Here is a 105545-nt window from a genome sequence, read left to right as displayed (position 1 = left end):
TGATTACATCGAAATGTTTTATAACAGTAAGCGTCGGCATGGTTCGAGCAATCAGATGTCACCGACAGAATATGAAAACCAGTATTATCAACGGCTCGGAAGTGTCTAGATTATCCGTGGCGATTCAGACAGATTTTTCAGATTAACTATATGAACATTCCAATCATTCGGCTCTCCCTTTTCTTTTCCAAAAAAATAATCCACTTCATCTTTCATAGCAGCGTCCCAATGCATACCATTGTCAGCCAGGACTTGACCACCATTCATATCGACAATATTTTTGAATCTTACATCGTCTGCTAACTGCTGAATGATTTTTATTAGAGGGAGTACGTTACCATAGCAAAATGCATCACGCTTGCTTCCCCCCGTCCTAGAGTCGGCAGCGACACAGCCAAACTCTGCAACAAGACTTGCTAAACATTTAAACGGAGCCCACCTGCCAGCTTTATCCAATGTTCTGTTACGCAAACCTGCTAACCAAGCAGCAAGATGCAGTTGATTATCTTCTCTACAATCGTCATAAATATTAAAGCAATTCCCTTTCCCATCTTTCAGGAAAAATGTTTGTTTATCAAAATGAGCTCTATTAATAGCATTGAGAGCATTTCTCAGTGCTGGCAACTGAGTTTTATCACTAGGCCTTAGTAATTTTATTAAACCAGAAAAACCAAGAGCCTGATATGGTATCTGCTTATAATAATAAGAATTTTCTGTGTATGCCACACCTTGCAATAGAGGTGGGTTAGGTGCTTCGCCGTCTGGACGCTTACCTAAAATGGTATGTTTAACATTTGGTAAGCCAACAAACGCCTGAGAATACTCACCATTTATGTCAAATATGACTATTCGCGATTTAGTATACTTCTCAGCAATACGTCGAGTCAGTAATGCATTGAAATTTGATTTACCGTAGCCAGTACTGCCTAATACGGCTATGTGCCGTGTAAGCAATTTATCGATGCTAGCTAATATTCGTACAGATTTGGTACGTGAATCGACACCGAGTTCAATTGCTTTATCTAAATCTCCTTTATCGATGCTATAGATTGTGTTTAAGAAATCAGTTGTTAAAGGAACAGCTGAAGCACCCAATGCTGGCAATCGCCAATCTTCAGAAACAAAAACATACCCGTCTGATTCCCTTTTAACAAAACCTATTGCGTAGGCTATGATTTGCCTAAGAGGCATATCTGCTATATCTGAAGTTCCAATATTTGCTTTATGGGCTTTATCCGCTTCAACAAAGGCCATGTCCGTCACGCGTGCAACCACCAATATATTACCGGCATCAAAACCAATGAGATCTCCTGGCTGGGTAACCGAACTTACCCCATCCCTATGTGATGCTAATCTTCCCTGTAACCCTTCATGAAGGTTTATTCTAATTTTTTCACCTTCCAATCCAACTACATAGCCGATCGCGGAAAGCTCTGAATGTTTAAAATGGGTCATGACCTTCTCCTTTAGACAATTTTGAGATAGCTTCAACCAAATCGTCTACAGTATTTTCTCGAGGAAAAAGAACTGGATATGGAAGATGTTTCACAAAACTATCAAAGTAAGCATCACCTCCGCCTCCTACGACGGTCACTTGATTGAGAGTTAAATGTTTTAAAGTAATTATTGCTTTTTCGCCTTCCGAGGCGACACCAGAATCAACATTGATTTGAGCCTTAGATAATTCTGGATAATAAACAACAACATGGAAGGAAGGATTTAATAATGCACCTAATATTATTCTATTTATATGGTAATCACCAAAACCAAAACCATTTACAAAAAGAGCCGTTTGTGATTTAGAAAGAAACTCCCCAAATCGTCTAAACATTTCACCATAAACAAATCCAATTGTATGGCTATATTTGTTTGCTCCGGGGTAAATTAAATGCTGGCCTCGATAATAATCATCTTCAGTTATAATATCTTTGATGTAGTTATTATAAGCTTGAGATGAGCTTACTTCGTTAACTGTCAAACTATCATCTTGATACCATGTAAGAGAACCATGCAACTTATAAAGATAGGCGTGGTAATGACCAAACCTAGCCTCTCCCTTCGCATTAACATTTCTGAAAGCTAAATCAAAATTTTGTGGATAAAACTGTCTTGTGTGCAGGCCTGAGAAGCCATTAAACAACTGAATACCGAGATCTTCCGCAGCCCACTCTAAAGCCAAATCATAATTTGTTGTAAAAAGTGCTGGTGCTGACTGGCCAGGCTGTCGATTTGAAATTAATTTTGATATTAACTCTTTATGATATTTAAACTGTACTTTTTTCCCCTGATTTTTTTGACTGAATTCTTCTCCTGTTAGTAACGCAGCTTTAGTTACCCCTTTGTATAATGCACTTAAAATAGTTCTAAATTCTTTTTCTTCAACCTCATTACGTCTTGTTTTAGCTACTGATAAAAACTTTGTTGCTTCATCAATTAAAAGCTCGACGTTTACTGAGTCAGACTCTGAATCAGTCTTAGAAACGAGAAGATAACGTTCAATAAGTAGCAATAAAAGATCTGGATGATCTTGCTTAAAGGACTGCCAGACTTCTTTCATGGTTTTCCCACCGCAACCAACCGAAGCGCCGGCACCTAAGAGCACTCCTACATTGTCTAATTGGCACAGCGAATAAACATGAGAACGGAAATCATCCTCATCAATTTCCTTACCACCTTGATATATAAGCATAAACATCCCTTTCAAAAAGATTCTGGGCGGGTTAAGTATTTGCATTCGGAATGAATTATGATTCAATTTTTCTTTAACTTACAGCCCAGTTATTCAATGAATTAATGTCATCACAAAAATCATCCCTGTGCGAGTTGCAACACCTTATCCCATCAAAAATCACTGTTGCCCCACGGGCTAGCACGTCGAGCGCCCAACGTTCAGGTATAATGCCTTGCTGAGACAAATCGAAACGAATTTTAGCGATGAGCTCCCTTTCGGGCTTTGTCATCCTGGCTGATGGCGCTTGCTCGCTGGTTTTGAGCGGCGCATTGCTTCTTTGCTGCCGACGTTTGCGCGGTGCGCCAGCCTTTAACGCCCCGTTAAGCACCTTCACGACGTCCGGCTCATTCCAGCCGATAACCCCGCGCTCAATCAGATTTAACACCGCTGCGGCTTGCTCAGACGGTGCGGGGGTCATAACTGGATCACCACCTCCGGTGAGCTTTCCACAGTTATTGACAGGACTCCGAGGCGCGGCAAGGCCGCTTTTTGAAGTCAAAGGCTCAACAACCAAAAGCTTTGGAACGATACACCATTCGGCTACTCGGATAATTTGTACCAGCTCAGAGCCCAAGTGCTGGCCGTAAATGCCCCCTCGCTTTCCCTCGTAGGAGTGCTTCCGCAGATTTCCAGTTACGCCAGACATTAAAAAGACTCCCTCAGGAGCCTCTCATTATCAATTAAGCCTGCGCCGGCAAACTAAAGTTCGAAATACTCCTGGAGAGCTGCTGAGCCTGCTCTTCCAGGGAAGCGGCGGCTGCGGCGGACTGCTGAACCAGCGCGGCGTTCTGCTGGGTCACGCCATCCATCTCTGTCACCGCCTGTCCGACCTGACTGATCCCACGGCTCTGCTCTTCAGAGGCCACGGAGATTTGCTCCATCAACGTATTCACTTTATTCACGGAACTGATAATTGAATCAATGACCTCGCCTGAACGGTTCACCAGTTCAGCGCCGTTTTTGACGCTGGAAACCGACTGGGCAATCAGGCTTTCAATGTCTTTCGCGGCAACCGCGCTTTTCTGCGCAAGGGTGCGCACTTCACTGGCCACCACGGCGAAGCCGCGTCCTTGTGTGCCGGCACGTGCTGCTTCAACCGCGGCGTTGAGCGCCAGAATATTGGTCTGGAAAGCAATGCTGTTGATGACGCTGGTGATGTCCTCGATGCGCTTAGAGTTCGCCGCGATGGTATTCATTGTTTCGATCACTTCGCGGGTCACGGCCTCACCGGTGTGCGCATTGTTCACCGCGTCCTGCACCAGTTTTCCAGCCTGGTGAACGTTATCGGTGTTATTCGCCACGGTCGCGCTCAGTTCTTCCATGCTGGCCGCCGTCTGGGTTAACGCGGAGGCCTGCTGCTCGGTGCGTGAAGCCAGATCGATATTCCCGGAAGCAATTTCCTGCGCGGCGTGGGTGACGGTATGGCTCGCGTCACGCACCTGAGCGATAGTCGACAGAAGCGCCTGGCGCATCTGCTCCATTGAGCCCATCAGGTGATCGATTTCATTGCCGGAGGTGCCTTTTACCGGCACTGGAATGTCCAGTTTACCGGCGGCAATCTGGCTGCAGTGTTCGCGTGCCAGGTTGACCGGCGCGAAAACAAAGCGCTTCATCAGCAGGCTGACGGCAACAATCACGATTACAAACAACAAAGCAATCGCCGCAATGATCGCCAGACCGGAGATGAAATTACTGCTCGCATCCTCGTTCAGGGTTTTGGCATATTTCTGGTGAACCGCAAGCACCTGGTCTAGAACGATTTCATATTGACGGTCGAGGCGGGACACCTCCGGGATAAGCGCATTAAACTTTGCGACATCGTGCGCAGCGGCGGCATCAATCAGCGGTGCCAGCCCCTGGTTACGGTAGTTTTGCCAGGCATCCTGATACGCGCTCACCAGCGGCGCTTCATCCGACAGGCGCGGAGACGCCATAAACGCCGCAAAGGCGTGATCCGCTTTTGTGAGGGCCTCTTTAACTGCGGAAAGTTTCGCCGACTCATCAGCCGAGTTCCCCGCTTCCACCATCTTCACGTACTCCATCACCCTGACGCGCAAGGTACGGCTGTGGTTGATAGGGTCAATGATCGACAGCACAACCTGGATTTCTTTGTTCACATTATCCAGGGAATTATTACTTTTAATGATGAGGCCAACGCTGGTAATGGTGCTGACGACAAAGAAGAAAAGCAGAGCAAAAAGGACAATCAGGGATGATTTTTTTAACGACATGGACCGATACCTCAAGAATAAACATTCCCTATCGTTATCGGCCGATCCAAAACTTAAATTAATTAAAGTTATTAACGTTTCCCTTCAACAGCCAGGGCTATGCTTTCGCTTTATAGCGCCGCTGCAGGGTGGCATCCAGTTTTCGCTGTAACGGTTGTGGCGTTTCGCCGTCGATCAGTTTGCCAATCAGATCAAAGCAGTGCCACGCCAGCTGGCGGTTATCCTGGCGAATGGTATCAACCGGGATGGTGAGCGAGTCGTAAAGGTAGTGATCGTCAAAGCTGGCTAACCGGATATCACTTTGCATCAGGTTGTGCTGCCCCATATAGCGCAATACCCCTTCCAGCAGACCACAGGCGGCAGTGAACAAGGCTTTTGGCGGGCGTCCCAGGCGGGCGCACAGCTCGGCGAACATCTCGTAGCCGGAGCTCGGGTGATAGTTGCCGTGAATGATCCACTCCGGGCGCAGCGCCACATTGGCCTCTTGCAGTCCTTGCTTGAATCCTTCCAGACGATCGCGCGTCGGGGAAAGCCGCGGCTGCCCGCCAAGGAAGTAAATTTCATCAGGATGCTGGCGCGCAATGTCGGCCACCAGTTCCGCCGTCGGGGTAATGGAATCGGTGATCACCAGCGGCAATGTGCTGTCGTTCATATGGCGGTCAAAAAGGACGACCGGCAGCTGTTCGCTCAGCTTCTGGTAGTCGGCATCATTGAGCATACTGGAGGCCACAATCAGCCCGTCCACCTGACGCGCTACCATGTTATTAACCACCACCGTCTCCTGCCCCGGATTTTCATCACTGCAGGAGATGAGCAGTTGAACGCCTGCCTCACGGCACAGCGTCTCCAGTTCGTGAGAAAACACCGCAAAGCCGTAGTTAGTGATCTCCGGCACCACCAGGCCGATGGTGTGGCTACGGTTATCACGCAGCGAGCGCGCGTGAATGCTGGGCTGGTAATGATGCTCTTTCGCAATCGCCAGAACGCGCTCACGCGTCTCTTCCGCCACGCGAAGCTCTTTGCTGCGCCCGTTCAGTACCAGGCTGGCGGTAGCTTTTGAAACCCCCGCCAGTTCCGCGATGTCTTTAATTGTGACGCGTTTTGTTTTTCTCACAACGACTTAGATCCGGCTGCCAAAACCCTTATTCTACCATGCAGCCGCGCAGCGACCAGTAGCGTAATGTGATGTCGGACCCACCTTCGAATCGCACCCGTGCCGGATGGTCAGGAAAATAGCGGCTGCTCATCACCCCTTCGCCATGATTGATGAAAATTTCAACGCTGGAGCTGTCACACAGAACGCGTAAATGATGAACGTCGCCCCGCCAGTAACGGGTCAATGTCTCCCCGGTTTTCAGGCTGGCGCGTTCCAGACGCAATCCGCTGTCCTCGACGATAAGGCGCAACGCACCGGCGAAATCCACGGTTACTGAAGATGAGGTGAGTTCGAACTCAAGGCGCGTCGCATCAAGAGCCGGGGCATCGCTGGCGTTACCCTGCCAGCGACATTCCTCTTCACGCAGTGCGTGCAGTTCGCGCACCGGCGTCTGCCACAGTTTGCCGTCACGGAAGTGTAATTCTCGCGGACAGGTCATCTGATGGATCCACCCCTGCGCCCGTGTGGGCTGAAGCATCTCTTCTCCGTCCGGCACGCCCATCCAGCCAATCAGGATCCGCCGTCCGTCTTCCGCCACCGTGGTTTGGGGAGCGTAGAACTCGAAACCGGCGTCCAGCTCGTGCAACTCGCCATGTTTAAACGTAGCGCGGGTATGGTCGAACGCCCCGCTCATCCACGTGGCCGGATAAGTATTGAGATAGCGATGCGGTTCGCGCGCCAGCCCCTGCGGGCAGCAGATCAGTACGTGTGTCCCGTCGAGGGCAAACAGGTCCGGGCACTCCCACATGTATCCCGCCTCGGTCAGGCCGTTCACGCCATGACCGGCAATCTCTCCGCAAGACGCCCAGTGGTGCAAATCGGCAGATGTGAACAGCAGCACCTTGCCGCGTTTTTGCAGATCCTGCGCCCCCAGTACCATGTACCACACCCCGTCGTGCTGCCACACTTTCGGGTCACGCACGTGGCCGGTGTAGCCTTCCGGCAGCGCAAGAACCGGACCAAGTTTTTTGAATGTACCGTCGGGCTGTTGCGTGGCAAGGCACTGCCAGGCGGTGCGGCTGCCATCATCAAATTTCACGTTGCCGGTATAACACAACGTCAGGACACCGTTGTTATCGACGGCGCTGCCGGAATAGCAGCCGTTGCGGTCATACTCCTCATCGGGCATCAGCGCCATCGGTTCGTGCTGCCAGTGCACCAGGTCTGCGGAACTCCAGTGTCCCCAGCACTTATAGCGATGGTCGCAATCCAGCGGGTTCCACTGATAGAACAGGTGGTAACGCCCGGCAAACCAGATAAACCCGTTAGGATCGTTCATCAGCCCCGTCACCGGTGCCGGATGCCATTGCGGATAATGGCTGTCGGCGTACGCACGCGGCTGGCCTTTCATGACGGCCTGCAGGATTGCAGGCCAGCGGGAAGGTAACGTCATTATTCAGAATCCGTTTTATATTTCAGCAGCAGCGAGACGGTAAACGCCACGCCGAAGGCAATCACCATGCCGATAATATAGTTGAGTAGCGAGCTTGCCTGCACGATCGCCATGCCCGGGATGGCAGTCAGCCCGACGGCGGTCATATAAACATGCACCGAGACCACCCACGCCCCGCCTGCCGCACCGCCAATCAGCGCGGCGATAAACGGTTTCACGAAACGCAGGTTGATACCAAATATTGCCGCTTCGGTAATGCCCAGCATGGCCGAAAACGCAGACGGTAACGTAATGGCTTTAATTTTCGCGTCTTTGGTTTTAAACCAGACCGCCAGACAAGCTCCCCCCTGCGCCACGTTGGCCATCGCCCAGATAGGCAGCAGGAAGTTAACGCCAATCGACGGATTCCCCAGCAACCCGGCTTCAATGGCATGGAAACTGTGGTGAATACCGGTGATAACGATAACCGAGTAAAGCCCGCCAAATAACAGCCCGGCCAGCCAGCCCGCATGGGCGATCAGGGTGCTCAGAACAAAGGAGATGCCATCCCCTAACGCACGCCCGGCCGGGCCAATGATCAGCAAGGCAATAAAGCCGGAGAGAATAACGGTGAGGAACGGCGTCAGGATCAGATCTAACGCATCCGGAATAATACGACGCAGGTTTTTCTCCACGATACTCATAAACCAGACGGCCAGCAGCACCGGGAACACCGTTCCCTGATAGCCAATCATGGCAATCTCAAGGCCGAAGAAGTTCATGGTGTGGAAGCCAGACGCCACGCCCCAGGCGTTAGTCAGCGCCGGATGCGTCAGAATGCCGCCGAGGGTCGCCCCCAGATATGGGTTACCGCCAAATTCACGCGCGGCCGTGAAGCCAATCAGGATCGGCAGAATGATAAACGCCGCTGAGCTGCACATATCCAGCATGATATAGAGTGCGTTATCGGCATTGACCCAGCCGTAGGTTTTGACCATCCCGAGCAGGCCCATCAGTAAACCGGAGGCCACAATCGCAGGAATGATCGGCACAAAGATGTTCGAGAGCAGTCGGGCAATGCGCTGGAACGGGTTCAGCTTGCGTGCCGCCATGTCGGCCGCTTCGGACTTGCTGGATTCGCTAATCCCTGCCGCCTGGATAAACGCGGCGTAGACCTTGTTAACCACCCCCGTACCAAAAATCACCTGCATCTGCCCGGCGTTGCGAAAACAGCCTTTAACGCCGTCAACCTTGCCGATGGCCTGCTGATCGGCAAGCGTGTCGTCGACCAGCACCAGTCGAAGACGCGTTGCGCAGTGCGCCGCACTGGCGATGTTCTCTTTGCCACCGAGCAGCGGAATGAGCGCGCGGGCGATATTATCAAAATCCATAGATACCTCTGCCTGACTGTATTTTTATGATGTGAAAAACGCCCCCGCACTGCGGGAGCGTAAAAGGTTAAAACCAGGTTTCCATCTGTACCCCAAAGTTCCATTCCCCGCCGGCGTTGAAACCGCTGCTGCCAAAGGCATCATCGCTGGCGTAATTATCCAGTTTGCTGCTCCAGTCCATCCAGGTGGCGAACAGACGCAACTCAGGACGGCTGAAGAAATCGCCGATCTTGCCCGCTTTTAACGTTGGGGCAAAGGTCAGCTTGTAGAAACTTCCGTTGACGGCGTTTCGGTCTTTATACCCTTCCGGATTTAAATCCATGTACTGATAGCTGCCCTCAAACGCCAGGGCGAAATTCTGCGTGACCTCTTTAATCAGGCGGGTATTGAGTGTGACCCACTCATAGCTGTCGCCTTTGACATAGCGGTCTTTACTGCTCTGGGCCAGTACAGCAGGTGCGATATGCCAGCCGCCACCAAGGGGCGTGACACCGTAACTTGCAAAGCGCCAGGTATCGGCTTCAGACAGCAATGCGCCATCGGAACCGATGCTCTTCACCTCTGCCCCCAGCCCGTGGCCGTACAGCAGCGCCGTTTTGGCTGAGCCTTCACGCAGGCCGTAGAAACTTTCATTGTGCAATCCGACCAGGGCATGAACGCCATTGTTGGCGGCGTCGGTTTTTATCAGATCGCCATTGCTGTCTTTGCGGTCGTCGTTGTCTTTTGCCCGCAGGCCGCTCACCATCAGCTGGAACGGCCCGGCGAAGTGGTTCATGCTGAGGATGTAGTTCTGAACGTTATTGTCGATTTGCTCTTCGCTGCCGAAGTTACGCCCGTAAAGAGAGAAGTTGCTGCGCAGCGATTCATTCCATTTCACGTCATACACGCCACCACCGGTACCGGCCAGGAACACCACATCGGAATCCAGCCAGTGAATATCAAAGTTATCGCGGTCGAAGCGTTTGCCGGCCCAGAAGGTACTGCCCTTCAGCGCGCCGGTAAAATCAGGCAGATTGCCCAGTTCAGCAAACGCCTGACGAATATTGAGATCGCTGGTGTCAGCGGACCAGTCGTTATAGGTTTTCTGACCATCCGCCAGCATGGCCTTGAAGCGCGTGGTCGCCCCGTTATCCAGGGTCTGTTTGTGTTCCACGTTCAGCTCAACATAGGTATCGGCTTCATTCCCCAGACGCCCGACCGCACCACCGGTTTCCCCGGCTGGCGTCAGATAAGGGCCGCTTTTGCTGCTCGACGCCGCGTCGTTCATCAGCAGGCCAGAACGGGCATAGCCATGAAACTCAAACCCACTGCTCTGATCGGCTTTCTTCTCCAGTGCGGCGGTACGCTGCGCCACTTGCTGGGTTGTTGTTTGCGCCTGCTGCTGGGCAGTCACCAACTGCTGCGTTTTTTGTTCTGCGTCGGTGGCGCGTTTCTCCGCAACCTGCGCGCGGGTTTCCGCAGCCTGAAGACGCTGCTCCAGAGCAGCAAGACGCGCTTCGATACTCGTCATATCCGTTTGGGCAAAAACAGAGGTACTCCCGGCCAGCATGCCTATCATCACGGCAAGTCTGCGTTTTTTATACATTTTGTCGCATCCCTAAAAGAAGTCATTGAAAGTGCTAAATTGCTAAACCGGTTTAGGTTGATGATACTAAACCTGCCAATTTTGGATCGGCAATCTTTTTTGCTAAACCGATTTAGTAAGTGTGATCGAGGCGACAATTCAGGCCGTCGACAGACGGCCCGTTGCGGGAGGAATTACAGTTGCGGGTGATAAGGCAGCGCGGTCATCGCCCCTTTAGCCGTGGTGGCTAACGCGCCGCAGCGCTGAGCTAATGCGATCACGCGTGGAAGATCGTGGCTGTCAATGCTCCCAGCGCAAGCCAGTCCATAAAGCAGTCCCGCCACGAATGCATCACCTGCGCCCGTGGTGTCCACGCATTCAACGGGGGTTGCCGGATAATGCTTTACCGTTCCGTCATGCCAGGCGATGACCCCGTCTTTGCCCTGAGTGACCAGCACCAGCCGGGCCGGACAGCGGCGCATCAGCGCGGTCAGCCCTTTCGTGACCCCAAGGTCGGCGGTTAAAAAAGCCAGTTCTTCGACGGAGAGTTTGACGACGTCAGCGCATTGCAGCGCCTGTTCGAGGCAGCGGCGCAGGTCGTCCTCATCCGGCCAGAGATCCGGGCGAATATTGGGGTCGAAACTGACATAACCCCCCGCTTCCCTGACCGCGTTCACGGCCTGAAACGTTGCAGAACGGCTCGGTTCAGCGCTCAGGGCAATGGAACAGACATGCAGCCACTCTCCTGCGCTAAAGGGCGGCAAATCGGCTGATGCCAGAAACAGATCGGCGCTCGGGCGAACCATAAAGGTGAAAGAGCGTTCGCCCTGTTCGTCCAGATCCACGACCACGGTTGACGTGCGGTGTGCCGGGTCGAGGTGCATCCACTTTACGTCAACCTGCTCGTCAGCCAGCGTTTTATGCATAAAGCGACCGAAAGGATCGTCGCCGACCCTGCCGATAAAGGCGCTTTTCCCGCCCAGACGGGCAATACCTACCGCCACGTTCGCCGGCGCGCCACCAGGGCATTGCAGCAACCGGCCTTCTCCCTCCGGTAATAAATCCACTACCGCATCGCCAAGTACCCAGATTTTTTGCATGTGATCCTCTCAGCTAAACAATGTTAAACCGTTTTAGCTATTTAAGCACAGGCAGGACGAAGGGGAAATAATACGGAAGGAAAATTGGCTTAACGCACCAGGTGTGGCCAGCTAATATCGCCTACGCCATTCAGCGCTGGACGGGCAAACAGAAAGCCCTGAAAGCGTCGGATCCCGGCAGATTCAAGCCAGCACCACTCTTCCAGCTTCTCGATGCCTTCCGCCACCAGGGTGATTTCAAGGTCGGTGCAGCAGCTGACTATCGAGCGCACAATCGCCTGTTTTGGCCCGCTGAGATGGATATTGCTGACAATTTCGCGGTCAATTTTAATTTTATCCGGCTGGAATCGGGTCAGCAGTGAAAGTCCGGCGTAACCGGAACCGAAATCATCGATCGCCAGGCCAATACCTTCAGCGCGCAGGTGTTTAATGGCGCTATTGAACTTGTTGAACCCGGAAATCATCTCGTTTTCGGTCACTTCAATGACCACCTGCTCCGGCTGAAGCCCATGTTGTTTAATCTGTTCAACCAGAAACTCCACGGCGCCAGGCACTTTCACCAGCGACATCGGGAGAAGATTTACCGCGATTTTATGGCTTCCGATCCCCAGTTTATCGGCCAGCGCAAAAGCCCAGGCTTTGGTCTGGAGATCGACTTCATAGATTTTGTCCTGATCGAGGCGGCTGAAAAAATGCTCCGGGCTTCCCCCGTCATTACCGCGGATAAGGGCCTCAAGCGAACTGATTTTCCCTTCCAGCGGTTCGACGATGGGCTGGAGGGCGAACTGGCAGGTTTGTCTGTCCAGCAGGCCCAGACTCTCGCCAAACGGCGATTTCTCAGGCGAGAGCGTCCATTTCTCAGGGGCAAAACGCGCCCCCGACGGGGCCGGACGTTTGCCGGTAATAAACGTCTGAATAAATTTGAACACCCGATCATCAGATGTCAGATAACTGTCCAGTTTGCTGTAGTGCAGTACCGACTGCAGAACGTCTTTCGGCGACTGGTTCTGCAGGTCAAACAGCAGCATACCGACATTCTCAAAACGTCTGCGGGGGCCGTAATCCCGCATAAGCTCAACCACGCCGCTATGCCGCTTATCCTCACGGATCTTCTGAAACAGCCTAACCACACTCTCTTCCGAGCCTTCGAGGAGTTGCAGGACATCATCTCCTTTTGAAAGAAGAACGCCGGTAATATTCAACCCGGCATTGCGCGTCCTGGCCTGTTCAACCAGCGCCTGGAGTTCGGCGGATCGGCAGGATAAATTCAACTGGCTGCGGTAGATAAGAGTAGTCAGCACAAAAACGTGTTCCGATAAGAGGTATGCGTTGGACATTACTGTTTAACATACTTCATCTGCGCGACCTAACAGATTAACCCCTTGCGGGAGAGGCTACTTTTTCTCATCCCCGATGCGTCTGTCAATCCTCTCCTGCATGTAGGCATAAAACGGGTTCGACGTCACCCGCATTAACGCGTCTTTGCCTACGCTCAGCACGGAGGTTTCCCCCCACAGCGCAATCGTGCCGAGGCTAATGCCATACCGGTTTTTCTCCGCAGGATGTCGGCCATAAAGATCGTCATCAGGCGGGAACGGCACGGCGACATGCGACAGTGAATAGACCTCCTGCGGCCAGGACATCGCCAGCGGTACCGCGGTCTCGTCGGTGCCTCCCGCAGGGGTTATTTTCGCCACCGCGGCGAAACTGTCCGCGCTGGCATTGGTAATAATCGTGACACCGTAACGTCTTTTCGCCACAGGCAGTAACTCAGAGGTCGCCGCCCACGACGACGGTTTAAAGAGAGGACGGAAGCTGGCGGCCTGATTGATATCAAATACAACCAGCTCGCTGCCGTTCGCCGGAAGCTGGTCAAATAAGCCGGTGACCACGGCGCGGGTGCTGACCGTTGAATCCATCACCGACTGGAATGCGAGTACCGGCGGCAGCTGGTCCAGTCTGTGCTCCCGGGCATCCCGCCCCATTTGCTCCTGCAGGGCCTGGGTCAAGAGCCATGACTGGCGCGCCGCATTGACCGGGAAGGAGTTGTATTTATACGGGTTATATTCCGGCGAGATGTTTAACCATGCCGCTTTGGCAAACGGCGGTAACATCGCCGGCAATCCGGCCAATCCTGCAAACCGGGCGAACGCCGTGACGCCAATCATTGGCGAGAGCAGAATGAGCTGTTGCGGTTTGCGAAGCGCAGGCGTGTCCAGCGCATCAAGGGCATATTTCATCGCCAGCGCCCCACCGTTGGAGTAACCCACCAGATGCAGGGGAACATTGTCTCCCGCCAGCCGCGTGGCTTCGCGCACGGCAAGGCGCGTCGCCGCCAGCCACCTCTCCCAGTCAACGTCCGTCAGCGCGCCGGGCGCGGTGCCGTGACCGGGCAGGCGTGGAACCACCGCCACAAAACCGTGCTGCTGATAATCGCGGGCAAGATGCCGGACACTGTAAGGCGAATCTGTTAGCCCGTGCAGCAACACCACCGCGCCGCGTGGCGTTCCGGCAGGCATCAGCACAAAGGAGCGGTTGGCATCGGGTGAAAATTTACCGGGCCAAACCAGGCTCTGACGGTAGTAGCGGTTTAACGGCGTGCGCTCCTCACCCTGGGTTTTGCGCGTTACCGCGTTATCCAGATCGGTGAAAATGGCGTTTTCCCGGGCGACATACTGGGCAAAATTCGCCTTATCTATCTCGCGTACGGACATCTCATCTGCCCGCCAGGTATGCCAGAGATGCAGTTCCGGCCCCTGCTGCGAGAGATAAACCCGAACCGCGAGCAGGACGATCAGTACCACTCCTGCGATCGTCGCCATTTTCTTTGCGAGCGCCATCAGGCGCACGCTGATACGCCAGGGCAAGTTCGCCATGCCGGGATCCCTTTCATATTTACGTTGTCTCTATCTTATCAAAAATGTGAAGACGCTGACGTATTCACGAAATTCATACCTCCCCGCTCAGCCAGTGCACCAAAAGTGAACTACGCTGCACAAATGTTGATCATTGGTTAACTAAATATTGCATGAAGTTTGCAGCACAGCGACGTCCCGTCGCGATGTGGACATGGCACGCGTCATGCATTGTTAATCAAATAACACAAACCTGACGACTGACAGCCTGTTAACAGCGAGGCGGTATGACGACGAAACCCGAGGTGTTGAGCCGTATTGAAGCCACTTTCAGCCAGCTGACCCCCAGCGAGAAGCGGGTGGCGAGCTGGCTGCTGGCGCATGCCGCACAGATCCCGTTTGAAACGGCTGAAAGCGTGGGTCTGGCGACCGGCACCAGCGGCATTACCGTGGGACGCTTTCTGCGAAAACTCGGCTATCGCAATCTGGAAGATGCCAAAAAGAGCCTGCGCGACCCGCATCAGCCCTGGGGTATGAACGAGCGGCTGGACTCCTGGCAGCAGCAGTCCCCTCTGCCCAACCGCCTTCAGCACTCTCTGTCGCTGGAGGTGGATGCCATCACTCAGGTTTATCAGTTGGCGCACACCGACGCATTTCGCCAGGTGGTTCATCAGCTTGCCCACGCGGATGCGGTTTTTGTGCTGGGGATCCAGTCGACACGTGGGATAGCCAACGCCTTCTTCAGTCATCTTGAGTACCTCCGCCCACGCGTCAGCTACGCCGAAGGCGCGTCCGGCAGTTGGGTTGAATCCCTGAACTCCGGTTTCGCCCACCCCTACGTGGTACTGACCGATACCCGCACCTATTCCACCATTGCGCGGCAGTACTGTCGGGTCGCGAGCGAAAAAGGTATTTCGCTGGCCCTGATCACCGATATCTGGTGCCCGTGGGCGCGGGATTACCCGCTTGATTTACTGCAGGTGAAAACCGAAACCGGCCATTTCTGGGATTCGCTGGCACCTGTGAGCTGTCTGTTCAACCTGCTGCTGTCAGGTGTCGTGGAAGCGCTGGGTGATACCCTTCCACCGCGGCTGGCGGTAAACCGGCAATTACAACAAGAGTTTGGTCAATTCGAACGTTAAAGGAGCGGAGCTATGCCCCCAGAGAGTGAACTGATTGATGTGGCGAAGACCTTCCCTGCGCTGCATATCGATCTGAAATACGCCACATCCGACAACATCACGGGCCGTCCGATTTATCAGGAGGCGCTGTGCCTGCTGCATACCGATGCGGCCACCGCGCTGGCGAAAGCCATCAGCATCGCCGCACTGGCCGGGCTGAAGCTGGTGGTCTACGACGCTTATCGTCCGCAGGAAGCGCAGGCTCAGTTGTGGGATGCCTGCCCGAACCCGGAATACGTGGTTGATGTGGCGATTGGTTCCAACCACAGCCGCGGGACGGCCATCGACGTTACGCTGATGGACGAACAGAACACCGTGCTGGATATGGGGGCCGGTTTTGACGAAATGCACGATCGCTCGCACGCCTGGCACCCGTCCGTGCCGCCGCACGCGCAGCGCAATCGCCTGCTGCTTAACGCCATCATGTCCGGTGGCGGCTTTGTGGGGATCAGCAGCGAATGGTGGCACTTCGAGCTGCCGAACGCGGCCAGCTATCCCCTGCTTGACGATCGTTTTGCCTGTTTCCCGTTGACGCACACCCCTCTTTAAAACTGGAGCACTGCCATGAAAACAACGCTTCTTACTACCCTGATCGCCGCCTCGCTGGCACTCAGCGCCCCGGTTGCGCTGGCTGCCGTCCCGAAAGATATGCTGGTGATCGGGAAAGCGGCCGACCCGCAAACGCTCGACCCGGCGGTGACCATTGATAACAACGACTGGACGGTGACTTACCCCGCCTATCAGCGTCTGGTGAAGTACAAGCCAGGCTCCACCGAGGTGGAGGGCGACCTGTCAACGGGCTGGAAAGCGTCAGAGGATCAGAAAGAGTGGACCTTTACCCTTACCGATAACGCAAAATTCGCCGATGGCACGCCGGTTACTGCCGAGGCGGTAAAACTCTCCTTTGAACGTCTGCTGAAGCTTAGCCAGGGGCCGTCTGAAGCGTTCCCGAAAGATCTCAAAATTGATGCGGTCGATCCGCACACGGTGAAATTCACCCTCAGCCAGCCGTTTGCCCCGTTCCTCTACACCCTGGCCAACGACGGTGCGTCGATCGTTAACCCGGCGGTGTTAAAGGCGAACGCTGCCGATGATGCACGCGGTTATTTAGCGCAAAACACCGCCGGGTCCGGGCCATTCATGCTGAAAAGCTGGCAGAAAGGTCAGCAGCTGGTGCTCGTTCCGAATCCACACTGGGCGGGTGAGAAGCCGCACTTCAAGCGCGTTTCGGTGAAAATTATTGGTGAAAGCGCTTCACGCCGCCTGCAGCTTTCCCGTGGCGATCTGGATATCGCCGATTCACTGCCCGTCGATCAGCTTTCAGCCCTTAAGCAAGAAGGCAAAGTGGCGGTGGCGGAATATCCGTCCCTGCGCGTGACCTATCTTTATCTGAATAACAGCAAAGCCCCGCTCAATCAGGTGGATTTACGTCGGGCCGTCTCCTGGGCAACGGATTATCAGGGGATGGTGAAAGGCATCCTGAGCGGCAATGGTAAACAGATGCGCGGCCCGATACCGGACGGCATGTGGGGGTTTGACGCCACGGCAATGCAGTACAGCTTTGACGAGGCCAAAGCCAAAGCCGCGCTGGAGAAAGTCAAAGACAAGCCGACAAGCCTGACATTCCTCTATTCAGACAACGACCCCAACTGGGAGCCGATCGCCCTGTCCACGCAGGCGAGCCTCGGCAAGATCGGCATCAACGTGAAGCTGGAAAAACTGGCTAACGCCACCATGCGCGATCGTGTCGGGAAAGGTGACTATGACATCGCCATTGGCAACTGGAGCCCGGACTTTGCCGACCCGTACATGTTCATGAACTACTGGTTTGAGTCGGACAAAAAAGGGTTGCCGGGTAACCGCTCGTTTTACGAGAGCAAAGAGGTTGACGACCTGTTGAAGGCAGCTCTGAAAACCACCGATCAGGCGGAGCGTACCCACGATTACCAGCAGGCGCAGAAGGTGGTGATCGACGAGGCGGCCTACGTGTATCTGTTCCAGAAGAACTACCAGCTGGCGATGAACAAAGAGGTGAAAGGCTTCACCTTTAATCCAATGCTGGAGCAGGTCTTTAACATTGCCACCATGAGTAAATAACGGTTCTCGCCGGGGGAAAGTGTATGACGTTCTGGAGCATTGTGCGCCAGCGCTGCTGGGGGTTAATCCTGGTGGTGGCCGGTGTCTGTATCATCACCTTTATTATTTCACACCTGATCCCCGGCGATCCGGCCCGCCTGTTGGCCGGAGACCGCGCCAGCGACGACATTGTGCAAGGTATCCGCCAGCAGCTGGGGCTGGATCAACCGTTGTATATCCAGTTTGGTCGCTATGTGGATGCGCTGGCCCATGGCGATTTAGGCACCTCTATCCGCACCGGGCGACCGGTTGCGGAAGATTTGAAGGCCTTTTTCCCGGCCACCCTGGAGCTGGCTTTTTGTTCCCTGCTGCTGGCGCTGGTTATCGGCGTGCCGCTGGGGATTTTATCGGCGGTCTACCGTGACCGCTGGCTGGATCATCTGGTGCGCTTAATGGCGATGACGGGCATTTCAACGCCCGCATTCTGGCTTGGGTTGGGAGTGATTGTCCTCTTCTACGGGCATCTGCAACTTCTGCCGGGCGGTGGAAGGCTTGACGACTGGCTCGATCCGCCGACGCGCGTTACCGGCTTTTATCTGGTGGATGCGCTGCTGGAAGGCAACGGGGAGGTCTTTTTCAATGCCCTGCAGCATCTGATTTTACCTTCGATGACGCTGGCATTTGTTCATCTCGGCATTGTGGCGCGTCAGGTTCGCTCGGCCATGCTGGAGCAGCTCAGTGAAGATTACATACGAACCGCACGCGCCAGCGGATTGCCCGGCTGGTACATCGTGCTGCGCTATGCCCTGCCCAATGCGATGATCCCGTCAATTACCGTGCTTGGACTGGCACTGGGCGATCTGCTGTATGGCGCAGTCCTCACCGAAACCGTCTTTGCCTGGCCGGGAATGGGCGCCTGGGTCGTCACCTCTATTCAGGCACTCGATTTCCCTGCCGTCATGGGCTTCGCGGTAGTGGTCTCACTGGCCTATGTGCTGGTTAATCTGGTGGTCGATCTGCTCTATCTGTGGGTTGACCCGCGAATCGGGCGCGGAGGTGCCGAATGATGTTGACTCAGGAAACGCCCGTCCCGGTTAAAACAGCGAAAGCAGGCATCAACTGGGCAAAACTGTTCTGGATGCTGCGTAAAAGCCCCCTCACGCTGATTGGCGCCGCGATCATGATCCTGATGCTCCTGCTGATGGTGACATCACCGTGGATTGTGCCGCATGACCCCAATGCGCTGGATTTGACCGCGCGTCTGCAGGCTCCGTCTGCCGAACACTGGTTTGGCACCGATGAGGTTGGCCGCGATCTGTTCAGCCGGGTGCTCGCCGGCAGCCAGCAGTCGATCAGCGCGGGGCTGGCCGTCGTGGTGATTGCGGGTGGTATTGGCTCGCTGCTGGGCTGTTTGTCTGGCGTGCTGGGCGGGCGCGGCGACGCCATTATTATGCGCATTATGGACGTGATGCTCTCCATTCCCTCGCTGGTGCTGACCATGGCGCTGGCGGCGGCGCTGGGGCCGAGCCTGTTTAACGCAATGCTCGCCATCGCGATTGTACGTATTCCGTTTTACGTGCGTCTGGCACGCGGGCAAACCCTTGTCGTGCGCCAGTTTACCTATGTTCAGGCGGCCCGCACCTTCGGCGCATCACGCTGGCATTTAATCAGCTGGCATATTCTGCGCAACGCCCTGCCGCCGCTGATTGTGCAGGCTTCGCTGGATATTGGCAGCGCCATTCTGATGGCCGCCACGCTGGGCTTTATCGGTCTGGGCGCACAGCAACCCACCGCCGAATGGGGCGCGATGGTTGCCGTAGGGCGCAACTATGTACTTGACCAGTGGTGGTATTGCGCTTTTCCTGGCGCGGCCATTTTGATTACCGCCGTGGGCTTTAATCTTTTTGGTGACGGCATCCGCGACCTGCTGGATCCGAAATCAGGAGGGAAACAATCATGACCGACTCGGTTTTAACCATCGAGGATTTACATCTGAGTTTCCCGATATACCGCGGTGAGGTTCATGCGCTGAACCACGTCTCGCTGGAGATTAAACGGGGGGAGATTGTCGGCGTAGTGGGCGAGTCGGGGTCGGGAAAGTCAGTTACCGCCATGCTCGCCATGCGCCTGTTGCCGGAAGGCAGCTACCGAATTCATCACGGTCAGGTAACATTGCTGGGAGAAGATGTTCTGACCGCATCGGAAAAACAGCTTCGCCAGTGGCGCGGGGCAAAAGTGGCGATGATTTTTCAGGAGCCCATGACCGCCCTGAACCCAACGCGGCGGATTGGTAAGCAAATGGTGGAGGTGATCCGCCAGCATCAGCCGCTCGACCGTCGCGCGGCGCAGCAAAAAGCGATTGCCCTGCTGGAGGAGATGCAAATCCCGGACGCGAAAGCGGTGATGGCGCGTTATCCGTTTGAACTGTCCGGCGGCATGCGTCAGCGAGTGATGATCGCCCTTGCCTTCTCCTGCGAGCCTGAGCTTATCATCGCCGACGAGCCGACCACGGCGCTGGATGTAACCGTGCAGCTGCAGGTACTGCGTCTGCTGAAGCACAAGGCGCGGGCCAGCGGAACCTCGGTGCTGTTTATCAGCCACGATATGGCCGTGGTTTCCCAGCTCTGTGACCGGATGTATGTGATGTACGCGGGAAGCGTAATTGAGAGCGGTGCCACGCAAACGCTGATCCACCATCCCGTTCATCCCTACTCCATCGGCCTGTTGCAATGTGCACCTGAAAACGGTGCGCCGCGCGAGTTGCTTCCGGCCATTCCCGGCACGGTGCCTAATCTCAGCCAGCTTCCACAAGGCTGCGCGTTCCGCGAGCGCTGCTTTGCCGCCGGGACGAAATGCAGTGAGGCACCGCGCTTGCTTCCTAATGGTGCAGAGGGCCAGATGGCTGCCTGCTGGTACCCGCAACGGGAGAAACACCATGTCTGACATTTTGCTTGAACTGGATAGCGTGCATGTCAACTTTCCCGCGCGCAAAAACTGGCTGGGCCGCGTCACGGAACAGGTGAATGCCCTCAATGGGCTGGACCTGCAGATCCGTCGCGGCGAAACGCTGGGCATTGTTGGGGAATCCGGCTGCGGGAAAAGCACGCTGGCACAGCTATTGATGGGCATGCTCAGGCCCAGCACCGGCGACTATCAGCGGACGCATCACGCGGGCGGCATGCAGATGGTTTTTCAGGACCCGCTCTCGTCCCTCGACCCGCGTTTACCGGTGTGGCGCATCATCACCGAGCCGGTGTGGGTGCAAAAACGCAGCAGTGAACGCGAACGGCGCCAGCTTGCAGAGACGCTGGCGATGCAGGTGGGTATTCGTGCGGAATATCTTGACCGTTTACCGCATGCCTTTTCAGGCGGGCAGCGCCAGCGCATTGCTATCGCCCGGGCGCTGTCGTCCAATCCAGACATCATCGTGCTCGACGAACCCACCAGCGCGCTGGATATTTCCGTGCAGGCGCAAATCCTCAACCTGCTGGTAAAACTGCAGCAGGAACGGAACCTCACCTATGTGTTGATCTCACATAACGTCTCGGTGGTCAGGCACATGAGCGATCGTGTGGCGGTGATGTATCTGGGCCAGATCGTGGAGCTGGGTACCACCGATCAGGTCCTTGTCAGGCCGCGCCATCCCTACACCCGGCTGCTGCTTGATTCCGTTCCCAGAACCGGTGAACCGCTGGATGAAAACCTGGCGCTGCGTAAAACAGAGCTTCCTGGCAATCGTCACCTTCCCACCGGCTGTTTTTTCCGGGACCGCTGTCCGCAGGCAGCGCAAGGGTGCGAGCGCCCGCAGTCGCTACAGCCTTCAGTTGAGGGCTGTAGCGTGCGCTGCTGGCGCAATCTGAGCGAGTAGCCACGCAGGGTGGCGCTGTTTCACGTTTAAATTTGCGCCATTCCACCGTCGACAAACAGTTCGGTGGCGTTGATAAAGCTTGCTGCATCTGAGGCCAGAAACGCCACCGCTTTCCCCACTTCCCCCGGCGCGCCTAAGCGTCCCAGCGGCACCTGGGCGGCCAGCGCGTCATACAGCCCCTGACGATGTTCTTCCGGCACCAGGTCACCCAGCCCTGGGGTTTTGATGGGCCCCGGGCTCACCACGTTGACGCGAATACCGCGCCCCTGCAAATCCAGCGCCCACGAACGGGCAAAGTTGCGCACGGCGGCTTTACTGGCGCTGTATACGCTAAAGTTTGCGGTTCCTTTAATGGACACCGTGGATCCGGTCAGAATGATCGACGATCCGGCTGATAACAGCGGTAACGCTTTTTGCACGGTGAACAGTACACCGCGAACGTTGGTTGCAAAGATGCGGTCAAACTGCTCTTCAGTGATAGCGCCTAACGGCAGCATGTCGCCACCACCCGCATTGGCGAACAGAATATCCAGACGCCCTTCGTCTTTTGCAATCTGCGCATAGACTTTATCGAGGTCGGAAAGTTGAGAGACGTCCGCACGGATGCCGACCGCCGCGGTGGCAATTTGTGCAACGGCAGCGTCCAGCTCCGCCTGACGACGTCCGGTGATATAAACCTTCGCGCCCTGGGCCGCCAGTTCCTGCGCGGTGGCGAGACCGATACCTGTGCTACCGCCCGTAACCAGGGCAATTTTACCTGCGAGAGACGTATTCATGTTATTCACCTTTAATCATGTTTTCAGGATGCCCGCAAAAACGGTTGAAGAGGTTTTCGCTTGCGTTGAATAAACTCTATCGGTTGCAGGATTAATGAAAAACGGGCAAAAATGAAAATCACTATTCACAGGTGGAAATAATCCGGAGTACGAATGGACCAGCTCATGGCAATGCGCGCATTTACGCGGGTGGTGGAAACCGGAAGTTTTACGCGTGCGGCTGATTCTCTGAATATGCCTATCGCCACCCTGAGCAAGCTGGTGAAATCGCTCGAAGCGCACCTGGAGATCCGGCTTTTACACCGCACGACACGACGGGTAGTCACCACACCGGAAGGTGCCGGGTACTATGAAAAAGCGCTCAGGGTGCTGATTGATATTGAAGATATCGATACGTCGTTTCGCGTTTCTCGCGCGACGCCGAAAGGCCATCTGCGCGTGGATGTGGGCGGTTCAACCGCGCGCGACGTGCTGATCCCCCTGCTCCCGGATTTTATGCAGCGTTATCCGGAAATACGCATCGATCTTGGCGTGGCCGACCGGCCCGTAGATTTGATCAGCGGTAACGTTGACTGCGTGATCCGCGGCGGCCCTCTGGACGACTCCTCCCTTATTGCCCGTCATCTGGGTGACGCTGAAATGGTCACCTGCGCGACGTCTGATTATTTAAAATATCATGGCGTACCAGCCTATCCGCGGGAACTGTGCAATGGCCATAAGCTGATTAGCTACCTTTCTCCCGTCACCGGTCGGGCGTTCCCGTTTCGCTTCAGGGAAAAGGGAGAAAGGCTGGAGATAAGTATTCCGCACTTCCTTGGGGTCAATGAAAGCAATGCTCATCTGGCGGCGGCGGTGGCAGGTTTAGGCATTATTCAGACGTTTCAGTATTCGACAAAAAGGCATTTACAGGCGGGGACGTTAACTGAAATTCTTAGTGACTGGCGACCTGACGCTTATCCGTTTCATGTGGTTTATCCGCAGAACCGGCATCTGACACATCGACTGAGAGTGTTTATCGCCTGGCTGGCAGAGGTGTTTCCTGCCGCGCTGAAGGGATAGCCGGGTGTTAACCCGGCTGGGGTTTAATTGAGCGTGTAATCCAGCGTGATTTCCGCGTTCAGCAGCTGTGAAACCGGGCAGCCGGCTTTCGCTTTCTGAATAACGCCATCGAACTGCTGAGGGTCAATGCCAGGGACAGTAACCTTGCTCTGCAGTGCGACCTTCGTAATGGCGAAACCGCCCCCTTTTTTATCCAGTGACACGTCGGCGGTGGTATCAATGGAATCGGCGGTGTAGCCTGCTTCACCCAGCATCAGCGACAGTGCCATCGAAAAACAGGCTGCGTGTGCGGCACCAATCAGTTCTTCCGGGTTGGTCCCTTTTTCGCCTTCAAAACGGGTGTTGAAGCCGTAAGGCTGTTGATTGAGAACGCCGCTCTCGGTAGAAACAGTTCCTTTTCCGCGTTTAATATCGCCAGACCAGTGTGCTGAACCGTGCTTATGAATTGTCATTCTTGCTCTCCTTTTGGCTTACAAAGGGTTAAGTATAGACCAGAGATCTGACGCGTCCTGGAACACAGAGTATTCTGGTTAGCGTTGATGCGATACATCACTTCGAACCATCAAAAGGGAAAGGCCTATGATGCTAAACACCAGGACTGTCGTGGCGCTGACCACGCTCGCCGTGACGCTCCCCCTCTTTGCCAGCACGCCGGAGAATTTTATCTATACCAGCTCGGGCGACCTTGATGCCGCCGCCGCGCTTATCGCCCGTCGTGATATCGGTGGCGCGCAGATCGTTTATAACTGGCGTGCACTGGAGCCGGAGAAAAACAGATATGACTTCTCATCCATAGAGCGAGACCTGGCGCGCCTGAAGGCCAGCAATAAAAAGCTGTTTATTCAAATTCAGGATCGCTTCTTCGAAAAAGATGCCCGGTATGTCCCTGATTATCTGATGGCAGACACGAAGTACAGCGGCGGTATTTCTCCGCAGTTTGACAACCCTGGTGAAGGGAAACCAACAGGTTCAGGCTGGGTAGCCCGGCAGTGGGATCCTGCCGTGCGTGAGCGGTATCAGGCCTTACTGGCAGCGCTGGCGAAGCGTTTTGATGGCCAGGTTTACGGTGTGAACTTACCTGAAACCGCGATTGACCTTGATGAGAAAAAGCCGCCGACAGGATTTTCGTGCGACAACTATTTTGCCGGAGAAATGGAAAACCTCACCTTTGCGCGAAAGGTTTTCACGCAATCCCATATCGTACAATATGTGAACTTCTGGCCGTGTGAATGGAACAATGACCATAATTACATGGGGCGGCTGTTTGAATACGCCAGTGCCCATAGTATCGGGCTTGGCGGACCGGATATTGTTCCCAACCGCAAGGCGCAAATGAAAAACGCCTATCCGTTCTTTAACCAGTATAAAAACAAACTGCCGCTGGTCGCCATGGCCGTTCAGGAGCCCACGCTTACCTACAGAAACCCGGCTACCGGCAAGCCCTTCACCAAAGATGAATTTGTTCAGTTCGCAGAAGCGTATCTCGGCGCAGATATTATTTTCTGGAGCACGACGTCGCCCTGGCTGACGACGAAATAAGCCACAGGCTCACTGCGCGGGCATCAGTTCAGATGCCCTGCAATTTCATCAAGAAAGACGCGCAGGGCCGCAGGCTGATATTCCCGCGACTGGTAAATCCCGTGAATGGCGAGCGGCTTAGGGACTAAGTCTGTTAGCACCGGGACCAGCAGCCCTTGCTCGAGCGCCCCTTGCGCTTCGTGCTCGGGCAGCATTGCAATACCGCAATGTTTAACCGCCGCGTCCATCAACAACGACGAGATGCTGGCGCTAAGATTGCCGCTCACCGCGACGCTCACGCTTTCGCCTTCCAGCGTCACAAAATGCCACGACTGACCCGCAAAGAAGCTGTAATGCAGACAATTGTGCTGCGCCAAATCCTCAGGCGTCACGGGCGTGCCGTGCTGCGCAAGATAGTCCGGCGAGGCGCAAAGCACCGAACGGCACTCGCCCAGCCTGCGGGCAATCATCCCCGGCTCCGGGTTATCGGTAATTCGCACGGCTACGTCAATACGCTCGCCCACCAGACTCACGGGATGGTTATTCACATCCAGTTCAATTCTGAGCTGCGGATAACGCGCCAGCAGCCCGGGCAGTACCGGCGCAATCATGTGCATGGCGGTAAAGTGCGCGCAGGCTACCCGTAAGGTGCCGGAAGGTAAATCTTTCTCCGACTGGCCTTCAATCTCCTGCGACAGTTGCGAAAGGGTACGCGTTTTCTGCAGTACCTTTTCCCCTGCTGCGGTCAGCGTCAGCTTGCGCGTTGAGCGGTTCACCAGCCGGGTCCCCGCCCACTTCTCCATCTGCTCAAGATAACGGCTTACCATGGGCCGGGAAATGCCCAGCGCACGGGCTGCGGCACTCAAACTTCCCAGCTCGCAAATCCGGTTATAGACCTGTGCGGCAATAACGCGATCCATATAACGCTCCATTTGCTCGATTTATGAAACTAAGCATGTCTTGTTTCAGGAATTCTGGCAAATGGAGAGTTCGGTACAATAGGGTCTTTCCTGATAAAAAGAGACATGATGATGAAGCTCACTCGCCTTGCACTGCTATGCACCCTCTTCACGCCGGCGGTCTTTGCCGCACCGTTGACCATTGATACCTGGAACCCGCAGGAGAAAGGCATTTTTGCGGTCTCGTCGACGCTGGTGTCCGGCCCGAAAGAGGCCGTCCTGTTTGACGCGCAGTTCAGCGTGAAAGACGGTGAAGCACTGGTGGAGAAAATTCGCCGCAACGGTAAAACCCTGAACAAGATTGTGATCACCTCCGGCGATCCGGACTTCTACTTTGGTCTGCAGCCGCTGGTTAAAGCGTTCCCGAATGCGAAAGTCGTGGCGACTCAGCAGGTGGTTGACCATATCAAGGCCACCAAAGATGCCAAGCTGGCCTTCTGGGGCCCACAGATGAAAGACGGCGCGCCAACAACGCTGATCGTTCCCCAGGTGCTGACCTCCACCACGTTTATGGTTGATGGTGAGAAAATCGATATTGAACAACCAGACAGCTACGCGGCCTATGTCTGGATCCCGTCAGCGAAGACGATTCTTGGCGGCACGGGCGTTTCATGGGGCATCCATCTGTGGACGGCCGATACCCAGACCAGGGCGCGTCGCCAGCAGTGGCAGGACACGCTGGAAAACATGGCAGCGCACAAACCGGAGCGCGTGATCCCGGGTCACTATCTGGGGACGCCACCGTCAGGTACCGGCGCTATCGATTTTACCCGTGAATATCTGCAGCGGTTCGAGCAGACGCTGGCTAATCACAAAGATTCTGCTGGCGTCATTAGCGCCATGAAAAAAGCGTATCCGGGCCTTGCCGAAGAGAGCTCGCTGGAATTAAGTGCGAAAGTGAATACCGGCGAAATGAAATGGTAAATTAATCTCTGCTCCTGCTATTTTCTCGGATAGCAGGAGCAGCATCAAAATATTCCCCCTCGTCCCCTGTCATTATTCCTCCATTTCTAAAAGTGTCTAAAAGCATGCACTTATGTCATTTTTATTTCTAAGATGAATCTTAGACACAGCAAGGAAAATATTTGCCATTCTGTTTGTGAATTACATTTTTTGCGAGCCGTACCATTACACAGACAACGACACGGAGGCAGCATGTTTACTTATTACCCGGCAAATACCGCAGCAGCACAACCTGAACTCGTTAACGCGATCGCACAAGGTCTTCACGCCGAACACGGTGCTGTGACTGAAGATGACATTTTGATGGAACTGACCAAATGGGTGGAATCCACAGACAATGACATCCTCAGTGACATCTACCAACAGACCATTAACTACGTGGTCAGTGGACAGAATGCCTCTTTGTAAAAACCTGCTAAGCTGGATCTGCAACCTAAGGGGTTACATTTCGTTTGCGTAAGCAAACTTGTCCTTAAAACTATCAACAGGATTGAGGAGTAAAGATGAAATCGAACCGTCAGGCACGCCATATTCTGGGACTGAACTACAAGCTTTCTAACCAACGTAAAGTGGTGATTGAGGGCGACAGTGAAACGCAAGTCACCCATGCCACCGGCAGAAAACGCCACGCTGGCAAGTAAGTTCCAGTAAGAGATCCTGAACACCATCGGCAAAACCGATGGTGTTTTTGTTTATGTGTTGCGGTAATTAACATTTAGCTCCTTTATAATACCGCCTGACCGCACCCCACCGCACAGGCCAGAAAGATGACAAACAGCAGTGTCAGGGACGGATCTTCAAAAAAAGAGTGAGTGACATGGACAACAAACTGAAAAAACATCGTTCCTTATATATCCCTTATGCCGGTCCGGTTTTACTGGAATTCCCCCTGCTCAACAAAGGCAGCGCCTTCAGCATGGAAGAGCGCAGCAGCTTCAACCTGCTTGGTCTGCTGCCCGAAGTGGTGGAAACCATTGAAGAACAGGCTGAACGTGCGTGGATCCAGTATCAGGGTTTCAAGACTGAAATCGATAAGCACATCTACCTGCGTAACATTCAGGACACCAATGAAACCCTCTTCTATCGCCTGGTTCAGAACCACCTCGAAGAGATGATGCCGGTGATCTACACCCCAACGGTGGGTGCGGCGTGTGAACGTTTCTCTGAGATCTACCGTCGCTCCCGCGGCGTATTCATCTCTTATCAGAACCGTCACAATATGGACGATATTCTGCAGAACGTGCCGAACCACAACATCAAGGTCATTGTTGTGACTGACGGGGAACGTATTCTCGGCCTCGGGGATCAGGGTATTGGCGGAATGGGGATCCCAATCGGTAAGCTCTCCCTGTACACCGCCTGTGGGGGTATCAGCCCGGCGTACACCCTGCCGGTAGTGCTGGATGTGGGTACCAACAACCAGCAGCTGCTCAACGATCCGCTGTACATGGGCTGGCGTCATCCGCGCATTACCGACGATGAGTATTATCAGTTTGTTGATGATTTTATCCAGGCCGTTAAGGCACGCTGGCCGAACGTGCTGCTGCAGTTTGAAGACTTTGCGCAGAAGAACGCCATGCCGCTGCTGAATCGCTACCGCGATGACATCTGCTCATTCAACGACGACATTCAGGGCACCGCCGCCGTGACCGTTGGGACGCTGATCGCCGCCAGCCGTGCGGCAGGCAGCCAGTTGAGCTACCAGAAAATCGTCTTCCTGGGGGCAGGCTCTGCGGGCTGCGGTATTGCCGAGCAGATTATTGCTCAGACGCAGCGCGAAGGCTTGAATGAAGAACTGGCCCGTTCCCGCGTCTATATGGTTGACCGTTTCGGCCTGCTGACCGACGGTATGCCTAACCTCCTGCCGTTCCAGACCCGACTGGTTCAGAAACGCGAGAATCTGAAAAACTGGGATACCGACAACGAGGTGCTCTCCCTGCTGGACGTGGTGCGCAACGTGAAGCCGGACATTCTTATCGGCGTTTCCGGGCAAACCGGTCTCTTCACCGAAGAGATTATTCGCGAAATGCACAAGCACTGTGAACGCCCTATCGTGATGCCGCTCTCTAACCCGACTTCCCGTGTAGAAGCAACGCCGCAGGACATCATCGCCTGGACCGAAGGTAACGCACTGGTGGCAACCGGCAGTCCGTTCGACCCGGTGGTGTGGAAGGATAAAACCTATCCGATCGCGCAGTGCAACAACTCCTACATCTTCCCGGGGATTGGTCTGGGGGTTATCGCGTCCGGTGCGTCACGCATTACCGATGAAATGCTGATGTCAGCCAGCGAAACCCTGGCGAAACACTCACCGCTGGTGAATAACGGTGAAGGCCTGGTGTTACCAGAGCTGAAAGACATTCATAAGGTGTCCCGCGCGATCGCTTTCGCAGTAGGAAAAATGGCACAGCAGCAAGGCGTGGCGGTGAAAACCTCCGCCGATGCGCTGCAGCAGGCCATTGACGACAACTTCTGGATGCCGGAATACCGCAGCTATCGCAGAACGTCTATCTAAAGAACAGGCCGGGTCAGGCAATCATGCCTCCCGGCCTGCCATTCTGCCCGCGCTTGCCGGGCCGTAAAATCCCCGCTACACTGCCATCATCCATTAACCTACTGAATATATAAGGAGGCCAATTATGCTGTACTGTGAAATTTTCAATGTTTCACATACATTTGGTGATCGCACCAGCTCAAGCGTTATCGGTATCGTGCTGCGATAACTTCTGCTTGAGCGAAGACACCAACCCCTAAATCCCTTCTCTCGGGCTTACTGAGTTATCGTCAGCGATGTTTGACGAGGCATAAACATGCCTGTAACTCTTGGGTAAGCAACAATGAGCACTTTACTCACTGCACAATCTCTACGTGTTGATACGGCGTTTGGTACGCTCTTCGACTCTCTCTCCTTTACGCTGAAAAAAGGCGATCGCATCGGTCTGCTGGGCGACAACGGCTGCGGTAAAAGTACGTTGCTGAAGGTGCTGGACGGTACGGACACGCCTGCCGCCGGAACGGTCGCGCTGGCCGGGCACTGCATCATGGCGCGCGTAGAACAACATCTGCCGGACGGGATTTATCCCCTGAGCATGCTGGATGCCGTGCTGGCACAACTGCCTGCGGCTGAACGCGAGAGCCTGCGCTGGAAAGCGGAAACGCTGCTGGCGAGTATGGGCTTTACGCCGCAGGACTGGACATTAACCTCGGCAACGTTGAGCGGCGGGCAACATACGCGTCTGCTGCTGGCGCGGGCTTTGATTAATGCGCCGGACCTGCTGCTGCTGGATGAACCGAGTAACCACCTCGATTTACCCACCATGCTCTGGCTGGAGCAGTTTTTACAGGCCTGGTCAGGCAGCTTTGTGCTGGTTTCACATGACAGGCAGCTGCTGGATGCCGTGACCAACGGCAGCTGGATCCTGCGCGATAAGATGCTGCATTACTTTGCCCTTCCCTGCACCGCCGCACGCAAAGCGCTGGATGAGAAAGACGAAAGTGATGCGCAGCGCCACAAGGCAGAACAAAAGGAGATCGACCGCGTCGCGGCCAGCGCAAAAAGACTGGCGACCTGGGGCAAAGTCTACGACAACGAAGACCTGGCCCGCAAAGCGAAACAGATGGAAAAGCAGGTTGAACGGCTGAAAGAGAGCCAGACGGAGGTCACGGCGGGAAGTCAGTGGACATTAACCCTGCGCGGCGACGCGCTGCGGGCCGACCGTCTGCTGGAGCTGGAAAACCTCGCGGTGCCGCCGGCTCCCGGGCTGCCTGCGCTGTTTAACATTGACATCGCGCGTCTCAAAAGCGGCGATCGCGTGGCCATCGTTGGACGTAACGGCTGCGGTAAATCATCCCTGATGAAGCTGATCTGGCGGCATTTTCGCGGCGAGCAGGCTGACGATGGGCTGAAACTCCACCCACGCGTATCGCCTGGCTATTATGACCAGACACTGAACCAGCTCCCGGACGATGCATCGCTGTTTGACGCACTGGAGCCGTTTGCACCCGATCCGCAGAATCGCAAGATGGCCCTGATCGGTGCCGGCTTTGCGTGGCCACGTCATGGTCAGAAAGTCAGTACGCTCAGCGGTGGAGAACGCTCTCGCCTGCTGTTTGTTGGCCTGACGTTAGCGCGCTATAGCCTGCTGATGCTGGATGAACCGACCAACCATCTGGACATGGAAGGCAAAGAGGCGCTGACAGAAACCCTGCAGCAATTTGAAGGTGGCGTGCTGCTGGTCAGCCATGACCGTCAATTAATCAGCCAAAGCTGCAACCGTTTCTGGCTGATTGAGGACGGCAGGTTGAGTGAATGGCATGACGCCGAAGCGGTCTTTGAACGGCTGCGTGAAAGTGCGGGCCTGATAACATCGCCGTGTTCACCGAAACAACAGCACGATCGCCCTTCGCAGTTTGACGACCTGCTTGAACGGCTGATCGCGCTGGAGACATTGCTGGAGGAAGACCTGGCCCGCAAACCGAAGCACCAGAAGCCGCAGTTGCAGGCGCAATGGCGCCAGGAGATTGAGGCGATAGAAGCAAAACTGTAAGTCCGCGCCCGGCGAGCGTCTCGCCGGGTCGCTCTGCCCCTGAACGCCCCCCTGAATATTAGAGGATCGCTGTATTCTTAATCCGAAATCGAATCAAATGATGACATTATGTTGCTGCCACCTTGCATTAACGCGCCTAAGTATTAATCCTTAAGAAGTAGTACACCTGCTATGCAGAATCTCATCATGAACAAGGAGAAACATATGAAGGCTGCTGTTGTCACTCAGGATCATCAGGTCAATGTCACCGAAAAATCATTACGTCCGCTTAAGCATGGAGAAGCCCTGCTGAAGATGGAATGCTGCGGCGTATGTCATACCGATCTTCACGTGAAGAACGGTGATTTCGGCGATAAGACCGGGGTGATCCTGGGTCACGAAGGAATAGGGATCGTTAAAGAGATTGGCCCAGGCGTCAACTCGCTGAAAATTGGCGACCGTGCGAGCGTGGCATGGTTTTTTGAAGGCTGTGGACACTGCGAATACTGTAATACCGGCAACGAAACCCTGTGCCGGCATGTGAAAAACGCGGGTTATTCCGTTGACGGTGGGATGGCTGAAGAGTGCATCGTGACAGCCGATTATGCGGTAAAAGTGCCGGACGGTCTGGATTCCGCAGCGGCGAGCAGCATCACCTGCGCGGGGGTCACCACCTACAAAGCGGTAAAAGTGTCCCACATTAAGCCGGGCCAGTGGATTGCGATTTACGGTCTTGGTGGTCTGGGTAACCTTGCGCTGCAGTACGCTAAAAACGTATTCAACGCCAAGGTCATCGCCATTGATGTGAACGATGAACAGCTGAAACTGGCCGCCAGCATGGGGGCAGATTTAACCATTAACTCTCGCAGCGAAGATGCAGCGAAAATTGTTCAGGAGAAAACCGGAGGCGCACATGCCGCGGTGGTAACTGCCGTGGCAAAAGCAGCCTTCAACTCAGCGGTGGATGCCGTGCGTGCGGGTGGCCGCGTGGTCGCCGTGGGCCTGCCGCCGGAAGCGATGAGCCTGGATATTCCACGCCTGGTTCTGGACGGCATTCAGGTCGTCGGTTCGCTGGTGGGAACCCGTCAGGACCTGATGGAGGCATTCCAGTTTGCGGCAGAGGGCAAAGTGGTGCCAAAAGTGACAATGCGTCCGCTGGAAGATATCAATGCCATCTTTAAAGAGATGGAGCAGGGTCAAATCCGCGGTCGTATGGTGATTGATTTACGCTCTTAATCGCCGGTTGCCGGGGGGGTGGTTTTGCCTTACCCGGCATTTCACTACGACGATCGCCGGTCAGAAATCCACTCCTGAACCTCAATCTGAAAGGTATCCGGCGCTTTGCGGTACATCTTGCGCGCCAGATCGAGAATGGTATGTCGCGCTAACTCCTCTTCCATCCGTTGCTGTGCGCTGTCCATGACCGAACGTACGCCACACGGGCCATTGCACACCCAGGCAGGAGGCGTTTCATTAAACACCGCCAGCCGCTGACGCACCTCGCGACACTCAAACATGTTCTTCTCACCGTCAATGGCGTGCGCCACATCCAGTACGGTGATCAACTCCGCCGGGCGCGCCAGTTTAAACCCGCCGCCCTTACCTTCCGTGCTGCTCACCAGCCCGGCACGTGACAAACGGGTGAAGATTTTTCCCAGGTAATCATACGGCACACCCTGCAGGGCGGCCATTTCCCGGACGCTCATCTCACGCTCATTGCCTTTTGCATCCACCATGCACATCAGGCTGTGAATGCCGTATTCCACACCGGAACTGTAAAACGCCATGGTTAACTCCGAAGTTATTTATCTGGGTCATTATAACGGCGTTATTGCCCACAATCACAACTACCCTCCCCTTTTTCATTAACATGCTGATTTTATGCAGCATTAAAATTTAACTCAGAAAGAAGTTGTCGCAGTTAACTGCGACAAGTATAGTTGCAGTTATGTCAGGTATACAGCGTGATGATCAAAAGGATCGAAGATGAAAAAGCAGATTTTAATTGTGGGCAGTGGTTTTTCCGGCATGTGGGCTGCCGTCAGTGCCGCGCGTCTGAATGCGCTGGAGGGCAATAACAGCCTGAAGATCGCCGTACTGGCACCCGCCCCCGAGTTGCGTGTTCGCCCGCGCTTCTATGAAGAGAACGTGACGTCGCTGGTCTCTCCGCTGACCGGACTATTCGCTGAACTGGGTATTGATTTTATCGCCGGCAAAGCAGAATTCATTGATATAAAAGGGAAAAGTGTTTCCTATCGTGATGCGAATGGCGTAACTGCCGCAGTGAGTTACGAGCGGTTAGTGCTGGCCACCGGCAGTCAGAGCAAGCGTCCACCGATTGCCGGGCTGGCTGAGTACGCCTTTGATATCGATCAGCTTGAATCCGCACAGACCTTTGAGCAGCATCTTGACTCCCTGGTCTCGCGCCCTTCCACCACTGCGCGCAATACCGTGGTTGTCTGTGGCGGCGGTTTTACCGGCATTGAACTGGCAACCGAGCTTCCTGCCCGACTGCGCGCTCGCTTCGGTGATGATACAGCGACAAGAGTTATCGTAGTTGAAAGGGGTCATGTCATTGGCGGACGATACAGTGAAGCATTGCGTAACACCATTGAAGACGCGAGCCAGGAACTGGGGATTGAGTGGCGTCTGAACAGTGAAATTGAGGCCATCGATGCGAACGGCGTAACGCTGAAAAACGGCGAACGTATCCCCGCTGCAACCGTAGTCTGGACGGCAGGCGTTGAAGCAAACCCGCTTGGACAACAGATTAACGGCGAACGCGATAACCAGGGGCGTCTAAAAGTGACAGAAACGCTGCAAGTTCCGGCTCATCCGGACGTGTACGCGACGGGAGATATGGCCTACGCCAGAACGGACGAGATGGGGAACACGGCGCTAATGACCTGCCAGCACGCGATCCAGTTGGGTAAATTTGCCGGCCACAACGCGGCAGCCAGCCTGTTGAATCGCACGCCTTATCCTTACCGCCAGGTTAACTACGTGACCTGTCTGGACCTGGGTGCCTGGGGTGCCGTTTACACTGAAGGGTGGGACCAGGCCGTCAAATCGGTGCGTGATGACGCAAAGAAAATCAAAATCGCCATCACCAATGAACTTATCTACCCGCCAGCAGCGGACAAAGCCGTGGCGTTTGCCGCTGCCGATCCGTTGGCGAAATTTGTCTAATGCCCTTCTACCGCGCCTTACCGGCGCGGTTCAACGTGCGGAAGCGAGCGAACCGGCGTCTGCCTTTCTGGCCCGAATGTGCGCGTAGATCAGCAGTGAACTCATGGCTGAGAAAGAGAGCACAGCCGCTGGCAGCGTGACATAGCTCCAGCTAAAGCCTAGCGTGATCATCATCCCGCCAAAATACGCCCCTATCGCACTGCCGAGGTTAAATGCCATCTGCCCGCCAGCGGCACCCAGCATCTCACCGCCCTTCGCATTTTGCAGGAGAAGGATCTGCAGCGGCGCAGAGAGTGCAAACAGCCCGGCACAGCAGATAAAGCCCATCACCAGCGACGCCGTTTTATGTTCCCCAAAGGCGAATAGCAACAGCAGTGACGCGACAATGACCATGTCGGTGGTGGCGGCAATACGCAGTGGACTGAAGCGACCCGATAATTTCCCGCTCAGGAGATTACCTAACACCATACCCAGCCCCATCAGCATCATGATGACCGTCATGACGCCTTCGGAGAAGCCAGAGACGTTGACCATAAACGGTTTGACGAAGCTGAACCACGCAAACACACCAGCATTGCCAAACATGGTGGCGGCAAAAATCAGCCACGGCTCCGGTTTTTTCAGAAAGGAAAATTGCGCGGTCAATTTGATTTCGGAGCGATCATGGATGTGCGGCACCCAGACCAGTACCGAGATGATCACCAGAGCATCAAACAGGGCAATCAGGAAAAAGGTGTAGCGCCAGCTGAATTCATGACCCAGCCAGGTGCCCAGCGGTACGCCCACCAGATTGGCAACCGTCATGCCGGCTATCATGCCCGCCACGGCGACCGTCACCTTCCCCGGAGGCGCAATTCTCGAGAGAATAATCGCCCCGACGCCAAAAATGGCGCCGTGCGGAAAACCGGAAATCAGCCGCCCTATAGCCAGCCAGGCATACGACGTTGAAAAGGTAAAAATTGCATTTCCGACGGCACACAACACCACCAGAAACAACAGCGTGGATTTTAACGAGAACTTGCCTGAGAACAACGCCACAATCGGGGCACCAATCACCACACCAAAGGCGTAAAACGAAATCATATTCCCGGCTGCGGGAATTGAAATTCCGGTGTCATGGGCCAGTTCAGTTAATACGCCCATAATGCCAAATTCAGCCATTCCCAGGCCAAACGTGCCAAGTGCCAACGAAAAAATTGTCTTTTTCATACCACAACCACTGGTTAACAACGCGCGACGGGCATTATTGAACAATCTTGTATGGTGAGCCAGTTCAAATCAGCTGGCTGACACGTTAATCCATTAATTCAGGTGGATTACACTTCATAGTGCGGCCCCGCTTTTTCCCGCGCCGGACAACCTGAGGATGACAATCATGGGAAGCAAGAAGAAAACCAGTGTCGCAGTTGATGTCATAAAGCATGAGCCGTTAAAAACGAAAGAGTATGAAAAAGAGCTTCGTCGCCTCCACGTTGAACTGGTTAAGCTCCAGCAGTGGGTCGTCGCAAAGGGTTTAAAGGTCTGTATTGTCTTTGAAGGGCGCGACGGTGCCGGTAAAGGCGGAACCATTAAAGCCATCACTGAACGCGTTAGCCCACGCGTCTTCCGGGTTGTTGCGCTCCCCGCCCCGACGGAAAAAGAGAAGACCCAGCTCTATTTCCAGCGCTATGTCCCCCACCTGCCAGCCGCCGGCGAAATCGTCATTTTTGACCGCAGCTGGTACAACCGCGCGGGCGTTGAACGGGTGATGGGATTCTGCACACCGGAGCAGGTCGAGAAGTTTCTTGATGGCACGCCGGTGATGGAAAAAGCAATGGTGGATGCCGGGATCATCCTGCTTAAATACTGGCTGGAGGTCACGCCGAAAGAACAGGAGCGTCGTCTGCGCGATCGTATTAACGACGGGCGAAAGACCTGGAAATTATCGCCAATGGACATTAAGTCTTTCAATTTGTGGGATGAATATACCGTGGCGCGAGATGCGATGTTTGCAGCCACCGACACCGCCTGGGCGCCGTGGTTTGTCGCCCGTTCGGAAGATAAAAAACGCGTGCGCCTGAACATTATTTCGCACCTGCTGGCGCAAATCCCGTACAAAGCCATTCACATCGAAGCGGTGAGTTTGCCGAAGCGTAAGATTGGTAAAGTGAAGCCGACCCAATACCCGTTCCGGTATGTTGAAGAGCGTTTTTGACTGAAGCGTTCGCGGGTCATTCGCTGACCCGCGAGCGCGGGACTTACGGCATCCCTTTCGTACTTTCCTGTTTCGCTTCCAGCCGCTCAACGTCACGGTACCAGCGCGGGTGGTGTTTCTGCGCCCAGCGGCGGCTCACTTTCCCTTCAATCATGCCTTTAATCGACCCTTTGACCCAAAAGGCCATATACATGTGGATCAGGATGGCGTGGATCAGAATAATGGCTGACGTCGCGTGAATGAGCAGCGCGTAGCGAATCACCTGAATGGGGAAGTAGTGCGCAAAGTACGGCCGCCAGATAATGACGCCGGTGACCAGCAGAACAAAAATCATGCTCATGATGGTCCAGAACATCATCTTCTGCCCGGCGTTGTATTTCCCGACCTTCGCAACCTTATGCTCATTGCCCTTCAGCACCTCAATAATCCCCTTCAGCCATGGAATGTCATGCTTATCCGGAATATTGTGATGTACGAAGCGCGCAAACATAAACATCAGCACCACGAAAATCAGCACGCCGAAGAACGGATGCAAAATACGCCCCATCTGTGGCGTCCCGAAGGTTTCCGTCAGCCACTGCAGCGTCGGGAAGAAAAAGGAGATCCCCGAGACCGCGACCAGGAAGAAGCAGATCACTACCGTCCAGTGACAGGCACGGTCGACAAACTTCGTGCGCACAATCCATGACTTACTCATGAGGTTCCTCCTCGTCGTCATCCACCGCTTTGTTGGGTCCGATACCGATGTAGTGATAAATCAACCCGGCGAAAGTAGCGATAAAGCCCGCCGCAGAGAGCGGTTTAAGCGCCCCTTTCCACAGGTTGATCGAGGTATCGATCGCAGGATCTTTCGGCAGATTGTGGTACAGCTCCGGCTGGTCGTTATGGTGCAGAACATACATCACGTGCGTTCCCCCCACACCCTGCGGGTTATAAATGCCCGCACTGGCGTAACCGCGCGCTTTCAGTTTGTCCACGCGCTGCTGGGCTACCTCCAGCATCTCTCTTTTTGTCCCGAAGTGGATAGCCCCGGTCGGACAGGTTTTCACGCAGGCAGGCTCCTGCCCGACGCTCACGCGATCGACACACAGGGTGCATTTGTAGACCCGGTTATCCTCTTTACTGAGGCGCGGAATATTAAACGGACATCCCGCAATGCAGTAGCCGCAACCGATGCAGTTATCCTGCTGGAAATCGACAATCCCGTTGGCGTACTGGACGATGGCCCCGGCTGACGGACAGGCCTTCAGGCATCCCGGATCTTCGCAGTGCATACAACCGTCTTTACGGATCAGCCACTCCAGCTTGCCGTTCTGATCGGTTTCGCTAAAACGCATCACCGTCCAGGATTTGGCACTCAGATCCGCCGGATTATCGTAAACCCCGACGCAGTGCCCTACTTCATCGCGGATATCGTTCCACTCCGAACAGGCCACCTGGCAGGCTTTACAGCCTACGCAGGAAGTGACATCGATAAGCTTGGCGACTTCTGCCTTATCATCCCGCGCACGAGGCGCGGGGGTGATGGAGTTGGTCGCGGAGCGTTTAATAATGTCCTGTGTTTCCATTGCCATGTATTCGCTCCTTACGCTTTCTCGATGTTGACCAGAAACGCTTTGTACTCCGGCGTTTGCGAGTTGGAATCGCCGACGTTTGGCGTCAGGGTATTGGCGAGGTAGCCTTTTTGCGCCACCCCTTCAAAGCCCCAGTGCAGCGGAATACCGACGGTTTCCACCTGCTGACCATGCACGTTCAGCGCCTGCAGACGGCGCGTAACCACCGCAACCGCGCGAATAAAGCCGCGCTTGCTGCTCACCTTCACGCGGTCACCGTTGGCAATACCCTTCGCTTTCGCCAGCGTTTCGCTGATCTCCACAAACTGTTCTGGCTGGGCAATGGCGTTAAGCCGTGCATGCTTGGTCCAGGTATGGAAATGCTCCGTCAGGCGGTAGGTTGTCCCGACATACGGGAACCTGTCCTTCTTGCCTAAACGCAGGACGTCCTCTTCATAGATACGCACCACCGGACTGGATATGACGTTCGGGTGCAGCGGGTTGGTACCGAGCGGCGTTTCCATTGGCTCGTAGTGTTCCGGGAATGGCCCCTCCGCCAGCTTATCGAGGGCAAACAGGCGTCCCAGCCCTTCCGGCTGCATGATAAACGGCCCGGTCTCACTGCCCGGTGCGGCGGTGCTGAAGTCCGGAATATCGTTACCCGTCCATTTGCTGCCGTTCCATTCGATCAGCATCCGTTTCGGGTCCCACGGTTTGCCGTTGATATCCGCAGAAGCACGGTTGTACAGCACGCGACGGTTCAGTGGCCATGCCCACGCCCAGCCCAGCGTATTGCCCAGCCCTGACGGGTCAGCGTTATCGCGATTCGCCATCTGGTTACCCTGCTCCGTCCAGCAGCCGGTGTAGATCCAGCATGACGACGCGGTCGTGCCGTCATCCCGCAGCAGCGCGAAGCTGTTGAGCAACTGACCTTTCTTCGCCAGCAGCGTGCCGTTCGCGTCATACAGATCCGCCAGCGCAACGCCGTTATTCTCTTTGGCGACCTCTTCGGATACAGGATGGTCCGGCTGTTTGTAATTCCAGCTCATCCTCAGCAGCGGTTCAGCGCCTTTCCCCCCTTCGGTGCGATACATTTCACGCAGACGATGGTAAATCCCGGCCAGGATTTCGCCGTCGTTGCGCGCTTCACCCGGTGCATCCTGGCCTTTCCAGTGCCACTGCAGCCAGCGGCCGGAGTTGGCAATCGACCCGTCTTCTTCTGCAAAACAGGTGGACGGCAGGCGGAACACTTCGGTCTGAATCGATGCAGGATCGACGTCGTTCATCTCGCCGTGGTTCTGCCAGAAGTTGGAGGTCTCGGTCACCAGCGGATCGATAACCACCATGTATTTCAGTTTGCTCAGGCTGCGAACGACCTTGTTTTTGTCCGGGAAAGACGCCACCGGGTTAAAGCCCTGGCAGATGTAGCCCGTAACGTTGCCCTTATCCATCATGTTGAAATACTTAATGACGTCGTAGGCCTGGTCCCATTTCGGCAACCACTCGAAGCCCCAGTCGTTTTCCTTCTGCGCGGCATCGCCATAGAACGACTTCATCAGGCTGACGAAGAACTTCGGATAGTTACTCCAGTAGTTCACCTGATCGGCACGCGTCGCTTTTGGCGTGTTGGCCGCCAGATAGCTGTGCAAATCAGTCTGCTTTTCAGACGGCAACGTCAGATAGCCTGACAGGCTGGTCGACAGCAGGCCCAGATCGGTCAACCCCTGAATGTTGGAGTGTCCGCGCAGGGCGTTCACGCCGCCGCCGGCCATCCCCATGTTTCCAAGCAACAGCTGGATCATTGCCATGGTGCGGATGTTTTGCGCACCGACGGTATGCTGCGTCCAGCCGAGCGCATACAGGAACGTCGTGGTTCTGTCGGCGGCGCTGGTTGACGCCAGTACATCACACACCTTGAGGAAATCTGCTTTTGGCGTGCCGCAGATATTCTCCACGACGTCCGGCGTATAGCGGGAAACATGCTGTTTCAGCAAATTCCATACGCAGCGCGGATGGCTCAGGGTCTCATCGCGTCTGGCGTAGCCGTTTTCATCGAACTGGTAGTTCCAGGACGATTTATCGTACTGCCGTTTTTCCGCGTCATAACCGCTGAACAACCCCTCTTCAAAGGCAAAATCATCCCGTACCAGGAGGCTGGCATTGGTGTAATGCTTAACGTATTCAGCGTTAATTTTATTGTTTTCAATCAGGTACAGCAGAACGCCCGAGAGGAACGTAATGTCCGTACCGGAGCGAATAGGCGCATAGATATCCGCCACCGATGCCGTACGCGTAAAGCGCGGATCGACAACGATCAGCGTCGCATCGTTATTGTTTTTCGCTTCCATCGCCCAGCGGAAACCCACCGGATGGGCTTCAGCGGCATTACCGCCCATCACCATCACGACGTTGGCGTTTTTAATATCAACCCAGTGGTTGGTCATCGCACCGCGACCAAATGTTGGAGCAAGACTTGCTACCGTTGGTCCGTGTCAGACGCGCGCCTGGTTATCTACCGCCAGCATGCCGAGAGAGCGCACAAATTTTTGCGTCAGCATGCCGGTTTCATTACTTGCCGCGGATGCGCACAGCATGCCGGTCGACAGCCAGCGGTTCACCGTAACGCCCTGCGCGTTCTTTTCGATAAAGTTGGCGTCGCGGTCAGCTTTCATCAGTTTTGCGATTCGGGAAAACGCCTCATCCCAGGAGATACGCTGCCATTTGTCAGATCCTGGCGCACGGTATTCCGGATAGCGCAGACGGTTTTCGCTGTGGACATAATCCAGCAGACCCGCCCCTTTCGGACAAAGTGCGCCACGGCTCACCGGATGATCCGGGTCCCCTTCAATATGATAAATCGCTTCTTTGGCGTTCTTCGCGCCATCGCCCAGGCTATACATTAAAAGCCCACAACCTACGGAACAGTATGTGCAGGTGTTACGGATCTCTTTCGCGCGCAGCAGTTTATAGTTGCGTGCCTGAGCCAGCGCCATTTTGGGTGCAAATCCCAGCATTGCGGCTGTTGTTCCGGCCATACCGCCCGCGCAGATTTTAAAAAATTGTCTGCGGCTGACGTCCATTGTTGTCCTCGTTTTCATTTAAGACTTCGCGCCGCAAACTAGCAGTAAAGCCCCTGTTTTTTTTGCGTCAAATCAAGGTCACTTGTCTTCACCCCCTTAATAGTCACCCCCACGGAGTTTAAATACCTCTTTTTGATTAAAGACTTAAGAGAATAATTCGCGATGGCAGGAGGATTAATGCTATAAATTTTTCCTTTGATTTTTATAGCGATGGCAGGGTTATGGACAGAAAGAGAGCAACGCTCACGGGACTGGCGGCGATACTGTTGTGGAGCACCATGGTTGGCCTCATTCGTAGCGTCAGTGAGGGGCTGGGACCGGTGGGAGGCGCCGCAATGATATACACCCTCAGCGGATTACTGTGCCTGGTGACGGTAGGATTTCCTGATATCAGACGGTTTTCACCCCGGTATCTTATTGCCGGCAGCGTGCTGTTTGTCAGCTATGAAATTTGCCTCGCCCTGTCGTTAGGCTATGCCGCAACGCGCTCCCAGGCTATCGAAGTGGGAATGGTCAATTATCTCTGGCCAAGCCTGACGATTGTATTTGCCATTTTATTTAACGGCCAACGGTCCACCCTGTGGGTGATCCCGGGCTTAGCCGTCTCATTGCTGGGCGTCTGTTGGGTATTAGGCGGAGAGCAAGGGCTACATCTTGATGACATCATGCGTAATGTCATCTCAAGCCCGCTCAGCTACGCGCTGGCGTTCGCCGGGGCTTTTATCTGGGCGGCTTACTGCACCGTCACCAGTAAGTTTGCCAACGGGCAAAACGGGATAACGCTTTTCGTGCTGCTCACCGCGCTCAGTCTGTGGGTGAAATATGCGTTCAGCGAACAGCCGCAAATGGTGTTTACTCTCCCGGTGGTCGTGAAGCTCATCATGTGCAGCGTCGCACTGGGGTTTGGCTATGCGGCATGGAATATCGGTATTCTTCATGGCAACGTCACGGTACTCGCAGCGGTATCCTATTTCACGCCTGTACTCTCAGCAGCACTCGCTGCCGTATTGCTGAATTCCCCCCTCTCGTTTTCTTTCTGGCAAGGCGCATTAATGGTTTGTGCCGGGTCATTGTTGTGCTGGTACGCCACGCGAAAATAATATCGCTCTTCTCTGCCGGGTCCATAATCGCCCGGCGGGAATTAACATAAATTTAATATGTGATCGCGCGTCAAAATAATGATCGGTGCGTTAGAAAAGCCGTTTAGATTCTGTTTATATTACCGCCCTTTCGTAAATCCCCGTCGTCTTTTATTGACATAACTTGACACCGTTACGTTATTAATCCCTTGCGAATATTAACAATGTATATAGCACAAAGTGCAATAGTGTGTTTCTGTGTGTTTCATGTCCAACAACGATTATCCCGTACAATTGAATAGTTAACCCATTGATTTTAAACAACTTGAATTTATATCAAACGAGCAAAAAGACAGAAAATACCGACAATTAACAAAAGAAACTAAAACGGCCGAAAACTATATTGCGGCCAATGGTTTTGTTGAATAATTCATCAAAAAATGCACAAATCCCCACCATCTCATTCGTTACAGCCGCAATTTATCCGATCCGGATCACACTAATTGAAATTATTGCTAATATTTTGAAACTTATTATTGAAACCCTACTACAAGATTCTTAAAAATAGCATGCCATTGATGATTAGCCTCGTTTAGAAATCGTTCAAAGTGGCTCAGGAAATACTGAAGAAAATTATAAGGAATATTTAAGATGAAACTTAAATTAGTTGCAGTGGCAGTGACTTCCATGTTGGCAGCAGGCGTTGTAAACGCGGCTGAAGTTTTTAACAAAGACGGTAACAAACTGGATCTGTACGGCAAAGTAACAGGTCTGCACTATTTCTCTGATGACGCTGGCAACGACGGCGACAAAACCTATGTTCGTCTGGGCTTCAAAGGTGAAACTCAGATCAACGACCAGATGACCGGTTACGGCCAGTGGGAATACGAGTTCAAAGGCAACCGCTCTGAATCTCAGGGTTCTGACGGCAACAAAACCCGCCTGGCATTCGCGGGCCTGAAATTCAACGAATTCGGTTCTTTCGACTACGGTCGTAACTACGGTGTTGCTTACGACATCGGCGCATGGACTGACGTTCTGCCAGAATTCGGTGGTGATACCTGGACTCAGACTGATGGCTTTATGACTGGCCGTACGACTGGCGTTGCAACTTACCGTAACACCGACTTCTTCGGTCTGGTTGATGGCCTGAACGTGGCTGCTCAGTACCAGGGTAAAAACGACCGTAACGACATCACCGAAGCGAACGGTGACGGCTGGGGTCTGTCTTCTACTTATGAATTCGAAGGCTTCGGTGTAGGTGCTACCTACGCGAAATCTGACCGTACTGACCGTCAGGTTGCTGCTGCAAGCAATCTGAATGCAGGCGGCGAAAACGCGGAAGTATGGGCTGCGGGTCTGAAGTACGATGCCAACAACATCTACCTGGCAACCACCTACTCTGAAACCCGTAACATGACCAACTTCGGTAGCGGTTTCATCGCTAACAAAGCGCAGAACTTCGAAGTGGTTGCTCAGTACCAGTTCGACTTCGGTCTGCGTCCATCCATTGCTTACCTGAAATCCAAAGGTAAAGACATTGGTACTTACGGCGACCAGGATCTGGTTGAATACGTTGACGTTGGCGCGAGCTACTACTTCAACAAAAACATGTCTACCTACGTTGATTACAAAATCAACCTGGTTGACGACAGCAGCTTCACTAAAGCAGCTGGCGTTTCTACCGACAACATCGTTGCTGTTGGTCTGACCTACCAGTTCTAAGATTTGTTAGTATAAAAAAGCCAGCCTTCGTGGCTGGCTTTTTTTATTCGGTTTGACTGGCGTAATAAAGGAGCACGCCATGCATATTTTCAAAGGACGCTGCCTGTGTGGGATGAGCCAATTCAGCGTTTCCCTCAACAACTTCGACGTCTATGCCTGCCACTGTACCCAGTGCCAGAAATGGTCGGGGGGAATGGCCATGTATCTGGAAGCGCAGGGTCAACCGCTTGTGGAAGAAGAGTCGATAGCCCCTTCTCATTTCACGTCATCTGCGCGCGGCGAACGCTGGTTTTGTCCCGGATGCGGTTGCCCGCTGTGGTTCACACTGACCGCACGCTCAACGACGCGCTATTTCATTCCCTGGACACAGCTTGAGATGAGCGAAGACGAACGTCGCCGTCTGATACTTGCCGCTGAAATCTATACAGAAACGCAACCCGCATTCTTTGGCCTGACCGGGCAATACGCGCGCTTTAGCGGCACCGAAATTGAAGCACACGACAAGCGCTGCCTGCTGACTCCCCATGACGCACACTGAGGGTTGCCCGGTAAGCATTGCACCACCGGGCCTGATTTTACTGTTTCGGTACGTTTGCCAGGCTAAACCAAATCCCGACCGCCAGCACCAGTAACATTGCGCCGGCACTGCCTAACGCCACGCTGTGCGACGTGATAAAGGCCGTTTTTGCCGCCGCAATTAACGACTCCGCCAGCCCTGGAGTCAGGCTCTGCGCCACGTTCACCGCTTCGCCAATCGATGACGAGGCCTTATCGGCCAGCGTCGCGCTCAGTCCCTGCGGCAGGACAATTGACGCCGAGAAGCTGCGGGTTAACAGCAGACCAAAAATGGCAATGCCCAACCCTGCGCCCAGCTCATAGGACATGGTTTCAATCGCCCCTGCGGCAGCCGCTTTCTCTTTTGGCGCGGCCGCCATAATTGCCGAAGTTGAGGCCAGTAGCGCACTGGCGGCACTGAAGCCCAGCAGCACCATCAGACTCCATGCCTGCCAGTGCTGCGTGCTGAAGTCGAGCATCGACAGACCGATAAAGCTGACGGCACTCAACCCCATTCCGCCTGCCGCCACCAGCCGCAGCCCCAGACGACCGACCAGCACACCGGCAATCGGCCCGCTAAACCCGCTGGCGACCATCAGCGGCAGCATAAACATCCCCGCTTCGAACGGCGTAAAGCCATGCACAAACTGCAGCTCCTGGGCCATCAACAGCTCAAACCCCACCAGCGCGATCATGGCGGTCATCGCCATCACGACACCGCTTAAAATAATGCGATGACAGAACAGGCGCATGTCGATCATCGGCACGCGGGCGCGAAGCTGGATCCGCACAAAGATCATCAGCATCACCGCTCCGGTGAGCAGCGTCATTGCCACCAGCCACGGAGAAAGCACCCCTTTGAGCGCGGTTTTCGCGCTGTAGACCAGCAGCAATATCGCCACAATCAGCATGATTGCATGGGCAATATTCAGCGGCTGTTCCGGGCGTCCCTGTTGAGGAGGCACCAGACGCGCGGCAAGGGAAACAACGATGACCACGATCGGCACGTTGATCAAAAAGACCGATCCCCAGTAAAAATGCTCCAGCAACATACCGCCAATCAACGGACCAAACGCCGCACCGCCTGAACCGACGGCGGCCCAAACCCCAAGCGCGATGTTGCGATCGCGCGCATTAACGAACAACGTGCGGATCCCCGCAAGCGTGGCCGGGATGATCATCGCCGCCCCAATCGCCAGCGAGGCGCGGGCAGCAATCAGCCATCCTGCTGAAGGCGCAAATGCAGCTGCCAGCGATGACAAGCCAAACAGCGTACTGCCAATTATCAACAACCGTTTAAAACCAATGCGGTCACCCAGTGCACCCATCGGCAGCACCATCCCCGCCATCACCAGCGAGTATATATCGATGATCCACAATAATTCGTTACCGCTGGCACCCAGCGTCATACTCAACGTCGGCGCCGCTACGTGCAGTACCGTCGCGTCGATCGCCACCGGGATATACACCAGCACGATAATGACTAACGCTAACCACTGACGAAACATAAATTTCCTTTTCTTTTAAATCATGGACACATGTCCAGCTTGCGATCCTACGTAAAGTTGAACGAGTGTCCAGCTTTTTGTTACACTTGTTTCAGTCCCATTAAGAGTGAGTGAAAATGCGATATCTGAGCAAGGATGAAAGGCGGGAAGAGATTTTACAGGCCGCTATGCGCGTGGCGCTCTCTGACGGACTTTCCGCAATGACGGTACGGCGAATTGCCGCCGAAGCCGGCGTCGCCACCGGACAGGTCCACCACCATTTCACCTCTGGCGGGGAGCTAAAATCGCTGGCTTTTGTGCGGTTGATCCGTGAACTGCTGGATGCGGATGTGGTCGGCAAGCAGGCCAGCTGGCGACAGCAGCTGCATGCCATGCTCGGCAGCGATGATGGCCGGTTTGAGCCCTATATTCGCCTGTGGCGTGAGGCGCAGATCCTGGCAAGCCGGGATACGGATATCAGGGGCGCATATGTACTGACCATGGAGATGTGGCACCAGGAGACCGTCGCCCTTATCAAAGCAGGCACTGACGCGGGAGATTTTACCCCGGGCGATAGGCCAGAAAATATTGCCTGGCGTTTAATTGGTCTGGTGTGTGGCCTGGACGGCATTTATATATTAGATATCCCAGAGATGGACGACGCTGCCTTTAATAACCATCTTGATAAATTAATCTCTCTGGAATTGTGTTAATACTCACTTATGAGTATTAACAGCCCTCACTTACAATTCGTAACACATTAAGCGAACCCTTATTTCCCCTCCCGACTCAGGGATTCGCTTTTTTATCTATCCTTTCAGATGTATCCCAAACCATCCAATAATTCCAGAAACACACTGTCAGACATCCACCTGTTTTTATTCCATTTTTTCTTTTTATGGTTAAGCAAGAGGGCGACATGTCACAACAAAGTGAGAAGAATAATCCTTATCTGCTGAGCAACTGGAAACCCGAAAACACGCAATTCTGGGAGAATAAAGGAAAACATATAGCCCGAAGAAATCTTTTAATTTCTGTGGCTTGCCTGTTATTAGCGTTTTGCGTATGGATGTTATTTAGTGCCATTGCGGTCAATCTGAATAAAGTTGGATTTAATTTTTCCACCGACCAGCTTTTTATGCTAACTGCCTTACCCTCCCTGTCCGGTGCGATATTGCGCGTCCCCTATTCGTTTATGGTTCCTCTCTTTGGTGGACGCTACTGGACGGTGTTAAGCACGGTGATCCTGATTGTTCCCTGCGTCTGGTTGGGGATCGCGATTCAGGACACTGCCACTCCCTACTGGATCTTTATCGTCATCGCGCTGCTGTGTGGTTTTGCCGGCGCTAACTTCGCCTCCAGCATGGGCAATATCAGCTTCTTCTTCCCGAAAACGAAACAGGGTAGCGCCCTGGGGATTAACGGCGGGCTGGGGAACCTGGGCGTGAGCGTAATGCAGCTGGTCGCGCCGCTGGTGATCTTCCTGCCTATGTTCACCTTTCTCGGCGTAAACGGCGTGCCGCAGGATGACGGCTCAACGATGTGGCTGGCCAATGCCGCGTGGATTTGGGCGCCCCTTCTCCTGCTGGCCACGATTGCGGCGTTTTTCGGCATGAATGACATCGCGAGCTCTAAGGCCACGATTGCCAGCCAGCTACCGGTGTTAAAACGTTTTCACCTGTGGCTCCTGAGCCTCCTCTACCTGGCAACCTTCGGTTCGTTTATCGGTTTTTCAGCAGGCTTCGCCATGCTGTCGAAAACCCAGTTTCCTGACGTCAATATCCTCCATCTGGCTTTCTTTGGCCCACTGATTGGCGCGCTGGCCCGTTCTGCGGGCGGGATGATCTCAGACAAACTCGGCGGCGTACGCGTCACCCTGATTAACTTCGTCTTTATGGCGCTTTTCAGCGCCCTGCTTTTCCTGACGCTTCCCGGTTCCGGGTCGGGCAGTTTTCTCGCCTTCTATCTGGTTTTTATGGGCCTGTTCCTCACCGCCGGACTGGGCAGCGGGTCAACGTTTCAGATGATTGCCATCATTTTCCGCCAAATCACCCTCACCCGCGTGAAGCAACAAGGGGGAAGTGACGAGCAGGCGCAGCATGAAGCAGTGACCGAAACCGCGGCAGCGCTGGGCTTTATCTCCGCCATCGGTGCCGTCGGCGGTTTTTTCATTCCGAAAGCCTTCGGCACGTCGCTGGCCATGACCGGCTCGCCTGTGGGTGCCATGAAAGTTTTCCTCGTGTTTTACATCGTCTGCGTCCTGGTGACCTGGCTGGTTTATGGCCGCAAATCTTCACAACAATAACAATTACACATTCGCCTGAGAGTGGGCAGCCCTCTCCGAAAAGGCTATCGAAGCAGGAGAAATGTCATGAGTAAACTGTTGGATCGCTTTCGCTATTTCAAACAAAAAGGCGACAGCTTCGCCAATGGACACGGGCAGGTGTACAACACCAACCGTGACTGGGAGGACAGCTACCGACAGCGATGGCAGTTCGACAAGATTGTGCGGTCCACCCATGGCGTGAACTGCACGGGCTCCTGTAGCTGGAAAATCTACGTCAAAAACGGCCTGGTTACCTGGGAAACCCAGCAGACCGACTACCCGCGTACCCGCCCCGACCTGCCTAACCACGAGCCGCGCGGCTGCCCGCGCGGTGCAAGTTATTCCTGGTACCTTTACAGCGCCAACCGGCTGAAATACCCGCTGGTGCGCCGCACGCTGATCGAACTGTGGCGTGACGCGCTGGCGCAACACAGCGATCCGGTGCTGGCCTGGGATGCCATTCAGAACGATCCGCAGAAGAGCCGGAGCTACAAGCAGGCACGCGGACACGGCGGATTTATCCGCTCCAGCTGGAAAGAGCTAAACCAGCTGATTGCTGCCGCCAACGTCTGGACCATTAAACATTACGGCCCCGATCGCGTGGCCGGTTTTTCACCGATTCCGGCGATGTCGATGGTCTCGTATGCCGCCGGGACGCGTTATCTCTCTCTGCTGGGCGGCACCTGTCTCAGCTTTTATGACTGGTATTGTGATTTGCCGCCCGCCTCGCCCATGACGTGGGGCGAGCAGACCGACGTGCCGGAATCCGCAGACTGGTATAACTCCAGCTATATCATTGCCTGGGGGTCTAACGTTCCGCAGACGCGTACGCCAGATGCCCACTTCTTTACCGAGGTCCGCTACAAAGGCACCAAAACCGTGGCCATCACCCCGGACTTCTCCGAGGTCGCCAAACTGAGCGATCAGTGGCTGGCACCCAAGCAAGGCACCGACAGCGCGCTGGCGATGGCCATGGGCCACGTGATCCTTAAAGAGTTCCATCTCGACAACCCCAGCGAGTACTTCCTCAACTACTGCCGCCGCTACACCGACATGCCGATGCTGGTGCTGCTGGATGAACAGGCCGATGGCCGCGTGGTGCCGGGGCGGATGCTTCGGGCCTCTGATCTCACGGACGGGCTGGGTGAAGCCAATAATGCTGAGTGGAAAACCGTCGCCTTTGATATCGCCGGCGATCTGGTGGTGCCGAACGGGTCCATTGGTTTCCGCTGGGGCGAAAAAGGCAAATGGAACCTGGCGCCGCTGGCGGCAGATCATGAAACTGAGCTCACCCTCTCGCTGCTGATTACCCACGACAGCGTGGCAGAGGTGGCATTCCCCTATTTTGGCGGCAATGAAAATCCACACTTCCGTAGCGTCAAGCAGGAGCCGGTCCTGACGCGCCGTGTACCGAGTAAAACCCTGACGCTGGCCGATGGTAGCCAGAAACGGGTGGTCAGCGTTTACGATCTGATTCTCGCTAACTACGGCCTCGATCGTGGTCTGGAAGACAGCAACGCGGCGGGCAGCTATGACCAGATCAAAGCTTACACTCCCGCCTGGGGCGAGCAGATCACCGGCGTCCCTGCTTACCTGATAGAGAAAATTGCCCGTGAGTTTGCCGACACGGCGCACAAAACGCACGGCCGGTCGATGATTATCCTCGGTGCCGGGGTGAACCACTGGTACCACATGGACATGAACTACCGCGGGATGATCAACATGCTGGTGTTCTGCGGCTGCGTGGGTCAAAGCGGCGGCGGCTGGTCACACTATGTGGGTCAGGAGAAGTTGCGTCCGCAAACCGGCTGGCTGCCGCTGGCGTTTGCGCTGGACTGGAACCGTCCCCCGCGCCAGATGAACAGTACGTCGTACTTCTACAACCACGCCTGCCAGTGGCGTTATGAGAAACTGACCGCGCAGGAGTTACTCTCTCCGCTGGCGGACGCGACAAAATTCACCGGTCACCTGATCGATTTTAACGTCCGGGCAGAGCGTATGGGCTGGCTGCCCTCGGCACCGCAGCTAAACCTCAATCCGTTGCACATCAAAGCCCGGGCCGACGCTGCCGGCATGACCCCGCAGGAGTACACCGTGCAGGCATTAAAATCGGGCGATATACGTTTCGCCTGCGAACAGCCTGACAACGGTAAAAACCACCCGCGCAATCTGTTTGTCTGGCGGTCTAACCTGCTCGGCTCTTCGGGGAAAGGTCACGAGTACATGCTCAAATACCTGCTCGGTACCGAAAGCGGCATCCAGGGCGAAGATTTAGGGTCGACGGATGACGTTAAGCCCGAAGAGGTCGAGTGGCAAACTCGGGCCATCGAGGGCAAGCTTGACCTGCTGGTGACGCTCGATTTCCGCATGTCCAGCACCTGCCTGTTCTCCGATATCGTGCTGCCCACCGCGACATGGTATGAAAAGGACGACATGAATACGTCGGATATGCATCCGTTTATTCATCCGCTTTCAGCTGCCGTCGACCCGGCCTGGGAATCCCGCAGCGACTGGGAGATCTACAAAGGTATTGCCAGTGTTTTCTCAGAGGTGTGCATCGGCCATCTTGGCACCGAAACGGACGTGGTACTGCAGCCGCTGCAGCACGACTCCCCGGGGGAACTGTCACAGCCGTTTGATATTCAGGACTGGCGCAAAGGCGAATGCGATCTCATTCCGGGTAAAACGGCGCCGACGATTGCGGTGGTCGAACGGCATTATCCGGAAACCTACGAGCGCTTTACTTCACTCGGCCCGCTGATGGACAAACTCGGCAACGGCGGAAAAGGTATTTCATGGAATACCCAGAGCGAGGTCGATTTCCTTGGCAAGCTGAACTACGTCAAGCTCGATGGCCCGGCAAAAGGACGCCCGCGTATTGAAACGGCGATTGACGCCTCTGAAGTGATTCTCGCCCTCGCCCCTGAAACGAATGGCCAGGTGGCAGTGCGAGCCTGGCAAGCGCTGGGCGAACTGACCGGTCGCGATCACACCCATCTGGCGCTGAACAAAGAAGATGAGAAAATCCGCTTCCGCGATATTCAGGCCCAGCCGCGGAAAATTATCTCCAGCCCCACCTGGTCGGGCCTTGAGAGTGAGCATGTCTCCTATAACGCCGGTTATACCAACGTTCACGAGCTTATTCCCTGGCGCACCCTTTCCGGTCGTCAGCAGCTGTATCAGGACCATCCGTGGATGCGCGCGTTCGGGGAAAGTCTGGTGGCCTATCGCCCACCGATTGATACCCGAAGCGTTAGCCATATGCGCGAAATCCCGCCGAACGGCTTTCCTGAGAAGGCGCTGAACTTCCTGACGCCACACCAGAAATGGGGCATTCACTCGACCTACAGTGAAAACCTGCTGATGCAAACGCTGTCACGCGGGGGGCCTATCGTCTGGATCAGCGAAACCGATGCCAGAGAGTTAGGCATTGAAGACAACGACTGGATCGAAGCCTTCAACGCCAACGGGGCCCTGACCGCCCGGGCAGTGGTGAGCCAGCGCGTCCCGCCGGGCATGACCATGATGTACCACGCGCAGGAACGTATCCTGAATATTCCGGGTTCAGAAGTCACCGGCCGTCGCGGCGGGATCCATAACTCGGTGACGCGCGTCTGTCCCAAACCGACACACATGATTGGCGGCTACGCCCAGCTGGCGTACAGCTTCAACTATTACGGCACCGTCGGCTCTAACCGCGACGAGTTCATCATGATCCGCAAAATGAAAAACATTAACTGGCTGGATGGCGAAGGTCGGGATCAGGTACAGGAGGCGAAAAAATGAAAATACGCTCACAGGTTGGAATGGTGCTGAATCTCGACAAATGCATTGGCTGTCACACCTGCTCGGTCACCTGTAAAAACGTCTGGACCGGGCGTGAAGGTATGGAATATGCGTGGTTCAACAACGTTGAAACCAAACCGGGGATTGGCTACCCGAAAAACTGGGAAGATCAGGAGGAGTGGCAAGGCGGCTGGGTACGCGGGATCACCGGCAAGCTGACGCCGCGTCTCGGCGGGCGCGTGGGCGTGCTGTCAAAAATCTTTGCCAACCCGTCCCTGCCCGGCATTGATGATTACTACGAGCCCTTCACGTTTGATTACCAGGATCTGCACCGTGCACCACAAGGCGATCACCTCCCGACGGCCCGCCCGCGCTCGCTGATTAGCGGCAAACGGATGGACAAAATTGTTGGCGGCCCGAACTGGGAAGAACTGCTTGGCGGCGAGTTCGAAAAACGCGCCCGCGACCGCAACTTCGACAAGATCCAGAAGGAGATGTACGGCCAGTTTGAAAACACCTTCATGATGTACCTGCCGCGCCTGTGTGAACACTGCCTGAACCCGAGCTGCGTGGCCACCTGCCCGAGCGGTGCCATCTATAAGCGTGAAGAAGACGGCATTGTGCTGATTGACCAGGACAAATGCCGTGGCTGGCGCATGTGCATCAGCGGTTGCCCGTACAAGAAAATCTACTTCAACTGGAAAAGCGGAAAGTCGGAGAAATGCATCTTCTGCTACCCGCGCATTGAGTCCGGCCAGCCAACCGTCTGTTCTGAGACCTGCGTCGGGCGTATTCGCTATCTGGGCGTGCTGCTGTATGACGCGGATCGCATTGAAGAAGCGGCCAGCACCGAACATGAAACCGACCTCTATGAACGCCAGTGTGACGTATTCCTTGATCCACATGACCCGGCGGTCATTGAAGAAGCCTTCAAGCAAGGTATTCCGCAGAACGTGATTGACGCCGCCCAGCGTTCCCCGGTTTACAAGATGGCGATGGACTGGAAGCTGGCCCTGCCGCTGCATCCGGAATACCGCACCCTGCCGATGGTCTGGTACGTTCCGCCGCTGTCACCGATCCAGTCTTACGCAGACGCGGGCGGCCTGCCGCTCAACGACGGCGTGTTACCGGCGGTCGAAAGCCTGCGCATACCGGTGCAGTATCTGGCCAACATGCTCAGTGCGGGCGATCCTGCTCCGGTGCTGCGCGCCCTCAAACGCATGATGGCAATGCGTCATTACAAACGCTCTCAGACCGTTGAAGGCGTGACCGATACGCGCGCCATCGAAGAGGTGGGCCTTAGCGTCGAGCAGGTTGAAGAGATGTACCGCTATCTGGCGATTGCCAACTACGAAGATCGTTTCGTGATCCCCACCAGCCACCGCGAAATGGCGCGCGACGCCTTCCCGGAACGCAACGGCTGCGGCTTCTCCTTTGGCGACGGGTGCCACGGTTCCGACACCAAATTCAACCTCTTTAACAGCAGCCGCATTGATGCCATCAATATCACCGAAGTGCGCGACCACGGGGAGGGAGAGTGATGCAGATCCTCAAAATCATCGCCCTGCTGATTGAGTATCCCGATGAAACATTATGGGAAAATCGCGAGGAAGCACTTTCCCTGATAGAACAGGATCTCCCTGCGTTACTGCCCTTTGCCCGCCAGCATCTGGATGCCGCACTGCTGGATAAGCAGGCCGAATGGTGCGAGGTGTTTGAGCGGGGTCGTGCGACCTCGCTGCTGCTGTTTGAGCACGTTCATGCTGAATCCCGCGATCGCGGCCAGGCGATGGTCGACCTGATGAGCCAGTACGAAAAAGCCGGCCTGCAGCTGGACTGTCGCGAGCTGCCGGACTATCTGCCGCTCTACCTGGAGTATCTCAGCCTCGTCACCGACGACGAGGCCCGCGAAGGGCTACACAACGTTGCGCCGATCCTGGCGCTGATTGGCGGTCGCCTGAAGCAGCGCGGCGTGGCGCATTATCAGCTGTTTGATGCGCTCCTGACGCTCGCAGGCACGCGTCTGACCAGCGACAGCGTGGCGAAACAGGTTTCCACCGAGAAACGGGATGATACCCGCCAGGCGCTGGACGCCGTCTGGGAAGAGGAACAGGTCAAGTTTATCGAGGACAACGCCACATCGTGTGATACCTCACCGATGCAGCAATATCAACGACGCTTTAGCCAGGACGTTGCCCCGCAGTATGTCGACGTCAGTGCGGGAGGCCCAAAATGATCCAGTTTCTGAACGTCTTTTTCTACGATATTTACCCCTACCTGTGTGGCACGGTTTTTCTGGTGGGAAGCTGGCTGCGTTACGATTACGGGCAGTATACCTGGCGCGCCTCCTCCAGCCAGATGCTGGATAAGCGCGGCATGGTGCTGTGGTCAAATCTGTTCCATATCGGGATCCTGGGGATCTTCTTCGGACATCTATTCGGGATGCTGACGCCGCACTGGGTTTATTCGTGGTTTCTGCCGATGTCGCAGAAACAGCTGATGGCGATGATTCTGGGCGGCGTTTGCGGCGTGCTCACGCTGGTGGGCGGTGCGGGATTATTGATTCGCCGGCTGACGAACCCGCGTATCCGGGCGACCTCCTCCACGGCAGATATCCTGATCCTCTGCATTTTACTGGTGCAGTGTATTCTTGGGCTCACCACCATACCGTTCTCCGCGAAATATCCCGACGGCAGCGAGATGCTCAAGCTGGTGGACTGGGCGCAGTCGGTAGTGACCTTCCGCGGTGGCTCGTCCGAACATCTGGCGGGCGTGGCGTTTATCTTCCGTGTTCATCTGGTGCTGGGCATGACCATTTTCCTGATCTTCCCCTTCACCCGACTGGTACACGTCTGGAGCGCGCCGGTGGAGTATTTAACACGCAGGTATCAGGTGGTGAGATCGCGCCGCTGAGTGTTACCGGGTGGCGCTACTCCTGAGCGCAGCGCCACCGTTCTATTTCCCGGCCTGAGGATGTGTATCAAACCCGGCCATCACCGCCGTCAGCGCGTCCAGCGAAAACCCGTGTTTGGGATCGTCTACGCCCAGTCCAAACCGTGACTGCATCACCTGATACAGCGCGTTCGCGTCGGGAAGATGGACCTGCTCTTCCGCATGCCCCTTCTGCCAGTGGGTAAAGTTAAAGTTGGTCAGGGTCAGCTTTCCGCCGTCAGGCAGATGGCGACACATCAACAGATGGTGACGAAAATGGGATTGCGGCCAGTGCGCCGACCAGAAGTTGCCCATCACGTAATCGCTGAAATACTGTGTTGTCAGATCAAAATGGTACATCGACTGCCAGTGATCGTGGTGGCTGAACTGCAGGATCCAGTCGTTGCCCTCGCTCAGCAAACGGTACAGCCCGTGGGGTGTCTCCTGCTCCTCGTTGGCGAGCAAACGAATCGGCGCCGTCAGCGTCTGTCCGCCAAAACCGACGTCGGCAATCCAGCGCTCGCCGTTGAGTTCAACCAGCAGCAGACGATGCGTACGCGGCGGCATCTGTGGCGGACTGGCTAAGACCACGCGGCCCAGCACGCTGCGAACCGTAAAGCCCACTTCACGCAAAACGCGTTCGAACAGGCCGTTCTGCTCAAAGCAATAGCCTCCACGACGCGCCGTCACCAGTTTGTCGACCAGGCACTGATCTTCCAGATGGATTTCGCGCGGCATCACGACGTCAATATTCTCGAAAGGGATCGCGCAGTTGTGGTGTAGATGCAGCGCCCGCAGGGTGTCGATGTCAACCTGAACAGGCTGTTGCCAACCCGTACGGGCAAAATAAGCACTCAGAAATGGGGACATGATTCGCTTCCATGATGTGATGTTCCCTGTTTATAAACTATTTTCCGGCCTCCATATGCGCAAAAGTGCTTTTTGCGGGTGCATCTTGATTTCGGCTACCCATCAGACGTTTAATGCCAGCATACCTGCTGAGAGGAATGTTCATGAGCGCGTTTCGTCCCGTTGAATTAAAGCATGCCAGCCGTCTGCTGAACCATGGCCCTACGGTGCTGATTACCAGCCGCGATGAGTCTATCGACCGTCGTAACGTCATGGCTGCGGCCTGGTCGATGCCGGTGGAGTTTGAGCCACCGCGTATCGCAATTGTGGTGGACAAAAGCACCTGGTCGCGCGAACTGATTGAGCGCAGCGGAAAGTTCGGCATCGTCATCCCCGGCGTGGCAGCGGCTAACTGGGCTTACGCCGTCGGCAGCGTGAGCGGGCGCGACGAAGACAAGTTCAACTGCTACGGGATCCCGGTTGTACAAGGTCCGGTACTCGGCCTGCCGGTGATTGAAGAGAAATGTCTGGCGTGGATGGAGTGTCGTTTACTCCCGGTTACCGCAGCCGCAGAAAAATACGATACGCTGTTTGGTGAGGTTGTTTCGGCAGCCGCAGATGAACGCGCGTTTGTCGCCGGACGCTGGCAGTTTGACGGCGATAAGCTGAACACCCTGCATCATCTGGGGGCCGGGACGTTTGTGACCAGTGGGAAAATGGTAAAGGCGATGGAAAAATAGCCTATAAAAAAGCCCTCTCCGCGAGGGAAAGGGCTTTTAAATTACTTCGCGCGCCGTGCAATAATTTCATCCGCAACATTACGCGGTGCTTCCGCGAAATGATGGAATTCCATCGTGTAGGTCGCGCGGCCTTGCGACATCGAACGCAGCGTCGTGGCATAGCCAAACATCTCCGCCAGCGGCACATCCGCGCGAATAATCTGACTACCGTACTGCTCTTCCATTCCCTGCACCATGCCGCGGCGGGAAGAGAGATCGCCCATGATGTTGCCGGCGTACTCTTCCGGTGTTTCCACCTCGACATGCATGACCGGTTCAAGAATCACCGGGTCCGCTTTACGAGCGCCCTCTTTAAAGCCGAGGATCGCCGCCATGCGGAACGCCATTTCAGAGGAGTCGACCTCGTGATAGGAGCCAAACGTCAGGGTCGCTTTCACATCGACAACCGGATACCCCGCCAGGACACCGCTGTTCATGGCTTCGCGCAGGCCTTTCTCCACAGACGGAATATACTCGCGCGGGACAACGCCGCCCTTGGTGGCATCTTCAAATACAAAACCACTGCCGGGCTCTAACGGCGCCAGACTGAGCACCACATGGCCGTACTGCCCTTTACCGCCGGACTGTCGGACAAATTTCCCTTCGATATCCTTCACCGCTTTACGCAGGGTTTCACGGTACGTGACCTGTGGGCGACCAATGTTCGCCTCAACGCCGAACTCACGCCGCATGCGGTCAACGATAATCTCAAGATGTAACTCACCCATCCCGGAGATAATTGTCTGGCCGGACTCTTCATCGGTGTGCAGACGAAACGAAGGGTCTTCCGCTGCCAGGCGCTGCAATGCAATGCCCATTTTCTCCTGATCGCCTTTGGTTTTCGGCTCTATCGCAAGCGAGATAACCGGGTCCGGAAACTCCATCCGTTCCAGCGTGATGACGGCATTCGGGTCGGTGAGCGTGTCACCGGTTGTCACATCTTTCAACCCAACGCAGGCCGCGATATCGCCCGCGCGCAGCTCATCCACTTCGTGGCGATCGTTAGCATGCATCAGCACGATGCGCCCAATGCGCTCTTTCTTCCCTTTCACCGGGTTGTACACCGCGTCGCCTTTGCGCAGCACGCCAGAGTAAACGCGGATAAAGGTCAGCTGTCCGACGTACGGGTCGCTCATCAGTTTAAAGGCCAATGCGGAGAACGGCTCGTTGTCGTCTGGATGACGCTCGGCATGCTGCCCATTCTCATCCACACCATCAATGGCGGGCACGTCCAGAGGCGACGGCATCAGTTCAATGACCGCATCGAGCATGCGTTGCACGCCTTTATTTTTAAACGCACTGCCGCACAGCATCGGCTGGATTTCACCGGAGATGGTCCGCATACGCAGCCCCCTGATGATTTCCGCTTCCTCTAAATCACCCGTTTCCAGGTATTTATCCATCAGCTCATCGCTGGCTTCCGCCGCCGCAGAGACCATTTTTTCCCGCCATTCCTGCGCTGTACTCACTACGTCATCCGGCACAGGAGCATAGGTAAACACCATGCCCTGGGTAGCATCGTCCCACAAAATGGTACGCATTTTGATGAGATCCACCACGCCGGTGAAGTGTTCTTCTGCCCCCACCGGAATAACAATCGGGACCGGATTCGCTTTCAGACGCTCCTGCATCATTCGCACGACGCGGAAGAAGTCCGCACCCGGGCGGTCCATTTTATTGACGAAGGCCAGCCGCGGGACATGATATTTGTTCGCCTGACGCCAGACGGTTTCCGACTGCGGCTGCACGCCACCGACGGAGTCATACACCATGACAGCGCCGTCGAGAACACGCATGGAACGTTCCACCTCAATGGTGAAATCCACGTGGCCCGGGGTGTCGATAATGTTGATCCGGTGCGGTTCAAAGCCCCGGTCCATACCTGGCCAGAAACAGCTGACTGCCGCAGAGGTAATGGTTATCCCGCGCTCTTGCTCCTGTGCCATCCAGTCGGTAGTTGCCGCGCCATCGTGTACTTCACCCAGTTTGTGGCTCATACCGGTATAAAACAGGATGCGCTCGGTGGTGGTCGTTTTACCGGCATCGATATGCGCGGAGATACCGATGTTGCGATAACGTTCGAGAGGGATGGGTCGGGGCATAATATTTCCTTAGTCATTAAGACTGCGTTGTGACGACCGGGATGGTCGCGTGTTCGTTCGTTTGCTATAATAGTCCTATTGTACGAGTATTATCGAACTATTTTTTTACGGTTGACCTATTGTTGATATAGCTCAATCTGACACCAGACGCAGGAAAACGATGATCCCGAACCACCCTGAAACTGAACAAATACTGCTGGAAAATGTGCTTTTTGCCCTCGGTAACCCGCTACGGCTGTCGATTATCCGCAGGCTGGCCGATGGCAGCGAACTGAGCTGTAACGCACTGCGCCCGGACGAGGTGGTGAAATCGACGATGACCCATCACTGGCGCGTCTTGCGCGACAGCGGCGTGATTTGGCAGCGCCCGCAGGGACGAGAAAATATGATTTCACTGCGCAGGGACGATCTTGATGCCCGCTTTCCGGGGCTGATGGCAATATTGCTGCAGACGAAGTAACGCGTGTGTCGTGTCGGGCGACTCCGCGCCGCCCGACCCTCTCTCACATTGAATAGCCGGGTTTCTTAATTAAGTGATCCAGGTTGGGTTCAATTTCGGTATCCCAGACCTGCGCTTTCCAGTCGGCTTCCTGCACTTCGTTCAGGGCGACCGAAATAGAGCGATCTTTACTGTTCAGATGACGGGTAATCACCTCGGCAATATCCGCCGCCAGCGCGGTTTTTTGGTCGTCGTTCAAATCACGGGGAAAACATTTGATATCTACGTGTGGCATATGCAGGCTTCCAGTTATGAATGTGAGTTCCACGTTATCAGATTATCTCGTTTGCCTTTAACACCTTGTGCAGTTCCGGCAGCTGGCACACGGTATCCGCAATCGCCGTTATCTTCGGCGTATTCGCCGCAAACCATGCATGGCGAGGCCCCCAGGTGCGTGCAACCGTGATGTAGACGTCAAGCAGTGTCAGCCGTTCCCCGAGCGCAAAAGGGGTGGCACTGAGCTGGCTGTCAAACCACAGATAGAGTGATTTTCGGTATTCAATACAGCTGTTTTTCAACTGCTCTGGCGCATCCGGCACCCAGCGTTCGGGGTAGTCGGCGTAGGTAAAGGTGGGATAAACGTTCGCAACAAACCAGATGAGCAACCGCTGAAACTGCTGCCGCTCAGCCTGCCCGACGGCAGGTGCAAGATCGGGACATCTGTCCAGCACCATCAGGGCAATCGCCGCCGTTTCGGTCATGATCGCCCCGTTTTCCAGTTCCAGCGTGGGTACCTGACACAGCGGATTGCGTGCTTTCAGCAACTCACGCTGCGGGCCGGGCTGGTCGAACCCGTCCACGTTGATAAATTGATAAGGGATGTCTGCCAGAGTCAGCATCACTTCACTGATTGCCGATCCCCAGCCGGGTACACCATAGAGTTTAATCATGTTGCCCCCTCCGGGATGAAAACCCTAAGTGTAGACATGACTAATAGGTTATCCCAGGCGGGTTCACGTCGGATTGCGTCACCGCTTCGCCCTCTTCTCCCCAGCGTGCCAGCACCCGCTGGTACTCTCCACGCGTAATAGCGCCCTCCAGCGCAGCCTGCAAAGCATAAACCAGCCCATTGCCTTTTTTGGTCGTCGTGGCGACATAGGCTCTCTTCGGCCCGAGACCCACTACGCGCGTTTTGCCGGTCAACGCCGCTTTATAGGCGGATACGGATTGAGGTCCGAAGAACACATCCGCCCTGCCGGACTGAATATAGAGGTTGCCGGAAGCATCATCGGTCAGATAGACCGGCAGCGCAGGCGCACGACCGGCTTTTTTGTTCTCTTCATTCCAGCCCAGCAGAATGCGCTCCTGATTGGTCCCGGAACCGACAATCACCTTTTTGCCTGCCAGATCTTTTGCGCTGTTAATCGCCTGGACCGCGCTGGTGGATTTCACAGAAAACGCCAGTGAGTCGACGCGATAGGTCGCAAAATCAAATTTCTCTTTTCGCTGTTCGGTCACCGCAATATTCACCAGCGCCACGTCATAGCGTCCGGAGCTGATCCCCAGCGGCCAGTCTTCCCAGGCCGTGGGAACCAGCTTCAGCTTTAACCCCAGACTGCCCGCCAGCAAGCGGGCAATATCCGGATCGCTGCCAATCCGCGTCCGGTTATCGCTGGCAAGCAGCGCCAGCGGTGGAGAGTTGAGCGCTGAGATCGCTACCGTGAGCGTGCCCGGCTCAACAAATTTATAGTTCGCGGGGATCTTCGCGACGGCCTGCCGATCTACCGTCACCGGAAGCGGCTGCTCGTTGGCGTGTAAATCGATACCCGCATGGCTCGCGGTCGTAAAAGCCAGACCGGCCAGAAAAGCATATTTCATCTGCGCTCCTTACAGCACTTTTGACAGGAACTGGCGCGTTCGCGGGTGCGACGGACGGGTTAATACGTCGTCACTGCTACCCTGCTCCACAATTTTGCCGTCGACCATAAAGACCACTTGATCCGCCACTTCCCGGGCAAAGCCGATCTCGTGGGTGACCACCACCAGCGTGGTACCCGAGCGGGCGAGCTTTTTAATCACATCCAGCACTTCGCCAACCAGTTCCGGGTCGAGCGCTGAAGTGGGCTCATCAAACAGCATTACCCGGGGACGTAACGCCAGCGCGCGGGCAATGGCAATACGCTGCTGTTGGCCACCGGAGAGATGGCGCGACCAGGCGTCGGCTTTATCGCGCAGCCCGACCACATCCAGCAGGCTGTATGCCCTTTCAACGGCTTCTTTCTTACTCAGTTTTTTATGGGCGATGGGCGCTTCAATCAGGTTTTCCAGCACCGTGAGATGCGGAAAAAGATTAAAGTTCTGGAAGACATAGCCCACATTGACGCGCTGTTTGAGGATCTCTTTCTCTTTCAGCTCGTAGAGTTTGTCACCCTGACGGCGGTAACCGATGTAGTCACCGTCAATCTGGATAAACCCTTCGTCGACGCGTTCCAGATGGTTAATGGTGCGCAGAAGCGTCGATTTACCCGATCCGGAAGGCCCGAGGATGACCGTTACCGATCCGGGCGGGATCTCCAGCGAGACGTTATCAAGCGCTTTATGGCGGCCAAAAAACTTACTGACGCCGGTAATCGAAATATGCCCTTCAGGAGAGGTTTGCATGGATGGGCTCCTGTACTGATGCGGTGGATACGGAACGGACGCGACTGGCTACCCGGTTTTGATTAACGGCTGAACGACGTTCGCTGCGGGCAAGCCCGCGCTCCACAACATGCTGAATGGCAGACAACACGGTGGTAATCACCAGATACCAGACCGCACCGACCATCAGCAGCGGGATCACCTCCTGCGTGCGGTTATAGATCATCTGAATGGTATAGAAGAGTTCCGGCATCGCCAGGACATACACCATCGCCGTGCCTTTCGCGAGACTGATAATTTCATTAAATCCGGACGGCAGAATCGTGCGCAGCGCCTGCGGCAAAATGATACGCACCGTGCGACGCCAGGCTGGCAGACCGAGTGCCGCCGCCGCTTCATACTGACCATGATCCACCCCCAGAAAACCGCCGCGAATGATCTCGGCGGTATACGCGCTCTGAACCAGCGTCAGTCCCACCACGGCGGTGGAAAACTGTCCCAGCACGTTGATGGTTTCGAAGCGACCCCAGGTAATGGCGGTGAAGGGTACGCCGAGCGAGAGCGTGTCGTAGAGATAGGAAAAGTTATAGAGAATGATCAGAACCACAATCAGCGGCAACGAACGAAACAGCCAGATATACCCCCAGGCCAGGCTGCTCAGCAGCCAGGATGAAGAGAGCCTCGCCAGCGCCAGCAGGCCGCCGATGACCACGCTCAGCGCAGTGCCGATCAGGGTCAACAGCAATGTCTGCCCTACGCCTTCAAGGATAACCGGGTCAAAGAACCAGCGGGCAAAAACAGACCACTCCCAGCGCGGGTTAAAGGCCACGGACTGAATGACCACCGCAAGCACAAACAGCGCCACCACGGCACCGACAGTCCGCAGCGGATAACGCGCCGGGACCACCTTAATGGTTTCAACGTTGCTCATTGTCATTCCTCATGCTGTTTTGCTGAACGCTTCACTGATTAGCGTTTTGGTGAAACGCAGCCGGCCATCAAACGGCGGCTGGCTGTACTCTTCCGGATCGCGGTTCAGATCGAACTGCGGCTGATAGCCCTGGCTGATATAGAGCCTGACCGCTTCCGGCTGACGAAAACCGGTGGTGAGGTAGATCTGGCTGTAACCGGCCTGTACCGCCCGGCGCTCCAGCTCCTGGACGACGCGGGCCGCCAGCCCCTGTTGACGCAGCGCCTTGTGCGTCCAGATTCGTTTGATTTCAGCGGTGCGTTCATCAAACGGTTTATACGCGCCGGTGGCGATGATGTCGCCGTCACGCTCAAGGACAATAAACAGCCCCTGCGGGGCCAGGTACCACTCCGTGAGCTCCACTTCCGCGTCTTTAGAGAAGTAGTCGCCATAGCGGGCGGCATATTCACCGAATAATCCGTCGATAATGGGCTGAAGATCGGCGTCTTCCGGTGACACGTCCCGAAATTGCTCGCGCATAGCGCCTCCTTAGTCACCCAGTCCAGCCGGGTTCACTTCTGATTGAGGGATACGTTCTACCCCTTCCCCCCAGCGGTTCAGCACTTTGTCGTAATCGCCGTTTTTGATGACCCCGTTAAGTGCGGTCTGTACCGGCTCGACCAGGCCGCTGCCTTTTTTCAGCGTCACCGCAATGTGCGCCGCCTTCGGCCAGCCGCCGTCGACAATCCCAACCCGTTTCGTTTTCCCGGTCAGCGCCGCTTTCCATGCGCCAGTCACGTTCGGGCCAAAGAACGCATCTGCGCGGCCTGACTGGAGAGACAGGGTTTGTGATGCATCGTCTTTGGTGTAGATCGGGGTAAACGGCTTCAGGCCTTTCTTCACGTTCTGCGCATTCCACGCCAGCAGGATAGCCTCCTGGTTAGTTCCGGAACCTACGATGATGCGCAGCCCGGCGATGTCCTCCGCCTTCTGCAGCGAGGTAATCGGACTGGTCGATTTCACATAGAAACCGAGGGAATCTTTACGGTAAGTGGCAAAATCAAACTTCTCTTTGCGCTCTCTGGTCACGGTGATGTTGCTGATCGCCGCATCGTATTTCCCGGAGACGACGCCGAGAGGCCAGTCCTCCCAGGAGGTTGGCACCACGTTCAGCTCCAGCCCAAGGCTGTCGGCCACCAGACGGGCAACGTCCACCTCGCTTCCGAGCAGCGTTTTATTGTCGTCGGAAAAAACGGTCAGCGGCGGTGAGTTAAGCGCGGCAACCGCCACGGTGAATTTGCCCGGCACGGCGAAGCGATAATCTTTCGGCAGTTGCGCGATGGCGTCGCTGTTTTTGGCGGTGTTGACGGGCGTTTTGTTGGCTTCCAGGCTCACGCCAGTACCGTTAATGTTCACATTCTCTGCCCAGACGGCAGGGGAAAAGGCCAGCGCAAGCGCCAGAATAAGCGATGATTTCTGCATAGCGAGGTTCTCTATTATTGTTGTGTGAACTGGTTTTGCGGTTCGTCTAAACCCAGACTGTCGCGCAGCGTAGTGCCGGGATAGTCGGTGCGGAATAACCCGCGGGCCTGTAACACCGGGACAACCTGGTCAACAAAACGCGGGAACGTGTCCGGCGTTCCACCCTGAATAATGAAGCCGTCCGCGGCGAATGCCTCAAACCAGCCCTGCAGACCGTCTGCCACCTGCTCCGGCGTACCGGAAAAGCGCGGGCGCGGGGATGCCGCTTCGAGTGCAACCTGACGCAGGGTTAAGTTGCGTTCGCGAGCATTACGCTTAATTTCATCGGTCGTGCTGCGAAAACTGTTTTTACCCAGTTCACCGATGTCCGGGAACGGCTCGTCAAGCGGGTACTGGCTGAAATCGTGATGTTCAAAATAACGGCCGAGGTAATTCAGGGCATCGTTAATCGACACCAGAGCCGCGGTTGTCTGATACTGGTTCTCCACGTCCTCCGCGTCCTTGCCAACAATCACGCTGACACCCTGAAAAATATGTAAGTCCGATGCCCTGCGGCCATTGGATTCAAGCTGGTGTTTCACGTCACGATAAAACGCTTTGGCTTCCTCTAACGTTTCATGATGGGTAAAAATGGCGTCAGCATGTTTCGCAGCCAGTTTTTTTCCGTCATCCGATGCACCCGCCTGAAAGACAATCGGGCGTCCCTGCGGCGTGCGGCCAATATTGAGCGGACCGGCCACCTGGAAGAAATCGCCGTGGTGATCAAGCGTATGCAGTTTTGCCGGGTCAAAGAACTGGCCGCTCTCTTTGTTGCGCACAAAGGCATCCCCCTCCCAGGAATCCCAGAGTCCTTTCACCACGTCGAGGTATTCATCCGCTATCCGGTAGCGCAGCGCATGTTCAGGGTGTTTCTCGCGCGAGAAGTTTTTCGCCGATCCCTCGAGCGGTGAGGTCACCACGTTCCAGCCTGCGCGTCCGTTGCTCAAATGATCCAGGCTGGCAAACTGGCGCGCCACGGTAAACGGTTCGCTGTAGGAGGTCGATAAGGTACCGACCAGACCGAGGCGCGAGGTCAGACTTGCCAGTGCGGACAAGACCGTCAAAGGCTCAAACCGGTTTAAGAAATGCGGGATGGATTTCTTGTTAATATAGAGGCCGTCGGCGACGAATAAAAAATCAAGCTTCCCCTCTTCGGCTTTTAACGCCGTGGCTTTTACAAAATCAAAATTAATGCTGGCATCGGCGACTGCCGCCGGATGACGCCAGGCAGACATGTTCCCGGAAGCACCATGCAAAATGGTTCCCAGCCGCAATTGTCGGGTTGCAGACATATTCACCTCTTCAGAATTAAACGTGTTGCAGGGCTTTTTCCGCAAGCTGTGCAAAATAGCGGGCAGCGGGCTCAATTAATGCTTCATCCGGGTTGAAGGCCGGGTGATGTAAACCGAACGGACTGGCGCTGCCGATGCTGACAAACGCCCCGGGGACCTGCTGCAGATACACCGCGAAATCTTCCCCGCCCATATGCAGCTCGGCGTGCTGCGTTTCATACCCAGATTCTCTGGCGACGGCGGTGGCAAATTCGGCCCAGTGCGCGTCATTGACCAGCGCGGTAGGCCCGGCGTACCAGGTGATGTCGATCTGCGCGCTAAACGCGCTGGCAAACCCGGCGGCAATTTCGCCGACGCGTGCTTTCACATTCTGCTGCACTTCCACGCGGTGGGTGCGAAGCGTGCCTTCCAGCTCAACGCTTTCCGGCAGGACGTTCCAGGTATTGCCCCCGGTAATGCGCGTGACGCTCAGCACCACGGAATCAAGCGTGTTGACGTTGCGGCTGGCAACGCTCTGCAACGCCGTTACCAGCTGGCTCGCCAGCACGATGGCGTCGTTACCTTCATGCGGACGTGCAGCATGCGCGCCTTTACCGGTAATTCGGATAACAAACCGGTCGACGTTGGCGTAGAACGGTCCACCGCGGGTGGCAAATTCCCCGACCGGCAGCCCCGGCTCGTTATGCATCCCGAAAATGGCACTGACATCACGTAAGGCACCGGCCCGCACCATACTTTTCGCGCCGCCAAAGTTCTCTTCAGCCGGCTGAAAAAGGATCCGCACACGCCCGTTTAAAGACGCTTCACGCTCTTTAAGTTTTAACGCCGCCCCGAGGATCACACTGGTATGAATATCGTGTCCGCAGGCATGCATCACACCCGCACGCTGTGAACTAAACGGCACGCCGCTGCGCTCTTCAATGGGCAAGGCATCAATATCGGCCCGCAGCGCAATCAGCTTTTTCCCCGTGCCGATTTCGGCCACCACGCCGGTCTGAAGCGCATAAGGCAGCGGCGTAATACCAGCCTTCGTCAGCCACTGACGCAGGCGAGCGGTCGTTTCGACCTCCTGGCCGGACAGCTCCGGGTTCTGGTGCAGCTCCCGGCGCCAGGCAATTAGTTGTTCGTCAAAACGCATACGGCGACCTCCTTGTTAAGCTTCGCCTGCGCCAGCAGACGCAGGGACTGTATTCGCGTTACGCCATCCGCAACGGGGGTATCAATAATGAATTCATCAATGCCCCATTTTTCGTGCAGGGCGTTCAACTGTTCCAGCACCGATTCAGCTGTTCCCGCCAGCAGCGACTGTGCCCGACGGGCAATGCGCACCGGCTCGCTGCCCGCCTGTCGGGCAAAGGCATAGGCCTGCTCTTCGCTGGCCACGGTGACGCGCTGCCCATTTGCCAGTTCGACGCCCCAGACTTCAACCTGTTGTGCCAGTGCCTCCGCCTCAGCCTGCGACTGGGCGACGATGACCTGCACCGCCACAATCGCATCCCGAGCGCTGTGGTTACGCCAGGTGGTGATGACTTCACGCAGCAGCGCCGGATCCCCATTCAGGTGAGCAGCAAAGACAAAATACCAGTCAAGTTTCGCGGCCAGCAGCGCGCTTTCGGTACTGGCCCCCAGCAGGAACCCCTGCGCCGGAACCGGCGGCAGCGGCGTCGCGCGAACGGCCTCGTCCACGGACTGATTTTCCGGCTGGATCCAGTGATGAAGCTGTGTCAGCTGTTCGGCAAAACTGCCTTTTTGCTGTTGATCGAGGCCCTGCTGCAGCGCCCGGGTGGAGAGCGGCAGGCCGCCTGGGGCTTTCCCAACGCCCAGATCCACGCGTCCGGGAGCAAGCGCGGCCAGGAGGTTGAAATTTTCTGCGACTTTGTAAGGGCTGTAGTGCTGGAGCATGACGCCACCAGAGCCCACGCGGATACGCCGGGTTTGCCCGAGGATCCAGGCGATTAACAGTTCGGGTGAAGGGCTGGCCAGCTGGGGCGTGTTGTGGTGTTCGGCAATCCAGAAACGGTGATAGCCCAGATTTTCTGCCTGCTGTGCCAGCGCCAGGGTTCGCGCCAGTGCATCGGCAGCCGTTTCGTTTTCAGCGATGGGGCTTTTATCCAGAATACTGATTCGCCAGGACATGTTGCGTTCTCGTTTGACTTAACATGTCGTCATTATTAAAGGCGTATTTCACCTCTGAGAAACAATTAATTTACATTTGGTTTGCCGGAAATCAGATATATAAATCCATGCTACGCGTGTGACTTAAGCGATGAAATGAGGTTTTCCACCTCACTGCGGCGGGTAATGCGGACAAAATGAATATGGGCGTATTGCGGGTCTACCATATCGCGTGCATAACGTGCGCGGTTGCTGCGCCAGGTTTTGATTGTCCAGATAATAATGGACTCACGGCTCAAGAATGAGCGACGAAAACTCTCACAGTTTCCCGTACCGGGCCACAGTTCCTGTTTGTGCCAGGCGCGCGTGAACGCTCGGGTGACAGCCTGATACAAAGTTCGGGCGAACCCATAATCCACCCACACCACCCGATCCACGTCTCGCCATTTCACAGGGCGCGTACGGTTATAGTTGCCATCAAGCACCCACTCCGCTGACGCCTTTAGCGTCGTCTCCAGTTTTTCCAGCAAGATAGCGTCCGGGGTGCCCTGCCAGTCTGGACACCAGTAAAGTCGGTCCATTTCGATGTAAGGAATATCCAGTTCTGCGGCGATACGCTTCGCCAGGGTGCTTTTTCCACTCCCGCTGGTGCCAATCACATTCACTTTCATCCTGTTGCCCCCTGTTGAAGAAAAACCCTTAAAGCATAGCGTTTTCATCTTGTTAACGAAACGCTATTTCGGCGGGTCAGTTTACGTCGAAGAGTGATCTCCCGCTTTTAATTTGCCTTATGGCATTTATTTGCAGGGTGCTACAAAAACGCACCGATAAATATTTTCATTTTTATTACATCGGTCGCATTTTAAAAATAAAAAATACTAAATACAGGGTATTCCGGAACGCATAACTTTCGTAGAGAATATGCCGACAGTAAAAATAAAAACAAACCTTACAAACTTGCCTGAATGTTTAACGGGCTCTTTTTTTATTGATATATGACCATGGGGTTACTGATGCGGAATAACACTCCCGTTACACAAAACGAGTATTTACTTAACGAAGGTTCGACGCTTATGTCGACCACCAATACGCACAGCCATATTACCTATGCGAACTCTGCCTTTATTGACGCCAGCGGCTATAAAGAAGAGAGTCTTCTCGGTGAGCCGCATAATCTTATTCGCCATCCCGACATGCCTGCCGAGGCGTTTGGCGACATGTGGTTTACCCTGCAACAGGGTGAGACCTGGACGGGGCTGGTCAAGAACCGCCGCCAGAACGGCGATCACTACTGGGTGCGCGCAAACGTCACCCCGGTTTATCAGAATGAAACGTTAACCGGCTATATTTCTGTGCGAAATATTCCTTCGCGTGAAGAGATTGCTGTCAGTGAAAAACGGTATGAGAAAGTGCGCAATAATGAATTAAAACATCACCGCTTTTATAAAGGCCTGTTTGTTCGCCACGGTCTGTTCTCTTTTACGTCGCTGTTTAAACGCCTCAGCACCAGTAAAAGGATCCATCTTGGTATTGCGATAACCGCCCTGCTCGCCTGTCTGCAGCTGTTTATATTTGCCGATCGTATTGTTGAGACTGTAGGTCTGGCTCTGCTATTTATTGCCCTGGCCGTTTATCTTCATGCGCAAATTGCGAAGCCGGTTAAATCCATTGTCCAGCAAATGCAGCGGGTGGTTTCAGGACGTAAAGCGGACTATTACCATTTTGACCGCGTCGATGAAATCGGCCTGATGATGCGCATGGTGAATCAGTCGGGTCTGAACCTCCATTCGCTGGTGGACGATGTCGGTGCGCAAATCAGCGGTATAAGTACAATCAGCCAGCAGGTGGCGAAAGAAGGTATGGCATTACAAACGCGTACCGAAGAAACCGCAGACTTTCTGCAGCAAACGGCCTCAGCCGTGGAAGAAATTGCCAGCGCGGTTCAGCAGACGGCTGTAACGGCGAAAGACGCGATCCTGATGGCAGATCGCACCCGCACCAGCGCTCACCGGGGTGAAGCAATGATGAAAGAGACTATCGGCATGATGCAGTCCGTGTCGCAGGATAACAGCCAGATCGTCGACATCATCAGCGTCATCGATCGTATCGCCTTCCAGACCAATATTCTGGCGCTGAACGCGGCCGTTGAAGCGGCGCGTGCGGGTGATGCCGGGCGCGGTTTTGCAGTCGTGGCGGCCGAAGTGCGCAACCTTGCCCAGCACTCTGCCACGGCGGCCAAAGAGATCAAAACGCTTATAGAGAAAAACGTTTCCAGCGTGAACGCCGGCGTGGAGAAGGTCGAGCAAACTGAATCGCAGCTCACGGTGATGATTGGCAATGTCATGGAGATGTCTTCTCTGATTAAGGAGATAGGCCACGCCACGCAGGAGCAAACGCAGGCGCTGACCCTGATTAACGCGTCCATCTCCCGCATCGGTACAATGACCCAAAACAATACCGGTATGGTGGATAACGTGACGGACGCCGCACACCATCTGACGCAGCGCACGACCCGCCTGCAACAGGCGATTGCCGTTTTTGGCGGTTGAGCAAAGGCGCCGTTATGCGCTGGTTGCTTTGCGCAATCATTAAGCGAAACTGATGATTAAAGCACCACTTCATTAATGGATTTGTCTAAAAACTCACCGCTATTCAGCGTGTTGTGATCCCCGTCTGCTCTGACCACACGATTTCCTTCGACGTGCATCACTTTCGGCACGGTTATATTTTGCGTCGCTTATGAATTGCAGGTAGGATGCCTCGCCATGTTTCGCCTTATCCATACGCAGAATGACTGGGAAGGCAACATGTGTTTGCGCAGAAGCAATCGTTTGTATTGCACTCTGCCAGGCAGGACTATCACGATAATGGTTCAGACAGGCAAACAGGTAACTCAATGAAAACAAGCAATAAAAGCGCAGCCGATCATCACGCTGCTAAACGTCGCTGGTTAAACTCCCATGAAGAGGGCTACCACAAAGCGATGGGCAACCGTCAGGTTCAAATGATCGCCATCGGCGGCGCTATCGGAACGGGTCTGTTTTTAGGTGCTGGCGCTCGTCTGCAGATGGCTGGCCCGGCTCTCGCCCTGGTCTATCTGGTGTGCGGGATCTTCTCTTTCTTCATTCTTCGTGCATTGGGCGAACTGGTACTGCATCGCCCTTCCAGCGGCAGTTTTGTCTCTTACGCCCGTGAATTCCTCGGTGAAAAAGCGGCCTACGTTGCTGGATGGATGTACTTCGTCAACTGGGCAATGACCGGTATTGTCGATATCACCGCCGTCGCGCTTTACATGCACTACTGGGGCGCGTTTGGTGATGTGCCACAATGGGTGTTTGCGCTGGGCGCACTGGCCATTGTCGGCACCATGAACATGATCGGCGTGAAGTGGTTCGCGGAGATGGAGTTCTGGTTCGCGCTGGTAAAAGTGCTGGCCATCGTGGTGTTCCTGGTCGTGGGTACGGTGTTCCTCGGAAGCGGTAAACCGCTTGATGGCAATGCCACCGGTTTCCACCTGATCACCGATAACGGCGGTTTCTTCCCGCATGGCCTGCTGCCTGCGCTGGTGCTGGTTCAGGGTGTGGTGTTCGCCTTCGCGTCCATTGAGCTGGTCGGCACCGCGGCGGGTGAATGTAAAGACCCACAGACCATGGTCCCTAAAGCCATTAACAGCGTTATCTGGCGTATCGGTCTCTTTTATGTTGGTTCCGTGGTGCTGCTGGTTCTGCTGCTGCCGTGGAACGCCTATCAGGCGGGTCAAAGCCCGTTTGTGACCTTCTTCTCTAAACTGGGCGTGCCTTATGTTGGCAGCATCATGAATATCGTGGTGCTGACGGCAGCACTCTCCAGTCTGAACTCGGGTCTTTACTCCACCGGTCGTATCCTGCGCTCCATGTCGATGGGCGGTTCGGCGCCGAAATTCATGTCGAAGATGAGCCGTCAGCATGTGCCTTACGCGGGCATTCTGGCGACGCTGGTGGTATATGTCTTCGGCGTGTTCCTGAACTACCTGGTACCGTCTCAGGTATTCGAAATCGTGCTGAACGTTGCCGCGCTTGGCATCATCGCCTCCTGGGCCTTTATCGTGGTCTGCCAGATGCGTCTGCGCAAAGCGATCAAAGAAGGCAAAGCCGCTGAAGTCAGCTTTAAGCTGCCGGGCGCACCGGTGACCTCCTGGCTCACCCTGCTGTTCCTGTTCAGCGTGCTGGTGCTGATGGCGTTTGATTACCCGAACGGTACCTACACAATTGCCACCATTCCTCTGCTGGCCGTATTGCTGATTGCCGGCTGGTTTGGCGTGCGTAAACGCGTACAAGAAATTCACAGCACGGCGCCGGTTCATCCTGATGATGCCAAACACGACGCCCCGCTGGTTGAAGAGACGTCGCGTTAATATCGACCTGCTGGTTAACACAAAGGGAAGGCATTGCGCCTTCCCTTTTTCTTTGTGTTGAGGAGCGAAACTTAGAGCGTGATACGAATCACGTCATCAGGCTGGGTGGCTTCCTGCTGACGGGTCGATTTTTGTTTTACCGTCACATACAGGGTTTTGCCATCCGCTGAGAGCGCCAGACTGTTCGGGTAGACCGGGGTGTCGAAGGTTTTGGTAACGTTGTAGGTTTTCGCGTCGATTACGCTCACCTTACCCGCTTCACGGTGCGTCACATACGCTTCGTTGCGCGCCGGGTTAAACAGAACGGCCAGCGATTCAGGCACGGCAATTTTCTTGATGACGCTGCCGTCCTTCAGATTCACCACCAGCACTTCCGGCTGCTTTGAGTCGGTTAAGAACGCACGCTGTCCGGCGGTATCCAGGCTCAGATTCAGGTAGAAGTGCTCCTTACCGTCGTCCTGCACTTTTTTACGGCTGAGGATTTTGTGGGTTGCCGTATCAATCGTCACCAGTTCGCCATCAGCATTGGTGGTGTAAAGACGTTTTGCCTTCGCATCCAGCGCCAGGCCGGTGCTGAATTTACCGGTACTGCCGATGGTCTCTTTCAGCTTCAGCGTTGCACCATCCACCACCCAAATCGCGCTCTCCTGGCCTACGCCGGTGATGTAAACCGTGTTTGTGATGTCATCGGCCACCAGCTGGCGCGGCTGCAGCGGTTTGACGGTTTCACTGCGCTGACGGTTATCCAGCACCAGTCGCCCTTTCACCTCACCCGTTTTGGCATCAATCGCGGTTACCGCGCCGTTGATGGTGTTACCAAACCACAGCGTCTGGGTGGCATTATCAAGGGTGGCACCGAAGGGTTTGAGATCGTTATGAATGACCTGCGTCACGTCCAGCGTGACCGGGTCAAGGCGATAGACAATCCCGCCTTTGTCCGTTTTGCGGCTCTGCGATGTCGCGACCCACAGCGCATTCTCCTGCTGGCTCACGGCCATTTCATATGCGCCTTTCCCTACCGCTTTGCGCAACATCTCTTCGGCAGCATGAACCTGGAAGGTTCCGGCAAACAGTAACGCCCCTGACAGCAGAGACATACTCAGGCGCGGCGAGCACAGATGACGTAAAGACATAACAATTCCTTTTTTGAACACAGGGTTTACTGCTGACATCACTTCCGGCAGGCAACGTCATGGCATTGCCTTCTTGATAATGAGAATAGTAATCATTTATGAGTTAAATGTGGAGTTTTTCTTTCCTCCCCGGCCTTTCATTAACGCAATGTGCGGTTATAGTTTTCAAAAGATTTACAAAAGATTTAACATATATGGACATGTTCCATTTGGTACGTTTTTTCCATAACCGGTCTATTTCATGAAAATCATTTCTGCCCGTAAGGCAACGCTTCCACTGCTGCTGGTTCCTGTTATCTCTGCGCCTCTCACTGCGATGAGTGCCGATGAACAGACCATGATCGTCAGCGCCACGCCGCAAACCGTCTCGGAGCTCGATACCCCGGCGGCGGTCAGCGTCGTGAATGGCGATGATATGCGTCATTCTGCGCCACGCATTAACCTGTCTGAATCTCTTGGCAGCGTGCCGGGGCTGCAGATCCAGAACCGCCAGAATTACGCTCAGGATCTCCAGCTTTCGATGCGTGGGTTTGGTGCCCGCTCAACCTTCGGCGTGCGCGGTATCCGTATGTATGTCGACGGTATTCCGGCAACCATGCCGGATGGACAGGGACAAACCTCCAATATCGATCTCTCCAGCGTGGACAGCGTAGAAGTGCTGCGCGGCCCCTTCTCTGCCCTTTATGGCAACGCCTCTGGCGGCGTGATCAACATGACGACCCAGACCGGGCAGCAGCCGCCGACCATCGAGGCCAGCAGCTATTACGGCAGTTACGGTACCTGGCGCTATGGAATGAAAGCCACCGGCGCGATGGGTGACGGGACGCATGCCGGGGATGTGGATTACACCGTGTCCACTACCCGTTTCACGACCAAAGGTTATCGCGACCACAGCGGCGCGCGGAAGAATCTCGCCAACGCTAAACTGGGTGTTCGTATTGATGACGTGAGCAAGCTGACGCTGATTTTCAACAGCGTGGACATGAAAGCCAACGATCCGGGTGGACTGAGTGCCCAGGAGTGGCATGACAACCCTCGCCAGTCTCCGCGTGGCGATCAATACAATACGCGTAAGACCATCAAGCAGACCCAGGCTGGCCTGCGCTACGATCGTCAGCTCAGCACCCAGGACGATCTCAGCGTCATGATGTACGCCGGCGAACGTGAAATGACGCAGTACCAGTCAATTCCTTATCAGCCTCAGTTGAGACCTTCCCACTCCGGCGGCGTGATTGATATGCAGCGCCATTACCAGGGGATTGATACCCGCTGGACGCACCGTGGCGAACTGCTGGTTCCGGTCACCTTTACCACCGGTCTGAACTACGAAAACATGAGCGAAGATCGTCGCGGATACGAGAACTTCGTCATGAACAACGGCGTGCCGGAGTACGGCGTCAAGGGCGACAAACGCCGTAACGAACGTAACCTGATGTGGAACGTCGACCCGTACCTGCAAACCAGCTGGCAGTTAACGCAGAAACTCTCCGTGGATGCCGGCGTCCGTTACAGCTCGGTCTGGTTTGACTCCAACGACCATTACGTGACCCCGGGCAACGGAGACGACAGCGGTGACGCAAGCTATCACAAGTGGCTCCCGGCCGGTTCGGTGAAATATGCCGTGACCGATGCGTGGAATCTCTATGCTGCGGCAGGTCGCGGGTTTGAAACGCCAACCATCAATGAGCTCTCTTATCGTGCGGATAACCAGGGCGGCCTCAACATTGGCCTGAAACCTTCCACGAACAATACCTATGAAGTGGGCAGCAAAACCCGTATCGGTAATGGTCTGCTGACGGCAGCGCTGTTCCGCACCGATACGGATGATGAGATTGTCGTCGATGCCAGCGCTGGCGGTCGTACCAGCTACAAAAACGCCGGTAAAACCCGTCGTCAGGGGGTTGAAGTTTCCCTGGATCAGCAGTTTGCTGAGAACTGGAAGCTGAAAATGGCGTGGACCTATCTGGACGCCACCTATCGTACCAACGTGTGCAGCACCGGCGACTGTAACGGCAACCGTATGCCGGGCATTGCCCGCAACATGGGTTATGCCTCATTTGGCTGGCAGCCGGAAGAAGGCTGGTATGCGGGATCGGATGTGCGCTACATGAGCGATATCATGGCGGATGACGAGAACACGGCGAAAGCCCCGTCCTACACGGTGGTTGGGCTGAATACCGGGTATAAATTCAACTACGGTAACTGGGGAATGGACGTCTTTGGTCGCGTCGATAACCTGTTCGATAAAGAGTATGTCGGATCGGTTATCGTGAATGAATCCAACGGGCGTTATTACGAACCTGCACCGGGCCGTAACTACGGCGTAGGTCTGTCGGTCTCTTATCGCTTCGAGTAAGCAAAAAGCATTCTTTTTTGCTGAATATTATTTTTATAAATGGAATAACGCTCCTGATGGCAATAAGCCATCAGGAGTATTTAACCAGGAATATAATTCGCGGCAGGATATAGTCGCTCTGCTAAATAATCTCTCAGTTAAAATATTGTCGCTGTAAAAGCGTGTTCGCTTCGTCAATCAACGTCTCTATCGCCTTCTGACTGCCATCAACATCTCTTCGCTCAAGCGCGGACAGGAGCTCGGCGTAGTGATAAGTCGACACCTTGATGTCGTTAAGCTCCTGATGCAGATAGTTCATGCAAGGTCCAATACGCACCCATAGCTGCTCAATTAAGGCGCTGAGTGTCGGCATTTCCGCGTACTGATAAAGCGTAAACCGAAAGATGCGGTTAGCATGCAGCGCCTGCTGAACGTGCCCGTTGCGCATGGCTTCATGGAATGTCTCTGATAGCTTGCGCAACACCTCCAGCTTATTTTCCGTCATATGCTGACAGGCGGCAGCTACCGCCATAGGCTCAAGCTGTTTTCTGATGGCGTTAATCTCGTTATAACGCTCAAGCGTGACCTCAGGAACCAGAAACGCCTGGGCTGGCGTGGCGTGTAATGCCCCAGACGACACCAGACGCAAAAGCGCCTCGCGAACCGGGGTAATACTGGTTCCTAATTTATCAGCAATTTCTTTGGTAATCAGTCGAGCGCCAGGTTTCAGTGAGCCTGTAATTAACGCGCCTTTCAAACTGAGTTCGACTTGCATGGTAAGACTGATCCTTTGCGCTTTTTCTAAATGGTCCAAATCAAGCATGTTCAATTCCTGTAGCTAATACTTAATGCTATTTTTAAACGCCGTTTTTTATAAACGACGCTGTTCCGATATATCCTGTATCGTCATGCCTGGTGATGGGAAGTCTGTAAAAATGTCAAGAAATGCAAAATTTATTTTTTTTCGTTTTCGTGCTCATCTGAACGGAAGGCGCGAAAAGCCATGTCCAGTTAATTAAAGACAATATATCGTATCTTCACAAATAAATATGGCGGGAAAACCCCCCATATTTTAGATTATTTATTGTCACCCGCGACGCGAATCACGACTTTGCCGAAGTTTTTTCCTTCAAGAAGGCCAATCAGCGCATCAGGCGCATTCTCCAGGCCGTCTGTAACCTGCTCACGGTAGTGAATTTTGCCTTCCTGCACCCAGCGCCCCATCTCATCCTGGAACTCCTTGATGCGATGGCCGTAGTCCTGAGCGATGATAAACCCCTGCATACGAATCCGTTTCTTCAGAATCGTCGCCATCAATAACGGCAAACGATCCGGCCCTTCCGGCAGACCCGTCGCATTGTAACCGCTCACCAGACCACATACCGGTACGCGCGCCGAGGTGTTCAGTAAGGGCAACACGGCGTCAAAAACTTTCCCGCCGACGTTTTCATAATAGACATCAATCCCTTTCGGGCAGGCCTTTTCAAGCTGGGCCGCGAAGTCATCGGCATGGTGATCCAGGCACTGGTCAAACCCGAGCACCTCGACGGCATGGCGGCATTTTTCTGCACCACCGGCAACGCCGATCACCCGGCAACCTTTGATTTTACCGATCTGCCCGACTGTCGCACCAACCGGCCCCGTCGCCGCCGCAACCACCAGCGTTTCACCGGCTTTAGGCTGGCCGATGTCCAGTAGCCCCATATAGGCGGTAAACCCTGGCATACCCAGAATGCCCAGCGCCCACGAGGGGTGAGAAATATTATCGCCCAGTTTCACCAGGCCGCTGCCGTCTGAAATTTCATACTCCTGCCAGCCGCTGTAGCCCAGCACCCACTCACCCGGCGTATAGTCCGGATGGTTTGACTGCTCAACGCGACTGACCGTTCCCCCCACCATGACCGCCCCAATTTCCACTGGCGGTGAATAGGACGGTGCATCACTCATGCGGCCACGCATGTAAGGATCAAGCGACAGCCAGACCGTGCGCAGCAAAAGCTGTCCTGCCTGAGGTTCAGGAACAGGCTGCTCTTCCAGACGAAAATTCTCCGCGACCGGCGCACCGTGCGGACGAGAAGCCAGAACCCAGCGGCGATTTTGCGAAACAGATTGATTCATCAGGAACTCCTTCTGGTACAAATGTCATTAGAGCCTGGCTCATGATCGGCGTAAACGCTTTAACTTTACGAGCCAGACTGGTTAAGCCGCACAACCAGATAGATACAGGTTTCATTCGTCTCATTAATGAACCGGCAGTCGTTGGGCGGCCCCAGTTCCAGGCAATCACCGGCGTGCATTTCATGACGGGTATCGCCCTCCTGGAAAACCAGTTCGCCAGACTGCAGCCAGATAAGCTGGCGCGCCAGCGCATACGACGAGGCGGGCATAGGGACATCGCTTCCCGCCGGCAGCTCAACCTGAACAAGATCGATGGGCAGATCGGTGCGGGGTGAAACGTGGCGGCGGAGGTAGTGTGTCTGAGGGTCACGCCAGACGGGCTGGTTTTCCAGACGCAGCAGCTTTCCTTCCTGCATTTCGGCCCTGGCGATCAGCGTTGACATGCTGATGCCAAACGCGCCGGATAACCGCGCGAGCAAGGTCGCCGTCGGGCTGCTGTCCCCGCGCTCTATCTTGTGGATCATGGCGCGCGAGACGCCGGCCCGGTCAGCAAGCTCGCTTAATGACCATCCTCGCGACTCGCGTTCAAGGCGAATTCGCGCGCTAATCCTTTGATTCATTGTGTCTGTCATAGTATTCATGACGTCATACTATAGTGTATGAACGGCATTTCAACGCGGTTTTGATAACAAAAAAATCTGGCTTATGTCATAGCCATCCGTCTGTACAGTTGTGTAATATCGTACTCATAACGTAATACTATAGTGAACAACATACTCAGAGGTTCAAACATGATCGTTCGTCATGCCTGCAAAGAAGACTGCGCCGCTATTGGGGAGATTTACAACCACGCGGTGCTGCATACTGCCGCGATCTGGAATGATAAAACCGTCGATACGGATAACCGCATTGCCTGGTTTGAGGCGCGTGCCCTCGCAGGCTACCCGGTGCTGGTGAGTGAAGAGAATGGCGTTATCACCGGCTACGCCTCGTTTGGCGACTGGCGCGCCTTTGACGGTTTCCGGCATACGGTAGAGCATTCTGTCTACGTTCATCCGGATCATCAGGGGAAAGGTATTGGCCGCACGCTGATGAACGCGCTGATTATTGAAGCGCGGACCCTCGGCAAACACGTCATGGTGGCGGGCATTGAGGCGCAAAACCAGGCCTCTATTCATCTTCATGAAACGCTCGGTTTTGTGACCACCGGCCAGATGCCGCAGGTGGGCACCAAGTTTGGCCGCTGGCTGGATCTGACCTTTATGCAGTTGCAGCTTGATGAGCGCAGCGATCCGGACGCTATCTCATGAATCAGTCTCTGACGCTGGGTTTTCTGGTGGCGGCGGGAATTGGCCTGGTGGTGCAAAACACCTTAATGGTGCGCATCACTCAGTCCTCCTCGACCATTCTTATCGCGATGCTGCTGAATTCGCTGGTTGGCATTGTGCTGTTTGTCAGCATTCTGCTGCTAAAACAGGGCTTCGCCGGATTTAGCGAGCTGGCCTCAACGATCCGCTGGTGGACGTTGATCCCGGGGCTGTTAGGGTCGTTTTTTGTTTTTGCCAGTATCAGCGGCTATCAAAATGTTGGCGCAGCGACAACCATCGCCGTGCTGGTGGCAAGCCAGTTGATTGGCGGGCTGGTGATGGATGTACTCAGAAGCAATGGCATCCCCTTGCGCGCGCTGATTGGCCCGGTGTGCGGTGCCGTAATGCTGGTGGTCGGGGCGTGGCTGGTCGCGAGACGCCAGTTCTGACCCCCGGCTCACCGCTACAGTATCGTACCGCCTTTGGTCAGCAATTCCTGACGGGCGTCCATCTCTTCTTTATGTTGCTTACCGTGATGTGCAATCGCGGTACGCAGACGCTGCTGCTGACTGTAGCGATCTTCACGGCTTAACGCTGCGTCGTCGCTCAGTTCGATCAGCAGTTCATTCATTCGGCTAATTACTCCCGCTTCGATGGCGGTATCGACACGGGCGATAACTTCATTTAAATGTGACATTGTCACTCCTTGTCAGATGCCCGGCAGGCGCGGTGCCTGCCGGGAAAAATGTCAGTTCAGTTTCGCTTTGGAGAAATCGCTGCCCATCAGGCTCACGCTGTACCCCGTTACGTTGCTGCGGGTAGCGTAGAACGTTTTGCCGTTCGCCAGCGCAATCCACGGTGCCTGGGCATAGAAGATCTCCTGCGCCTGGCTGTAGAGTTTCGCACGCTCACCCGGGTTGCTGGTCAGTTTGGCTTTCTTGACCAGATCATCATACCCCTTATCGCACCAGCGCGCGGCGTTCGATCCGGTTTTGATGCTGTCGCATCCCAGCAGTACATCAGCAAAGTTATCCGGGTCGCCGTTATCGGACATCCAGCCAAACAGCGCGGAATCATGCTCCCCTTTACGCATACCGGAGAGATACTCGCCCCACTCGTAAGAGACAATTTTGGCCTTCACGCCGACTTTTGCCCAGTCGCTCTGGATCATCTCCGCAATACGCTTCGAGTTAGGGTTATACGGACGCTGCACAGGCATTGACCACAGCGTCACGTCCGCGCCCTTCTCCAGACCGGCCTGTTTCAACAAAGCTTTCGCTTTTTCAGGATCGTAGCTGTAGTCCTTCAGATCGTTATTAAAGCCCAGCATATTCGGCGGAATGGGTGATTTCGCCACCGTACCGGAACCCATAAAGACCGCATTCACGATGGCTTTTTTGTCCGTCGCATAGTTCAGGGCCTGACGCACCAGCACGTTATCAAACGGTTTTTTCTCGGTGTTGAACGCCAGATACCCCACGTTCAACGCCTCCACGGCATGCAGCTTCAGGTCTTTATTTTTGTTAATAACATCAAACTGAACCGGTGACGGCGCCGGAATGATCTGGCATTCGTTGGTCTGCAGCTTCGCCAGACGCGTTTCTACGTTTGGCGTGATGGAGAAAATAAGGTGTTTCGTCGGAACCGCACCTTCCCAGTAGTTCGGGTTAGCGACGTAGCGGATCAGCGAATCCACTTTGTACTGTTGCAGAACGTACGGCCCGGTACCAATCGGCCAGGTATCGACATTCTCAGGCGTCCCTTTTTTCAGCATCGCGTCAGCGTATTCAGCGGAAAGAATAGAGGCGAAATCCATCCCCCAGTCAGCAAGGAATGCGGCGTTTGGTTCGCTCAGCGTAAACTGCACGTGATAATCATCAACCTTTTTGACGTCCTGAATCAGCTTGTCCAGGCCTACATCATTAAAGTATTCGTAATTACCCTGCGAGACATTGTGATAAGGATGCTTAGGGTCTTTCTGACGCATGACGGAAAAAATAACGTCATCCGCATTAAAATCACGGGTCGGCTTGAAGTATTTATTGCTGTTGAACTTGACCCCTTTACGCAGCGTAAAGGTATAAGTCTTACCGTCCGGGGAAATTGTCCAGGACTCTGCCAGCGACGGTACCGGGGTGTTTTTCACCGGGTCGAAATTGATCAGGCGGTTATACAGGACCTGAGAGCTGGCCACGAATGACGGGCCTGAGCTGGCGATCTGCGGGTTGAAAGACTCCGGTGATGCTTCAGAGCAATAAATGATGGTGTCATTATTCGCCGCCCATGCGGCACCTGCTGGTAAGAGAGTGCTCAGCGCGAGGGCGAGCAGCGTTTTCCCTGTAGACATGGTTATAACCCTGGCAGTTTTATTATATTGGACTGTAATAACAGCACAGCCGCTATAACCTGGCAAATAACGAATCACTATCAGGTTATTCTAAAGCAACGTTTTCCGCTGGTTTTACAGCCAGTGCGCCAGAGGTTGATTTGCCTTAAGTGCCATTATTCGTCAAGCACAACCGCACCTTTCTATGCCACAAGAAATCGTCCCTTTTGGCGTCTCTTCCTCCGTTTGGTTGCTTCCCGATTTCGTTAAAGTAACGGTGTGAAGAAGTATATGGGATCAAATCGTGGCAAAAACTCTTTTACGCAGCGGTAATCTGGATGACTTTCAGGCCGTTGGCGGCGGCGGACAAGCCGTTTTTGAATCAGCGTTACAAATCCGGGAAGCGCTCCGGTTACGCAAACAACAGGCGATTGTCGACTGTCTGGCTATTCCGCAGGTCAATGATGGTGGCGACCGTGTCGACTGGTATTCGCCGGTCGACGGTTGTGTAACCAGCTGGAAAGCGGCGAACGAAGACGATCGTTATCGCGCCCTGCGCTATCTGGAAAATACGCTGGCCAGCGTTGAATCGCTGAGTAAGAAGTGCCTGCAGTCGCCAAAAACAGCGCAACAGCTTTTCGGCTCCCTGCTGTCGAAAGCATTTCAGTTTCCCGGCGAAAATTTCCTTTTCCTGGTTGATGGAAAGCCGGTCATAAGCTTCTGGGGGTTTGTAAACCTCAATGAGAATGCGCGTGACGACGTACTCGACTGTTTACGTGAATCGCTGATCCCTGAGCCAGCCCCGATTGTCATTGAAGACCCTGAACCCGAGCCGGAACCGACCCCAGTCCTGACCTTTGAACAGGCCGATGAGCCGCTGATCGCCCCGGCCACGGTGGTGCGCATCACGCCGGACGAACTGTATACGCCTGAACCTGCGCCGGTCATTGTGCCGCCTGTGGAAGAACCCGAGCCAGAGCCTGCGATCGTAGCCAAAAAACGCCGCGTTCCCCTGTGGACGCTTCCGGTTGCCGCCGTGATCGTTGCCGCGATTGCCACCCCGTTGCTGTGGCCAAAACAGGCCCCTTCTGCCGAGCCAGTGGCTGTCGTTGCCCCTGAACCTGTCGCCATTGCGCCAAAGCCGATTAAAGCCGTTGAGCCACTGCCGATGAAATTACCGCTGCATCAGGCAGAGGTGATCGCGAGCAAAGAAAAAGAGCCGGCACCCGTTGCCGCCCCAGCGCCTGCGCCGGTTGTGATTGCGGCGATCCCGAAAGACGCCATGGTCATGGAAGCAAACCAGGTGAAAGCGGGGTCGACGCGTTTTCTGAACGGAACATGGCGTGCGATCCTCGACGTGAAAGATCCGATTACCGGAAAACCACCGTCGCTGCGCTATCAGATCCAGAACAATAAAGGCTTCGCTCGTGTTGTTCACGGTGACAATGTTGTCTGCCGCGTGGAGGTTTTCTCCGGGCTGCACAGCAATGGCGAACTGATGATCAAGAGTCGCGGTAATGCCCGCTGCACAGACGGTTCACGCTACCCGATGCCGGAAGTTGCCTGCAAAGCAGGTACCAGCGATGTCGCTGAATGTAATGCCCGTTATGATGCCAAAACCGTCGTTCCACTGACGTTCAAGAAAGCAGGTGCCTGACCCTATGCTGGTAAATCTTTGCGACTATAAACAGAGCGTCACGCTTATTGCCAACAGCGGCGTGCAATTCCTCGATTTTGGCCTGACTCCGCAGGACACCGCCAGCAACGGGCGCTTCGTACGTAAAACCGCCAACGGTCCGCTTCTGCGTCTCGATTTCGATCTCGTCAACGGGCGTTACACGCTGCCGGGATTGAACGGCGGACAGCCTGAAGTGGTGAAACCGGAAACCACGATCCCACTGCATCAGTCCCTGACGGTGCTGGATGGCGTCTGGCTCCCCATTCCCTTCCTGCGCTTCAATCCGCCACGTACCTTTGTTGACGGGCCGGATAACTGGGCGCGCGTCCAGGTGCGTAAACTTGAAACGCCTGATGCGGCAGGCAATACGCACCGCGTCACGCTCGCTCTCGACAGCCAGATTGCAGAGCATGCTACTGCCGCGCTGTCCCCGGTTGAAAATGACATTCTCAACGGCACCCGTTTCGGACTGGCGTGGCGAGATGATGAGGTGGAAAGCTTCCTCGACCAGACCTGGATTGACGGCTGGCTGCGCGAGGCGTTTACCCACTATGCGACCGACGTTGAAAACCGCGCGGAACGCGACCTGCAGCAGGCAATGCGCAGCTTTGAGTACCAGGCACACTGGCTCAACCTGCTGTCCATGCTCGGTGAACAGCTTACCGTGCCGGAAGTGAAATTTGTCACCCATACCCTCAGTACGCCGGCTATTCCGGTCGACCTGATCCTCGACGTCGGGAATACCCATACCTGCGGCGTTATTATTGAAGATCACGGTGATGCGAACGACGGTCTGCGCCAGACGGCTGAACTGCAGGTGCGCTCGTTAAGCGAGCCACAGTTCCTCAATGAGCCGTTGTTTACCAGTCGTCTGGAGTTTTCAGAAGCGCGTTTTGGCAAGCAGCACTTCTCGGTGGAAAGTGGGCGTGAAGATGCCTTTGTCTGGCCGTCTATTGTCCGCGTGGGCGATGAAGCCCGCAAACTGGCTACGCGCCGTCTGGGCACGGAAGGTAACAGCGGTATCTCCAGCCCGCGTCGCTACCTGTGGGATGAAACCCCGGTGGTCCAGGACTGGCGCTTTAGCCAGATGAACAGCAAGACCCAGCGCGAACCGCTGGCGACCGCCTTCCCGCTGATGAACCTGATGAACGATGACGGTGAACCACTCTTTACGCTGCCGCAGGACGAGCGACTGCCGGTCTTCTCTCCGCAGTACAGCCGCAGCACGCTGATGACGCATATGCTGTGCGAACTGCTGGCACAGGCGCTGGGGCAGATCAACAGCGTTGCCACGCGCCTGCGTCTGGGCTTTCCGGCCTCACCACGCCAGCTGCGTACGCTGATCCTGACCCTGCCCTCGGCGATGCCGAAGCAGGAACGCGAGATCTTCCGTCGCCGCATGTTCGAGGCGATCGCTATCGTCTGGAAAGCGATGGGCTGGCACCCGCAGGACGACGATTTTGCCACCCGTAAGCACCAGGAAAAAAGCGTGGTGCCGGTACCTGCAATCCAGATGGAGTGGGACGAGGCCAGCTGTGGTCAACTGGTGTGGCTATACAACGAAGCGATCTCACATTTTGGTGGTCAGACGGAAGCGTTCTTCGCCTCCCTCGCCCGCCCGGATCGTGAACCTGAACCGGGCGTTCAGCCGGGGCGCTCGCTGCGTGTCGCCTCTATCGACATTGGCGGTGGCACAACCGACATGGCGATCACCCATTATCAGCTGGATGACGGCTCCGGTAACAACGTCAAAATCACGCCGCAGCTGCTGTTCCGCGAAGGGTTTAAAGTGGCCGGCGACGACACCCTGCTGGACGTCATCCAGCGCTATGTGTTACCCGCCCTGCAAACCCAGCTGCAGAAGTCCGGCATCGCCGATGCCTCTCTGCTGATGGCCTCGCTGTTTGGTGACTCAGGACGCATCGATACCCAGGCGGTATTGCGCCAGCAAACGGCGCTTCAGCTCTTTATGCCGATTGGTCACGCCATCCTTGCCGCGTGGGAATCCAGCGACATCGACGATCCGCTGGCAGGCTTGCATGCCACCTTTGGCGATCTGCTGTCGCAGAAACCGACCCGCAACGTGATGAATTATCTGCAACAGGCCGTCGATCATGCCTTGCCGGCAGGTTCAGAAGCCTTCGATCTGTTTGCCGTTCCGCTGCACGTAAATTTCCGTGAAATGCAGGATGCGATGCTGGCAGGCCAATTCACGCTGGCGTCACCTCTGCATGCGGTGTGCGAGGCCATTTCACACTACAGCTGCGATATTCTGCTGATCACGGGGCGTCCGGGCTGCCTGCCTGGCGTTCAGGCGCTTATTCGCCACCTGCAGCCGGTGCCGGTTAATCGCATCGTCTGGCTGGATAAATACCAGGTTCATGAATGGTACCCGTTCAGCCAGCAAGGACGCATTGGTAATCCAAAATCGACAGCCGCCGTCGGCGCGATGCTTTGCAGCCTGGCGCTTGACCTGCGACTGCCGCGCTTTAACTTTAAAGCCGCGGATATCGGTGCATATTCAACGGTTCGCTATCTGGGCGTCCTGGATAACACCATAAACACCCTGCGTGAAGAAAACGTCTGGTATCAGGATATCGACCTGGATAAACCGGGTGCGAAACTCGACGCTCGTCTGCACTTCCCGCTGCGCGGAAATGTGACGCTCGGTTTCCGCCAGCTGGCGAACGCGCGCTGGCCGGCAACGCCGCTCTATACGCTTAGCATCAACTCGGCCGAACTGGCCAAAGCGATTGCGGGTGACGGCGTGCTGAACGTGCGGCTCAAACTTTGTGGCGGCAATAAGCATGAAGGGCCTGAATCCTTCGCGCTGAGCGATGCCTGGTTGCAGGACGGGACGCCGGTTCCGCCTGATGCTTTAACCTTCAAACTGAATACTCTGGCCGATCGCCGTCATAGCGGCAGCCACTACTGGATCGACAGCGGGAGCGTATACCTGAAATGACTGCGACGATGACCACCACTCAGGCCTTAATCGGGTGGATAAATGAGACGCGCCTGAACGCCCCTGTGCTGGATAACGAGGCCGATGCCCTTCTTGCGCGCATCAACGCGACGCAGGCACGGGAGCAGGCCATTGACGGCGCCCTGTCCCGCCCGGGCAGTATTGGACTTTACGGTCATTCTCAGAGTGCTAAAGCGCATCTGCTTTTATCGCTGTGCGGCAGCGGTAATGGCCGCCTGAACGTTACGCCAGGCCAGCGTACATTTGACTATTTTTCGCACATTAATCCGGGACATGCCCTGACCAACATGGCCGTGCGGTTCACCCGCGGAAATGCAGAGGTGGTGGATGAGGCGTTCCCGCTGCGCCTGAGCCTGGTGACAGAGGCAGAGCTGGTTCAGCTGTTTATCGCCCGCACCACGCTGCAGCCGGACATCCGCGCCGTGGATAAAGCGGTCATTGAGACGCGCCTGGAGAAGTGGCGTGGCCTGCGCCAGCCGCAGGGCGTTCCTGGTATTACGGCTCAGGACGTGGGTGCCATCGCCCGCTTCTGGCAAAGCTCAGTACCTGCCGCGAAACAGCAAATTGATGATGCCCTGTGGCATCAGTTTGCACAGCTGGTCCCTTCGCTCGATCTCAGCACGCGAGCCAGCGTCTGGTCGCTGCTGTGGGGTGAGCAACAGGAGTTGACCCAGCAGTGGTTAAAGCTCGCTCATGTCCTGCATCAGACCAGCCATGCCGGAGCACTCGCCGCCCCGCTCAGCCTGCTGGTCGATAACTTCGGGCTGCCGGGCGAAGGGTTCCTGACTCACGGCACATTTACCCTTCCGGAGGCCCAGGAGACGCTGCTTCATCCGCTGAACAACGGCGAGATGCTTAACGCCATCAGTATCCCTGTCGATACGCTCGCCTTCCTGACGCGTGAGCTGGTCTTGCCGGTCGAAAGCAGCGCCCTGGATAATGTCGATATTATTGATATTCCGGTCTTTTCAGATAACAGCGCCGATGCACTGAATCAGGCTAAATGCCAGTGGTTGCTGGAGCATTATCGCCAGCAGCTGCAGCCGGACGTGCTTGTTATCTGCAATGCGACAGCCCAGCACGAGCAAACGGCTAAAAAAGCCCGGGTGCTGATGAACTGGGTCAAAGAGACCCAGCCCGTTGAAGAATCCGCCCTGCCGGGGCTGGTGTGGGCGATTACGCCTCACGACGCACGTTTTACCACCCGTCAGAACCTTGATGAAACGGTCCAGCACCTGTTGGGCAAACCGGGTGTGCGCTGGGGGACACTGCAGGCGCTGGACAGCCACAGCATGCAGCGCGTGATCGAGTGGTTGTCTCAGGCCACGTTACCCGCTCAGCGGCAGAAGCGTCTTAGCACGCTGAAAGCAATGCTGCGCCAGGAACTCTCGGCCCTGATGAAGGGGTATCTGGCACCGCTGGTTGAGGAACCCGGCGCCAGACGAACTCAGGCCGAAAACATGGTGCGCGTTCTGCAAAGCTCCGCCGCCCGCCACGGTGAACTGCTTGAAGGTCTTCTGCCGCCGCTTAAAGCCTTTGAAACCCTGCTGGCCGTTCAGCAGCCCCGCGAGGAGCAGGTGAACGGACTGTTTACGGATACCATTGACCTGTTTGCCGAGCATGCCCAGGAGAACGCCAGTCCATTCCAGACCAAAGACAAAGCTCGCCTGGCACATAAAGTCTGGGTAAACCATCTGCGCCAGTGGAGCCGCAACGATGCCACTGCCGCGCGCCTTGGGCTGGAACCCGCTGTTTTGCAGCAAATTGCCGACGTTCTGGTGGTGGCCAGCTACCGACTGAACCTGCCACAGCAGTTGCAGAACATCGTTGAAACCGACAAGAGCAGCGCTGCTCAACTGCATGCCGTGATGGGCAACTTCATTGGCTGGCTGGGCTACGATCGGACACCCGCAGAGGCACGCCCGGCGAGCCGCATCTGTAAAGGCCAGGCAATCTTTGTCACGCCGGTGGTCAACAGTACAGCGCCGCGCCTGACGCGTCTGGGAGAACAACCCGTACATGCGGCAACGGTGTATGTCTATGACTGGCTGGTCGCCCTCTATAGCCGGGCAATAGAGAACATCGATTTCCACCACCCGCACGATGTACAGCCTGCCGCACGCCAGGCCTTACAAGCCCTGTTACGTTAGCGCTCCTGGCCCGCAGAGATGCGGGCTATCCTTTCAGGTCGTGGTCATACACTCTGCTAACGTCTGCGCCAGTGCCGACGGATTTTCCCATGACATGGAGTGTCCGGCCGCTGGGATGATTTTCACCTCAACGCCCCGCTTTTGCAGAGAGTCCACATCATCATCAGGTAGAGACCACTCGCCGAAAATCAACGTCACCGGACAGCGCAGAGACAAAAACTGAACCTCCCATTCCGGCTCTACCCCTTCCACCAGGCTGGACGCGCCACGCCACACGGCATACGGCGCATTGCTTTGCAGACTGCCCGCCCAGGGTGAGGTTTCTGCACTGAGCAGCGCATCATACCCCTGCTCCAGGAACTGTTGTTCCGTCTGTGCAGCAATAGAGCGGCTGAACATGCCACCCCCGGCGTGAAAATTGGGTTCCGACACCATCAACCCTTTTACGCGTGGCGCCATCAGTCCTGCTGCCTCGATAGCAATGCTGCCACCCATACTATGACCATATAGCCAGAAACTATCGAGTTTGAGATGGTCCAACAGTTCAGCCACCACTCGCGCCTGCTCGCTGGTGCGATAACGATACTGCACGGGTTTGTCGCTGTAACCGCTGCCGGGGAGATCGATAAGAATGGCTCTGCGCGCACCAAACCGGGCGTCAGAAACGATACGAGGATATTCATAAGAAGAGGCGCAGCCTAACCCGTGAATAAATACCACAGGATCGCCAGAGCCGGGAAGATCGTGCCAGCGCACAACGCAGCCGGCCTGCTGCGAGTAAAAACTGTTCATAAGCACTCCTTTAACGATTCACTGTGTATTTATACAGTCTTCGTATCTGGAATGCTATGTTCATCTTTTAAAACGGGAAGCGTGCTTCAGAAAAGCGAGATCAACAGCGCAACGGGAAAGCTCATTGGCCAGGTTGACCCCACCAGAAAAGCACTGAGCAGTCGGATACGTTTGCGGTCTTTAGAGAGGAACCAGGTAATTAATGCACAGACAGAAGCCATGATTGCGTAAAAAACCAACATCTTTTGATACAACGTCATTCTGTTTACCAGAGCCGAAAAAATAACCGCACGCAATATGCGTCATATGTTGATACAGATCAAGTTTTTTCGTTACAGAATAACCATCTGAATAATATGGGATATGTACTGCAGGCAGAGAATGCCCGGCGCTGAATGCGACCGGGCATGGGGGCTTAGAGCTTTATCATCACGTGGCGAACAACGGTATAATCTTCAAGGCCGTACACCGACATATCTTTGCCGTAGCCGGATAACTTCATCCCGCCGTGCGGCATTTCGCTCACCAGCATAAAATGGGTATTAACCCAGGTGCAGCCGTACTGCAGACGCGCGCTCATCCGGTGGGCACGCCCTACATCGCGGGTCCAGACCGATGATGCCAGGCCGTACTGCGAATCGTTCGCCCATGCCAGCACCTGCGCTTCGTCATCAAACTCGGTGACACTTACAACCGGGCCAAACACTTCACGCTGAACGATAGCATCGTCCTGTTTTGCCCCTGCCAGAAGGGTTGGCTGGAAATAGTAGCCTGCCCCCTCTTTTTTGCTGCCGCCGGTCACCACGCGAATATGGCTCAGGGCTTTAGCCTCATCAACCGCCTTACAGACGCGTGAAAGATGGGCTTCGGAACTGAGCGGACCCAGCTCGGTGGTTTCCTCCTCCGGCGCACCCATTTTCAGGCTCGCCACCGCGGCACCCAGTTTTTCCACCAGCGCGGCATAAACGGCTTTCTGCGCATAAATACGGCAGGCTGCCGTACAATCCTGCCCGGCATTGTAGAAACCGAAAGTACGTACCCCTTCAACAACCGCATCAAGATCGGCGTCGTCGAAAACGATAACCGGGGCTTTGCCGCCCAGCTCCATATGGGTGCGTTTAATCGAGGACGCCGTATGTCCAATAATATGTTCGCCGGTGGCAATAGAACCGGTGAGCGACACCATACGCACCTTTTCGTGGCCGGTCAGCGGATCGCCGACCGTTTTTCCGCGGCCAAACAGAACGTTCAGAACGCCTGCCGGGAAGATGTCTTTCGCCAGTTCCGCCAGCTTGAGGGCCGTCAGTGGGGTAATCTCCGAAGGTTTGATCACCACACAGTTACCCGCGGCCAGCGCGGGTGCCAGCTTCCATGCCGCCATCATCAGCGGATAGTTCCATGGCGCAATGGAGGCGACCACGCCCACCGGATCGCGGCGTATCATCGATGTGTGACCGTCAAGATATTCGCCGGCGGCCAGCCCGTTCAGGCAGCGGGCGGCGCCGGCAAAGAAGCGGAAAACGTCGACCACAGCCGGAATTTCATCTCCCAACGCACAGTGCAGCGGCTTACCGCAATTGAGCGATTCGAGACGGGCAAATTCTTCGCCGTGGGCTTCAATCACGTCAGCCAGCTTCAGCAGACACTCGGCACGCGTTTTAGGCGTGGTTTGTCCCCATTCAATGAATGCGCGATCGGCGGCCTGGACCGCCGCGTCGACCTGCGCTGCTGACGCTTCAGCAATCTCCAGAAGTACCTCTCCGGTGGCAGGGTTATAGACCGGCTGTTTTTCCCCGTCCCCGGCGACCAGTTCACCATTTATCAGCAGTTGTGTTTGCATAGCATTGTCCTGTTGAAATCAATGTTATTTCCCGCTTCCGGCACTGTTTTCGCCGTCGCGGGTTAGCCACCAGGCTCCCAGAATGGGTAGGGTTGTGACCAGCATCACCAGCAGTGCAACGACGTTGGTGACCGGCACGTCGCGCGGACGCCCGAGCTGATTAAGCAACCACAGCGGTAACGTGCGCTCGTGTCCCGCGGTAAATGTTGTGACGATGATTTCGTCAAACGAGAGTGCAAACGCCAGCATCCCCCCGGCCAGCAACGCCGAACCGAGATTCGGCAGGACCACGTAACGGAAGGTTTGCCAGCCGTCGGCCCCCAAATCCATTGACGCCTCGACCAGACTCCAGGAGGTGCGTCTGAAACGGGCAATCACGTTGTTAAACACCACCACCACGCAGAACGTGGCGTGACCGACCACGATGGTGAAAAAACCCGGCTCAAGGTCAATGGTTTTAAATGCCGTCAACAGCGCCAGACCGGTGATAATCCCCGGTAACGCAATCGGCAACAGCAGCAACAGCGCGATCGCATTTTTGCCAAAAAACGCGCTTCGCCACAGCGCTGCTGCAGCAAGCGTGCCAAGCACAAGCGCGATAGCCGTCGACAGCGCAGCGATTTGAAGTGACAACGTCACTGATTCAATGATGTCGCCACGCCCCGCTGCCACGGTGAACCACTTCAAGGTCAACCCCTGCGGCGGAAAACTGAACGCGGCGTCTTCGGTGTTAAAGGCGTAGGTCGCAATAATCAGCAGCGGGAAATGAAGGAAGATAACGCCTCCCCAGGCTGCCACTTTCAGGAACAACGGTGCGCGTTCAGAGTGCATCGAATGCTCCCAGACGTTTCACGAACGCCAGATAAAGTGAGATGAGGACAATTGGCACCAGGGTGAAGGCCGCGGCCATGGGTATATTGCCGATAGCGCCCTGCTGGGAATAGACCATATTGCCAATAAAGTACCCCGGCGGCCCCACCAGCTGTGGAACAATGAAATCGCCCAGCGTCAGGGAAAAAGTGAAGATTGACCCTGCGGCAATGCCAGGGATTGCCAGCGGCAAAACGACGTAACGAAAAGTCTGGCGTGGGCGCGCGCCGAGATCGGCTGAAGCCTGCAGTAACGACGCGGGCAGCCGCTCCAGCGCCGCCTGTACCGGCAGGATCATAAACGGCAGCCAGATATAGACGAACACCAGAAAACGCCCCAGCCCGGAGGTGGAAAGCGTGTTTCCGCCAATGGCCGGTAGCGTAAGGATTGCGGTCAGGATCGGCTCCAGCCCCAGGTGGCTCAGAAACCACTGCGCTACCCCGTCTTTCGCCAGCAGCAGCGTCCAGGCATAGGCTTTAACAATATAGCTGGCCCACATTGGCAGCATCACGGCGATATAGAAGAACGCCTTCCACTTGCCGCGGGTGTAACGTGCCATGTACCAGGCCATCGGAAACGCGAGGATAGCGCTGGCGATGGTCACCGCAATGGCCATCACCAGCGTACGCAGAATGATGTCATAGTTTGCCGGATTAAAAAGCGCCAGGATATTGGCAAACGTCAGGTCCGGCGTGACCGCCATGGTGAAATCGTCAAAGGTATAAAACCCTTGCCATAAAAGCGTGAGAAGCGATCCCAGATAAACGATGCCAAACCACATTAGCGGCGCGAGCAGCAGCAGGAACAGCCCAAGCGATGGCTTACGCCAGAACAGTGCGGTAAGGCGGCTCATGCGGCTACGGTGGGCGGGAGGCGGCGCGACATGCGTGTTCATGTCACCTCTCCTCTTGCAGGCGAACCATGGCATCACGTGACCACGACGCCATCACCGCCTGTCCCGGCGTCACGCCGCTCAGCGTTGCGGCATCGCTAAAATTGGCCTGGCTGACCAGCAGTTTTGCACCGTCAGCGAGTTTTAGCTCAAGACGCGTTGCCGCCCCCTGATACTGTACTGCCTGCACCACGCCCTCAACCTGAACCTCACCGCTCTCATTGAGGCGAATATGTTCCGGCCGTAAAGAATAGATGCCTTCCATCCCGCACACGTTGTGTGCCATACCGGCGTCAAACACGTTTGAGGTCCCGACAAAGCTCGCCACGAATGGCGTTCCTGGACGCATATAGAGATCGCGCGGGGTGTCGACTTGCTCAATGCGGCCATTATTGAAAACCGCGACCCGGTCAGACATCGACAGGGCTTCCCCCTGATCGTGAGTGACGAAAATAAAGGTGATGCCGAGCTCCTGCTGCAGCTTTTTCAGCTCGAACTGCATCTGCTCACGCAGTTTAAGATCGAGCGCGCCGAGCGGTTCATCCAGCAGCAATACCCGGGGTGCATTGACCAGCGCCCGCGCGATGGCGACACGCTGACGTTGCCCGCCGGAAAGCTGCGAAGGCTTACGCGTGACAGCAAAGCTTAGCCCCACTTTTTCCAGCGCTTGACGCGCCTGCGCATGCCGCGTTTTCTTGTCGATACCTTTGACCATGAGTCCGTACGCGACGTTATCGAGGATCGACATATGCGGGAACAACGCATAATCCTGGAACACGGTATTCACATCGCGTTCCCATGGGGGAAGTGCGCTCGCCTCTTTACCGAAGATTTTGATTGCGCCGCCTGACAGTTGCTCAAAACCGGCTATCAGACGCAGGCAGGTAGTTTTGCCGGAGCCCGAAGGCCCCAGCATGGAGAAAAACTCTCCGTCATGAATAGCAATGGTGACCCCATCCACCGCCCGCACGTCACCGTACAGACGGGAAACGTCATTAAACTCTACTGCGTACGTCATGTTCTGCTCCTGCGATTAACGGCCGCCCATGATGGCGATGTAATCCTGTGTCCAGCGGCTGTAAGGAACGAATTTGCCGCCTTCTGCAATCGGGGTTTTCCAGAACATGATTTTGTCGAAATAGTTGTAGCCGTTCGTTTCGCAGCCTTTATCGCCGAGCAATGTGCTGGCTTTACACCCTTCCGGTACCACGGGCAGCGAGCCAAACCAGGCCGCCAGATCGCCCTGCACTTTAGGCGTCAGCGACCAGTTCATCCATTTGTAGGCGCACATCGGGTGCTTGGCCTGCGCGTGCAGCATGGTGGTGTCCGCCCAGCCGGTTACCCCTTCTTTCGGGAAAACAGTGGCGACAGGCTGGTTCTCCGCTTTCAGGGCATTGGCCTGATAGGGCCAGGCGCTGGAGGCCACTACGCCTTCATTTTTAAAGTCGCTCATCTGAACGGTGGTGTCATGCCAGTAGCGGTGGATCAGCGCATGCTGGTCACGCAATACCTTCAGTACGGCGGCATACTGTTTTTCTGTTAGCTGGTACGGGTCGGTGATACCCAGCTGCGGCTGCGTGGCTTTGACAAACAGCGCCGCATCGGCGATGTAAATCGGGCCATCATAGGCCTGCACGCGGCCCTGATTGGTTTTACCGTCAGGTAAATTCTGTTTCGTAAAGACGACGCTCCAGCTGTCCGGCGGCGTCGGGAACGTTTTGCTGTTGTACATCAGCAGGTTTGGCCCCCACTGATACGGCGTGCCGTAGACGTTGCCGCCGACGTTAAACCATTCACCTTTGACGATCCGCGGGTCGAGAGTTTTCCAGTTTGGGATAAGGTCCGGGTTAATCGGCTGAACGCGTTTCCCCATGATCAGGCGCAGTGAGGCATCGCCCGAGGCAGTGACCAGATCGTATCCTCCTTTAGCCATCAGGCTAACCATTTCATCCGAGGTGGCCGCGGTTTTAACGTTCACCGCGCAGCCGGTCTCTTTTTCGAACTGCGTGACCCAGTCATAATTTTTATCGGTTTGTCCCCGTTCGATGTACCCGGGCCAGGCAATAATATCCAGTCGTCCTTCCCCGTCGCCGATAGCCTTCGGTGGCTCTGCGGCGTGCGCTGTCATGAGGGTCATGCCGAGCGCGCACAGGCTGCTGCGGGCAAATTTTTTGCTCATAAGAATTACTCCTGTCGCAATGAAATTTAGCGGCAGCCGTGCCGTAAAAATATCTCCCTTATTAAACGTAGACCGCGCAAATGCGCCGCACCGTGCGGCTTAAAGAAATTTCATCAAGGTGTGACCGAGGGCGCATTCCCCGTTAACTGGATTATAGACAAGGAGTTAGCGTTGAGAGGCGGTATGCAGATTTCCTATGATGCGGTACTGCGGAATATTCGCCGTACCGCCATCAGGATAAGGAATGATTATTTTAGAAAGGTGCGGAGATTATTATTCGAGCATGCTGCTAATTAATTTCCCTAACTGAATCACAGCCTGTTCTTCTCGCTCCCCCCATGCCCAGGAGGTATTAAACCGGAAGAACGGTGTCCAGGCGTCAGAGGTCGAAAACATCTTACCGGGGGCAATACTGATGTGGTGCATTAGCGCTTTCTCACTCAGCAGCCCGGCGTCCAGCTGCGCCGGGAGTTCCAGCCACAAAAAATAGCCGCTGTCGTTGTGATGAATTTTGACGCCTGCCGGCATATGGCGCAAAAGCGACTGCCACGCCTGCTGTTTGCGTTCGGCCAGCGTGCGTCGCAGGCGGCGAAGATGGGCGTCATAGCGTTTTGTCGCCAGGTAATCCACCAGCGCCAGCTGCATGGGTGAACTGGTCGATAAGGTGCTCATCAGCTGTAGCTGCTGAATGCGTCGCGCATGTTTACCTGCCGCCACCCAGCCGATGCGAAACCCCGCCACCAGACATTTCGAGAAGGACGAGCAGTGCAGCGTCATATCGTCACGATCCCAGGCTTTCGCTGGCAGAGGTTTCTCCCGGCCAAAATAGAGTTCGCTGTAGACATCATCTTCGATCAGGGTGACGTTGTGCCTGGCGAGAAGCGCGACCAGGTGCGCTTTTTTTTCTGCGCTGAGCGTGAAGCCAAGGGGATTTTGACTGTTGGTCATGAGCCAGCAGGCTTTGACAGGATACTCATTGAGCGCCTGCTCAAGCGCATTCAGATCGATCCCTTCGCGGACGTCCGTCGCCACCGACAGCGCTTTGAGTTTCAGGCGTTCCAGCGCCTGTAGCGCACCGTAGAAACAGGGGTTTTCGACAATCACCCAGTCACCAGGCTCGGTAACGGCCTGCAGGCTAAGATTCAGGGCTTCGAGTGCGCCTGCGGTAATGACAATCTCATCCGGCGAGATATTCATTCCCTGCTGCGCATAGCGGCGGGCAATGGCGTGGCGAAGGTCAACGTTACCCGGAGGCAGGTTCTCAATTACGCTCATTGCTGTGGCGGTTTTACTGACATTGGCCAGCGAACGGTTAAGTTGCTGCAACGGGAAAAGCCGGGGGTCGGGGAAGGCAGAAGCGAAAGGAACAACCGACGGGTCGCGGCTGGCCTGTAATACGTCGAAGATATAGGTGTTGATATCTACCACTTCGTCCCGCATCACCTGGGCAGGCGGCGCAGGTTGGTGTGCGGTCGGGCGCGAGGCAACGTAATAGCCCGACTGCGGCCTGGCGACGATACGCCCCTGGCTTTCCAGCATCTGATACGCGTGGCCAACGGTCATAAAACTCATGCCGCTGCTCGCGACCTGCTCTCGCAGAGAAGGCAGCTTATCGCCCGGCAACCATACGCCAAGCTCGATCTGCGAGATAATTTGTTGCGCCAGACGCTGGTATTTTTTCATCAGATTCTCCTTATGACCGACAGTGTATATCAGCAGGAGAAAAAGAGAAGATTTTGCTAACTGTTATAGTTAGCCAGATGCATTACTTACGCAGTTCGGTGACGTTACGCTGAGCGTGGCGGGCAGCGGCCAGATGATCGAGGGTAATCATCGACGATTTGCAAAAAATGCATTTTGCACCGAACGGGTTTTTCTCAGACACATCAAAAGCTGAGGTACGGTACTGCGAACCATGGCAGCATGGGCAGCGGAAATGGATATAAGAAGTCATAGGATTCTCCTGTAAACGTAAAAACGTTAATTGCTTAATGGGCCCTTCAGGCGATAGTGGTTTGAAACAAAAACTAATCGGAGTGTAGAAAAAGACCCAAGAGAGGCTGCGGAGAGGCACAACGTGATGAGAACTGCTTTATAAAACTACGTCAGATGTTTATTTGGACTCAAACCCAGAGGGCCATTAACGCATGTTGTTGATAACAAGGCAAGCTGTTTAATGCATAAATTTCATAAAAATAATTTTTTTATTCTTTCGCGCAAGCTATATCAGATATGTAAAGCGTGATGTTTTCATTAACTGTTATAGGTAAATTTCGCTTTTCTGCGTCTGATACTGGTTATTTCGCCCCTATACCATAACAGCACACCGTTTGACATTGAGGTTGTGCATGTTTGGTTTAGATGCTTTTCATCTCGCACGAATACAGTTTGCCTTTACCGTATCCTTCCACATTATTTTCCCGGCTATTACCATCGGTCTGGCGAGTTATCTCGCTGTGCTAGAAGGCCTGTGGCTGAAAACCAAAAACCCGGTCTGGCGTTCGCTGTACCATTTCTGGTCGAAGATTTTTGCCGTTAACTTCGGTATGGGCGTGGTCTCCGGGCTGGTCATGGCCTACCAGTTTGGGACCAACTGGAGTGGGTTTTCACAATTTGCCGGCAGTATTACCGGCCCGCTCCTGACCTACGAAGTGCTTACTGCCTTCTTCCTCGAGGCAGGATTCCTCGGCGTTATGCTGTTCGGCTGGAATAAAGTCGGGCCGGGTCTGCATTTCTTTGCAACCTGTATGGTGGCACTGGGGACCATTATCTCAACCTTCTGGATCCTCTCATCAAACAGCTGGATGCAGACGCCACAGGGCTTTGAAATCGTCAACGGACAGGTGGTGCCGGTAGACTGGTTTGCCGTGGTGTTTAACCCCTCCTTCCCGTATCGCCTGCTGCATATGTCGATAGCGGCCTTCCTGAGTAGCGCCCTGTTTGTCGGCGCATCCGCAGCCTGGCATTTGCTGCGCGGAAACAACACCCCCGCCATCCGCGCGATGTTTTCCATGGCGCTGTGGATGACCCTGATTGTCGCTCCCCTTCAGGCGATGGTGGGTGATATGCACGGGTTGAACACCCTGAAGCATCAGCCCGCTAAAATAGCAGCCATTGAAGGCCACTGGGAGAACCCACCGGGTGAACCCACCCCGCTGCTGCTGTTTGGCTGGCCGGATATGGAACAGGAGCGCACCCGCTTTGGGCTGGAGATCCCGGCGCTTGGCAGCCTTATTCTGACGCACAGCCTCGACAAACAGGTTCCGGCACTGAAAGAATTTCCAAAGGAAGACCGGCCAAATTCCACCATCGTCTTCTGGTCATTCCGCATTATGGCGGGCTTAGGCATGCTGATGCTGCTGCTTGGGGTAACGGCGCTCTGGTTACGTTATAAAAAGCGCGTGTACGCTTCGCGTCCCTTCCTGTGGTTTGCCCTCCTGATGGGACCCACCGGGCTGATTGCCATCCTGGCCGGATGGGTCACTACCGAAGTGGGCCGCCAGCCGTGGGTCGTCTACGGGCTTCAGCGAACAAAGGATGCGGTTTCTGCGCATGGTGACTTGCATATGAGCGTGAGTCTGCTGGCCTTCTTCGTCGTCTACACCTCCGTATTTGGCGTGGGTTACAGCTATATGGTCCGCCTGATTAAAAAAGGACCTCAGCCTCATGAATCGTTTGCCACCGAGTCCGATGGACGTCCCGCACGCCCGCTTTCTGCCGTTACTACTGAACATAAGGAGCAACCATAATGGGTATCGATCTTTCCATTATCTGGTTTGTTATCATCGTCTTTGCCACGCTGATGTATATCGTGATGGATGGTTTTGATCTGGGGATAGGTATCCTATTCCCGGCTACGCCTGATGCCGACGATCGCGATGTGATGGTGAACAGCGTTGCGCCGGTCTGGGACGGCAATGAAACCTGGCTGGTGCTTGGCGGGGCGGCGCTGTTTGGCGCGTTTCCGCTGGCCTATGCGGTCATTATTGATGCCCTCACTATTCCGCTGACGTTAATGCTGATCGGACTTATTTTCCGGGGCGTGGCATTTGAGTTTCGTTTTAAAGCCACGCCGGCACACCGCCCTTTCTGGGACAAAGCGTTTATTGGCGGTTCGATCCTGGCGACCTTTACCCAGGGCATGACGGTGGGGGCGGTGATCAACGGCTTCAGCGTCACCGGGCGTGCCTACAGTGGCGGACCGTTCGACTGGCTGACCGTTTTTAACCTGTTCTGCGGCGCAGGTCTGGTGGTGGCCTACGCGCTGTTAGGCTCGACATGGCTGGTGATGAAAAGCGAAAACGCGCTGCAACAGCGAATGCGACGGGTATCCAGAACGCTCCTGATCCTGCTTCTGGTATTCATTGCAGCAATCAGCTTCTGGACGCCACTGGCGCAGCCGGCCATCGCCGCGCGCTGGTTTACCCTGCCGAATCTCTTCTTCCTGCTGCCCGTGCCGGTGCTGGTGGTGATCCTGAGCCTGTATCAGTGGCGTTGCCTGAATAATCCCGACAGCCATCATCTGCCGTTTATCCTGACGTTAGGGCTGATTTTTCTCGGCTTTAGCGGACTTGGGATCAGCATCTGGCCGCACATTATTCCCCCGTCAATCACGCTCTGGCAGGCGGCGGCTCCGACACAAAGTCAGGGCTTTATGCTGGTGGGCGCGTTGTTGATCATTCCCGTGATTCTGGTCTACACCTTCTGGAGTTACTACGTGTTTCGCGGAAAAGTACAGCATGGAGAGGGTTATCACTGATGCAACAACCTTTCTGGAAAAGAGTCATGTGGCTGGCCATTATCTGGGGCGGCAGCGTACTGGCACTGGCGGCGGTCAGTATGCTCTTTCGCATGTTAATGACGGCCGCAGGGTTTAAGTCGCACTGATCGTATTGCGGGCAACGACAACGTTGCCCGGTACCCGCCCGCACTTTCAGATAAACCCCATTAACGCACGGCAGAGTATCGTTACACTGAAAAAAAGATTCACAGTATCTATCGTCTGAGAAGAAAAATGAAAAAGCTCATTGCGTTAAGTGTTATCAGTCTTGTCCTCACCGGGTGCGTTAATCCTGGTAAAGCCTCCGTTCAGCCGGACCAACTTAAGAGCCACCGTTTTGTGCTGGAGAATGTGGACGGGAAAGCCGTTAAGGCCACGACAACGCAACCAGAGATCAGCTTCAAAGCCCTGCCTGATATCAGTCTGGTTAATAACATTAGCGTTTCCGGCGTGATGTGTAACACGTTTAACGGACAGGGGAAATTGTCCGAAGGTGAGCTCAAGGTCAAAACGCTCGCCATGACGCGCAAGCTCTGTACCGAACCACAGTTGAACGAACTGGATCAGGCCATTGGCGACATGCTGCGCAAAGGGGCGCAGGTCGACCTGACTGAAGACCAGTTAACGCTGGCGACAGCCGATAAAACGCTAATGTTTAAGCGTGCGGAGTAATCAGTAGTTTCCGCAGGATCCTACGGCAAGCGACTGTTCACTGCAGCGTTTGCCGTTTGGCAATGCGCACATCCCGATAGCTGAGCCGTCAAGCTGGCGGGCAACAGACAGCGAGCCGCCAATCATCGCGCAGTTGGCTTGTCCAGAGCTGGACATCGCCGCTTTCATCCCCGGCGTTACGTGTGCCGCCGTTGCCTGCTGAACAGGTTCACTGCTGCATGCCGATAATAATAACGCGGCACACCCGACCCAAAATGCTGAACGCATGCTCTCTCTCCCCCATTAATAATGCGAAACCTATGCATAATAGGCATCACATGCCGTGTCGTCGAGAGCGAAAGTGCGTATTTATGCGCTCCTGAAACAATTTCTCGCAATTTTTTCGCCAAAAGATTGATCTACTCATTGATGTCGAGAATACCGAGGACACAAAAGCGAAAATCGTAAAATCCGACCTTTGCTAAACTAAGGGAATAATATTCAAAGCCCGTTGTGTTTTTTTCGGGCTCCTTTTTTTGCGCAATGTAAGGGTGTTGTCCTATGCAAACTATTGACGGTAATGGTGCAGTCGCGTCCGTCGCGTTTCGCACCAGTGAAGTTATCGCCATCTACCCAATTACGCCAAGTTCTACGATGGCCGAACAGGCCGATGCCTGGGCGGGCAACGGACTGAAAAACGTCTGGGGCGACGTCCCAAGAGTCGTGGAAATGCAGTCTGAGGCTGGCGCTATCGCGACCGTCCACGGGGCGCTGCAGACCGGTGCTTTGTCGACGTCATTCACCTCGTCGCAGGGATTATTGTTGATGATCCCGACGCTCTATAAACTGGCAGGACAACTTACCCCGTTTGTGCTTCACGTTGCCGCACGAACCGTTGCGACACACGCCCTCTCCATCTTTGGCGATCATTCAGACGTGATGGCCGTCCGCCAGACCGGTTGCGCCATGCTGTGCGCCAGCAGCGTTCAGGAAGCACAGGACTTCGCGTTAATTTCGCATATGGCGACGCTGAAGAGTCGCGTGCCCTTTATTCATTTCTTTGATGGTTTTCGTACCTCTCACGAAATCAATAAAATCGTTCCGCTGGCTGACGACACCCTCCTCAATCTTCTGCCGCAGGCGGAAATCGACGCACATCGCGCCCGTGCGCTGAACCCGGAACACCCGGTGATCCGCGGGACATCGGCCAACCCGGATACCTATTTCCAGTCCCGGGAAGCAACGAACCCGTGGTACAACGCCGTTTATGATCACGTTGAGCAGGCGATGGATGATTTTGCCGCGGCCACCGGACGGCAATACAAACCGTTTGAATACTACGGCCATCCGCAGGCGGAACGGGTCATTGTGCTCATGGGGTCAGCCATTGGCACCTGTGAAGAGGTAGTGGATGAACTGCTGACCCGTGGTGAAAAAATCGGCGTGCTCAAAGTGCGGCTCTACCGGCCGTTTTCCGCGCGACATTTGCTCTCCGCCCTGCCGGAAAGCGCGCGCACCGTGGCGGTGCTCGATCGCACTAAAGAGCCTGGCGCCCACGCAGAACCTCTGTATCTGGACGTCATGTCCGCGCTGGCTGAAGCGTTTAATTGCGGTGAGCGCGAAACACTGCCCCGCGTGATCGGGGGTCGCTATGGGTTGTCCTCCAAAGAGTTTGGCCCGGACTGTGTGCTGGCGGTGTTTAATGAGCTGAGCGAGGCTAAACCAAAACCGCGCTTTACCGTCGGTATTTATGATGACGTGACCAACCTCTCTCTGCCCCTGCCGGAAAACACGCTGCCTTCCACCGCAAAACTCGAGGCGCTGTTTTATGGACTGGGCAGCGACGGTAGCGTCTCCGCGACCAAGAACAACATTAAGATTATCGGGAACTCCACGTCGTGGTATGCCCAGGGGTATTTTGTCTACGACTCCAAAAAAGCAGGTGGGCTGACCGTTTCCCACCTGCGCGTCAGCGAGCACCCTATCCGCTCGGCGTACCTTATCTCGCAGGCTGATTTTGTGGGCTGTCACCAGCTGCAGTTCATCGATAAGTACCAGATGGCAGAGCGCCTGAAACCGGGCGGTATTTTCCTGCTCAATACGCCATACAGCGTGGATGAAGTCTGGTCGCGACTGCCGCAGGAAGTGCAGGCGGTGCTGAACCAGAAAAAAGCCCGCTTCTACGTCATTAACGCTGCAAAAATTGCCCGCGAGTGTGGCCTTGCCGCGCGAATTAATACCGTGATGCAAATGGCCTTCTTCCACCTGACGCAGATCCTGCCGGGAGACAGCGCGCTAATGGAACTGCAGGGGGCGATTGCCAAAAGCTACAGCAGTAAAGGTCAGGAGCTGGTCGAGCGTAACTGGCAGGCGCTGGCGCTGGCGCGCGAGTCTTTATTTGAAGTACCGCTGCAAGCGGTTGATCCGTCCAGCCCGAACCGTCCACCGGTGGTTTCTGACGCGGCACCGGATTTCGTGAAAACCGTGACGGCAGCCATGCTGGCCGGGCTGGGTGATGCCCTTCCCGTCTCCGCACTGCCACCCGATGGCACCTGGCCGATGGGCACCACGCGCTGGGAAAAACGCAACATCGCCGAAGAAATCCCCATCTGGAAAGAGGAGCTGTGTACCCAGTGCAACCACTGCGTAGCAGCCTGCCCGCACTCGGCCATTCGTGCCAAAGTGGTCTCCCCGGAAGCGATGGAAGACGCCCCGGCCAGCCTGCATTCACTTGATGTGAAATCCCGTGATATGCGCGGACAGAAGTATGTTCTGCAGGTCGCTCCGGAAGATTGCACCGGATGTAATCTGTGCGTTGAGGTCTGTCCGGCGAAAGATCGTCAGGATCCGGACATCAAAGCCATCAATATGATGTCGCGCCTCGAGCATGTCGAAGAAGAGAAGGTAAATTATGACTTCTTCCTGAACCTGCCGGAGATCGACCGCAGCACGCTGGAGCGTATTGATATTCGTACCTCGCAGCTCATTACTCCGCTGTTCGAATATTCAGGCGCCTGCTCCGGCTGCGGTGAAACGCCGTATATCAAGCTGCTCACGCAACTGTACGGCGACAGAATGTTGATCGCTAACGCCACGGGCTGTTCATCAATCTATGGCGGTAATCTGCCTTCCACGCCGTACACCACCGACGCCCATGGCCGCGGTCCGGCATGGGCGAACTCGTTGTTTGAGGATAACGCCGAGTTTGGTCTGGGCTTCCGTCTGACCGTTGACCAGCACCGCGCACGCGTGATGCGGTTACTGGAACAGTTTGCTGACCACATCCCGGCGGAGCTGAATGAGGCGTTGCACGCTGATGCAACGCCAGAACGTCGTCGTGAGCAGGTTGCGGAACTGCGCAACGCTCTGCAGGACGTGGAAGGTGCCGGGCAACTGTTGACCGACGCTGACGCGCTGGTGGAAAAATCAATATGGCTGATTGGCGGTGACGGCTGGGCGTATGACATCGGCTTTGGCGGGCTGGATCACGTGTTAAGCCTCACCGAAAACGTCAACATTCTGGTTCTGGATACGCAGTGCTATTCCAACACCGGTGGCCAAGCGTCAAAAGCTACTCCGCTTGGCGCAGTAACTAAGTTTGGTGAACACGGCAAGCGCAAGGCGCGTAAAGATCTCGGCGTCAGCATGATGATGTACGGCCACGTGTATGTCGCGCAAATCTCGCTGGGCGCGCAGCTGAACCAGACGGTGAAAGCCATTCAGGAAGCGGAAGCCTACCCGGGTCCGTCGCTGATCATTGCCTACAGCCCGTGTGAAGAGCATGGCTACGACCTGGCACTCAGCCACGATCAGATGCGCCAGCTGACCGCAACCGGCTTCTGGCCGCTCTACCGGTTCGACCCGCGCCGCGCCGATGAAGGTAAATTGCCTCTGGCGCTGGATTCACGCCCGCCTTCCGATGCGCTGGGCGAAACGTTAATGCAGGAACAGCGCTTCCGTCGCCTCAACGCGCAACAACCAGAGGTGGCCGAGCAGTTGTGGAAAGATGCCGCCGCCGATCTGCAAAAACGGTATGATTTCCTGGCGCAAATGGCCGGAAAAGCGGAAAAACCCACCCGCGACTGACTCTCCTTCTGCCCGGCTTGTCCGGGCATTTTTTTGCCATAAAAAAAGCCCGATGTATTCACACCGGGCGAGTCCAGATAATTAATGGATACCACGTTAAATCACTAAATGACATTCACATAAATTATGGATGAAAAATCTTAAAGGCATATAACGCCGCTGAGATTATCTGATTTAAGGGGCAATTAATAATTTTTATTTAATATGATTAGCTTTAAATCATTCATAAAACCAATGACTATTTCCGCCGCATAATCCGGTTAAGAATTAACTTAACTCGTAACAATTATATTTTATTGTTCTTGGTCAGGAGTGATTTAGCATGAGACAGCTTTCTCGTGCGGAAAGTTCAATACGTAATTAAATAAAAACAACTGCAAAGGAATTCCAAAATGCAAAGAAAAGTACTGGCCCTGATGATTCCAGCGCTGTTAATGGCTGGCGCTGCGCATGCTGCAGAAATTTATAATAAAGACGGCAACAAATTAGATCTGTACGGAAAAGTAGATGGTCTGCATTACTTCTCCGACGATGCCTCTAAAGATGGCGATCAAACTTACATGCGTCTGGGCTTCAAGGGTGAAACCCAGATCAACAACATGATGACCGGTTACGCCCAGTGGGAATACAACATCCAGGCCAATAACACTGAAGGGTCCGATAACCAGTCATGGACGCGTCTGGCCTTCGCCGGTATTAAAGTCGGTGACTATGGCTCCTTCGATTACGGTCGTAACTACGGCGTTCTGTACGACGTGGAAGGCTGGACCGATATGTTGCCTGAATTCGGTGGTGACTCTTACACCAATGCAGACAACTTTATGACTGGCCGTGCCAACGGGGTCGCAACCTACCGTAACACTGACTTCTATGGTCTGGTACAGGGTCTGAACTTTGCCCTGCAGTATCAGGGTAAGAACGAAGATGCCAGCAACAACCAGGAAGGCACCAACAATGGTCGCGACACGCGCCATGAGAACGGTGACGGCTTCGGTATCTCCACCACCTATGACTTTGGCATGGGTATCAGCGCGGGTGCTGCCTATACCTCTTCTGACCGTACCAACGAACAGGTGATGAATACCACTGCCGGTGGCGATAAAGCGGATGCCTGGACTGCAGGCCTGAAATATGACGCCAACAATATTTAT

89 protein-coding genes and 2 pseudogenes (1 of these 91 only partly in view) are annotated in these 105545 nt (G+C 55.1%); 43 read left to right on the top strand and 48 right to left on the bottom strand.

Features of this window, described 5'->3' with window-relative positions:
- Positions 1-109, top strand: a 109-nt coding sequence (locus BJP35_RS23780; RefSeq protein WP_143349615.1) for an IS3 family transposase, incomplete at its 5' end; no start/stop codon positions are given.
- Here BJP35_RS23780 and BJP35_RS23775 read toward each other — a convergent pair.
- The 11 genes and pseudogenes from BJP35_RS23775 to BJP35_RS23725 form a co-directional block, all read right to left on the bottom strand.
- A complete protein-coding gene (locus tag BJP35_RS23775; RefSeq protein ID WP_256971811.1) occupies positions 106-1455 on the bottom strand; it encodes a helicase HerA domain-containing protein in 1350 nt (449 codons plus the stop codon). The genes BJP35_RS23780 and BJP35_RS23775 overlap by 4 nt on opposite strands.
- Entirely contained in the window at positions 1442-2689 is a 1248-nt protein-coding gene (locus BJP35_RS23770; protein ID WP_086463601.1) for an SIR2 family anti-phage-associated protein, read from the bottom strand. Before BJP35_RS23770 ends, BJP35_RS23775 begins: the two co-directional genes overlap by 14 nt.
- A 73-nt stretch (positions 2690-2762) precedes the next feature.
- Positions 2763-3323 (bottom strand): annotated as a pseudogene (locus tag BJP35_RS23765) (replication endonuclease); the annotation flags it as partial.
- An 88-nt stretch (positions 3324-3411) separates the two neighbouring features.
- Positions 3412-4962, bottom strand: a complete 1551-nt coding sequence (locus BJP35_RS23760) for a methyl-accepting chemotaxis protein (RefSeq protein WP_086463592.1) — start codon at positions 4960-4962, stop codon at positions 3412-3414.
- Positions 4963-5059: 97 nt separating this feature from the next.
- On the bottom strand, positions 5060-6076 hold the full coding sequence (locus BJP35_RS23755; RefSeq protein ID WP_014170151.1) for a LacI family DNA-binding transcriptional regulator: 1017 nt from the start codon (positions 6074-6076) through the stop codon (positions 5060-5062).
- Between the two features lie 28 nt (positions 6077-6104).
- Complete coding sequence (locus BJP35_RS23750; RefSeq protein ID WP_086463591.1) at positions 6105-7511, bottom strand: sucrose-6-phosphate hydrolase; 1407 nt, start codon at positions 7509-7511, stop codon at positions 6105-6107.
- A complete protein-coding gene (locus BJP35_RS23745; RefSeq protein ID WP_014170153.1) occupies positions 7511-8881 on the bottom strand; it encodes a sucrose-specific PTS transporter subunit IIBC in 1371 nt (456 codons plus the stop codon). The genes BJP35_RS23750 and BJP35_RS23745 overlap by 1 nt, the downstream gene beginning before the upstream one ends.
- Positions 8882-8948: 67 nt before the next feature.
- Entirely contained in the window at positions 8949-10466 is a 1518-nt protein-coding gene (locus BJP35_RS23740; RefSeq protein WP_014170154.1) for a carbohydrate porin, read from the bottom strand.
- A 173-nt stretch (positions 10467-10639) separates the two neighbouring features.
- Positions 10640-11545 carry an aminoimidazole riboside kinase gene (locus BJP35_RS23735; protein WP_086463590.1) on the bottom strand — a complete coding sequence of 302 codons (906 nt, stop codon included), beginning with the start codon at positions 11543-11545 and terminating at the stop codon, positions 10640-10642.
- Positions 11546-11634: 89 nt separating this feature from the next.
- Positions 11635-12846, bottom strand: coding sequence for a diguanylate phosphodiesterase (locus tag BJP35_RS23730; protein WP_041162954.1), 1212 nt, complete (start codon positions 12844-12846; stop codon positions 11635-11637).
- Positions 12847-12939: 93 nt separating this feature from the next.
- The gene (locus BJP35_RS23725; protein ID WP_047744690.1) at positions 12940-14421 is read right to left on the bottom strand and encodes a carboxylesterase; all 1482 of its coding nucleotides are present in this window, start codon (positions 14419-14421) and stop codon (positions 12940-12942) included.
- A 266-nt stretch (positions 14422-14687) separates the two neighbouring features.
- Between BJP35_RS23725 and BJP35_RS23720 the strand changes: the two genes are divergently transcribed.
- From BJP35_RS23720 to BJP35_RS23690, 7 genes are read left to right on the top strand one after another with little or no spacing between them, the layout of a single operon-like run.
- Positions 14688-15542 (top strand): MurR/RpiR family transcriptional regulator, encoded by an 855-nt coding sequence (locus BJP35_RS23720; RefSeq protein WP_047744691.1) that lies wholly within the window; start codon positions 14688-14690, stop codon positions 15540-15542.
- Positions 15543-15554: 12 nt separating this feature from the next.
- Positions 15555-16130 carry a D-alanyl-D-alanine dipeptidase gene (ddpX, locus tag BJP35_RS23715; RefSeq protein WP_047744692.1) on the top strand — a complete coding sequence of 192 codons (576 nt, stop codon included), beginning with the start codon at positions 15555-15557 and terminating at the stop codon, positions 16128-16130.
- A gap of 15 nt (positions 16131-16145) precedes the next feature.
- Positions 16146-17678 carry an ABC transporter substrate-binding protein gene (locus BJP35_RS23710; RefSeq protein WP_086463589.1) on the top strand — a complete coding sequence of 511 codons (1533 nt, stop codon included), beginning with the start codon at positions 16146-16148 and terminating at the stop codon, positions 17676-17678.
- A gap of 23 nt (positions 17679-17701) precedes the next feature.
- Positions 17702-18724, top strand: a complete 1023-nt coding sequence (locus tag BJP35_RS23705; protein WP_014170162.1) for an ABC transporter permease — start codon at positions 17702-17704, stop codon at positions 18722-18724.
- Positions 18721-19617, top strand: a complete 897-nt coding sequence (ddpC, locus tag BJP35_RS23700) for a D,D-dipeptide ABC transporter permease (protein WP_020884090.1) — start codon at positions 18721-18723, stop codon at positions 19615-19617. Before BJP35_RS23705 ends, ddpC begins: the two co-directional genes overlap by 4 nt.
- Complete coding sequence (locus BJP35_RS23695) at positions 19614-20600, top strand: ABC transporter ATP-binding protein (RefSeq protein ID WP_047744694.1); 987 nt, start codon at positions 19614-19616, stop codon at positions 20598-20600. Before ddpC ends, BJP35_RS23695 begins: the two co-directional genes overlap by 4 nt.
- Positions 20593-21525, top strand: coding sequence for an ABC transporter ATP-binding protein (locus BJP35_RS23690; RefSeq protein ID WP_086463588.1), 933 nt, complete (start codon positions 20593-20595; stop codon positions 21523-21525). The genes BJP35_RS23695 and BJP35_RS23690 overlap by 8 nt, the downstream gene beginning before the upstream one ends.
- A 26-nt stretch (positions 21526-21551) precedes the next feature.
- Here BJP35_RS23690 and BJP35_RS23685 read toward each other — a convergent pair whose 3' ends face one another.
- A complete protein-coding gene (locus BJP35_RS23685) occupies positions 21552-22301 on the bottom strand; it encodes an SDR family NAD(P)-dependent oxidoreductase (RefSeq protein WP_020884087.1) in 750 nt (249 codons plus the stop codon).
- A gap of 153 nt (positions 22302-22454) precedes the next feature.
- Between BJP35_RS23685 and BJP35_RS23680 the strand changes: the two genes are divergently transcribed.
- Entirely contained in the window at positions 22455-23360 is a 906-nt protein-coding gene (locus BJP35_RS23680; RefSeq protein ID WP_025204143.1) for a LysR family transcriptional regulator, read from the top strand.
- A 23-nt stretch (positions 23361-23383) separates the two neighbouring features.
- Here BJP35_RS23680 and BJP35_RS23675 read toward each other — a convergent pair whose 3' ends face one another.
- Positions 23384-23812 carry an OsmC family protein gene (locus BJP35_RS23675; RefSeq protein WP_047744695.1) on the bottom strand — a complete coding sequence of 143 codons (429 nt, stop codon included), beginning with the start codon at positions 23810-23812 and terminating at the stop codon, positions 23384-23386.
- A gap of 127 nt (positions 23813-23939) precedes the next feature.
- On the opposite strand from BJP35_RS23675, the gene BJP35_RS23670 reads away from it, so the two are divergent.
- Positions 23940-24899: a hypothetical protein gene (locus tag BJP35_RS23670; RefSeq protein ID WP_047744696.1), complete on the top strand. Its 960-nt coding sequence runs from the start codon at positions 23940-23942 to the stop codon at positions 24897-24899.
- A gap of 23 nt (positions 24900-24922) precedes the next feature.
- Here the strand turns inward: BJP35_RS23670 and BJP35_RS23665 are convergent, their stop codons facing one another.
- Positions 24923-25798 (bottom strand): LysR family transcriptional regulator, encoded by an 876-nt coding sequence (locus BJP35_RS23665; protein ID WP_020884082.1) that lies wholly within the window; start codon positions 25796-25798, stop codon positions 24923-24925.
- Positions 25799-25909: 111 nt separating this feature from the next.
- On the opposite strand from BJP35_RS23665, the gene BJP35_RS23660 reads away from it, so the two are divergent.
- The 6 genes from BJP35_RS23660 to adhP all read left to right on the top strand — a co-directional run bounded on the left by BJP35_RS23660 (position 25910) and on the right by adhP (position 32562).
- Entirely contained in the window at positions 25910-26761 is an 852-nt protein-coding gene (locus tag BJP35_RS23660) for a Vmh family MBL fold metallo-hydrolase (RefSeq protein ID WP_086463600.1), read from the top strand.
- Between the two features lie 231 nt (positions 26762-26992).
- Positions 26993-27208: a biofilm-dependent modulation protein gene (gene bdm / locus BJP35_RS23655; RefSeq protein WP_020884080.1), complete on the top strand. Its 216-nt coding sequence runs from the start codon at positions 26993-26995 to the stop codon at positions 27206-27208.
- Between the two features lie 95 nt (positions 27209-27303).
- Positions 27304-27441 (top strand): stationary-phase-induced ribosome-associated protein, encoded by a 138-nt coding sequence (sra, locus tag BJP35_RS23650; RefSeq protein WP_013096533.1) that lies wholly within the window; start codon positions 27304-27306, stop codon positions 27439-27441.
- Between the two features lie 176 nt (positions 27442-27617).
- Positions 27618-29315 carry an NAD-dependent malic enzyme gene (locus BJP35_RS23645; RefSeq protein ID WP_086463587.1) on the top strand — a complete coding sequence of 566 codons (1698 nt, stop codon included), beginning with the start codon at positions 27618-27620 and terminating at the stop codon, positions 29313-29315.
- Between the two features lie 322 nt (positions 29316-29637).
- Positions 29638-31347 (top strand): ABC-F family ATP-binding cassette domain-containing protein, encoded by a 1710-nt coding sequence (locus BJP35_RS23640; RefSeq protein WP_086463586.1) that lies wholly within the window; start codon positions 29638-29640, stop codon positions 31345-31347.
- A gap of 204 nt (positions 31348-31551) precedes the next feature.
- Positions 31552-32562 (top strand): alcohol dehydrogenase AdhP, encoded by a 1011-nt coding sequence (gene adhP / locus BJP35_RS23635; RefSeq protein ID WP_086463585.1) that lies wholly within the window; start codon positions 31552-31554, stop codon positions 32560-32562.
- Between the two features lie 44 nt (positions 32563-32606).
- Here the strand turns inward: adhP and BJP35_RS23630 are convergent, their stop codons facing one another.
- Positions 32607-33113: an Rrf2 family transcriptional regulator gene (locus BJP35_RS23630; protein WP_014170178.1), complete on the bottom strand. Its 507-nt coding sequence runs from the start codon at positions 33111-33113 to the stop codon at positions 32607-32609.
- A gap of 199 nt (positions 33114-33312) precedes the next feature.
- Here BJP35_RS23630 and BJP35_RS23625 point away from each other — a divergent pair, with 199 nt between their 5' ends.
- The gene (locus tag BJP35_RS23625; protein WP_040017566.1) at positions 33313-34515 is read left to right on the top strand and encodes an NAD(P)/FAD-dependent oxidoreductase; all 1203 of its coding nucleotides are present in this window, start codon (positions 33313-33315) and stop codon (positions 34513-34515) included.
- 30 nt (positions 34516-34545) lie between these two features.
- Here the strand turns inward: BJP35_RS23625 and araJ are convergent, their stop codons facing one another.
- Positions 34546-35724, bottom strand: a complete 1179-nt coding sequence (araJ, locus tag BJP35_RS23620) for an MFS transporter AraJ (RefSeq protein WP_041162629.1) — start codon at positions 35722-35724, stop codon at positions 34546-34548.
- A gap of 166 nt (positions 35725-35890) precedes the next feature.
- Between araJ and ppk2 the strand changes: the two genes are divergently transcribed.
- On the top strand, positions 35891-36709 hold the full coding sequence (ppk2, locus tag BJP35_RS23615) for a polyphosphate kinase 2 (RefSeq protein ID WP_025204134.1): 819 nt from the start codon (positions 35891-35893) through the stop codon (positions 36707-36709).
- 43 nt (positions 36710-36752) lie between these two features.
- On the opposite strand, the gene fdnI is transcribed toward ppk2, so the two are convergent.
- From fdnI to fdnG, 3 genes are read right to left on the bottom strand one after another with little or no spacing between them, the layout of a single operon-like run.
- Positions 36753-37406, bottom strand: a complete 654-nt coding sequence (gene fdnI / locus BJP35_RS23610; RefSeq protein WP_044859317.1) for a formate dehydrogenase-N subunit gamma — start codon at positions 37404-37406, stop codon at positions 36753-36755.
- A complete protein-coding gene (gene fdxH, locus BJP35_RS23605) occupies positions 37399-38283 on the bottom strand; it encodes a formate dehydrogenase subunit beta (RefSeq protein WP_032678228.1) in 885 nt (294 codons plus the stop codon). The genes fdnI and fdxH overlap by 8 nt, the downstream gene beginning before the upstream one ends.
- An 11-nt stretch (positions 38284-38294) precedes the next feature.
- A complete protein-coding gene (gene fdnG / locus BJP35_RS23600; RefSeq protein WP_143349642.1) occupies positions 38295-41342 on the bottom strand; it encodes a formate dehydrogenase-N subunit alpha in 3048 nt (1015 codons plus the stop codon).
- Between the two features lie 221 nt (positions 41343-41563).
- Between fdnG and yddG the strand changes: the two genes are divergently transcribed.
- The 3 genes from yddG (at position 41564) to BJP35_RS23580 (ending at position 44684) form a co-directional block, all read left to right on the top strand.
- The gene (gene yddG, locus BJP35_RS23590; RefSeq protein WP_014170222.1) at positions 41564-42442 is read left to right on the top strand and encodes an aromatic amino acid DMT transporter YddG; all 879 of its coding nucleotides are present in this window, start codon (positions 41564-41566) and stop codon (positions 42440-42442) included.
- 630 nt (positions 42443-43072) lie between these two features.
- On the top strand, positions 43073-44146 hold the full coding sequence (ompD, locus tag BJP35_RS23585; RefSeq protein WP_020884056.1) for a porin OmpD: 1074 nt from the start codon (positions 43073-43075) through the stop codon (positions 44144-44146).
- A 79-nt stretch (positions 44147-44225) separates the two neighbouring features.
- Entirely contained in the window at positions 44226-44684 is a 459-nt protein-coding gene (locus BJP35_RS23580; protein ID WP_020884055.1) for a GFA family protein, read from the top strand.
- A 37-nt stretch (positions 44685-44721) separates the two neighbouring features.
- Here BJP35_RS23580 and BJP35_RS23575 read toward each other — a convergent pair whose 3' ends face one another.
- Positions 44722-46209, bottom strand: coding sequence for an MFS transporter (locus BJP35_RS23575; protein WP_014170225.1), 1488 nt, complete (start codon positions 46207-46209; stop codon positions 44722-44724).
- A gap of 116 nt (positions 46210-46325) precedes the next feature.
- Between BJP35_RS23575 and BJP35_RS23570 the strand changes: the two genes are divergently transcribed.
- From BJP35_RS23570 to narI, 6 genes are all read left to right on the top strand, one after another.
- Positions 46326-46901 carry a TetR family transcriptional regulator gene (locus BJP35_RS23570; RefSeq protein ID WP_020884053.1) on the top strand — a complete coding sequence of 192 codons (576 nt, stop codon included), beginning with the start codon at positions 46326-46328 and terminating at the stop codon, positions 46899-46901.
- Between the two features lie 206 nt (positions 46902-47107).
- Complete coding sequence (locus BJP35_RS23565) at positions 47108-48493, top strand: NarK family nitrate/nitrite MFS transporter (RefSeq protein WP_047744702.1); 1386 nt, start codon at positions 47108-47110, stop codon at positions 48491-48493.
- Between the two features lie 66 nt (positions 48494-48559).
- Positions 48560-52300: a nitrate reductase subunit alpha gene (locus tag BJP35_RS23560; RefSeq protein ID WP_047744703.1), complete on the top strand. Its 3741-nt coding sequence runs from the start codon at positions 48560-48562 to the stop codon at positions 52298-52300.
- Positions 52297-53841 (top strand): nitrate reductase subunit beta, encoded by a 1545-nt coding sequence (gene narH, locus BJP35_RS23555; protein WP_020884050.1) that lies wholly within the window; start codon positions 52297-52299, stop codon positions 53839-53841. Before BJP35_RS23560 ends, narH begins: the two co-directional genes overlap by 4 nt.
- Positions 53841-54536, top strand: coding sequence for a nitrate reductase molybdenum cofactor assembly chaperone (gene narW, locus BJP35_RS23550; RefSeq protein ID WP_025204126.1), 696 nt, complete (start codon positions 53841-53843; stop codon positions 54534-54536). Before narH ends, narW begins: the two co-directional genes overlap by 1 nt.
- Positions 54533-55213 carry a respiratory nitrate reductase subunit gamma gene (gene narI, locus BJP35_RS23545; protein WP_014170231.1) on the top strand — a complete coding sequence of 227 codons (681 nt, stop codon included), beginning with the start codon at positions 54533-54535 and terminating at the stop codon, positions 55211-55213. Before narW ends, narI begins: the two co-directional genes overlap by 4 nt.
- A 42-nt stretch (positions 55214-55255) precedes the next feature.
- Here narI and nhoA read toward each other — a convergent pair whose 3' ends face one another.
- Positions 55256-56101: an N-hydroxyarylamine O-acetyltransferase gene (gene nhoA / locus BJP35_RS23540; RefSeq protein WP_020884048.1), complete on the bottom strand. Its 846-nt coding sequence runs from the start codon at positions 56099-56101 to the stop codon at positions 55256-55258.
- 143 nt (positions 56102-56244) lie between these two features.
- Here nhoA and BJP35_RS23535 point away from each other — a divergent pair, with 143 nt between their 5' ends.
- Entirely contained in the window at positions 56245-56820 is a 576-nt protein-coding gene (locus tag BJP35_RS23535; RefSeq protein ID WP_086463584.1) for a flavin reductase family protein, read from the top strand.
- A 41-nt stretch (positions 56821-56861) separates the two neighbouring features.
- Here the strand turns inward: BJP35_RS23535 and fusA are convergent, their stop codons facing one another.
- Entirely contained in the window at positions 56862-58961 is a 2100-nt protein-coding gene (fusA, locus tag BJP35_RS23530) for an elongation factor G (protein WP_020884046.1), read from the bottom strand.
- 160 nt (positions 58962-59121) lie between these two features.
- Between fusA and BJP35_RS23525 the strand changes: the two genes are divergently transcribed.
- Entirely contained in the window at positions 59122-59421 is a 300-nt protein-coding gene (locus BJP35_RS23525) for a helix-turn-helix transcriptional regulator (RefSeq protein WP_014170235.1), read from the top strand.
- Between the two features lie 43 nt (positions 59422-59464).
- Here the strand turns inward: BJP35_RS23525 and pptA are convergent, their stop codons facing one another.
- From pptA to BJP35_RS23470, 10 genes and pseudogenes are all read right to left on the bottom strand, one after another.
- Entirely contained in the window at positions 59465-59695 is a 231-nt protein-coding gene (pptA, locus tag BJP35_RS23520) for a tautomerase PptA (RefSeq protein ID WP_020884045.1), read from the bottom strand.
- 37 nt (positions 59696-59732) lie between these two features.
- Positions 59733-60350, bottom strand: coding sequence for a glutathione S-transferase family protein (locus BJP35_RS23515; protein WP_014170237.1), 618 nt, complete (start codon positions 60348-60350; stop codon positions 59733-59735).
- Between the two features lie 40 nt (positions 60351-60390).
- Positions 60391-61278, bottom strand: a complete 888-nt coding sequence (locus BJP35_RS23510; RefSeq protein ID WP_020884043.1) for a transporter substrate-binding domain-containing protein — start codon at positions 61276-61278, stop codon at positions 60391-60393.
- Positions 61279-61287: 9 nt separating this feature from the next.
- Positions 61288-62061 (bottom strand): amino acid ABC transporter ATP-binding protein, encoded by a 774-nt coding sequence (locus BJP35_RS23505; protein WP_014170239.1) that lies wholly within the window; start codon positions 62059-62061, stop codon positions 61288-61290.
- Positions 62045-62971: an amino acid ABC transporter permease gene (locus tag BJP35_RS23500; RefSeq protein WP_047744704.1), complete on the bottom strand. Its 927-nt coding sequence runs from the start codon at positions 62969-62971 to the stop codon at positions 62045-62047. The genes BJP35_RS23505 and BJP35_RS23500 overlap by 17 nt, the downstream gene beginning before the upstream one ends.
- 9 nt (positions 62972-62980) lie before the next feature.
- Complete coding sequence (locus tag BJP35_RS23495; protein ID WP_020884041.1) at positions 62981-63490, bottom strand: GNAT family N-acetyltransferase; 510 nt, start codon at positions 63488-63490, stop codon at positions 62981-62983.
- A gap of 9 nt (positions 63491-63499) precedes the next feature.
- Positions 63500-65763 (bottom strand): annotated as a pseudogene (locus BJP35_RS24760) (NtaA/DmoA family FMN-dependent monooxygenase).
- Positions 65764-65779: 16 nt separating this feature from the next.
- Positions 65780-66901, bottom strand: coding sequence for an amidohydrolase (locus BJP35_RS23480; protein ID WP_047744707.1), 1122 nt, complete (start codon positions 66899-66901; stop codon positions 65780-65782).
- Positions 66880-67899: an LLM class flavin-dependent oxidoreductase gene (locus BJP35_RS23475; protein WP_047744708.1), complete on the bottom strand. Its 1020-nt coding sequence runs from the start codon at positions 67897-67899 to the stop codon at positions 66880-66882. The genes BJP35_RS23480 and BJP35_RS23475 overlap by 22 nt, the downstream gene beginning before the upstream one ends.
- Before the next feature lie 110 nt (positions 67900-68009).
- Positions 68010-68549: an AAA family ATPase gene (locus BJP35_RS23470; protein ID WP_025204120.1), complete on the bottom strand. Its 540-nt coding sequence runs from the start codon at positions 68547-68549 to the stop codon at positions 68010-68012.
- Between the two features lie 342 nt (positions 68550-68891).
- On the opposite strand from BJP35_RS23470, the gene BJP35_RS23465 reads away from it, so the two are divergent.
- Positions 68892-70427, top strand: a complete 1536-nt coding sequence (locus tag BJP35_RS23465) for a PAS domain-containing methyl-accepting chemotaxis protein (protein ID WP_047744709.1) — start codon at positions 68892-68894, stop codon at positions 70425-70427.
- A gap of 347 nt (positions 70428-70774) precedes the next feature.
- Positions 70775-72271 (top strand): L-asparagine permease, encoded by a 1497-nt coding sequence (gene ansP, locus BJP35_RS23460; RefSeq protein ID WP_020884034.1) that lies wholly within the window; start codon positions 70775-70777, stop codon positions 72269-72271.
- 71 nt (positions 72272-72342) lie between these two features.
- Here the strand turns inward: ansP and BJP35_RS23455 are convergent, their stop codons facing one another.
- Complete coding sequence (locus BJP35_RS23455) at positions 72343-73404, bottom strand: YncE family protein (protein ID WP_047744710.1); 1062 nt, start codon at positions 73402-73404, stop codon at positions 72343-72345.
- A 241-nt stretch (positions 73405-73645) separates the two neighbouring features.
- On the opposite strand from BJP35_RS23455, the gene pqqU reads away from it, so the two are divergent.
- Positions 73646-75760, top strand: coding sequence for a TonB-dependent receptor PqqU (gene pqqU / locus BJP35_RS23450; RefSeq protein ID WP_047744711.1), 2115 nt, complete (start codon positions 73646-73648; stop codon positions 75758-75760).
- Between the two features lie 133 nt (positions 75761-75893).
- Here the strand turns inward: pqqU and BJP35_RS23445 are convergent, their stop codons facing one another.
- The 3 genes from BJP35_RS23445 to BJP35_RS23435 all read right to left on the bottom strand — a co-directional run bounded on the left by BJP35_RS23445 (position 75894) and on the right by BJP35_RS23435 (position 78498).
- The gene (locus BJP35_RS23445) at positions 75894-76562 is read right to left on the bottom strand and encodes a GntR family transcriptional regulator (RefSeq protein ID WP_020884031.1); all 669 of its coding nucleotides are present in this window, start codon (positions 76560-76562) and stop codon (positions 75894-75896) included.
- 254 nt (positions 76563-76816) lie between these two features.
- The gene (locus tag BJP35_RS23440) at positions 76817-77857 is read right to left on the bottom strand and encodes an NADP-dependent oxidoreductase (RefSeq protein ID WP_025204117.1); all 1041 of its coding nucleotides are present in this window, start codon (positions 77855-77857) and stop codon (positions 76817-76819) included.
- Between the two features lie 65 nt (positions 77858-77922).
- Positions 77923-78498, bottom strand: coding sequence for a helix-turn-helix domain-containing protein (locus tag BJP35_RS23435; protein ID WP_032670344.1), 576 nt, complete (start codon positions 78496-78498; stop codon positions 77923-77925).
- A 150-nt stretch (positions 78499-78648) separates the two neighbouring features.
- On the opposite strand from BJP35_RS23435, the gene BJP35_RS23430 reads away from it, so the two are divergent.
- Together BJP35_RS23430 and BJP35_RS23425 are read left to right on the top strand one after the other, a co-directional pair.
- A complete protein-coding gene (locus BJP35_RS23430; protein ID WP_020884028.1) occupies positions 78649-79167 on the top strand; it encodes a GNAT family N-acetyltransferase in 519 nt (172 codons plus the stop codon).
- Positions 79164-79613 (top strand): DMT family transporter, encoded by a 450-nt coding sequence (locus tag BJP35_RS23425; RefSeq protein WP_047744712.1) that lies wholly within the window; start codon positions 79164-79166, stop codon positions 79611-79613. The genes BJP35_RS23430 and BJP35_RS23425 overlap by 4 nt, the downstream gene beginning before the upstream one ends.
- Positions 79614-79627: 14 nt before the next feature.
- On the opposite strand, the gene BJP35_RS23420 is transcribed toward BJP35_RS23425, so the two are convergent.
- Both BJP35_RS23420 and BJP35_RS23415 read right to left on the bottom strand, forming a co-directional pair.
- Positions 79628-79861, bottom strand: coding sequence for a YdcY family protein (locus BJP35_RS23420; protein ID WP_032680936.1), 234 nt, complete (start codon positions 79859-79861; stop codon positions 79628-79630).
- Between the two features lie 51 nt (positions 79862-79912).
- A complete protein-coding gene (locus tag BJP35_RS23415; protein WP_025204114.1) occupies positions 79913-81511 on the bottom strand; it encodes an ABC transporter substrate-binding protein in 1599 nt (532 codons plus the stop codon).
- Positions 81512-81794: 283 nt separating this feature from the next.
- Between BJP35_RS23415 and BJP35_RS23410 the strand changes: the two genes are divergently transcribed.
- Genes BJP35_RS23410 through BJP35_RS23400 form a run of 3 tightly spaced genes read left to right on the top strand, consistent with a single transcriptional unit; the run spans position 81795 to position 88304 of the window.
- The gene (locus tag BJP35_RS23410; protein WP_047744713.1) at positions 81795-83147 is read left to right on the top strand and encodes an SrfA family protein; all 1353 of its coding nucleotides are present in this window, start codon (positions 81795-81797) and stop codon (positions 83145-83147) included.
- A 4-nt stretch (positions 83148-83151) separates the two neighbouring features.
- Positions 83152-86133, top strand: coding sequence for a virulence factor SrfB (locus BJP35_RS23405; RefSeq protein ID WP_047744714.1), 2982 nt, complete (start codon positions 83152-83154; stop codon positions 86131-86133).
- The gene (locus tag BJP35_RS23400) at positions 86130-88304 is read left to right on the top strand and encodes a virulence factor SrfC family protein (RefSeq protein ID WP_086463583.1); all 2175 of its coding nucleotides are present in this window, start codon (positions 86130-86132) and stop codon (positions 88302-88304) included. Before BJP35_RS23405 ends, BJP35_RS23400 begins: the two co-directional genes overlap by 4 nt.
- Before the next feature lie 33 nt (positions 88305-88337).
- Here the strand turns inward: BJP35_RS23400 and BJP35_RS23395 are convergent, their stop codons facing one another.
- From BJP35_RS23395 to BJP35_RS23355, 9 genes are all read right to left on the bottom strand, one after another.
- On the bottom strand, positions 88338-89096 hold the full coding sequence (locus tag BJP35_RS23395) for an alpha/beta fold hydrolase (protein ID WP_047744716.1): 759 nt from the start codon (positions 89094-89096) through the stop codon (positions 88338-88340).
- An 86-nt stretch (positions 89097-89182) separates the two neighbouring features.
- On the bottom strand, positions 89183-89356 hold the full coding sequence (locus BJP35_RS23390; RefSeq protein WP_032670341.1) for a GhoT/OrtT family toxin: 174 nt from the start codon (positions 89354-89356) through the stop codon (positions 89183-89185).
- 155 nt (positions 89357-89511) lie between these two features.
- The gene (gene patD, locus BJP35_RS23385; RefSeq protein ID WP_047744717.1) at positions 89512-90936 is read right to left on the bottom strand and encodes an aminobutyraldehyde dehydrogenase; all 1425 of its coding nucleotides are present in this window, start codon (positions 90934-90936) and stop codon (positions 89512-89514) included.
- 24 nt (positions 90937-90960) lie between these two features.
- Positions 90961-91767: an ABC transporter permease gene (locus tag BJP35_RS23380; RefSeq protein ID WP_047744718.1), complete on the bottom strand. Its 807-nt coding sequence runs from the start codon at positions 91765-91767 to the stop codon at positions 90961-90963.
- Entirely contained in the window at positions 91757-92659 is a 903-nt protein-coding gene (locus BJP35_RS23375; RefSeq protein WP_086463599.1) for an ABC transporter permease, read from the bottom strand. The genes BJP35_RS23380 and BJP35_RS23375 overlap by 11 nt, the downstream gene beginning before the upstream one ends.
- A gap of 43 nt (positions 92660-92702) precedes the next feature.
- Positions 92703-93716 carry an ABC transporter ATP-binding protein gene (locus tag BJP35_RS23370; RefSeq protein WP_047744720.1) on the bottom strand — a complete coding sequence of 338 codons (1014 nt, stop codon included), beginning with the start codon at positions 93714-93716 and terminating at the stop codon, positions 92703-92705.
- Positions 93717-93731: 15 nt separating this feature from the next.
- Positions 93732-94877, bottom strand: coding sequence for a putative ABC transporter substrate-binding protein YdcS (gene ydcS / locus BJP35_RS23365; RefSeq protein WP_020884016.1), 1146 nt, complete (start codon positions 94875-94877; stop codon positions 93732-93734).
- 273 nt (positions 94878-95150) lie between these two features.
- A complete protein-coding gene (locus tag BJP35_RS23360) occupies positions 95151-96560 on the bottom strand; it encodes a PLP-dependent aminotransferase family protein (RefSeq protein ID WP_020884015.1) in 1410 nt (469 codons plus the stop codon).
- Positions 96561-96642: 82 nt separating this feature from the next.
- The gene (locus BJP35_RS23355; protein WP_020884014.1) at positions 96643-96831 is read right to left on the bottom strand and encodes a hypothetical protein; all 189 of its coding nucleotides are present in this window, start codon (positions 96829-96831) and stop codon (positions 96643-96645) included.
- A 394-nt stretch (positions 96832-97225) separates the two neighbouring features.
- Here BJP35_RS23355 and BJP35_RS23350 point away from each other — a divergent pair, with 394 nt between their 5' ends.
- From BJP35_RS23350 to hslJ, 4 genes are all read left to right on the top strand, one after another.
- Positions 97226-98626: a cytochrome ubiquinol oxidase subunit I gene (locus BJP35_RS23350; RefSeq protein WP_032680924.1), complete on the top strand. Its 1401-nt coding sequence runs from the start codon at positions 97226-97228 to the stop codon at positions 98624-98626.
- A complete protein-coding gene (gene cydB, locus BJP35_RS23345) occupies positions 98626-99636 on the top strand; it encodes a cytochrome d ubiquinol oxidase subunit II (protein ID WP_047744721.1) in 1011 nt (336 codons plus the stop codon). The genes BJP35_RS23350 and cydB overlap by 1 nt, the downstream gene beginning before the upstream one ends.
- Positions 99636-99764 (top strand): DUF2474 domain-containing protein, encoded by a 129-nt coding sequence (locus tag BJP35_RS23340; RefSeq protein ID WP_014170274.1) that lies wholly within the window; start codon positions 99636-99638, stop codon positions 99762-99764. Before cydB ends, BJP35_RS23340 begins: the two co-directional genes overlap by 1 nt.
- Before the next feature lie 127 nt (positions 99765-99891).
- Positions 99892-100329 carry a heat shock protein HslJ gene (gene hslJ, locus BJP35_RS23335; protein WP_047744722.1) on the top strand — a complete coding sequence of 146 codons (438 nt, stop codon included), beginning with the start codon at positions 99892-99894 and terminating at the stop codon, positions 100327-100329.
- Here hslJ and BJP35_RS23330 read toward each other — a convergent pair whose 3' ends face one another.
- Complete coding sequence (locus BJP35_RS23330) at positions 100330-100596, bottom strand: DUF333 domain-containing protein (protein WP_014170276.1); 267 nt, start codon at positions 100594-100596, stop codon at positions 100330-100332. It lies immediately after the preceding gene.
- Between the two features lie 273 nt (positions 100597-100869).
- Here BJP35_RS23330 and nifJ point away from each other — a divergent pair, with 273 nt between their 5' ends.
- Together nifJ and ompC are read left to right on the top strand one after the other, a co-directional pair.
- The gene (gene nifJ / locus BJP35_RS23320) at positions 100870-104394 is read left to right on the top strand and encodes a pyruvate:ferredoxin (flavodoxin) oxidoreductase (RefSeq protein ID WP_047744723.1); all 3525 of its coding nucleotides are present in this window, start codon (positions 100870-100872) and stop codon (positions 104392-104394) included.
- 392 nt (positions 104395-104786) lie between these two features.
- On the top strand, positions 104787-105545 hold the 5' portion of the coding sequence (gene ompC / locus BJP35_RS23315) for a porin OmpC (RefSeq protein WP_032678256.1). Its footprint extends 351 nt past the window's final position; only the first 759 of its 1110 coding nucleotides appear in the window; the start codon lies at positions 104787-104789; its stop codon lies beyond the right edge, outside the window.

Source organism: Enterobacter sp. J49 (genome assembly GCF_002148625.1).
Lineage (GTDB): Bacteria > Pseudomonadota > Gammaproteobacteria > Enterobacterales > Enterobacteriaceae > Enterobacter > Enterobacter ludwigii.
Note: the sequence above shows the minus strand (reverse complement) of the source record. Positions and strands in the feature narration are given on the sequence as shown.

Coding starts and splice junctions, on each gene's coding strand:
- BJP35_RS23775 (WP_256971811.1), bottom strand. CDS start 1,455: ATGACCCATTTTAAACATTCAGAGCTTTCCGCGATCGGCTATGTAGTT.
- BJP35_RS23770 (WP_086463601.1), bottom strand. CDS start 2,689: ATGCTTATATATCAAGGTGGTAAGGAAATTGATGAGGATGATTTCCGT.
- BJP35_RS23760 (WP_086463592.1), bottom strand. CDS start 4,962: ATGTCGTTAAAAAAATCATCCCTGATTGTCCTTTTTGCTCTGCTTTTC.
- BJP35_RS23750 (WP_086463591.1), bottom strand. CDS start 7,511: ATGACGTTACCTTCCCGCTGGCCTGCAATCCTGCAGGCCGTCATGAAA.
- BJP35_RS23745 (WP_014170153.1), bottom strand. CDS start 8,881: ATGGATTTTGATAATATCGCCCGCGCGCTCATTCCGCTGCTCGGTGGC.
- BJP35_RS23740 (WP_014170154.1), bottom strand. CDS start 10,466: ATGTATAAAAAACGCAGACTTGCCGTGATGATAGGCATGCTGGCCGGG.
- BJP35_RS23735 (WP_086463590.1), bottom strand. CDS start 11,545: ATGCAAAAAATCTGGGTACTTGGCGATGCGGTAGTGGATTTATTACCG.
- BJP35_RS23725 (WP_047744690.1), bottom strand. CDS start 14,421: ATGGCGAACTTGCCCTGGCGTATCAGCGTGCGCCTGATGGCGCTCGCA.
- BJP35_RS23720 (WP_047744691.1), top strand. CDS start 14,688: ATGACGACGAAACCCGAGGTGTTGAGCCGTATTGAAGCCACTTTCAGC.
- ddpX (WP_047744692.1), top strand. CDS start 15,555: ATGCCCCCAGAGAGTGAACTGATTGATGTGGCGAAGACCTTCCCTGCG.
- BJP35_RS23710 (WP_086463589.1), top strand. CDS start 16,146: ATGAAAACAACGCTTCTTACTACCCTGATCGCCGCCTCGCTGGCACTC.
- BJP35_RS23705 (WP_014170162.1), top strand. CDS start 17,702: ATGACGTTCTGGAGCATTGTGCGCCAGCGCTGCTGGGGGTTAATCCTG.
- ddpC (WP_020884090.1), top strand. CDS start 18,721: ATGATGTTGACTCAGGAAACGCCCGTCCCGGTTAAAACAGCGAAAGCA.
- BJP35_RS23695 (WP_047744694.1), top strand. CDS start 19,614: ATGACCGACTCGGTTTTAACCATCGAGGATTTACATCTGAGTTTCCCG.
- BJP35_RS23690 (WP_086463588.1), top strand. CDS start 20,593: ATGTCTGACATTTTGCTTGAACTGGATAGCGTGCATGTCAACTTTCCC.
- BJP35_RS23685 (WP_020884087.1), bottom strand. CDS start 22,301: ATGAATACGTCTCTCGCAGGTAAAATTGCCCTGGTTACGGGCGGTAGC.
- BJP35_RS23680 (WP_025204143.1), top strand. CDS start 22,455: ATGGACCAGCTCATGGCAATGCGCGCATTTACGCGGGTGGTGGAAACC.
- BJP35_RS23675 (WP_047744695.1), bottom strand. CDS start 23,812: ATGACAATTCATAAGCACGGTTCAGCACACTGGTCTGGCGATATTAAA.
- BJP35_RS23670 (WP_047744696.1), top strand. CDS start 23,940: ATGATGCTAAACACCAGGACTGTCGTGGCGCTGACCACGCTCGCCGTG.
- BJP35_RS23665 (WP_020884082.1), bottom strand. CDS start 25,798: ATGGATCGCGTTATTGCCGCACAGGTCTATAACCGGATTTGCGAGCTG.
- BJP35_RS23660 (WP_086463600.1), top strand. CDS start 25,910: ATGAAGCTCACTCGCCTTGCACTGCTATGCACCCTCTTCACGCCGGCG.
- bdm (WP_020884080.1), top strand. CDS start 26,993: ATGTTTACTTATTACCCGGCAAATACCGCAGCAGCACAACCTGAACTC.
- sra (WP_013096533.1), top strand. CDS start 27,304: ATGAAATCGAACCGTCAGGCACGCCATATTCTGGGACTGAACTACAAG.
- BJP35_RS23645 (WP_086463587.1), top strand. CDS start 27,618: ATGGACAACAAACTGAAAAAACATCGTTCCTTATATATCCCTTATGCC.
- BJP35_RS23640 (WP_086463586.1), top strand. CDS start 29,638: ATGAGCACTTTACTCACTGCACAATCTCTACGTGTTGATACGGCGTTT.
- adhP (WP_086463585.1), top strand. CDS start 31,552: ATGAAGGCTGCTGTTGTCACTCAGGATCATCAGGTCAATGTCACCGAA.
- BJP35_RS23630 (WP_014170178.1), bottom strand. CDS start 33,113: ATGGCGTTTTACAGTTCCGGTGTGGAATACGGCATTCACAGCCTGATG.
- BJP35_RS23625 (WP_040017566.1), top strand. CDS start 33,313: ATGAAAAAGCAGATTTTAATTGTGGGCAGTGGTTTTTCCGGCATGTGG.
- araJ (WP_041162629.1), bottom strand. CDS start 35,724: ATGAAAAAGACAATTTTTTCGTTGGCACTTGGCACGTTTGGCCTGGGA.
- ppk2 (WP_025204134.1), top strand. CDS start 35,891: ATGGGAAGCAAGAAGAAAACCAGTGTCGCAGTTGATGTCATAAAGCAT.
- fdnI (WP_044859317.1), bottom strand. CDS start 37,406: ATGAGTAAGTCATGGATTGTGCGCACGAAGTTTGTCGACCGTGCCTGT.
- fdxH (WP_032678228.1), bottom strand. CDS start 38,283: ATGGCAATGGAAACACAGGACATTATTAAACGCTCCGCGACCAACTCC.
- yddG (WP_014170222.1), top strand. CDS start 41,564: ATGGACAGAAAGAGAGCAACGCTCACGGGACTGGCGGCGATACTGTTG.
- ompD (WP_020884056.1), top strand. CDS start 43,073: ATGAAACTTAAATTAGTTGCAGTGGCAGTGACTTCCATGTTGGCAGCA.
- BJP35_RS23580 (WP_020884055.1), top strand. CDS start 44,226: ATGCATATTTTCAAAGGACGCTGCCTGTGTGGGATGAGCCAATTCAGC.
- BJP35_RS23575 (WP_014170225.1), bottom strand. CDS start 46,209: ATGTTTCGTCAGTGGTTAGCGTTAGTCATTATCGTGCTGGTGTATATC.
- BJP35_RS23570 (WP_020884053.1), top strand. CDS start 46,326: ATGCGATATCTGAGCAAGGATGAAAGGCGGGAAGAGATTTTACAGGCC.
- BJP35_RS23565 (WP_047744702.1), top strand. CDS start 47,108: ATGTCACAACAAAGTGAGAAGAATAATCCTTATCTGCTGAGCAACTGG.
- BJP35_RS23560 (WP_047744703.1), top strand. CDS start 48,560: ATGAGTAAACTGTTGGATCGCTTTCGCTATTTCAAACAAAAAGGCGAC.
- narH (WP_020884050.1), top strand. CDS start 52,297: ATGAAAATACGCTCACAGGTTGGAATGGTGCTGAATCTCGACAAATGC.
- narW (WP_025204126.1), top strand. CDS start 53,841: ATGCAGATCCTCAAAATCATCGCCCTGCTGATTGAGTATCCCGATGAA.
- narI (WP_014170231.1), top strand. CDS start 54,533: ATGATCCAGTTTCTGAACGTCTTTTTCTACGATATTTACCCCTACCTG.
- nhoA (WP_020884048.1), bottom strand. CDS start 56,101: ATGTCCCCATTTCTGAGTGCTTATTTTGCCCGTACGGGTTGGCAACAG.
- BJP35_RS23535 (WP_086463584.1), top strand. CDS start 56,245: ATGAGCGCGTTTCGTCCCGTTGAATTAAAGCATGCCAGCCGTCTGCTG.
- fusA (WP_020884046.1), bottom strand. CDS start 58,961: ATGCCCCGACCCATCCCTCTCGAACGTTATCGCAACATCGGTATCTCC.
- BJP35_RS23525 (WP_014170235.1), top strand. CDS start 59,122: ATGATCCCGAACCACCCTGAAACTGAACAAATACTGCTGGAAAATGTG.
- pptA (WP_020884045.1), bottom strand. CDS start 59,695: ATGCCACACGTAGATATCAAATGTTTTCCCCGTGATTTGAACGACGAC.
- BJP35_RS23515 (WP_014170237.1), bottom strand. CDS start 60,350: ATGATTAAACTCTATGGTGTACCCGGCTGGGGATCGGCAATCAGTGAA.
- BJP35_RS23510 (WP_020884043.1), bottom strand. CDS start 61,278: ATGAAATATGCTTTTCTGGCCGGTCTGGCTTTTACGACCGCGAGCCAT.
- BJP35_RS23505 (WP_014170239.1), bottom strand. CDS start 62,061: ATGCAAACCTCTCCTGAAGGGCATATTTCGATTACCGGCGTCAGTAAG.
- BJP35_RS23500 (WP_047744704.1), bottom strand. CDS start 62,971: ATGAGCAACGTTGAAACCATTAAGGTGGTCCCGGCGCGTTATCCGCTG.
- BJP35_RS23495 (WP_020884041.1), bottom strand. CDS start 63,490: ATGCGCGAGCAATTTCGGGACGTGTCACCGGAAGACGCCGATCTTCAG.
- BJP35_RS23480 (WP_047744707.1), bottom strand. CDS start 66,901: ATGCGTTTTGACGAACAACTAATTGCCTGGCGCCGGGAGCTGCACCAG.
- BJP35_RS23475 (WP_047744708.1), bottom strand. CDS start 67,899: ATGTCCTGGCGAATCAGTATTCTGGATAAAAGCCCCATCGCTGAAAAC.
- BJP35_RS23470 (WP_025204120.1), bottom strand. CDS start 68,549: ATGAAAGTGAATGTGATTGGCACCAGCGGGAGTGGAAAAAGCACCCTG.
- BJP35_RS23465 (WP_047744709.1), top strand. CDS start 68,892: ATGCGGAATAACACTCCCGTTACACAAAACGAGTATTTACTTAACGAA.
- ansP (WP_020884034.1), top strand. CDS start 70,775: ATGAAAACAAGCAATAAAAGCGCAGCCGATCATCACGCTGCTAAACGT.
- BJP35_RS23455 (WP_047744710.1), bottom strand. CDS start 73,404: ATGTCTTTACGTCATCTGTGCTCGCCGCGCCTGAGTATGTCTCTGCTG.
- pqqU (WP_047744711.1), top strand. CDS start 73,646: ATGAAAATCATTTCTGCCCGTAAGGCAACGCTTCCACTGCTGCTGGTT.
- BJP35_RS23445 (WP_020884031.1), bottom strand. CDS start 76,562: ATGCTTGATTTGGACCATTTAGAAAAAGCGCAAAGGATCAGTCTTACC.
- BJP35_RS23440 (WP_025204117.1), bottom strand. CDS start 77,857: ATGAATCAATCTGTTTCGCAAAATCGCCGCTGGGTTCTGGCTTCTCGT.
- BJP35_RS23435 (WP_032670344.1), bottom strand. CDS start 78,498: ATGAATACTATGACAGACACAATGAATCAAAGGATTAGCGCGCGAATT.
- BJP35_RS23430 (WP_020884028.1), top strand. CDS start 78,649: ATGATCGTTCGTCATGCCTGCAAAGAAGACTGCGCCGCTATTGGGGAG.
- BJP35_RS23425 (WP_047744712.1), top strand. CDS start 79,164: ATGAATCAGTCTCTGACGCTGGGTTTTCTGGTGGCGGCGGGAATTGGC.
- BJP35_RS23420 (WP_032680936.1), bottom strand. CDS start 79,861: ATGTCACATTTAAATGAAGTTATCGCCCGTGTCGATACCGCCATCGAA.
- BJP35_RS23415 (WP_025204114.1), bottom strand. CDS start 81,511: ATGTCTACAGGGAAAACGCTGCTCGCCCTCGCGCTGAGCACTCTCTTA.
- BJP35_RS23405 (WP_047744714.1), top strand. CDS start 83,152: ATGCTGGTAAATCTTTGCGACTATAAACAGAGCGTCACGCTTATTGCC.
- BJP35_RS23400 (WP_086463583.1), top strand. CDS start 86,130: ATGACTGCGACGATGACCACCACTCAGGCCTTAATCGGGTGGATAAAT.
- BJP35_RS23395 (WP_047744716.1), bottom strand. CDS start 89,096: ATGAACAGTTTTTACTCGCAGCAGGCCGGCTGCGTTGTGCGCTGGCAC.
- BJP35_RS23390 (WP_032670341.1), bottom strand. CDS start 89,356: ATGACGTTGTATCAAAAGATGTTGGTTTTTTACGCAATCATGGCTTCT.
- patD (WP_047744717.1), bottom strand. CDS start 90,936: ATGCAAACACAACTGCTGATAAATGGTGAACTGGTCGCCGGGGACGGG.
- BJP35_RS23380 (WP_047744718.1), bottom strand. CDS start 91,767: ATGCACTCTGAACGCGCACCGTTGTTCCTGAAAGTGGCAGCCTGGGGA.
- BJP35_RS23375 (WP_086463599.1), bottom strand. CDS start 92,659: ATGAGCCGCCTTACCGCACTGTTCTGGCGTAAGCCATCGCTTGGGCTG.
- BJP35_RS23370 (WP_047744720.1), bottom strand. CDS start 93,716: ATGACGTACGCAGTAGAGTTTAATGACGTTTCCCGTCTGTACGGTGAC.
- ydcS (WP_020884016.1), bottom strand. CDS start 94,877: ATGAGCAAAAAATTTGCCCGCAGCAGCCTGTGCGCGCTCGGCATGACC.
- BJP35_RS23360 (WP_020884015.1), bottom strand. CDS start 96,560: ATGAAAAAATACCAGCGTCTGGCGCAACAAATTATCTCGCAGATCGAG.
- BJP35_RS23355 (WP_020884014.1), bottom strand. CDS start 96,831: ATGACTTCTTATATCCATTTCCGCTGCCCATGCTGCCATGGTTCGCAG.
- BJP35_RS23350 (WP_032680924.1), top strand. CDS start 97,226: ATGTTTGGTTTAGATGCTTTTCATCTCGCACGAATACAGTTTGCCTTT.
- cydB (WP_047744721.1), top strand. CDS start 98,626: ATGGGTATCGATCTTTCCATTATCTGGTTTGTTATCATCGTCTTTGCC.
- BJP35_RS23340 (WP_014170274.1), top strand. CDS start 99,636: ATGCAACAACCTTTCTGGAAAAGAGTCATGTGGCTGGCCATTATCTGG.
- hslJ (WP_047744722.1), top strand. CDS start 99,892: ATGAAAAAGCTCATTGCGTTAAGTGTTATCAGTCTTGTCCTCACCGGG.
- BJP35_RS23330 (WP_014170276.1), bottom strand. CDS start 100,596: ATGCGTTCAGCATTTTGGGTCGGGTGTGCCGCGTTATTATTATCGGCA.
- nifJ (WP_047744723.1), top strand. CDS start 100,870: ATGCAAACTATTGACGGTAATGGTGCAGTCGCGTCCGTCGCGTTTCGC.